Annotated in this window: 89 protein-coding genes (2 of these 89 running past the window's edge); 42 read left to right on the forward strand and 47 right to left on the reverse strand. The window is 68.7% G+C overall.

What is annotated here, in order from left to right; genetic code table 11:
* A protein-coding gene (locus ACZK39_RS09230) for a hypothetical protein (protein ID WP_463613112.1) crosses the window boundary here: on the reverse strand, positions 1-18595 show its 5' end (the start). The gene continues 19889 nt to the left of window position 1, outside the view; only the first 18595 of its 38484 coding nucleotides appear in the window; its start codon is at positions 18593-18595; its stop codon lies off the left edge, out of view.
* A gap of 384 nt (positions 18596-18979) precedes the next feature.
* Between ACZK39_RS09230 and ACZK39_RS09235 the strand changes: the two genes are divergently transcribed.
* Genes ACZK39_RS09235 through panB form a run of 4 tightly spaced genes read left to right on the forward strand, consistent with a single transcriptional unit; the run spans position 18980 to position 21877 of the window.
* A complete protein-coding gene (locus tag ACZK39_RS09235; protein ID WP_459055515.1) occupies positions 18980-19714 on the forward strand; it encodes a DUF2520 domain-containing protein in 735 nt (244 codons plus the stop codon).
* Entirely contained in the window at positions 19714-20568 is an 855-nt protein-coding gene (panC, locus tag ACZK39_RS09240) for a pantoate--beta-alanine ligase (RefSeq protein WP_459055516.1), read from the forward strand. The genes ACZK39_RS09235 and panC overlap by 1 nt, the downstream gene beginning before the upstream one ends.
* Positions 20568-20957, forward strand: coding sequence for an aspartate 1-decarboxylase (panD, locus tag ACZK39_RS09245; protein WP_182800210.1), 390 nt, complete (start codon positions 20568-20570; stop codon positions 20955-20957). The genes panC and panD overlap by 1 nt, the downstream gene beginning before the upstream one ends.
* A gap of 11 nt (positions 20958-20968) precedes the next feature.
* On the forward strand, positions 20969-21877 hold the full coding sequence (gene panB / locus ACZK39_RS09250) for a 3-methyl-2-oxobutanoate hydroxymethyltransferase (RefSeq protein ID WP_459055517.1): 909 nt from the start codon (positions 20969-20971) through the stop codon (positions 21875-21877).
* A 205-nt stretch (positions 21878-22082) separates the two neighbouring features.
* Here the strand turns inward: panB and ACZK39_RS09255 are convergent, their stop codons facing one another.
* The gene (locus ACZK39_RS09255; protein ID WP_459055518.1) at positions 22083-22970 is read right to left on the reverse strand and encodes a VOC family protein; all 888 of its coding nucleotides are present in this window, start codon (positions 22968-22970) and stop codon (positions 22083-22085) included.
* 136 nt (positions 22971-23106) lie between these two features.
* Between ACZK39_RS09255 and ACZK39_RS09260 the strand changes: the two genes are divergently transcribed.
* A complete protein-coding gene (locus tag ACZK39_RS09260) occupies positions 23107-24504 on the forward strand; it encodes a uridine kinase family protein (RefSeq protein ID WP_463613113.1) in 1398 nt (465 codons plus the stop codon).
* A gap of 342 nt (positions 24505-24846) precedes the next feature.
* Here ACZK39_RS09260 and lacZ read toward each other — a convergent pair whose 3' ends face one another.
* The 4 genes from lacZ to ACZK39_RS09280 all read right to left on the reverse strand — a co-directional run bounded on the left by lacZ (position 24847) and on the right by ACZK39_RS09280 (position 30991).
* Positions 24847-27855, reverse strand: a complete 3009-nt coding sequence (gene lacZ / locus ACZK39_RS09265; protein WP_463613114.1) for a beta-galactosidase, LacZ type — start codon at positions 27853-27855, stop codon at positions 24847-24849.
* Positions 27852-28664 carry a carbohydrate ABC transporter permease gene (locus ACZK39_RS09270; RefSeq protein ID WP_459055521.1) on the reverse strand — a complete coding sequence of 271 codons (813 nt, stop codon included), beginning with the start codon at positions 28662-28664 and terminating at the stop codon, positions 27852-27854. Before ACZK39_RS09270 ends, lacZ begins: the two co-directional genes overlap by 4 nt.
* On the reverse strand, positions 28657-29616 hold the full coding sequence (locus tag ACZK39_RS09275; RefSeq protein ID WP_463613115.1) for a carbohydrate ABC transporter permease: 960 nt from the start codon (positions 29614-29616) through the stop codon (positions 28657-28659). The genes ACZK39_RS09270 and ACZK39_RS09275 overlap by 8 nt, the downstream gene beginning before the upstream one ends.
* Positions 29617-29686: 70 nt before the next feature.
* Positions 29687-30991, reverse strand: coding sequence for an ABC transporter substrate-binding protein (locus ACZK39_RS09280; RefSeq protein ID WP_463613116.1), 1305 nt, complete (start codon positions 30989-30991; stop codon positions 29687-29689).
* Between the two features lie 224 nt (positions 30992-31215).
* On the opposite strand from ACZK39_RS09280, the gene ACZK39_RS09285 reads away from it, so the two are divergent.
* Positions 31216-32259, forward strand: coding sequence for a LacI family DNA-binding transcriptional regulator (locus tag ACZK39_RS09285; RefSeq protein ID WP_182781269.1), 1044 nt, complete (start codon positions 31216-31218; stop codon positions 32257-32259).
* Between the two features lie 48 nt (positions 32260-32307).
* Positions 32308-33027 carry an NYN domain-containing protein gene (locus ACZK39_RS09290; RefSeq protein WP_182781268.1) on the forward strand — a complete coding sequence of 240 codons (720 nt, stop codon included), beginning with the start codon at positions 32308-32310 and terminating at the stop codon, positions 33025-33027.
* Between the two features lie 25 nt (positions 33028-33052).
* Here the strand turns inward: ACZK39_RS09290 and ACZK39_RS09295 are convergent, their stop codons facing one another.
* The 3 genes from ACZK39_RS09295 to ACZK39_RS09305 form a co-directional block, all read right to left on the reverse strand.
* On the reverse strand, positions 33053-33949 hold the full coding sequence (locus ACZK39_RS09295; protein WP_463613117.1) for an LppM family (lipo)protein: 897 nt from the start codon (positions 33947-33949) through the stop codon (positions 33053-33055).
* 151 nt (positions 33950-34100) lie between these two features.
* Entirely contained in the window at positions 34101-35075 is a 975-nt protein-coding gene (locus ACZK39_RS09300; RefSeq protein ID WP_463613118.1) for a squalene cyclase, read from the reverse strand.
* A gap of 122 nt (positions 35076-35197) precedes the next feature.
* A complete protein-coding gene (locus ACZK39_RS09305) occupies positions 35198-35818 on the reverse strand; it encodes a LysE family translocator (protein ID WP_463613119.1) in 621 nt (206 codons plus the stop codon).
* 98 nt (positions 35819-35916) lie between these two features.
* Between ACZK39_RS09305 and ACZK39_RS09310 the strand changes: the two genes are divergently transcribed.
* The 6 genes from ACZK39_RS09310 (at position 35917) to ACZK39_RS09335 (ending at position 40339) form a co-directional block, all read left to right on the forward strand.
* Complete coding sequence (locus tag ACZK39_RS09310) at positions 35917-36378, forward strand: Lrp/AsnC family transcriptional regulator (RefSeq protein WP_182781264.1); 462 nt, start codon at positions 35917-35919, stop codon at positions 36376-36378.
* Between the two features lie 80 nt (positions 36379-36458).
* Positions 36459-37448 carry an alpha/beta hydrolase gene (locus ACZK39_RS09315; protein WP_182800220.1) on the forward strand — a complete coding sequence of 330 codons (990 nt, stop codon included), beginning with the start codon at positions 36459-36461 and terminating at the stop codon, positions 37446-37448.
* Between the two features lie 5 nt (positions 37449-37453).
* Positions 37454-38368 (forward strand): alpha/beta hydrolase, encoded by a 915-nt coding sequence (locus ACZK39_RS09320; protein ID WP_463613120.1) that lies wholly within the window; start codon positions 37454-37456, stop codon positions 38366-38368.
* Between the two features lie 166 nt (positions 38369-38534).
* A complete protein-coding gene (locus tag ACZK39_RS09325) occupies positions 38535-39275 on the forward strand; it encodes a hypothetical protein (RefSeq protein ID WP_463613121.1) in 741 nt (246 codons plus the stop codon).
* Entirely contained in the window at positions 39275-39520 is a 246-nt protein-coding gene (locus tag ACZK39_RS09330; RefSeq protein ID WP_463613122.1) for a helix-turn-helix domain-containing protein, read from the forward strand. The genes ACZK39_RS09325 and ACZK39_RS09330 overlap by 1 nt, the downstream gene beginning before the upstream one ends.
* Before the next feature lie 84 nt (positions 39521-39604).
* Positions 39605-40339, forward strand: coding sequence for an FMN-binding negative transcriptional regulator (locus ACZK39_RS09335; RefSeq protein WP_463613123.1), 735 nt, complete (start codon positions 39605-39607; stop codon positions 40337-40339).
* Positions 40340-40396: 57 nt separating this feature from the next.
* On the opposite strand, the gene ACZK39_RS09340 is transcribed toward ACZK39_RS09335, so the two are convergent.
* The 6 genes from ACZK39_RS09340 to ACZK39_RS09365 all read right to left on the reverse strand — a co-directional run bounded on the left by ACZK39_RS09340 (position 40397) and on the right by ACZK39_RS09365 (position 48244).
* The gene (locus ACZK39_RS09340; RefSeq protein WP_463613124.1) at positions 40397-41329 is read right to left on the reverse strand and encodes a putative endonuclease domain-containing protein; all 933 of its coding nucleotides are present in this window, start codon (positions 41327-41329) and stop codon (positions 40397-40399) included.
* 123 nt (positions 41330-41452) lie between these two features.
* The gene (locus tag ACZK39_RS09345) at positions 41453-43900 is read right to left on the reverse strand and encodes a beta-glucosidase (protein ID WP_463613125.1); all 2448 of its coding nucleotides are present in this window, start codon (positions 43898-43900) and stop codon (positions 41453-41455) included.
* Between the two features lie 420 nt (positions 43901-44320).
* Positions 44321-44686 carry an SHOCT domain-containing protein gene (locus ACZK39_RS09350; protein WP_459055534.1) on the reverse strand — a complete coding sequence of 122 codons (366 nt, stop codon included), beginning with the start codon at positions 44684-44686 and terminating at the stop codon, positions 44321-44323.
* A gap of 64 nt (positions 44687-44750) precedes the next feature.
* Entirely contained in the window at positions 44751-45959 is a 1209-nt protein-coding gene (locus tag ACZK39_RS09355; protein WP_463613126.1) for a hypothetical protein, read from the reverse strand.
* A 161-nt stretch (positions 45960-46120) separates the two neighbouring features.
* Entirely contained in the window at positions 46121-47683 is a 1563-nt protein-coding gene (locus tag ACZK39_RS09360) for an SLC13 family permease (RefSeq protein WP_463613127.1), read from the reverse strand.
* Positions 47684-47752: 69 nt separating this feature from the next.
* The gene (locus tag ACZK39_RS09365) at positions 47753-48244 is read right to left on the reverse strand and encodes a DUF1269 domain-containing protein (RefSeq protein WP_459055537.1); all 492 of its coding nucleotides are present in this window, start codon (positions 48242-48244) and stop codon (positions 47753-47755) included.
* A 156-nt stretch (positions 48245-48400) separates the two neighbouring features.
* Here ACZK39_RS09365 and ACZK39_RS09370 point away from each other — a divergent pair, with 156 nt between their 5' ends.
* The 3 genes from ACZK39_RS09370 (at position 48401) to ACZK39_RS09380 (ending at position 51869) form a co-directional block, all read left to right on the forward strand.
* Positions 48401-48625 carry a LapA family protein gene (locus ACZK39_RS09370; protein ID WP_459055538.1) on the forward strand — a complete coding sequence of 75 codons (225 nt, stop codon included), beginning with the start codon at positions 48401-48403 and terminating at the stop codon, positions 48623-48625.
* Positions 48595-49101 carry a DUF8691 family protein gene (locus tag ACZK39_RS09375; RefSeq protein WP_463613128.1) on the forward strand — a complete coding sequence of 169 codons (507 nt, stop codon included), beginning with the start codon at positions 48595-48597 and terminating at the stop codon, positions 49099-49101. The genes ACZK39_RS09370 and ACZK39_RS09375 overlap by 31 nt, the downstream gene beginning before the upstream one ends.
* 80 nt (positions 49102-49181) lie before the next feature.
* Positions 49182-51869, forward strand: coding sequence for a winged helix-turn-helix domain-containing protein (locus ACZK39_RS09380; RefSeq protein WP_463613129.1), 2688 nt, complete (start codon positions 49182-49184; stop codon positions 51867-51869).
* Between the two features lie 25 nt (positions 51870-51894).
* Here the strand turns inward: ACZK39_RS09380 and glsA are convergent, their stop codons facing one another.
* Genes glsA through ACZK39_RS09395 form a run of 3 tightly spaced genes read right to left on the reverse strand, consistent with a single transcriptional unit; the run spans position 51895 to position 55278 of the window.
* Positions 51895-52935, reverse strand: coding sequence for a glutaminase A (gene glsA, locus ACZK39_RS09385; protein WP_463613130.1), 1041 nt, complete (start codon positions 52933-52935; stop codon positions 51895-51897).
* 20 nt (positions 52936-52955) lie between these two features.
* Positions 52956-54437 (reverse strand): leucyl aminopeptidase family protein, encoded by a 1482-nt coding sequence (locus ACZK39_RS09390; protein WP_463613131.1) that lies wholly within the window; start codon positions 54435-54437, stop codon positions 52956-52958.
* 46 nt (positions 54438-54483) lie between these two features.
* Positions 54484-55278 (reverse strand): META domain-containing protein, encoded by a 795-nt coding sequence (locus ACZK39_RS09395; RefSeq protein ID WP_463613132.1) that lies wholly within the window; start codon positions 55276-55278, stop codon positions 54484-54486.
* Between the two features lie 164 nt (positions 55279-55442).
* Between ACZK39_RS09395 and ACZK39_RS09400 the strand changes: the two genes are divergently transcribed.
* Together ACZK39_RS09400 and ACZK39_RS09405 are read left to right on the forward strand one after the other, a co-directional pair.
* On the forward strand, positions 55443-55952 hold the full coding sequence (locus tag ACZK39_RS09400; protein WP_463613133.1) for a flavodoxin family protein: 510 nt from the start codon (positions 55443-55445) through the stop codon (positions 55950-55952).
* A 28-nt stretch (positions 55953-55980) separates the two neighbouring features.
* A complete protein-coding gene (locus ACZK39_RS09405; RefSeq protein ID WP_463613134.1) occupies positions 55981-56490 on the forward strand; it encodes a mycothiol transferase in 510 nt (169 codons plus the stop codon).
* Between the two features lie 125 nt (positions 56491-56615).
* On the opposite strand, the gene ACZK39_RS09410 is transcribed toward ACZK39_RS09405, so the two are convergent.
* On the reverse strand, positions 56616-57335 hold the full coding sequence (locus tag ACZK39_RS09410; RefSeq protein ID WP_463613135.1) for a hemerythrin domain-containing protein: 720 nt from the start codon (positions 57333-57335) through the stop codon (positions 56616-56618).
* Positions 57336-57584: 249 nt separating this feature from the next.
* Positions 57585-57953 carry a winged helix-turn-helix transcriptional regulator gene (locus ACZK39_RS09415; protein WP_182781244.1) on the reverse strand — a complete coding sequence of 123 codons (369 nt, stop codon included), beginning with the start codon at positions 57951-57953 and terminating at the stop codon, positions 57585-57587.
* Positions 57954-58040: 87 nt separating this feature from the next.
* Here ACZK39_RS09415 and ACZK39_RS09420 point away from each other — a divergent pair, with 87 nt between their 5' ends.
* From ACZK39_RS09420 to ACZK39_RS09440, 5 genes are all read left to right on the forward strand, one after another.
* Positions 58041-58442 (forward strand): nuclear transport factor 2 family protein, encoded by a 402-nt coding sequence (locus tag ACZK39_RS09420; protein ID WP_182800233.1) that lies wholly within the window; start codon positions 58041-58043, stop codon positions 58440-58442.
* 539 nt (positions 58443-58981) lie between these two features.
* On the forward strand, positions 58982-60154 hold the full coding sequence (locus ACZK39_RS09425; RefSeq protein WP_463613136.1) for a serine/threonine-protein kinase: 1173 nt from the start codon (positions 58982-58984) through the stop codon (positions 60152-60154).
* Positions 60155-60177: 23 nt separating this feature from the next.
* Positions 60178-60399, forward strand: coding sequence for a hypothetical protein (locus ACZK39_RS09430; RefSeq protein WP_463613137.1), 222 nt, complete (start codon positions 60178-60180; stop codon positions 60397-60399).
* Positions 60381-62066: a hypothetical protein gene (locus ACZK39_RS09435; RefSeq protein WP_463613138.1), complete on the forward strand. Its 1686-nt coding sequence runs from the start codon at positions 60381-60383 to the stop codon at positions 62064-62066. Before ACZK39_RS09430 ends, ACZK39_RS09435 begins: the two co-directional genes overlap by 19 nt.
* The gene (locus ACZK39_RS09440; protein WP_463613139.1) at positions 62063-63823 is read left to right on the forward strand and encodes a serine/threonine-protein kinase; all 1761 of its coding nucleotides are present in this window, start codon (positions 62063-62065) and stop codon (positions 63821-63823) included. The genes ACZK39_RS09435 and ACZK39_RS09440 overlap by 4 nt, the downstream gene beginning before the upstream one ends.
* A gap of 74 nt (positions 63824-63897) precedes the next feature.
* On the opposite strand, the gene ACZK39_RS09445 is transcribed toward ACZK39_RS09440, so the two are convergent.
* The 9 genes from ACZK39_RS09445 to ACZK39_RS09485 all read right to left on the reverse strand — a co-directional run bounded on the left by ACZK39_RS09445 (position 63898) and on the right by ACZK39_RS09485 (position 71177).
* The gene (locus ACZK39_RS09445; RefSeq protein ID WP_463613140.1) at positions 63898-63993 is read right to left on the reverse strand and encodes a type II toxin-antitoxin system VapC family toxin; all 96 of its coding nucleotides are present in this window, start codon (positions 63991-63993) and stop codon (positions 63898-63900) included.
* Positions 63990-64244 (reverse strand): type II toxin-antitoxin system VapB family antitoxin, encoded by a 255-nt coding sequence (locus tag ACZK39_RS09450; RefSeq protein WP_463613141.1) that lies wholly within the window; start codon positions 64242-64244, stop codon positions 63990-63992. The genes ACZK39_RS09445 and ACZK39_RS09450 overlap by 4 nt, the downstream gene beginning before the upstream one ends.
* A 220-nt stretch (positions 64245-64464) precedes the next feature.
* A complete protein-coding gene (locus ACZK39_RS09455) occupies positions 64465-65130 on the reverse strand; it encodes an SDR family NAD(P)-dependent oxidoreductase (RefSeq protein WP_463613142.1) in 666 nt (221 codons plus the stop codon).
* Between the two features lie 34 nt (positions 65131-65164).
* On the reverse strand, positions 65165-65284 hold the full coding sequence (locus tag ACZK39_RS09460; RefSeq protein ID WP_463613143.1) for an SDR family NAD(P)-dependent oxidoreductase: 120 nt from the start codon (positions 65282-65284) through the stop codon (positions 65165-65167).
* Between the two features lie 19 nt (positions 65285-65303).
* On the reverse strand, positions 65304-66284 hold the full coding sequence (locus ACZK39_RS09465) for an ABC transporter ATP-binding protein (RefSeq protein WP_463613144.1): 981 nt from the start codon (positions 66282-66284) through the stop codon (positions 65304-65306).
* A 9-nt stretch (positions 66285-66293) separates the two neighbouring features.
* Positions 66294-67316, reverse strand: coding sequence for an ABC transporter ATP-binding protein (locus tag ACZK39_RS09470; protein ID WP_463613145.1), 1023 nt, complete (start codon positions 67314-67316; stop codon positions 66294-66296).
* Positions 67316-68329: an ABC transporter permease gene (locus ACZK39_RS09475; RefSeq protein WP_463613146.1), complete on the reverse strand. Its 1014-nt coding sequence runs from the start codon at positions 68327-68329 to the stop codon at positions 67316-67318. Before ACZK39_RS09475 ends, ACZK39_RS09470 begins: the two co-directional genes overlap by 1 nt.
* Positions 68330-68397: 68 nt before the next feature.
* Complete coding sequence (locus ACZK39_RS09480; RefSeq protein ID WP_463613147.1) at positions 68398-70149, reverse strand: ABC transporter substrate-binding protein; 1752 nt, start codon at positions 70147-70149, stop codon at positions 68398-68400.
* Positions 70150-70199: 50 nt separating this feature from the next.
* Positions 70200-71177, reverse strand: a complete 978-nt coding sequence (locus ACZK39_RS09485) for an ABC transporter permease (RefSeq protein ID WP_463613148.1) — start codon at positions 71175-71177, stop codon at positions 70200-70202.
* A gap of 379 nt (positions 71178-71556) precedes the next feature.
* Between ACZK39_RS09485 and ACZK39_RS09490 the strand changes: the two genes are divergently transcribed.
* Both ACZK39_RS09490 and ACZK39_RS09495 read left to right on the forward strand, forming a co-directional pair.
* Positions 71557-72372 (forward strand): IclR family transcriptional regulator, encoded by an 816-nt coding sequence (locus tag ACZK39_RS09490; RefSeq protein WP_463613149.1) that lies wholly within the window; start codon positions 71557-71559, stop codon positions 72370-72372.
* 94 nt (positions 72373-72466) lie between these two features.
* Positions 72467-72622 (forward strand): hypothetical protein, encoded by a 156-nt coding sequence (locus ACZK39_RS09495; RefSeq protein WP_463613150.1) that lies wholly within the window; start codon positions 72467-72469, stop codon positions 72620-72622.
* A 48-nt stretch (positions 72623-72670) separates the two neighbouring features.
* Here ACZK39_RS09495 and ACZK39_RS09500 read toward each other — a convergent pair whose 3' ends face one another.
* Positions 72671-73033: an HNH endonuclease gene (locus ACZK39_RS09500; protein ID WP_463613151.1), complete on the reverse strand. Its 363-nt coding sequence runs from the start codon at positions 73031-73033 to the stop codon at positions 72671-72673.
* A gap of 229 nt (positions 73034-73262) precedes the next feature.
* On the reverse strand, positions 73263-73811 hold the full coding sequence (locus tag ACZK39_RS09505; protein WP_463613152.1) for a DUF488 domain-containing protein: 549 nt from the start codon (positions 73809-73811) through the stop codon (positions 73263-73265).
* A gap of 244 nt (positions 73812-74055) precedes the next feature.
* On the opposite strand from ACZK39_RS09505, the gene ACZK39_RS09510 reads away from it, so the two are divergent.
* The 4 genes from ACZK39_RS09510 (at position 74056) to ACZK39_RS09525 (ending at position 83413) form a co-directional block, all read left to right on the forward strand.
* Entirely contained in the window at positions 74056-74916 is an 861-nt protein-coding gene (locus ACZK39_RS09510) for an NAD(P)H-binding protein (protein WP_463613153.1), read from the forward strand.
* A gap of 467 nt (positions 74917-75383) precedes the next feature.
* Positions 75384-80639: a PDDEXK-like endonuclease domain-containing protein gene (locus ACZK39_RS09515; RefSeq protein WP_463613154.1), complete on the forward strand. Its 5256-nt coding sequence runs from the start codon at positions 75384-75386 to the stop codon at positions 80637-80639.
* A 221-nt stretch (positions 80640-80860) separates the two neighbouring features.
* The gene (gene tal, locus ACZK39_RS09520) at positions 80861-81934 is read left to right on the forward strand and encodes a transaldolase (RefSeq protein ID WP_463613155.1); all 1074 of its coding nucleotides are present in this window, start codon (positions 80861-80863) and stop codon (positions 81932-81934) included.
* Positions 81935-82000: 66 nt separating this feature from the next.
* Positions 82001-83413 carry an ATP-binding protein gene (locus tag ACZK39_RS09525; RefSeq protein ID WP_463613156.1) on the forward strand — a complete coding sequence of 471 codons (1413 nt, stop codon included), beginning with the start codon at positions 82001-82003 and terminating at the stop codon, positions 83411-83413.
* Positions 83414-83508: 95 nt separating this feature from the next.
* Here the strand turns inward: ACZK39_RS09525 and ACZK39_RS09530 are convergent, their stop codons facing one another.
* A complete protein-coding gene (locus ACZK39_RS09530; RefSeq protein WP_463613157.1) occupies positions 83509-84360 on the reverse strand; it encodes a serine protein kinase RIO in 852 nt (283 codons plus the stop codon).
* A gap of 291 nt (positions 84361-84651) precedes the next feature.
* On the opposite strand from ACZK39_RS09530, the gene ACZK39_RS09535 reads away from it, so the two are divergent.
* From ACZK39_RS09535 to ACZK39_RS09555, 5 genes are all read left to right on the forward strand, one after another.
* Positions 84652-85119, forward strand: coding sequence for a hypothetical protein (locus ACZK39_RS09535; RefSeq protein ID WP_463613158.1), 468 nt, complete (start codon positions 84652-84654; stop codon positions 85117-85119).
* A 442-nt stretch (positions 85120-85561) separates the two neighbouring features.
* Entirely contained in the window at positions 85562-85897 is a 336-nt protein-coding gene (locus tag ACZK39_RS09540; RefSeq protein WP_463613159.1) for a type II toxin-antitoxin system Phd/YefM family antitoxin, read from the forward strand.
* Between the two features lie 39 nt (positions 85898-85936).
* Entirely contained in the window at positions 85937-86515 is a 579-nt protein-coding gene (locus ACZK39_RS09545) for a type II toxin-antitoxin system RelE/ParE family toxin (protein WP_463613160.1), read from the forward strand.
* A gap of 64 nt (positions 86516-86579) precedes the next feature.
* The gene (locus ACZK39_RS09550) at positions 86580-86933 is read left to right on the forward strand and encodes a PadR family transcriptional regulator (RefSeq protein WP_463613161.1); all 354 of its coding nucleotides are present in this window, start codon (positions 86580-86582) and stop codon (positions 86931-86933) included.
* Between the two features lies 1 nt (position 86934).
* Positions 86935-87648, forward strand: a complete 714-nt coding sequence (locus ACZK39_RS09555) for a hypothetical protein (protein WP_463613162.1) — start codon at positions 86935-86937, stop codon at positions 87646-87648.
* A gap of 153 nt (positions 87649-87801) precedes the next feature.
* On the opposite strand, the gene ACZK39_RS09560 is transcribed toward ACZK39_RS09555, so the two are convergent.
* The 5 genes from ACZK39_RS09560 to ACZK39_RS09580 all read right to left on the reverse strand — a co-directional run bounded on the left by ACZK39_RS09560 (position 87802) and on the right by ACZK39_RS09580 (position 90816).
* Positions 87802-88197 (reverse strand): restriction endonuclease, encoded by a 396-nt coding sequence (locus ACZK39_RS09560; RefSeq protein ID WP_463613163.1) that lies wholly within the window; start codon positions 88195-88197, stop codon positions 87802-87804.
* A 556-nt stretch (positions 88198-88753) separates the two neighbouring features.
* Positions 88754-89278 (reverse strand): PIN domain-containing protein, encoded by a 525-nt coding sequence (locus tag ACZK39_RS09565; RefSeq protein ID WP_463613164.1) that lies wholly within the window; start codon positions 89276-89278, stop codon positions 88754-88756.
* Positions 89279-89364: 86 nt separating this feature from the next.
* Positions 89365-90180, reverse strand: a complete 816-nt coding sequence (locus tag ACZK39_RS09570) for an ImmA/IrrE family metallo-endopeptidase (RefSeq protein ID WP_463613165.1) — start codon at positions 90178-90180, stop codon at positions 89365-89367.
* Positions 90180-90506, reverse strand: coding sequence for a helix-turn-helix domain-containing protein (locus tag ACZK39_RS09575; RefSeq protein WP_463613166.1), 327 nt, complete (start codon positions 90504-90506; stop codon positions 90180-90182). The genes ACZK39_RS09570 and ACZK39_RS09575 overlap by 1 nt, the downstream gene beginning before the upstream one ends.
* Before the next feature lie 136 nt (positions 90507-90642).
* Positions 90643-90816 (reverse strand): hypothetical protein, encoded by a 174-nt coding sequence (locus ACZK39_RS09580; protein WP_463613167.1) that lies wholly within the window; start codon positions 90814-90816, stop codon positions 90643-90645.
* Positions 90817-90902: 86 nt separating this feature from the next.
* Here ACZK39_RS09580 and ACZK39_RS09585 point away from each other — a divergent pair, with 86 nt between their 5' ends.
* From ACZK39_RS09585 to ACZK39_RS09615, 7 genes are all read left to right on the forward strand, one after another.
* Positions 90903-92846: a GmrSD restriction endonuclease domain-containing protein gene (locus ACZK39_RS09585; RefSeq protein ID WP_463613168.1), complete on the forward strand. Its 1944-nt coding sequence runs from the start codon at positions 90903-90905 to the stop codon at positions 92844-92846.
* Positions 92847-92955: 109 nt separating this feature from the next.
* Positions 92956-93666, forward strand: a complete 711-nt coding sequence (locus ACZK39_RS09590; RefSeq protein WP_463613169.1) for a hypothetical protein — start codon at positions 92956-92958, stop codon at positions 93664-93666.
* A 433-nt stretch (positions 93667-94099) separates the two neighbouring features.
* Complete coding sequence (locus ACZK39_RS09595) at positions 94100-95668, forward strand: type I restriction-modification system subunit M (protein ID WP_463613170.1); 1569 nt, start codon at positions 94100-94102, stop codon at positions 95666-95668.
* Positions 95668-96714: a virulence RhuM family protein gene (locus ACZK39_RS09600; RefSeq protein WP_463613171.1), complete on the forward strand. Its 1047-nt coding sequence runs from the start codon at positions 95668-95670 to the stop codon at positions 96712-96714. Before ACZK39_RS09595 ends, ACZK39_RS09600 begins: the two co-directional genes overlap by 1 nt.
* Positions 96711-97943: a restriction endonuclease subunit S gene (locus ACZK39_RS09605; RefSeq protein WP_463613172.1), complete on the forward strand. Its 1233-nt coding sequence runs from the start codon at positions 96711-96713 to the stop codon at positions 97941-97943. The genes ACZK39_RS09600 and ACZK39_RS09605 overlap by 4 nt, the downstream gene beginning before the upstream one ends.
* Positions 97940-98836, forward strand: coding sequence for a GIY-YIG nuclease family protein (locus ACZK39_RS09610; RefSeq protein WP_463613173.1), 897 nt, complete (start codon positions 97940-97942; stop codon positions 98834-98836). The genes ACZK39_RS09605 and ACZK39_RS09610 overlap by 4 nt, the downstream gene beginning before the upstream one ends.
* A 331-nt stretch (positions 98837-99167) precedes the next feature.
* The gene (locus ACZK39_RS09615; RefSeq protein WP_463613174.1) at positions 99168-102230 is read left to right on the forward strand and encodes a type I restriction endonuclease subunit R; all 3063 of its coding nucleotides are present in this window, start codon (positions 99168-99170) and stop codon (positions 102228-102230) included.
* 27 nt (positions 102231-102257) lie between these two features.
* Here the strand turns inward: ACZK39_RS09615 and ACZK39_RS09620 are convergent, their stop codons facing one another.
* The 6 genes from ACZK39_RS09620 to ACZK39_RS09645 all read right to left on the reverse strand — a co-directional run bounded on the left by ACZK39_RS09620 (position 102258) and on the right by ACZK39_RS09645 (position 110609).
* A complete protein-coding gene (locus tag ACZK39_RS09620) occupies positions 102258-103505 on the reverse strand; it encodes an ATP-binding protein (RefSeq protein WP_463613175.1) in 1248 nt (415 codons plus the stop codon).
* A 404-nt stretch (positions 103506-103909) separates the two neighbouring features.
* The gene (locus ACZK39_RS09625; RefSeq protein ID WP_463613176.1) at positions 103910-106228 is read right to left on the reverse strand and encodes a thiamine pyrophosphate-binding protein; all 2319 of its coding nucleotides are present in this window, start codon (positions 106226-106228) and stop codon (positions 103910-103912) included.
* A gap of 30 nt (positions 106229-106258) precedes the next feature.
* Positions 106259-107095, reverse strand: coding sequence for a carbohydrate ABC transporter permease (locus ACZK39_RS09630; RefSeq protein ID WP_463613177.1), 837 nt, complete (start codon positions 107093-107095; stop codon positions 106259-106261).
* Positions 107092-108039, reverse strand: coding sequence for a carbohydrate ABC transporter permease (locus tag ACZK39_RS09635; protein WP_463613178.1), 948 nt, complete (start codon positions 108037-108039; stop codon positions 107092-107094). The genes ACZK39_RS09630 and ACZK39_RS09635 overlap by 4 nt, the downstream gene beginning before the upstream one ends.
* Before the next feature lie 6 nt (positions 108040-108045).
* Positions 108046-109368: an ABC transporter substrate-binding protein gene (locus ACZK39_RS09640; RefSeq protein ID WP_463613179.1), complete on the reverse strand. Its 1323-nt coding sequence runs from the start codon at positions 109366-109368 to the stop codon at positions 108046-108048.
* Entirely contained in the window at positions 109365-110609 is a 1245-nt protein-coding gene (locus tag ACZK39_RS09645) for an aminotransferase class V-fold PLP-dependent enzyme (RefSeq protein ID WP_463613180.1), read from the reverse strand. Before ACZK39_RS09645 ends, ACZK39_RS09640 begins: the two co-directional genes overlap by 4 nt.
* A gap of 131 nt (positions 110610-110740) precedes the next feature.
* Here ACZK39_RS09645 and ACZK39_RS09650 point away from each other — a divergent pair, with 131 nt between their 5' ends.
* The gene (locus ACZK39_RS09650) at positions 110741-111451 is read left to right on the forward strand and encodes a FadR/GntR family transcriptional regulator (protein WP_463613181.1); all 711 of its coding nucleotides are present in this window, start codon (positions 110741-110743) and stop codon (positions 111449-111451) included.
* A gap of 18 nt (positions 111452-111469) precedes the next feature.
* Here ACZK39_RS09650 and ACZK39_RS09655 read toward each other — a convergent pair whose 3' ends face one another.
* From ACZK39_RS09655 to ACZK39_RS09670, 4 genes are all read right to left on the reverse strand, one after another.
* On the reverse strand, positions 111470-112744 hold the full coding sequence (locus ACZK39_RS09655) for an alpha-L-fucosidase (RefSeq protein ID WP_463613182.1): 1275 nt from the start codon (positions 112742-112744) through the stop codon (positions 111470-111472).
* 81 nt (positions 112745-112825) lie between these two features.
* Positions 112826-113665, reverse strand: coding sequence for a carbohydrate ABC transporter permease (locus tag ACZK39_RS09660; RefSeq protein WP_463613183.1), 840 nt, complete (start codon positions 113663-113665; stop codon positions 112826-112828).
* The gene (locus ACZK39_RS09665) at positions 113658-114599 is read right to left on the reverse strand and encodes a carbohydrate ABC transporter permease (RefSeq protein ID WP_463613184.1); all 942 of its coding nucleotides are present in this window, start codon (positions 114597-114599) and stop codon (positions 113658-113660) included. The genes ACZK39_RS09660 and ACZK39_RS09665 overlap by 8 nt, the downstream gene beginning before the upstream one ends.
* 4 nt (positions 114600-114603) lie before the next feature.
* Positions 114604-115343, reverse strand: partial view of an ABC transporter substrate-binding protein gene (locus ACZK39_RS09670; protein WP_463613185.1) — the 3' portion only. 496 nt of this gene lie beyond the right edge of the window; only the last 740 of its 1236 coding nucleotides appear in the window; the start codon falls outside the window, past its right edge — the gene reads right to left on this strand; it ends in the stop codon at positions 114604-114606.

Genomic DNA, 115343 nt, shown 5'->3' on the forward strand with positions numbered 1-115343 from the left:
ACGGCCACTTGAAGCTGTCGCCAGTCGCGGAGCCGATGGACAGGAACACTCCGAAGCCGGGCAGGGCCTTGAAGGAGCCGTCGCCGGTGATGGCGAAGTTGCGGCCCTCGCCGGCGATCGCCAGCGAGCCGATGGTGACCTTCGCGCCCACCGCGCCGAAGCTGGCCATCAGTGCGGAGCCGGTGGCGCCGGTGTCGAGCCGGAAGTCCCGCGCTGTCAGCGTCACGAACGTGCCGAGGCGGATCTCCAGGGTGTCGACGGTGAGCTGGAACGCCTGCACCCTGCCGTCGGCGAACGTCAGGGCGATCCGGAACGCCTCGTCGTCCATCGTGCCGTCGGGCCGCTTGTCGTCGGCAGTCAGCCGGTCCGACAGCGTGGCCCCGAAGGACTTACCCGGGAACAGCTTGGCGCCGCCGGTGGCGATGTAGATGACGCCGGTGAAGCCCGCCGGCTCGGTGCTGGGCGCGCCGGCGGCCGGGAAGCGGACCTCGAGGCCCGAGATGCCGATGCGGATGTCGTCGAGCTCGAGGATGCTACCGAGGGTGATCTTCTTGTCCGGTTGGGCGGGCGCGATCGGGTCGGGCGTCTGACCGGGCTGGGTCGACGGCAACCCGTAGGCGAGTTCGGCCGTGCCGAGGCGGAAGCCGTTGCCGTAGATGGTGAGGCCCGGGATCTGGCCGGTGCTGAGCGCCTGATCGTTGTTGCGCGTGATGTTGGAGCCGAGTGCCGGGTCGTAGGGGCGCAGGCTGCCGGTGACGCCGAACGACGGGAACGTGATCGTGGCGGTGTTGATCCGCATGATCTCCTGGTCGGCGGCACCCTTCGGGTCGTAGCCGAAGCGGATGCCGGTGGCCTGCAGCCGCGCGACGTTCGGGATCTGCGCGTCGAGGGACGCGATCTGAATGCCCCACTTGCCGGTCGCGCTGATGTCGACGTTGCCGCCGAGCAACCCGAACACGTCGACGGCCAGCTCGAAGGAGCCCATGAGGCCGAGCAGATCGACGGTGACGCCCGAGTTGGTCTGGGCCGTCGACTGGGCGCCTGTGGTCGGGTCGCCGCCGAAGGACAGCGAGGCGCGCTGTACGCCGAGGATGACGGAAACGATGAGCTTGCCGTCGGAGAACCCGAAGCCACCCAGCCCCACGGTGGGGCCTTGCAGCGTGAGCGGGCCGAGGGTCATCGGGCCGCCGGAGGTGGATTCGCCGACGGTGCTCGCCGCGAGCGTGAGAACGAGCGTCTGAGCCTGGCTCGTGAGCGTGCCGCTGCGGGCGGCGTTGGCGGCGAGCTGGATGGTGATCGGGCCGGTCCCGGTGAACAGGCCGAGGGTGTTGGCCGTGTTCTTGTCCTTGAGGAAGTACCGGAAGGTCACCGACGTCGAGCCGGCGGCCTGGCCGGCCACGATGATCGGGGCGCCGAGGAGCTCGGGAGTGGTGCCTGTCACGTACTTGAGGTCGCCGACCTGGCCGGTGATTGTGAACGGGGCGACGGTCGCGTTGGCCGTGAAGTCCTTGTCGATGGGCAGCAGCGCACCGGCGTCGTCCTTCGCCAGCGACGTGTAAGAGATGTCGATGTAGCCCTGCGCGTTGAGTTGGGCCTGGCTGATGCTGGGGACCGCGAGCGACGCCACGGGGCCGGGCTTGGGCTGCAGCGGGGTGGCCTGGAAGGTGTAGAACTGCTCGGTCGAGCCGACCATCGTGCCGACCTGGGTCGACGGCGTGGGGCTGCCCGAGTCCTCCGCGATGACGGTGCCGGCCTTGAAGCGCACACTGACGATCGCCGTCCCGGCCGGAATCGTCACGGCGTAGCTCCAGGTGTTGGCGCTCCCGGACACCGGCGTCGGAGCGCCGAGCGTGAGCGGGGTGCCGCTCCCGCTCAGGGTGACCTCGAGTTCGTCGCCGTTCACCGAGCTGGTGCGGATCCGACCCGATGTGGTGCTGTACCTGACCGTGATCGCCGTCGCGGACGAGACGACAGCGCCGCGCAGCGGGGTGACGAGGTTGCCGGTGACCAGCACCGGGAACGTCTCGGCGGGGGCGGGCACCGGGCTGCTCGGGAACAGCTTGAAGGTGGTGACGCGGAACGTGCCGAGCTGGAATCCCGCCACCGGCGAGATGGTGAAGGTCGCGAAGCCTCCGAGGCTCACCACCGTTGTCGCGTCGAGCGTGATGGTGACCACCGCGTTGAGCAGAGCGAGGTCGAGGGTCCCGTTGGGCTGGCGCGTGACCCGGAGGCTGCCGCTCAGGGTGGCGATGTTGCCCGCCGTGATGACGACGGAGGTGATGCTCAGGCTGAAGCTGCCCGGGTCGACGCCGCCCGACATGCCACCCAGGGACCCGAGCGAGGAGAACATGTTCGACGTCGAGGTGTTGACCTGGAAGGCGACCGTGCCCGTGATGCCCAGCCCGTCGAGGCCGAGCAGGGCGATCGTTCCGGTTGCCCGGAGGGCCCAGCCGGTGCTGTCCGAACGGAAGGAGACTGCGGCGTTCTTGATCAGGACGCCGATGGCCTGGGGGTTGAGGGCGCCGTCGATCATCGACGGGCCGGAGCCGACAAAGATCTCGAGGCCGTCTCCATCGAAGTTGCCGCTGCCGTCGACCGAGAACTCTCCGGCGCGAATCTCCAGGATGGGGGGATCGCCGAAGTTGAAGTCGAGGTTCTGGACCACGAACTCGAACACACCGGTGGGTTCGGTGGCGAGCGGTGCCCTGACGTTGAGGCTGATGGTCTCGCCGTCGACCACGATGGACTGGGTGACGGCGACGTCGGTGGTGTTGAACCGGAAGCCGAGCGAGGCTCCGCCGGTGAAGCCGGGCACGGTGATCTTGGCCTCGCCGGTGATGATGCCCGCGACGCCGCCGGTGGTGGTGACGGTCGGCGCACCGGAGTTGGTGTCGGATCCGGCCGGGAAGATCACGATGAAGCCCGTGCCCGAGACGATGCCGGGGTTGTTCGCCGCGCTGACGGCGCCGATCTGCTGCCCCTCGCCCATGGTGAGGTTGGCCAGCGCGATGCGCGTGATCGCCGTCAGCCCGGTGCCGAGGCGCTCGAACGCGAAGTCCGCGGTGATCAGGAACGTCTCGTCCGGCGTGGGATCGGGGTTGTCCTTGATGACGAAGGTGATCTCGATGTCGTCCGCCGCGACGCGCACGAACGGGCCCTTGGGGAGCGAGAGCAGTCGGATGTTGGGCTGGAAGGCCGCCTTGTTTCCGACGCTTCCCCAGGTCACGGTGTAGCCGACGACGGCAGAGCCGTCGAGGATCCCGGTCACCCCGACGCCGGAGCCGCCGACGAGCGTGTCGAGTGCCGTCTCGACGACGGAGGCTGCCGCGCCGACGGCGATGGCGCCGGTGGTTTCGCCGTCGTCGATGTGGCCGTTGAGGTTGACGTCGAGGGAGAGCGTGAAGCTACCGGCGGGTGCCTGCACGTCGATCCGCTGGACCTCATTGACCGAACCCGTGCCCTGCGTGGTCGTGGCCACCGTCACGCCGGCGAACTGGAAGACCTCGTTGACGACGACGCCTTGGCCACCCACCTGGATGGAGTTGAGCTGCAGGGTCAGCGCCGCGGAGATCCGGATGGGCAACCCGACGAGGGCGACGACGCCAGAGATCTCGCCGGCGGTGCCGGTGGGCGTGATGATGAAGGCGCCTTGGCCGCCCGTGAGTCGCAGTCCGATGTCGTCGGTATCGGCGCTGGTAGGTCCGGGGTCCCCGACGAACAAGGACACCTCGGCGAACGCGATCCGCACGATCTTCGCGCCCGCGGCCGTCTTGCGCTGCTCGAACACGGCGACGCCCGAAAGCTCCTGGCCGAAGATCTTGATCGTGGCCGGCTTCTCGGGCAGGCCCACCTGCACGAGCAGCGTGCCGGGTGCGAGGTCAATGGTTTCGGAGCTGCCGTTGAGCGTCACGGTCCGCGTGACCTGGCTGGTTCCGGTGTTGACGTTGATCACCACGTCGACGTCGATCAGCGCGTCGGGCACCGCGGTGGGGTTGACGGTGACGCCGGCCACCAGCGCACCGGCGACACCGGTGCGCGTGATCACGAAGAGGCCCGAGGCGACGGTGGCGCGGACGAACCACTGGGTGCCGTCGCCCAGTTCCAGCACGACGTCGTTCAGCGCGAGGGTGACTTCCTTGGTCACGGGGTTCTGCGAGAAGACGAAGTCGCCGGTGAGGCTCTGGCCCATGACCTCGAGGGCGATGTCGTTGGCGGCCACCGTGACGCCCGGGGTGATGACGACGCTGTCGACGATGCGGTTGCCGGTCAGGGTGTTGAGGCGGACCTCGAGGTTGCCGGAGAAGGTGACGCCCGGGATGAACAGTTCGACGGTGGCGGACAGCATGCCGGCCACGCCGCCCTTGCCCGCCGGGTCGGCGACCTTGCCCACGATGTCGAACGCGCCGGATCCGTTGCTCACGACGATGAGGTCGCGGTCGGCGGTGCCGATGCGCAGGCCGACGTTGTCGAAGCGGATCTTCGTGCTCTCCACGTCGTCGGGGGTGGCGAGGGTGCCGTCCAGGCCGGGGGTGGTGGACTTCGCGAAGGACACGTCCGCCGTGAGCACCTGGCCGGCGATGGTGAGGTTGATCTGGGTGGCGGTGACCTTGAGGTACGGGCCCGCGGGCAGCGTGAGCCGGAGGGTCTCCCCCGCGACCTCGAACGCCTCGTCGACGGAGACGCCGACGGTCTTGCCGCTGACGACGCGGCGGATGTCGCTGAGCTCCACGCCGACAGTGGCACTGGCGGTGAGCCCGTCGCCCAGGAGTATGGCGGCGGTGGCCGAGATCGTGCCGGCGAAGCCCTCCGGGGTGATCAGCAGGAGGGCGGTGCCGCCGCTCAGCCGCAGGCCGATGTCGTCGGTGAGGTCGGCACCGGTGCCACCGTTGTCGCCGACGAACAGGGCGACGTTGGCCGCGGCGATGCGGAGGATGCGGATGTCGTCGGTGGTGCCGAGCACACGGTCGGCGCCCGCGCCGGTGGCCTGCTCGAACATGAAGGTGCCGGAGATGGTCTGCTCGAAGACGGTGATGCCGCCGGTGATGGAGGCCCTCACGAACCGGCCCGCCGGCAGAGTGATGGTGGTCGCGCCGAGCGTGGTGGACACGGGTGCCGGGCCGGTGTTGACCTGGAGCCTGACGGTGAGCCCGCCGTTCAGCGAGAAGGGCACGTTGCTGAGGCCCACCAGGTTCACGCTGGCCGTGACGTCGAGCGCCAGACCGGCGGAGGTGAGGAGGAATACGCCCGAGCCGCCCGTGAGGCTGAGTCCCTTGTCGTCGACCCATGTCGGGTCGTCCACCATGCCGTTGGCTCCTACGTCGCCGAGGAACAGCTTGACGTTCTGCGCCGTGACCTTCACCACGCGCGCGGCGCCGACGCCGGTCTGGGCGAAGGTGAAGTCGCCGCGCAACTGCTGGCCCGCCAGGTCCAGGACCAGGCCGGTGGCGCTGATCTCGAACTTCGACGTGGCCGGGGCGGTGTCGATGACCAGCTTCATCTGGGCGGTCAGGGACACTCCGGGGACGTTGAGCGAGACGGTGCCGACGATGCCCGCGGCGGTCGTCGCCATCCCGGTGGCGCCGAGGGTCAGCGTGCCGGCGCCGCCCGTGAGGCTGAGCACGCCGTCGCCGATGCTGAGGCTGATGTTCGCGAGCACGATCGTCGTGGTGGCGCCGGAGCGCTCGAACGCGAGGTCGCCCGTCAGCGACTGACCCGCGATGGCCAGCGTGATGCCGGTGCCGCCCACGCGGACGAACGCGCCCTGCTTGAGGTCGAGCGAGACGGTGCGACCGCCCACCGTGACGTTCTCCTTCACGGGCACCGTGGCCTGGTTCATCTGTAGGAAGAAGGAGCCGGAGATGGTGACGCCGTCGGGCAGGAGCGAGCCGAGGTCGAGTGTTCCGCCCAGGCTCATTGCCATGCCTGCGGAGGTCAGGACGATGATTCCGTCGACGCCGGTGAGGATCGCGGGGTCGGTGCCGAGTTGCACGCTGCCCCCGGCCACGACGATGACCGTGCGGGTGACGCCGACCGAGTTGGCTGTCTGCTGGAACGCGAGCGACGCGGTGAGCTTGATGTCGCCGAGTTGCACCACGATGCCCGCGCCCACGATGCGCAGGTAGGGACCCGCCTGGAGGATGCTGCCGTCGGCGAGGGTGACGGCCTGGGTGGCGCGGTTGATCTCGAGGCGCAGGTCCGCCGCGGCCACTGAATAGCCGCCGCCGAGCTGGATGCTGGTGTCCGTCAGCGACAGCTTGCCTGCGAACCCGGCGGGACCGATGAGGAGAGAGCCGTTGAAGGTGAGCGTGTTGATCGGTGCCCCGAAGTTCGCGGTGAGGCCGGTGACGGCCACGTTGACGACCTTGGCTCCACCCACAGGGGTCTGTGCGAAGGTCAGGCTGCCGCCGCTCAGGACGAATCCGCCGACGGTGAGCTGGAGCGAGGTCACGGTCACGCTGAGACTGCTGGTGGCGGCGGTCAGGGTGATGGTGAAGTTCCCGGTCAGCCCGACGTCGGGCAGGGTGAGCGCGGCGGTGCCGGTGACGGAGCCGGTGACGCCGGTGGCGTCGATGGTGAAGGAGCCTGCGGTGATGGTGAACACGGCGAACTCGGTGGTGCCGTCACCGAGCGCGGCGCGGGCGTTCGCGAGCGTGATCTGTGTCGTGAAGTTCGGCGAGGTGCCCTGGCGGGTGAAGGTGAAGTCGCCGGTGATCTTCTGCCCGGCCACCTCGAGCGCGACGCCCGTGCCCTCGACGCGCAGGTACGGGCCGACGGGGAGGTCGAGGACGACGGTGGTGCCGTCGAGCGTGATCGTCTCGTTCACCGCGACACCGGAGTTGACGGCGACGGTGAAGGTGCCGCTGAACTTCACGATGCCCGCCGGGATGAGGAAGGTGACGGTGCCGGTGACCCGCCCGGCAACGCCTGCCTCGGTGATGACGAACATCGCGGAGCCGTCGGAGAGCTTCACGCCTGCCGTCTCGGTGCCGATGGTGAGGCTGAGCGCCGAGGCGACGATGACGGCCTTGCTCGGCGGGGTGGTGCCGGCCGGTGCGCCCGGGGCGACGGGGCCCAGGATCTGGGTGAACAGGAAGACGCCCTTCAACTCCTGCCCGCTGATCGTCAGGACGGCGGGCGCGGCGAGGGTGCCGACCTGGATGCGCATCGAGCTCGGCGGGAGCGCGATGCCCTGCACGGTGCGCGTCGTGGTGGTGGTGTTGAGCTGGAGACCGATGGAGCCGGTGAGCTCGAACGCGTCGCCGGCGTTGAGCGCCAGGGAGGCCTCGAGGACCGTCGCGAGGCCGGCGGGGGTGAGTTCCAGCTCGCCGCTGGCGACTGTGGCCACGACGACGCCGTCGCCGAGGCTGAGGGTGAGCGGGTTGCCGCCGTCGCGGGCGGAAGTGCCGAACTTGAGGCGCAGGCCGCCGCCGGTGAGGGTCTCGATGGCGAAGGTACCGGTGAGGCTCTGTCCGGCCACGCCGAGGTTGAGGTCGCCGACGACGAGGAGGAACGGCGTCGTCGCGGTGCCCTCGGCGAGCGTGACCGCGTCGTCCCCGGTGCCCAGGACCTGTTCGGTCGTCGTCTGGTTGTAGAGGACCTGCAGCGTGCCGCCGAGAGTGAGACCGGTGAAGCCGACGAGCTCGACCGTGCCGCTGATCGCGAAGAAGCGCCCGGTGCCGGAGCCACCGATGTACCCGCTCGCGTTGGAGATGAGGACGCCCTTGGCCAACGGGTTGAGAGACTTGTCCTCCAGGAACCCAGGGCCCTGGCCGACGAAGATCGTCAGGTTCTGCACCGACGTGTCGACGCCGAAGTTCATGGTGCCCGTGATCTCGACGAAGTCGCCGAACTTCAGTCCGCCGGTGATCGATCCCGCGACGAACGGACCTGAGACAGTGGCGATCTCGTCGTTGGTGGCGTCGCCGTCATCGGAGATGACGAACACGATCGGGATGTCGACGCCGGCCACCGTGATCTCCCGGTCGATGGCCTGGGAGGTGCCGTTGTAGCGGACGCTGATCTCGGCGCCGGCCTCGAACCCGCCCCCGGCGACCGCGACGGCGCCGCTGAACAGGCCGGCGATGCCGCCGGCCAGGCCGGTGCCGGCGAGGAGCAGGAACGCGCCCTGGCCGTCGGTGACGCTGAAGCCGCTGCTGCCCGACCCGAGCTCTACCGAGACGCCGGTGAAGGCGATGACGGTGTCGGTGCCGCTGCGGCTGATGAGGAAGCTGCCGGAGAACTCAGGGCCGCTGGTGCCGACCTTGAGGAGTCCGCCGGTGATCTCGACGTGCAGGAAGGTACCGGCCGGGACGTCGATGCCGAGGTCCGGGCGACGGACGGCCGACGGGATGGTGTTGACGGCGAAGCGGACGCTCCCGTCCACCGTGATGCCGGGCAGGTTGAAGACGCCCGTGAGGCTGCCGCTGAAGGTGCCCGCCACGCCCTGGGCGGTGACGAGCAGCGCACCGTCCCAGCCGTTGGCCGCGGTCACGTCGACGAAGGGGTCGGCTTCGGGGCCGAGCTGGAGGGTGAGGTTGTCGACGACGAGCGACACGTCGCCGGCGGCGGTGCGGCGGATGCTGACCGCATCTGCGCCCAGCGACTGCTCGGCGATGGTGAGCTGGACTGTCGTGAGGTCGACGGCGAGCGTTCCCGCGGCGGAGTCGACCGCGACGACGACGGTGCCGGTCAACTCGACGCTCGGGATGGCCACGGCGATGGAGGCGGAGAGGAACCCGGACATCCCGGCGGCCGTCATGGTGAGGGAGCCGTTGACACCGGTCGCGCTGACCAGCGGCGCCCCGGCGGGCCCGAAGGCGAGCTCGCCGTTGCTGACTGCCACGCTGAGCGTGCTGCCGCTCTGGATGATCAGGACGTCTGCGGCGAGGCTCTGCCCGGCGATGACGATGCTCAGCCCGGTGCCCGCGAACCGCAGGTAGCTGCCCGTGGCTGCCGGGAGATCGACGGTGACGCTGCCGGTGCCCACCCGCATGGTCTCGGTGACCTTAAGGCCAGTGGTGTTGATCTCGACCGCGAGTGCGCCGGAGATCGCGAGGCCGGGGACGCCGGTGAGCGCGACCGTACCCGACACCCGGCCGGCCAGTCCGCCGCCCGAGGGCAGGACGAAGAGCGCGGTCCCGGCGGTGAGCGACAGGTCGGCCGTGCCCGCGGTGAACGACAGCGCGGCGTTCGCCACCGCGATGCGGGTGACGGTGGTGTCGTCGGTGGTGCCGAGGATCTTGTCCACACCGGCCGCGGTCGCGCGCTCGAAGGCGACGTCGCCGCTGAGGCTCTGGCCGAGGATGCCGAGCGTGATGCCGGTGGCGGCCAGCCGCACGTACGGCCCGGCCTCGACGTCGATGGAGACCGTCCCTGCGCCGACGGCCAGGGTCTCCGTGACGCGCGCGGTGGTCGTGTTCAGCAGCAGGTCCAGGGTCCCCGAGAAGCTGAAGGGGGAAGTGACCGCCGCGATCGTGACGGTGAGGGTGCCCGCGACGCCCGCGTCGCTGATGATGAACAGGCCGCTGCCGGCGGTGGCCGTGAGCGGGCCGAGGGTGAGTGTGACGTTGTCGATGCCGATGCGGGTGACGACGGTGCCGGTGGACGTGGTGCGGCGTTCGAGGGTGACGTCGGCGATCAGGCTCTGTCCGAGTACGGAGACCGTCAAGTTCTGGCCGCCGAGGCGGAGTAGGCCGGCGGGCAGTGAGGCCCAGCCGTCGACGGCGTGCGCCGACGTGGTCGTGTTGAAGGCGATGGTGACGGTGCCCGTGATCGACACGCCCGGCACCGCGACGGTGACGTCGACGGCGATGGCGCCGTAGGTGCCTCCTGTGGTGAGGACGATGGTGGCCACGTCGCCGGTCTCGCCCGCGGCGGGCTGCTCCAGGGTGACCAGCGGGGTGGCGCCGCCGAGCACGACGCGCGCGTTGCGGACGGTGAGTTCGGTGTCGGTACCGTTCTTCTCCACCACGACGTCGGCGGTGATCGTCTGACCCGCGATGGTGAGCGTGATGGCGGTGCCCGCGACGCGGACGTACCCGGTGGTTCCGCCCTCGGGGAGGACGAGGGAGGTCGTCACTCCACCGAGGACGAAGCTCTCGTTGACGGCCGCGGTGGCGGTGTTGAACTCGACGGCCAGGCCGCCGGACAGGCTCACCTGCGGCACGTTGAGCGTGATGTCGCCGGAGATGCGGCCGGCGAATCCGGCGGAGCTGAGCAGCAGGAGGGCGGTGCCGTCGGTGAGCGAGACGACGCCGGCGATGTCGAGGGTGACGTCGGTCGCGGCGATGCGCAGGACGGAGCGGCTGGGATCGGGCGTGCCCCCGGCGGTCAGGGCGGTGCCCCGCTCGACCGCGACGGACGCGGTGATGCTCTGGCCCAGGACGATGAGGCTGAGCCCGGTGCCCTCGAAGCGGACGTACGGGCCGGCGGCGACGTCGAGGGTGCGGGTCTCCGTGCCGACGACGATGGAGGCCGTGACCCGGGCCGCGGTGGTGTTGATCGCGAAGCTGACCGTGCCGCTCAGGGAGGAGGAGCTGCCGAGCTGCATCGTGGGCTGGCCCTCGATGCGCGCCGCCAGGCCGGTGGCGGTGAGGACGATGAGTCCGGAGCCGCCGGTGAGCCGGAAGCCGAGGTCGTTGGTGCCGGGACCGTCGCCGCGGTCGTCGCCGAGGAACAACGCGACGTTGCCGAGCCCGATGATCGTGGTGGCCACACCGCCGGAGGTGCGGCGCTCGACGGCGACGTCGGCCGTGATGCTCTGGCCGGCGATGCTGAGGCTCGCGGCGGTGGCGCCGACGCGGAGGTAAGGCCCGGCGGGGAGAGGCGTCGAGCCGACGGTGATCGCCGCGGCTGACGTGTTGACCGCGATGGTGGCGCTCGGCACCGTGAGCCCGGCGCTGGGAACGCTGAGGCTCGTGCTGAGGGTGCCGGCGATGCCGTCCGGGCGCACGACGAGGATGCCATCGATGTCGCCGAGGGTGACGGCACCGCCGAGGTCGATGGCGCCGTCGATCACCTCGAGCTTGATGTCCTCGGTGGTGCGGCTGAAGGAGAACGTGCCGGTGAGGGACTGGCCGGCGAACGCGAGGGTCGCGGCGGAGACGACGAACTCCTTGAGCCCGATCTCGGCGGCGGTGAACTCGACCGCGACGCCCGGCTCCGTGCTGCCCGGAATCTCGATGACGGTGTCGACCGCCAGGCCGGTCGTGTTGATCCGGACGCTGGTGGTGCCGGTGACGGTCACGCCGGGCACGCCGATCAGGCTGACGGTGCCGGTGGCGACGAACGCGTGGCCGGTGCCGATCTCGACGACGCCGATGGTGGCGTCCGTCAGCAGCACGCCGACGGCGAGCGGGTTGATGCCGCCGTCGCTGGTGTAGGCGGGGCCGCGGCCGAGGAAGATCGACAGGCCGTTACCGGCGAACACCTGCGCCGGGGAGCCGCCCACGATGGCGTCGCTGTAGGTGACGCTGCCCTCGATGGTGATGAAGTCGCCGATGGTGACGGTGACGTTCGACGCCGACAGGCTGAAGAACGGGTCGTCGGCCGCGGGGGCGGCGGCGATCTTGATGACCACGTCGGTTCCGCCGACGTCGACGACGGTGTCGATGGCGGTGGTCATCGTGTTGATCTGCAGCAGGACGGAGCCCTCGATGCTCACGCCGGAGCCGGAACCCGACGCGGTGCCGGAGATGAAGCCCGCAATGCCTCCGGACCGGAGGATCAGCGCGCCCTGGCCGCCGGTGAGACCGTCGGTGCCGACGGTCGCGGTGACGTTGGTGGCGGCGATGACGGTCTCGGCGGTGGGGCCGGCGCCCGACAGCGTGATCGCGACATCGGCCGTGAAGTTCCCGGCCGGGTCGGCGTCGTCGAGGGTGACGCTGAGGCCCTCCACGACCGCTCGCAGGTACGGACCTGCAGGCAGGTCGGTGGTGCCGACGGTCCGCGGCGACGGAGTGGTGTTGATCTCGACGGTGAAGGTGGGGGTCCCGAACGTGAGGCCGGCGATGGTGGGCAGCGTGACGGTGGCGGCGAGGGTGCCGGCCACGCCGTCGGGGACGACGACGAGCGTGCCGTTGATGGCGGAGATGGTGACAGGGCCGAGGGAGGCGGTGCCGCCGGAGATGTCGACGGTGAGCACGCCCGCGCTGCTCTCGACCCAGATGTCGCCGGTGATGCTGACGCCCGCGAACGCGACGGCGAGCCCGTTGGCGCCGACGCGCACGGTGTCGATCGCGATGCCGCCCTGCGGGGAGGAGCTGGTGTTGAACTCGACGGTGAGCGACGCTGCCGCGATGGAGAGCCCGGCGACGTTCAGCGCGGGCGTGCCGCTGATCGAGCCCCAGACGCCGGTGGCGTCGGCGGTGATCGGGACGGTGGTGGTGAGCCCGGTCAGCGTGACGGCGCCGTCGCCGAAGTCCACCGAACCGTCGGCGATGGCGACGGTGGTGGTTCCGGAGGCATGGGTGACTGTGACGGTACCGGCGATCCGCTGCCCGGCCACCTCGAGCACGACGTTCTCGCCGTGGACCCGCAGGTAGACGCCGGTGGGGAGCACGATCGACTGGTCGGTGCCGCCCACGGAGACGGTGGTGTCGACGGCGGCGGTGAAGCTCTTGACCTGCACGCTGAGCTCGCCGGTGAGCGAGACGCCGGTGAGCCCGACGGAGACGGTGCCGGCGAGGCTGGCGGCGAAGCCGTCGGCGGTGACCAGCAGCGCGCCGCTGGCGTCGTTGACGGCCAGCACGGTGGTGGCGCCGGACTCGAAGGTCAGCGACCCGTTCGCCAGGCCGGCGCGGAGCACCACGTCGCCGTCGGCATCGACGCTGCGTTCGATCGTCACGTCAGCGGTGAGGCTCTGCCCTGCCACGATCAATTCGGCGGCGAGGACCTCGACGCGGAGGTACGGCCCGGCGGGCAGCTCGCCGACGGCGGCCGCGCCGGTGTTGACAGCGAGGCTGAGCGCGCCGGTGAAGGCGAGGCTGGTGACGGCGGAGGTCAGGGTGCCGACCGTCAGGCTCCCCGCCGTGCCGGCCGCGGTGAGGACGAGGTCGCCGCTGATGGCCCCGGCCGACAGCAGCGTCGTCGTGCCGGCCACGATGGTCAGCGTGCCGCCGGTGGCGTGGATGCGGGTGGTGGTGACGCCTCCGTCGGTGACGCGCGCGAATTCGAAGGTGGTGAACGACACCGACTGCCCGGCGAGCGTCAGCGCCACCGGGGACCCGGTGACCTTGACGTACCCGGCGCCGGCCGTGCTGAGGCCGAGGCTCAAGTCGCCGCTGAAGGCCAGGCCGGGGAGCGCGATGGTGAGCGTGCCGGTGAGCGTGGCGGCGAGGGTGTTGGCCGTGTCGTCGAACGTGAGTGTGTTGGTTGTGCCGGTGCCGGTGAAGGTGGCGAGCGTGGCGCCGCCGGCGGTGAACCCCATGCCGAGGTTGGCGACCGCGACGGTGAAGCCGCTGCCGGTCTTGGTGAAGGTGAGGTCTGCGGTGAGCTGCTGGCCGAGTACCGCGATCGTGAGGCCGACGCCGCTGAACTTCAGGTACGAGGTGGTCCCGGTGGCGACCTCATCGGGAGCGGTGAACGTGATGGCCACGGTGCCCGAACCGTCGGCGAAGTCGATCGTCTCGGCGACCGCCACCTGGAAGGTGTTGACCCGCACCACGAACGAGCCACTGACCGCGACCCCCGGGAAGCCCGTCAACGCGACGGCGCCGCGGGCGTCGAGCGCGTAGGTGGTGCCGGTGGCGGTGACCTGGACGACGAGGCCGACGACGGCGTCGCTGACGCTGAGCCCGCCGTCGAGGTCGAGGCTGAGGTCGCGGGCGGCGAGTGCGACGCGCACCGTGCCGCCGCCGAAGGTGACGGTGCCGGCAAGGCTGGCGTCGAGGTAGCCGGCCGCGACGATGGTGGCGGTGAGGGTGCCGCTGACCTCGGTGCCGAGGATCAGGGTGCCGGAGCCGCCGCTGATGCTGACGCTCTGGGCGGAGCCGCCGATGCTGGCGGTGGCCGCCAGTCCGCTGACCGACAGGCGGAACGTGTCGCCCTGGCGGGTGAGGACCGCGGTGCCGGTGAGGACGGCCGAGCCGACGGTGATGCTGGCGGTGGCCTGCACCGACAGCCCGGCGACGCCGTCGTAGCTGACGGTGACGGAGGAGAGGGTGACGCCGGTGGTGCCGCCGACGGTGACGGAGGGGACCGACAGGGACAGGGCGATGTCGCCGTTGTCGTCGAACGAGGTGACGGTGAGGCTGCCTTCGGCGATGGTCAGCACTGCCGGGCCGGTGCCGACGCTGCCGCTGACGCCCGTCGCCGTGATGGTGACGTTGGAGCCGGACTGGCTGATGGTCGCCGTCGCGGCGGTGAAGGTGCCGACGACGGTCGTGCCGGACTCGACGGTGACCGACAGGCCGTTGATGGTCAGGGTGAGGGTGCCTGCGTCGAGGTCGTCGGCGGCGAGCACGTAGGTGCCGGCGAGTGTGGCCCCAGCCTGGATCCGCCAGGACCCGACGGTGAGGTCGAGGGCCAGCGTGCCGGTGAGTGTGACCGAGCCGGTGTACTTCCCGCCGGACTCGATCGGGATCACGAAGGACAGCAGCACGTTGGTCAGCGACACCGCGTCGCCGAGGGTGAGGTCGCCGAGCGGGTGGTTGGTGACGCCGGTGCCGACGTACTGGGTGACGATGGCGACGACGTGGTCGTAGATGGTGGCGAGCGGCGAGCCGGCGACGTAGTCGGAGAAGTGCGGCAGGGCGGCGGTCAGTGTGCCGGTGGCCGGGTCGACGGAGGTGGCGATGGCCTGCAGCGAGCCGTCGGCCCCGACGTACCAGATCCGGGCGGCCGGGTCGGCGACGACGACGGTGAGCACGGGGGCGGTCAGGAAGGTGGTGATCTCCACGCCGGTGCGGGCGTCGAACGCGCGCAGGTCGTAGACCAGGGAGGCGGTGCGGAGGCCGGCGACGGGGTCGTCGCGGGAGGTGATGGTGACCCACGCATCCGTGGGGAGAGAGCCGGCGGCGAAGGTGAGGGTCGCGGCGCCTGCGGTGAGGGTGCCGCCCAGGGCTGCGGTGACGAGGACCGCGCCTGCTGGGGGTTCGAAGCTGGTGACCGCAGCTGCTGTGGGCTGCTCGACGGTGGTGACCGGAGCTGCCGTGGGCTGCTCGACGGTGGCGGTGAAGGTGACCAGGTGTACTGCGGTGCCGGTGAGGCTCGGGGCGAAGGTGGTGGAGACGTGCTGCCCGGCCGGGGGTCCGCGGCCCGCGTAGACCTCGAGGTCGCCGTCGGCGTAGACCGTGTCGAGCACGGTGGCCGAGGCGCGGAGACGGGCGAAGGTGAGTGCGATCGACGGGCCGTCGGTGGCCTTGTCCATGCCGATGACGATGGCCGAGGCGCTGCCGGCGGTGACGGCGGCGATGCCGACCGGGCCCTCCGAGGTCAGGGGCGCGCCGGGCGGGACGAGTGCGGCCACGTCTGTGGTCAGCACGGTGGCGGCGAACGAGGACAGCGGGACCGCTCCGACGGCAACCGCGAGGCCTCCGGCGGCGGCGGCGGGGGCGCCGGCCAGCGCGAGGGCGGCGGCCAGCGCCGGCACCACGGGGGCGGTGCCCGGGCGGGCCGTGGCCAGCGCGACGGATCCGTCGAGGGCCAGGACGTCGATCGAGCCGGCCAGCAGCGCGCGCAGCACGTCGGCGTTGACCCGGTGCGTGCCGAGCACGAGCGCCATGGCGTCGGCGTCGGCGGTGGCGGAGACGAACTGCTGCGCGGTGACCGAGACGTTCCCGGCGGCCGTCAGCGGGGCGCCGGAGCCGAGCAGCGCCGAGGTGTCGGCGTTGGAGACCAGGAGCGCCAGCGACCCGTCGCCGAGCCCGGTGGCGGTGCGCGTCTCGGTGGTGGTGGCCTTGACGGTGACGTCCGAGGCCCCGGTGACGCTCGAGTCGGTGAGGGAGGCGGAGGTGGTGGAGTCGGCGAGCAGCACCGCGATACCGGGGCCGTCGGCGCCGTCTGCGGTGACGGTGCTGCGGTCGGTGGCGGAGGCCGTGATGATCAGTCGACCACCGGCGAGGGTCAGGAACCCGCCGAAGAGGCCGGCGTCGGTCAGGCTGCGGAGCAGGCCGAGGGAGAACGCGCCGGGCCACTGCGCGAGCCGGTTGAGCGCCGCAACCTGGGTGGCGGAGAGACCCGCCTCGCTCAGGGTGGTGGCGTCGGGCGTCGGGCCCGCGATCGCGTCGAGGGTCAGGGTTCCGGTGGCGACGGCGTCCACGTCCACCCCGGCCGCGTCGACGTCGGTGCCGGACAGCCACGCGCTGGTGGTGCGGTCGATGCGTCCCGAGGCGGCGACGGCTGCGCCGGCGAGCTCCGCGTGGTTGCGGGCCAGCACCTGGAGCTGGCCGTCGGTCTGCACCGAGCCGCCATCGATCCCGGCGCGGGCCGAGCTGGTGGCGGAAAGCAACTCTGCGTCGAGGGGTCGGCTGCTGCCGTCGGTGGTCGCGGACACGGCGCGGGCGTCGGACGAGGCCAGGAGAGACACGGGGCCGTCGGCCAGCAGGCGGCTGTCGCGGACGAGCACGGCGGCCGACGAGGAGGCGGCTGATCCGCCCAGTGCGCGGGCATGGGCCTCAAGCGTGATGCCGCCGGCGGCGAGGGTCGCGTCGTTGACCTGCACGAGGGCGGAGGAGCCGGTCTCGCGTTCGTCGGACGCGATCATCGTGATGGCGCCGGAGCCGGTGTCCACGAAGGAGCCCGCGGCGACGGTGATGTGACGGGCGCGGATGATGAGTTCGGGACCGGTCTCCGTCAGCCGAATCTCGCCGGTGATCCAGAGCGAGCCGCCGGCGACGGTCACGATGATGCTCAGCAGCCCGGTGGTGGCCGTCGCATGCTGGGTGCCGTCTTCGGCGGTGAAGACCAGTTGCTCGGTGTCGGAGTCGTAGCTCAGCGTGCCCCCGTTGACGGAGCCGTCGAGGGTGGCGGTGGTGCCGTCCACGTTCCACGCGCTGCCACCCTCTGCCGCGAAGGCTGCGGGGGGCGCGTCGGATGAGGGGGCGATGAGCGCCACGCTCTCGGCCTCGTCGGACTCCAGGGGGGCCGCCGGGGTGTCAGTCTCGGGGCTGTCGGCCTCGGCGTCGGCGCCGGGTTCGGCGGCCGCCGGAAGGCCGGTCCCATCTTCGGTCAAGGCTGTCGGGTCGGACGTCTCGGCGGTCTGCCCGTCGTCGGCTGTCTCAGTGTCGGTGGCCGCGGCGGGATCGCTGGCGGGCTCGGCGCCGGCCGGGGCTTCGTCGGACTCGACGGCGGGCTCGGCGGCAGGCACGGCCTCGGCTGCCGGCGCCGGAGCAGGTTCAGGGGCCGGTTCGAGCTCGGGGGCAGGTTCCGGTGCCGGATCGGGCTCGGGGGCAGGTTCAGGCGCGGGCTCGGGGGCCGGTGCAGGCTCAGGTTCGGGGGCCGGTGCAGGCTCAGGTTCGGGGGCGGGCTCCGGTGCCGGCTCCGGCTCAGGCAGGAACGAGGAGCTCACGCCGTGGCTCTCGCCCGGCTCGAGCGTGTCGTCCATCAGTCCGGAGCTGTGCCCGAGGCCGATAGCATGGCCCACCTCGTGCCGCACGACGGTGATGAGGCTCATCCGCGACCAGCCCCAGCCGGCCGCGTCGGCGTCCACCACGATCGAGGTTCCCGACGCGGACCCGAGCCCCGTCCCGGAGAGGTCGCCCACGGACGCCGAGATGCCGGATATGTCCGCGCCTGCGGACTCCCACTCGGACTTCGCCTGCGAGAGGGCTGCGGCGAGGTCGCCGGAACTCAACGCATCCGTCACAGGGTCATCGGGGAGGCTGGACGCGGACATGCCCTCGGGTTGTTCCTCGGGCTCGGTGGCTTGCTCCTCGGGTTCGGCGGCACTCTGCTCAAGGTCCGGACTCGGCTCAGGATCGGTGGTCTCGGTGACCGCCGGCGACGGACTGGGCACGGTCACCTGGACGTTGTCGTCGCCGGAGATCGAGGCCTCAGAGCCGTCCGCCATGGGACAGGAGATGGATGCCTGCTCCCCGTTGGTTCCGCCCACCGTCGTGCACTGGCTGGTTGACAGCGCCTTGGCAAGGGCCTCGAGCGCTTCCTGGAGCCTGGCGTCGGCCTCGGCCTCGGCCTTCTCGGCCTCCGCGATCGCCTGCTCCTGCGCCAGGACCTCCTGTTGCTGGCGGACCACCTGCTGCTGGACCTGCACCTGCTGCGTCTGGCGCTCCTCCTGCACCCGCCTGGCCTGCTGGACCTGGGCCTCCAACCCCTTGAGAGCCTCGTCGATCCGGGCCCGGGCCTCGTCTGCGGGGAGCACCACAACGGTGGAAGAGTCAGGCAGCCTGAGGATCCGCACCACTGGGCGCGACGTCTCGTCGGAGAGGAGCGACGGTGAAGCGGGATCGACGGCGGGTTCAGTGGCCGGCGGCGGCTCGGCCGGATCGGCGGAGGCCTGCTCCGGCATGAAGACGGTCAGCCCGAACACTAGGGCCAGGGACGTCGCCAGCCCGACGAGACGATGCCCGCGGTGGGGGGCCGCAGCGGAGCCGCCTGGTCCACCCTGGTGGGTGGACGAACCTGGTGATTCCGCGTCCATGGCACCCCCTCGTTGGGTGAGTCGATCGGACGAACGACTTCGACGCTAGGCGCGTTTCTTGAGCGACCACAAGACTTACTTTCGGTACCCCCTCCCGGTCTCATCCACCGCATTGCCCTCCACTCCCGGGCTGATGGCGGTTGACTAGGGGTGACACACCTTCGGAGCCACCAGCCCTCTCGATTGCGCCCCGGCCTCGGCGGCAAGAAATCGCGTCTACTAGTTGCCTGGCGCGACATATCTCGCGCGGCGCAGGTACTACACTTCGTCGTAGTTATGCCCACTTCCGGTCGTGCCCGGCGCCCGCCCCCGGGCACGACGCGAGCTTCTCGGCAACCTCGTCTACAGTTACTGCACCCACCCCCCGTTCCTCAAGGAGCTCCCATGGACGATGTACTGACGCGTCCGCGCGTCGCCGTCGTCGGTGGAGGTCGACTCGGCACGGCGCTGACCGCCTCGCTCCGGAAATCCGGATGGGACGTCCAGGGGCCCCTCGGGCGAGGCGCCGACCCCCGCACAGCCGGCATCGTGCTGCTGTGCGTTCCCGATGGCCAGATCGCCGACGCGGCCGCGGGCCTGACGCCGCGGGCGGACCTCCTTGTCGGGCACTGCTCCGGGGCCACGCCGCTCGACGTCCTCGGCCCCCACGAAGCCCTCGGCCTGCACCCGCTGATGACCGTCCCGGCCTCCGGCGCCACCGTGTTCGCCGGCGCGACGGCGGCGGTCGCGGGGACCACCGGGCGTGCGCTCGAAGCCGCCACTGCGCTGGCCACGTCGCTCGGTATGACTCCTGTGGAGATCGCCGACGACGCACGCCCCGCCTACCACGCCGCGGCCTCGGTGGCCTCCAACTTCCTCCTCACCCTCGAGGACCTGGCCGAGCGACTCGCGGCCTCGGCTGGGGTACCGCGCGAACGGCTGGTGCCGATGGTCCGCGCCACCGTCGACAACTGGGCCAGGGCGGGAGCCGCCCCCGTGCTGACCGGGCCAGTGGCACGCGGCGACCACGCCACCGTCGCCAGACAGCGCGCCGCCGTCGAGCAGCTGAGCCCGGCGGATCTGGACCTGTTCGACGCCATGGTCGCGGCCACCTCACGGCTCGCTGAAAGGGGACGCTGATGAGGATTGTGCGGACTGTCGCGGCGCTGCGCGAGGCCCTCGCCGACGCCGGGCGCTTGGGGTTCGTGCCCACCATGGGCGCGCTGCACGAGGGGCACCTGACGCTGATCTCCGCCGCCCGCGACGAGTGCGACACGGTGGTCACCTCCGTCTTCGTCAACCCCACCCAGTTCAACGACCAGATAGATCTGGCCGCCTACCCGCGCGACGAGGCCCGCGACGCCCACCTCGCCGACAGCGCCGGCACGGACCTGCTGTTCGTCCCCGCCGTCGAGGAGATGTACCCGCAGGGCTACGCCACCACCGTGAGCGTGCGCGGGGTGAGCGAGCCGCTTGAGGGCGCCCACCGCGGCGCCGCGCACTTCGACGGCGTGGCCACCGTGGTGGCGAAGCTGCTCATCGCCGTCGCGCCGGACGTGGCCTACTTCGGGCAGAAGGACGCGCAGCAGGTGGCCGTGGTCCGGCGCCTCGTGACGGACCTCGGGCTGCCGGTCGAGATCGCCGTCTGCGCCACGGTGCGCGAACCAGACGGCCTGGCGATGTCCAGCCGCAACGTCCGGCTCGGCCCCGACGACAGGCTGCGCGCGCTGGCGCTGAAGGCCGGGCTCGAGGCAGCTTCCGCGGCAGTGGCAGGCGGCGCCGACCCGCGCGCCGCCGAGCGCGACGGGGCGGAGGCCATGCTCAGCCGCGGCGTCGAGCCGGAGTACCTCGCCGTCGTGGACCCGGACACCTTCTCCCCCGCCCAGGACCTCACCCGTCCCACCCTCGCCGTCGTCGCCGCCCGCGTGGGCGCCGTCCGGCTCATCGACAACCAACCCATCCCGCCCGTGACCCCCAGCCAGGAGGCCCGCTGATGCACCGCACCATGTTGAAGTCCAAGATCCACCGCGCCACCGTGACCGACGCGGACCTGCATTACGTCGGCTCGATCACCGTGGACCCGGACCTGCTCGAGGCCGCCGACATCCTCGAGCACGAGCAGGTTGCGGTGGTGAATGTGGACAACGGCGCACGCTTCGAGACCTACACGATCGCGGGCGAGCGCGGCTCCGGCCAGATGAAGGTCAACGGCGCCGCGGCGCGCCTCGTCCACCGCGGCGACACCATCATCGTCATCTCCTACGCCCAGTACGACCGCGCCGAGCTGGCCACTTACGAGCCTGTCGTCGTGCACGTGGAGGCGGGGAGCAACGCCATCATCGACATCGACGCCGAGGTCGCCACCCTGCTCACCGGACGCTGAGGCGCCCGCCCATGTCAGCCCGGCCCCGCCACGGAGGCGCCCCCGCCGCCGGATCCCGCGTCACGACGTCGGACCTAGCGGACATGAAGCGCGCCGGGGAGGCGATCGTCATGGTCACCGCCTACGACTACCCGGGCGCGCTCGCGGCGGAGGAGGCCGGCGTCGACGTGGTCCTGGTGGGCGACTCGGCAGCCATGACCGTGCTCGGCTACCCGAGCACTACCGAGGTGACCGTCGACGAGATGCTGATGCTGACCGCGGCGGTGCGGCGGGGCCTGGGCGCTCCGATGTTGGTGGGCGACCTGCCCTTCGGCTCGTACGAGCACAGCGACGAGCAGGCAGTGGCGACGGCGCGCCGCTTCGTCGACGAGGCGGGCTGCGACGCGGTGAAGCTGGAGGGCGGCGGCGAGGCGTCGGTGTCGCGGGTCCGGGCGATTGTCGCGGCTGGGATTCCAGTCATGGGTCACGTCGGGTTGACCCCGCAGACGGCAGCCGAGTTGGGCGGATTCAAGGCACAGGGACAGACCGCGGACGGTGCTCGACGGGTGGCCGCGGAAGCGCTCGCGCTGCAGGAGGCCGGCTGCTTCTCGATCGTGTTCGAGGCCATCCCAGCCGCGGTGGCCGAGGCGATCATGCCCTCGATGGACGCCGTCGTGATCGGCATCGGTGCGGGCCCCTCCACCGACGGGCAGGTGATGGTGTTCCACGACCTGCTGGGCATGTCGTCGGGTGGGTCGGCGCGGTTCGTCAAGCGCTACGCGGACCTGCACGGCCGGGTGGTCGACGGCCTCCGCGGGTTCGCGGCCGAGGTCCGCGACGGCTCCTACCCGGCACCCGAGCACTGTTACGGCATCAACGCCGAGGAGTTGGCGGCCTTCCGCGGGAAGTCCGCCGCACACTCCGCCTCTCCCGCTGGTTGAGCCTGCCCCCCAGCCGCTGGCTGAGGTGCCGCGCAGCGACCTCGACCCCCAACCGCTGGCTGAGGTGCCGCGCAGCGGCCTCGAAGCCTAGGAAACGTGAGCCGACAGCGTCACTTTTCTGAGGCTTCGAGGCTCGTCGCTGCGCTCCTCGCGCCTCAGCCAACGGGAAGCGCCACGCGGCGGCGCTCCCCCTGTCGGGGCGCCCTCAGAACGCCGCGATCTCCAGCTTCTTCATCCCCATCATCGCCTGGAAGGCGCCGGGACGCTCCATGAGTTCCGCCATGTTCGACGGCGTCACCTGCCAGCTGACCCCGAACCGGTCCGCGCACCACCCGCACGCCTCGGCCTCGGGCACCTCGCTGAGCGCGGCCCAGTACCGGTCGATCTCGGCCTGATCGTCGCAGCGGATCTCCAGGGAGACGCCGGGAGTGAACGTGAAGGCGTGGTCAACCTCTGAATCCATCAGCGAGAACCACTGGCCGAGCAGCCGCACGACGGCGAACTCGACCTGGCCCGGGGACGTCGCGTCCGGCGCCTCCTCAGGCACGCGGACAGTCACCTCCGAGTCCGGGAACACGGAGGTGTAGCGCTCCAGCGCCTCGCCGCCCCTGCCCTTGGCCGCCCCCGCAAACAGGAGGCACGGCACTATGAAGGGCCTCGGCTCGGCGTCGGGATCCGACAGGACGAGCTGCCAGGACACGCCGAACTTGTCCTGCAGCCACCCGAATCTGCGGCTGTAGGGGTACTCGCCCAGCGGCATCAGCACCTCGCCGCCGTCAGCGAACGCATCCCAGACACGGTCCAGCTTCTCGCGGGCTTCGTCATCTTGCGACGGGTCGAAGTACAGCAGGAAGGACACCGATGGGTTCGCCCTGAATTCGGGTCCGGCGTTGATCGCCCCGAACGCGTAGCCGCCCACCTCGAACTCGAGGTAGAGCACATCTCCGGCGAAGTCCTGCTGGAAGTCGGTCAGCCCCTCCGTCGGGTAGTGCTGCGTGACGGTTACCCGGGCGTCCGGAAGAACCGAACAGTAGAAGGCGGCGGCGCTCGCGGCGGAGTGGTCGAACCAGAGGTTCGGCACGATCTTCTGCATCGCATATCCCCTTGTCATCGGGACGTCGACGTCGAGCGTCGACGCTCATCCAGTAGAGGCCCTCGACCTTACGCCGCCATCCCCGGCGGAACCAGGGCTGTCAGGGGTACCGTCGGATGGATCGAAAGGAACCGCCATGCGCGAGACCCACCTCCGCCAAGGGCGGCAAACGGTCAAGCTGGGCTTGATCAAGGTGATCCACGACCTGTTCCCCGACGAGCGGCTCAAGACCTCCTACTCGATCCTCGAGGGGGTCTTCTGCAACCTCGTGGGGTCAGCGCTGTCGACCAGGGAGGTGAGCCTGATCGACGCCAGGCTCAAGGAATGGGCCGCCGACCCGGCGAGCAGCATCGTCTCCCTCGGCCGCGACGGCGGCTACCACGTCTATCAGGTGGGCGATCTCGTGGCCAGGGTGGTGTATCCGGTGATCATGGATCCGACGCAGGTTGAACCCTTCCAAGTGATCCCCTTCGCACAGGGCTTCATCGTGGACTTCGGCGATGTGGACAAGGGCAACGGCGTCCCGCTGATTCCGCCCACGCGGTTGTCGGCCGCCTATGCGGAGAGCCAGGAATGGCTGGACCGCATTGACGTCGAGGTGGTGGCCGACGTCAACGCCTACATCCTCTCGGGCCGCTCGACGAAGCTGATCAGCATCGCGGAGGCCCTCCACGAGAAGCGGCTCGCGGACATCGCCGACGTCATCCTGGCCGAGCGACGGGCGCTGCGCATGCTGGCGATCTCCGGGCCGTCGTCGTCCGGGAAGACCACCACCACGCAGCGCCTCGCGACGCAGCTCGAGGTCAACGGCCTGAAACCCGTGTCCTTGTCACTGGACAACTACTTCCTCAATCGCGATCGCACACCTGTGGACCCCGACGGCAGGTACGACTTCGAGAGCCCCGATGCGCTGGACCTCACCCTCCTCACGCACCACATTGCTGAGTTGGTGGATGGCCACCCCATCGAGGTCCCTACGTTCGACTTCATCACCGGCAGCAGGATGCCGGACACCACCTGGCTCCAGGTTGGCCCTGCGGAGATCCTCCTGATCGAGGGCATCCACGCGCTCAACCCCAGATTGATGGAAGGTGTCAAGCGCAACGCGGTATTCAAGGTGTACGTGAGCGCCCTTGGCGGGCTCAACATCGACCTGATGAACCGCGTGCCGACGACGGAGGTCCGGCTGCTGCGCCGGATCGTGCGCGATCACAGGGATCGCGGCATCTCCCCGGAACTCACCATCGGCCAGTGGGACAGCGTGCGTCGCGGGGAGTACGCGCACGTCTTCCTGTTCCAGGAGGACGCGGATGTGATGTTCAACTCCAGCATGCTGTACGAGTTGAACGCGTTGAGGCCGTTCGCGGAGGCGGCGCTGGCGACGATCCCCGACGGTAGCCCAGCCGTGGACACGCGGGACAGGCTGCTGAACCTGCTGACCTTCTTCGAGCCGCTCGACACCGAGAGGGTCCCGTTCAACTCGATCCTGCGGGAGTTCATCGGAGGAAGCCTCTACGCGCCGCCCGCCGGCTGAGGCGCGAGGAGCGCAGCCACGAGCCTCGAAGCCTCAGAAACGTTCCTAGTCAGCTCACGTTTCATAGGCTTCGAGGCCGCTACGCGGCACCTCAGCCCGCTGTAACGCGAGGAGCGCAGCGACGAGCCCACACCCCTCCCCGATCCCTGAGGGTCGCCAACGCCGAAGGCGCGGGCGGCGTCTCGAAGGGTCGTGACCCCCACCCGACAAGCAGTCCCGCTGCCGGGTCGCGCCACGACCCTTCGAGACGCCCGCCAGTCGCTGACGCGACGCGGGGCTCCTCAGGGACCGATGGGCCCCCCGCTGGCAGGGGTGGCACCCCTCAGCCAGCGGGGGCGGCCGTCAGCGGATGCCCTGGAAGGCGAACCTGAACACCAACTCGCCCTGCGGCAGCCGGTACTCGGGGTGGGTCATCGCGCCCCAGCTGTCGTCGCCGCCCACGCCGCGACGCATCAAGGCCGGGCGCAGCACCGTCTTCTGTATCGGCGGCAGGTCCACCGGGTGGGCCGCATTCTCAACCTCGAACGGCGTCCACGGCAACGCCGAGAACTCCATGGGCTCGTCCACGGCCTCGAACCGCAGCCCCGCCCCGCGACCGTCAGTCACCGTCGCCCACCGCACCCCGGTGTGGCTGCCCGACTCCTGCGGCCGAATGTAGGGGGTGAGCTCCTCCGCGACATCCGCCGTCCACACGCCCAGGCGTGCCCCCGCGCGACGATCCACGTAGCTCTCCTCCGGACCCTCCCCGTACCACCTGAGCGTGTCCAGCTCCGGGTCCGTGACCAGCATGAGCCCGAACTCCGGCATGTCGGTGAGACCGTCACCGGGTCGCACCGTCAGCGTCACCTGCACGCGACCCTCGCCGTCGACCAGGTACACGACGTCGCACTCCCCCGCCGGGCTGCTCGGCAGCTCGTAGGTGTAGCGGATCTCGACGGCGTCGCCCACCACCGTGGCGGTGGGACCTGCCTCGCTGGCCTCCGCGTAGCGGCTTGCCAGCGCCCATTGCCCGTCCCTGAACGGCATGTTCCAGCCGCGCTCGTTGGAGGTGGGTGCGTGCCAGAAGTTGGGCTTGGGGATGCCGCGCACCAGTTCGCGGCCGCCGTCGGAGCTCAGCCCGTACCGGTACGAGACGAGCCCTCCGTACAGCTTCGAGAACAGGGCCGTGAAGTGCCGCCCCCGCACGCCGAAGTTGTGGATCCCGTCGATGAGGACCGGCGCCGCCGAGGGCGCGACCGGCGCGGGCTCCCCCGCGACAGTGAACACCGCCTGCTCCCACGACACCTCATGCCCCGCCGGAGCCCAGGACGACGCCTGGGGAACTCGGAACGACACCTCGACGGTGTACTCGCCCCCGGCGTCGGGCAGGTCGATCGGCAGCGGGTAACTGCCTGCCTCCCCCGGCTCCACCGATGTCTCGACGGTGGCCTCCGCCAGCACGCGACCCTCGCGCCCCAGCGTCACCACGCACTCGTAGTTCGACGTCGGCGTGAACAGCAGCCGGTTCTCCACCTCGAACGAATCGCCCGAGATCTGGATGTTGAGGCCCTGGTAGAGCTTCTTGACCTCCTGCAGCTTCGGCGACGGCGAGTGGTCGGCGAACACGATGCCGTTTCCGCTGAACTCGGCGTCGTGGGGCGCCTCACCGCAGTCCCCGCCGTAGCCGAAGTACGCGTTGCCGTGGCGGTCCGTGAGCGCGATGGCCTGGTCCGAGAAGTCCCAGATGAAGCCGCCCTGGTACAGCGGCTCGCGGTAAGCCAGGTCGATGTACTTGTCCACGGCCCCGAACGAGTTGCCCATGGTGTGGGCGTACTCGCACAGGATGTACGGCTTGTCCCGGTTGGCGGCGAGGAACTCCTCGATGGCGGACGCCGGGGTGTACATGGTGCTGACCACGTCTGTGGTCTCCGGGTAGCGCGGGTCCCAGTGGACGCCCTCGTAGTGCACCGGGCGGGTGTCGAGCGCGCGGAAGTGATCCGCCACGTCCCGCAGGTTGGTGCCGCCGAAGGACTCGTTGCCGCAGGACCACATGACGATGCTGGCGTGGTTCTTGTCCCGCTCCAGCATGTTGCTGGCGCGGTCCAGCAGCGCGTCGCGCCACTCGGGCAGGTCGCCCGGCACCGCCTGCTCCAGCGTGACGCGCCCTCGCACAACGGCGTCCCACATGCCGTGGGACTCGAGGTTCATCTCGTCGATGACGTACAGGCCGTACTCATCGGTGAGCTCGTAGAGGAACGAGTTGTTGGGGTAGTGGCTGGTGCGCACCGCGTTGATGTTGTGGGCCTTCATCAGGCGGAGATCCGCCTCGGTCTGCTCGCGGCTCATCACCCGGCCCTCAAGCCCGAACTCGTGCCGGTTGACGCCGTTGAACACCACCCGACGGCCGTTGATCTTCATCACGCCGTCCTCGATGCCGAAGCGGCGGATGCCCACGCGCTGCGGGATCACCTCGACGACGGCGCCGGCCGCGTCGAGCACCTCGACGGTGAGGTCGTAGAGCTGCGGATCCTCGGCGCTCCAGAGGAGCGGAGCCTCGACGGCGACCGCAAGCACCCCGTCGTCACCCGCGGTCAGCTCACCGACGCCCGCGAGCCGGGCCCGCACGGAGCCCTCCCCCTGAAGCGACACTGCCAGCCGAACCTCTGCCGACGCCAGGTCCTCCGCCACCGGAGTGGTGATCCGCAGGTCCTCGGCGTGCACCCGGGGGCGGCGGTAGAGCATCACGTCACGGAACAGGCCGGAGAACCGGTAGAAGTCCTGGTCCTCGATCCATGCCGCGCCGCTCCACTTGTACACCTGCGCCGCGAGCTTGTTCTCACCGTCGACGAGGGCCTCGGTGAGATCGAACTCCGACGGGGTGAACGCGTCACCGCCGTAGCCGATGTAAGTGCCGTTCAGCCACACCGCGACCGTCGACTCCGCGCCCTTGAAGGAGACGCTCAGCCGCTCGCCGTCGGCCAGCGGATGGTCGAGCGTGAAGTGGGTGACGTAGCTGCCCACCGGGTTGAACTTCTGCGGGATCTCGCCCGGCCAGATGTCCTCGAGCCCGTCCCACGGGTGCTGGACGTTGGCGTACTGCGGCCGGTCGTTGCCCTGCAGCTGGATGTGGCCGGGGACGCGGATGTCGTCCCAGGCGTCCACGTCGTAGTCAGCGGCCTCGAAGCCCGACGGCGCGAGCGTGAGGTTCTTGGCGTAGTGGAACTTCCACACCCCGTTGAGGCACTGCTCGAAGCTGCTCGAGCCCAGCGACGCCTCGGCCGGGCCCGCGAACCAGCGATGGTCCGAATGCGCGGCGAGCCGGTTCTCGGCGAAGTAGGTGGGGTCTGAGATTCTGGTTGGATCGAATGTCACTTGATAGCTCCTGTGATGCCCTCGGCGAAGGCGCGCTGCAGTACGAGGAAGACGATCATCGTGGGCAGTGACGCCAACAGAACGGCGAGCATCAGCACTCCGTAGTCGGTTACGTAGCCGGCGCGCAGGTTCGAGATGAGCATCGGCATGGTCTGGAAGTTGTTGTTGATCAGGATCACCTTGGGCCACAGGAAGTTGTTCCATGCGGTCATGAAGGTGATGACGGCCGCGGCCGCCAGGGTGGACTTCATCGTGGGGAGGAAGATGCGGAAGAAGATGCTGATCTCGCTCAGCCCGTCGATCCGTGCCGCCTCGATGATCTCGTGGGGGAAGGACCGGGAGGCCTGCCGGAAGAACAGCACCAGGAACGGGGTGGCGATCGCGGGGAGGATCACCGCTCCCACCGAGTTGATCATCCCGAAGTCGGCGAACATCTGGAACAGCGGGATCATCGTGGCGGCGAAGGGGATCATCATCGCCAGCAGCAGGAACCCCATCAGGCGGTCCTTGCCCTTCGAGTGGAACACCTCGAAGCCGTAGCCGGCGATGGAGCACACGAGCAGCGCCAGCACCGTGGTGCCGACGGCGTTGACGGTGGAGTACCACATGGCCGAGGCCACGTCCTGCTGGGAGACCAGCGAGGCGAAGTTGTCGAACAGGGCCGTGCCGGGGATCATCCTCGAGCTGAGGACGTCCTGGCTGGTGTTGGTGGCGGAGACCACCATGAAGTACAGCGGGAAGATCGACACGATCGCCGAGACGGCGAGGAAGGCGTAGGAGGGCACGCGGCGCCACTGGGTCTTAGTCACGCTTATCACCGATCTTCATCTGGATGAACGCCAGGACCGCCACCATGATCAGGATCACGTAGGACAGCGCGGCGCCGTAGCCGAAGTTGGGGTTCCTCTGGAAGGACACCTCGTACAGGTAGTGCGACATCGTCATCGACGTGTACGCCGGGCCGCCCTGCGTCAGGTTCCAGGACTCGTCGAACAGCTGGATGGTGCCGTTGGTCGAGAGGATCGCGGTGAGCAGGATCATCGGCTTGAGCTGCGGGATGGTGACGTACCAGAAGGTCTTGAGCGAGCTGGCGCCGTCGATCTTGGCGGCCTCGAGCGAGGAGTAGTCGATGTTCTGCAGCGCGGCGAGGTAGAACACCATGTTGTAGCCGGTCCAGCGCCACAGCAGGCCGAGGATGATGACGAATCGTGCGGTGTCCGTCTCGCCCAGCCAGTTGACGGGCGAATCGATGAAGTTGAGCCCCATGAGCATGTCGTTGACAAGGCCGTCGTTGGCGAACATGGTGCGGAACACCAGCGAGTAGGACACCAGCGACACCGCGCAGGGCAGGAAGATCGCGGTGCGCCACAGGCCCTTGTACCGCAGGGTCTTGTCGTTGAGCAGATTGGCCAGCACGAGCGCGACGATCAGCATGATCGGCACCTGGATGATCAGGTAGATGAACGTGTTCTGGACGGTGAGCTTGAAGATCTCGTCGCTGAACAGGCGCTGGTAGTTGTACCAGAGGGGATCGGCGAAGTTGAGCCTGGTGCCTCGCCCTGTCTGCATCGACAGGATGAAGGCCTGCGCCATGGGCCAGAAATTCATCCAGAGGATGAGGATCGCGGCCGGCAGGAGGAAGATCCAGCCCGTGAGGTTGCGCTGCGCCTCGATGCCGAAGCGACGGCGCTTCGCGGGCGAGGAGCCCGCATCGTCGGATGGGACGGCCTTGCGGACGGCCACCCGGGAACGTTCAGTCATGTCTACAGTCCACCTTTCGCGCGGGTGGGGGCCGGTTCAGCCGGCCCCCACCTCACTGGCTAGCGAGGAATCACTCCATTGCGAATTCGACGGCCTGCTGGGCCTCCTCGAGCGCGGTGGTCATGTCCCCGCCGTCGACGATCTTGGTCATCGCGGCGCTGACGGAGTCACGGCCCTCGTAGTAGTAGGCGCCGGTGTTGTTGCTCGGCACCTGGGCGGCGAAGTCCAGCACCTGGGTGAAGATCGGCTCGCCGCCGAAGAACTCCTGGGGCTCGGAGTAGACGTCGCTCTCCGCGGCGGGCAGCCAGTTGGCCAGAGCGCCCGAGGCGGGGAGGATCGTGTCGTAGAACTCGTTGGAGCCGGCGAAGGTGGCGTTCAGGAAGTCAGCGGCCAGCGCCTTGTCAGCGTTCGACGAGATGGCCCAGGACGAGCCGCCGTTGGCGGAGTAGTTGGTGGCGCCGTCGACGCCGTCCAGCTTGGGCAGGTTGGTGATGCCCCACAAGCCGCTCTGGTCGGGCGCGGACTGGATGGAGCCCAGGATCCACACGCCGTTGATGGTGCCGGCCACGTTGGAGTTCACGAAGGTGCCGATGTACTCGTCCCACGAGTTGACCTCCACGAAGACGCCCGAGTCCACGAGCTCCTTGTAGGTCTCGATGGACGCGATCAGCGCCTCGTTGCCCACGATGGTGGGATTGCCCTCGTCGTCGAACAGGCTGGCGCCGGCCGACTGCATGATCATCATGATGAGGTCTGACTGGCCCGCCAGGCCCGAGAGCAGCGGCTGGCCGGTCTTGGCCAGCACGTCCTTGCCCTTGGTGATGAAGTCGGACCATGTGATGTCAGTGAAATCGGCGACCGTGTAGCCGGCCTCCTCGAGCACGTCGGTGCGCAGCGCCGTGATGGCGGTGCCGTTGTCGAAGGGAAGACCGTAGTTGACGCCGTCGAGGGTGGAGTAGGCCACCACGCCCTCGGGGAACTCGCCGAAGTCGACGTCGGTGTCCGTGTAGTCGTTGAAGAGGTCCGGGTAGTTGATGACGTTCTTCTGGAACGCGTTGTTCTGCATGAGGAAGATGTCCGGCAGCTCGCCGGTCTCCTGCGACTGCGCGAGGGTGGTGAGCTTGGTCTGCAGGTCGTCCCAGGGGGTCTCGACCACCTCGAGCTCGAAATCGGGGTTCTCCTGCTTGTAGATCTTTTCCGCTTCTTCGAGGGCGAAGATGTTGAAGGCAGGGTCCCAGGCCCAGACGGTGAGCTTGCCGTCGCCGGCGTCCCCGTCGGAACCGTTGCTGCCGGTGGAGCCGTTGTCTCCACCGCAGGCGGTGAGCGCCAGAGGCACCACGACGGCCATGGCCGCGAGCTTCTTCCACGAATTCATGAAAACTTCCTTGTCTGTTGTGGCTGCACCGAGGCACGGGTCGGTGCGTCCCGGAAGGCGTCCTCGCCTACGTCGGTGACCAATGTTTACGTAAACGTAGCACGTCCCCTAGTGGCCGACATAGGGGGTCAGATAACGGTCTGATAACACTTGCTCGCCTGCATGGCAGGAGCGATTCGCTGGGATGGTGACGTCAACATCGGAACCGGGCTACACTCCCGGCCATGGGGACCGTCTCGGGTCGAGGACGACGCAAGACCGGCCCGTCGATCGAAGACGTGGCCCGGCTGGCCGGCGTCTCCGCACAAACCGTGTCGCGCGTGTCGACGGGCGCGGATCCCGTGCGCCCGGAGACCAAAGCGAAGGTGATGGCCGCCATCGCTCAGCTCGGCTACTCCCCCAACCGGGCCGCCCGGGCGCTGCGCAACGGCTCCTTCGGCACCATCGGCCTCCTGGCCCACCGCTACGAGCGCACCGGCGAGGTGCTCACCACCGGCGCCGTGGTGAAGGCGGCCGACGAGGAGGGCTACACCGTCACGCTCCTCAGCATCGACGACGAGACGGCCGTCGCCGAGGACTGGGAGAGCGCGGCGCACCGCATCTCCAACCAGGCCATCGACGGCCTGGTCATCATCCGCGCAGAGGAAGCCACCCCAGAGACCCTGACTCTGCCCGCCGGAATGCCGGTGGCCGTGTCGGATTCGCGGCTTGTGGGCCACTACCCGGCGGTGATGGCGGACCAGGTGCAGGGGGCCCGCGACGCCACCCGCCACCTGTTGGGTCTCGGGCACCGGATGGTCCACCACCTGTCCGGACCGGCCGAATCGGAGCCGGCCTTGATGCGACGCGGAGCCTGGGAGCGTGCGCTCGAGGCGGCGGGCAGCCACGCGCCCCCGGTGTGGCAGGGGGATTGGACGCCTGCGTCCGGCTACGCGGTGGGGAGGAGGATCGCGCAGGACCCGGACGTGACCGCGGTGTTCGTCGCCAACGACGAAATGGCGTTCGGGTTGATCCGCGCCCTCCACGAGGCGGGGCGGCGGGTGCCTGAGGACGTCTCGGTGGTGGGGTTCGACGCGATCGCGCTGAGCGAGTTCGCGTATCCGCCGCTGACGACGGTGCGGCAGAACTTCGATCAGATCGGCCACGCGCTGGTGAAGTTGGTGCTGTCACAGATCAGGTCGACGGGTGCGATGACGCGCCACGACCGCGTCGTCGTCCCGACCGAGCTGATCGTCCGGGCCACCACCGCCCCGCCGCCCGCGCGCTGACGGAGGACGCGCACGCGGTAGGTTCGTGCACGACGAAGGGGAACCCAGATGAGCAAAGAGACACCGAGGGAAGCACGGTTGGCCGTGCTGATCGACGCCGACAACGCGCGCGCCACCCACATCGACCAGCTACTCGTCGAAGTGGCGAAGTACGGCCGCGCCTCCGTCCGGCGCGCCTACGGCGACTGGACGTCGACGCAGCTCACCTCGTGGAAGACCGAGCTGCTCCAGCACTCGATCCAACCCATCCAGCAGTTCAGCTACACCACCGGCAAGAACGCCACGGACAGTTCGCTCATCATCGACGCCATGGACCTCCTCCACGCCGGCAACCTCGACGGCTTCTGTCTGGTCTCCAGCGACAGCGACTTCACCCGCCTGGCCGCCCGGATCCGTGAGGACGGCAGGTTGGTCTACGGCTTCGGTGAACGCAAGACGCCCAAGCCCTTCGTGGCCGCGTGCGACACGTTCATCTACGTCGAAAACCTGACGACGGCGGCGCCGTCGGTCAACAAGGCTGCGACGGTGACCACCCAGAAGCTCACCACCGACGCTTTCCTGGACAAGCTCCTGGCGGAGGCCGTCAACGCGGCCGCGGGCGACGACAACTGGGCCAACCTCGGCGTGGTGGGCAGCAACCTGTCGCGGTTGGCGTCGGACTTCGACTCCCGCACCTGGGGCTTCGCCAAGCTCAAGGACCTGTTCGCGGCGCACCCCGGGTACGTCATCCAGTCCAAGCCGAACGAGGTGCTGGTCCAGCCCAAGTGACCGCTCCAGAGGCTCGACGGCGGGCTCAGCCCGGCGGGCCCCACGGATTGCGTGGTGGCTCGTTGGGTGGCGGCTCGTGGGCGGGCGGCGACTCCGGCTGCGGCGAGTCCATGTAGGACGTGTCGGCATAGTCGCGCACATCGCGCTGTGGCGGCTGGGCGGCTGACCCACCCGTCGGCGGAGGGGGCGCATAGCCGCCTGCCGGATCAGCTGGGGGTGGATACGCGGGAGCAGCCGGATAGCCCCCGGGCGGTGGCGGGTAGCCCCCGGGCGGTGGCGGATAGCCCCCGGGCGGTGGCGGATAGCCCGGACCGGGCTGCGCCGGGCCAGACCACGGCGCGGGCCCAGGCGGAGGCGGCGCGCCGGCAGTCGTGCGCTTCCACAGAAGAAGCCCCACGACGATCCCGGCCGCCACCAGGAGCCCTGCCCCCAGCCACGGCAGCAGCGTGAGGAGCGCATTCGCCTCCTTCGCCGTCGCCCTCAGCCCTTCGGCGGACATCAGGTCCGTGGCGTTTGTCCACGTGACGGTGGTGCCGTCCACCGTGCTCGATCCGCTGTGCGAGATCACCTCACCCGGAAACGTCACCGCGACCCTGAAGTCCGTGAACATCGCAGCCGCCATCGTCGAGTCTGCGCCCGATTCCCCACTCAGCTCACTCCCAGCCATGACGAAGGTGTATTCGCCGTCCTGGTGGACGATGGTGAGCGTGTCGGACGAGCCGGCCATGGCATCGAGCGGTGCGTTGCTGGCCTCCTGCACGCAGCCGATGAAGCCCCCCTCGTTGTAGGGCGTGACCGTGACGCCGGGCTCCGCCTCACAGGACCCGTCCAGCGAGTCCGCGTACTCGTCCTGGATGGCGAGCAGCATGGTCATGTTCACGGTGTCCCGCGCGGTGATCTCGATGTCGGCGTCCAGCTTCACGCAACCGGTGACAACGAGGAGCAATGGCAGAAGAACAAGCGCCCGGGCGGGCCCCCCAAGTGGTCTCATGCACTGACCGTAGCCGTGACGTCGGTCCATTTCTCGGCCATAGGGGGTTATCCACAACCTCGCTCCCCTTGCGTGAGGTTGTTCACAGTTCGTCCCACCAGCGGAGCACCCTGATGGCGTGGAAGGTCAGCCACGGTGACGGCTCACCCTTCGGGACGTCGATGTCGAACCACACCTGGCCCTTGTAGCGCCCTCCCTGCGGCCAACGGCCGTCATCAAGCCGTGCCGCCCGGACCAGCTCGATCGCCTCGGCGGCCCTGGGGTCCGGAGGCACGCCGTCGAACTCCGATGCCTCCCGCAGGTGGTCCAGCACGTTGAGGGCGCTGTAGAACCACCGGAACGGGTAGGCAAAGTAGCCCACCCACTCACCCACCACATCGCCGGTGCTCAGCCTGTACATCAGCCGGCGTTCCAGCAGGTACTCCTGCGCCCGATGGCGTGCGGCCTTGAGCCCGTCGTGGCCGCCGACCGCCCGCTCGTACGAGAGGATCCCCCGCAGCGAGTTCAGGGTGGAGTGGAAGGAGGACCGCGTCGACCCCTCCACCCACTCGCAGTTCCAGCCCCCGTCGGCCTGCTGGTGGGCCGGGAACCAGTCGGCGATCCCGCTCACGTCGGCCCCTAGCCAGGCGCCGTTGGCCAGGGTGAACGCGTTGATGCAGCAGTCCACCTCGCCGCCCCAGTAGGGCAGGTCGTCGTACTCCCAGCGACTGTTGGCCGCCAGCTTCTCGGCGGTCCCGGACAGCGCCGAGGCGTCCAGGCCCCACTCCCGCAGCGTGTTCAGGGTCCAGGTGGTGGCGGTGTAGGGCTGGCCCTCGTCGTCGTCGGGGTGGTTGAGCGCTCGCGGGTCCGCCCGGGTGGGGAAGTACGCCCCGCCCGCCCACTGCCCGTCGTCGTCCTGGAGTGCGAGGAGGCGCGCGCCCATCCCGCTGGTGGCGATCTGGGCGCGCGTGGCCTGCCAGACGGCGTCGGGTTCGCCGAGAAGGTCGCGTTGGACCTGCCAGCGCAGTGCCGGGTCCGTGTCGAGCAGCCAATCGATGAGTTCGGGGTCCTCAGGCATGCGATGAGCCTAGGCGCCTCTCGCGTGCACGACACGCCGTCGCGAAGGAACCTCGACGACAACTGCGGCATCGCGGGCGCACTCGCACGGCGTGTCGTGCACCCGGGAGCGACGGGGGAAGCTCACGCCAGGTGGAACTGCTCGAGGAGGAGGAACCCGCCGAGCGCCATCATGATCACGCCGCTGGCCCTGTTGACCGCCAGCGCGACGGCGGGGCGGCTACGCAGCATCGCCTTGGCTGAGGCGGCCACCGCGAAGTAGACGACGGCTGTGTTGAGGAGGTGGACCCCGCCGAGCGCGAGCAGCTGCGCCCACATCGGCAGCGCGGCGTCCTCTCGGGCGAACTGTGGCAGCAGGGCGAGGAACAGCAGCACGACCTTCGGATTGAGGCCGCTGACGGCGAACCCGGCGACGGCGTTGCGTAGGGCGCCGGCGTCGCCGTCTGCATCGCCCGCACGGATCGTCGACGGCGCCGCCCATGTCCGGTAGCCCAGCCACAGCAGGTAGGCCGCCCCGACGCCGGTGAGCAGCGCCAGCGCGAGCGGGAGCCGGGCCACCAGCGCCCCCACTCCCGCGGCGACGATGAGCGTCGCGAGGAGATGCCCCGCCAGCATCCCCACGACGGCGGGCGCCACGCTGCGGTGCCTCAGGCCCGCGGCGATGGCGTAGGCCCAGTCCGCCCCCGGCGTCAGCACGAACAGCATCGACACGCCCGCGAACGCCACCGCCGCACTCAGATCCATCTTGTTGCCTCTCCGTCGCCTCGACGCTACTCACGCGACCGTCCGAAATATTTGCTACTTCTTCGTCGAACCGGCTGGACGGTGGAAGACTTCACGCCATGGACGCTATCGACAGGAAGATTCTTGCTGAGCTCGTCGAGGACGGCCGCCTGTCGCTGACCGAGCTGGCGGATCGGGTGCAGCTCAGCCTGTCGCCCTGTCATCGACGGGTGCGCAAGCTCGAGAGCGACGGCGTCATCGCCGGCTATCACGCCTCCCTGGACCCGAAGGCCCTGGGCCTCGAGTTCGAGGCGCTCCTGTTCATCACGATGCGCAGCGCGGATCACGAGACGATCGACGCCTTCGAGCGCAGCGTCCACGCCATCCCCGCCGTCGTCCAGGCGCAGCGGCTCTTCGGCGACCCCGATTACCTGCTCCGCATCCTCTGCGCCGATCTGCCGGAGTATCAGCGCCTCTGGGACGAGGGACTCTCCACCCTGCCTGGGGTGCAGAAGCTGGTCTCGACCCTGGTGATGAAGACGGTGGTGGACAACCGTCCCCCACCCCTCGGCAGGCGGTGACGGGGCACCCGGTCCAGGCCCGAACACGCGTCGGACGGTCCCAGCTCCCCCGCGCTCGGGCGTGCAGGAAGAATGGGGCCATGCAGATCTTCACCCAGACCGTCGGCCACGACGCCCCCCTCACCTGCTACGTCCAGGAGCCGAGCGCCGAGCTCGCCAACGCAGCCGTCCGCCCCGCCGTCCTCGTCCTCCCCGGCGGCGGCTACTTCATCACCTCGGACCGCGAGGCAGAGCCCATCGCGCTCGCGTACCTCGCTGAGGGCTTCAACGCCTTCGTGCTGCGCTACGCCGTCGGGCCCGAGTCGCCGTTCGAGATGTCGTTCGACGACGCGAAGGCCGCGCTGGCCTGGATCCGCGACAACTCCGCCGAGCTGCACATCGACCCCGCGAAGGTCGCCGTCGTCGGGTTCTCCGCCGGCGGGCACCTGGCCGCGAGCCTCGCCACCGCCGCCGAGGACAAGCCCGACGCGCTGGTGGCCTGCTACCCAGTGACGCTGGAGGAGTTCGGCCCGCCCGTGGGCAAGGAGATCGTCGACGTGCCCAGCCACGTCTCCGCCGACACCCCGCCCACCTTCCTGTTCAGCACCTCAGACGACACCGTCGTGCCCATCCGCAACTCGATCGCCTTCCTCGCTGCGCTGGCCGAGCATGCCGTGCCGTTCGAGTCGCACATCTATCTCCTGGGTCCGCACGGGATCAGCCTCGCCAAGCCGCTGACCGCTAGCGGACAAGGGCCGATGGTGGAGTCGTCGGTCGCGGGGTGGCTGCCGGATTCCGTGCGCTTCCTCCGCACCGTCTTCGGGGACTTCGCCGTGGAGGGCGAGCCCGAGACCTACCAGACCTTGCTCAACCGCCGTCGCGTGAGCCTGGACATGCCGCTCGGACGCCTCGTCGCCGACGAGCGCGCAGCCGACTCGCTCCGCCGGCACGCCCCGGCCCTGGCCGCCGCGATGGAGACCGACCCCTTCGTCGGGTCGGCGTCGATCCGCCAGGCGCTCGGGCATCAGCCGGGCGCGGTCTCGCCCGAAGCCCTGGCGGCGTTGGAGCGCGAGCTCGCCGAGCTCGGCTGACCGCGGTGGACATCTCTCGGGTTGATCCGGAGCTCCGCGCCCGGCTCGGCCGGATGCCCGCCATGCATCTGGAGAACCGTGTGGTCCTGGCCGCGGCAGGGCGAGTGTCGCGGGTGATCCCCGGAAAGCGGGTGGACGGCGTGACCCGACGCATTGTCCGCCTGGGCGACGGGGTGAGCCTGCGGGTCTACACACCCGCGGCCCCGTCGGGCGCCGGGCTGCTGTGGATCCACGGCGGCGGGCTGGTGCTGGGCGCCGCAGCCATGGACGACCGCTTCTGCGGCGACACGGCCCGGCAACTGGGGGTCGTGATCGTCTCTGTCGACTACCGCCTCGCCCCGCGACACCCCTTCCCCGCGGCCCTCGACGACGCGCATCGCGGCTGGGAGTGGCTGACGTTCCACGCCGGGGAGTTGGGGATCTCGACGGCGCGGTTGGCCGTCGGCGGACAGAGCGCCGGTGGCGGGCTGGCCGCCAGCCTGGTCCAGCGCCTGCACGACGAGGGCGCGGGTGTCGCGGCCCAGTGGCTGTTCTGCCCCATGCTCGACGACCGCACCGCGCGGGATCGCACGCGCGACGTCGAGGACCACTTCGTCTGGAACAACCGCTCCAACCTGGTGGGGTGGCGTTCCTATCTGGGCGCAGCCTTCGCGACCGACGACGTGCCGCGCTACGCAGTCGCCGCCCGGCGCGAGGACCTCTCCGGGCTTCCGCCGGCGTGGCTGTACACCTCGGACATCGAGCTGTTTCACGACGAGGACGTCGCGTACGCGCAACGACTGCGGGCCGCGGGCGTGGACACCACGCTTGATGTGATCTCCGGGGCTCCGCACGGAGTCGAGGCGTGGGCGGCAGGCAGCGGGATCGCGCGGAGCCTCCTCAAGCGGGCGCGACGCTGGCTCGGCCACGCCTTGGGGTAGTCAGGGCCATCGGCGCTCTGCATCCTGCTATCCAGGGAGCGGTTTGTGTGCATATACACAGAACCCGCCCTCTGGATAGCAGGATGCAGACGACCCCTTGCGCTTTCCCTCCACTGCGCGTACCTTAACGATTATCGTTGTTATCGACAATCGTTAGGGGCACGTGATGTTCGGTGGGGCTGCAGTTCTGGTGCTGGTGGCGGTGGTGATGCTCGCAGTGGCGGTGGTGCTCGTCGGTCGCGGGCGGCTGGGCGGGGACACGGCCACCCTCCGGGTGGTCCGCGGAGGGGCGGTGGTCTACGGCGTCATCGTCCTCATCCTCACCGTCCTTGCGGTGGGGAGCCAGCTCCTCCTCGACACTGTCGAGGTGGCCCTCCCCACCGAGACGTTCTGGCCGGTTCTCCCTGAGGGCGTCGAGATGTTCCCCGGCGGCGACGCCCGCTTCGTGGGCGGCGGCTTCACCGAGGCGTTGGCGTCCGTGACCGGCCTCGGCCTCGCCACCCGGGCGCTGCTCGCAGCCGGCACGCTGGTCCAGGGCCTCACCCAACTCGCCGTCACCTGGGCGGTGTTCCTCATCGCGCACCGCCTCCTCGCCGGCGAGCCGTTCCGCCCCGTCGTGCGCAAGGCGGTCCTGGTGGCCGCGGCCGCGCTCATCGGCGGCGGCCTCCTGTGGCAGGTGCTCTTCGGAGTCGGCGAGTTCATGGCGGCCAGGGAGGTGCTCGGATCGCTTGGGTGGGGCTGGGACGAGAGCCTCGGGCTCGAGGATCCCTCTGTGCTCATGCCCGCACCGCAGCTGAGGCTGACCATCGCGTTCTGGCCGATCTTCAGCGGCCTCGCGCTCGCGGCCGTCGCGGCGGCGTTCCGCTACGGCGAGGAACTCCAGCGCGACACGGCAGGACTCGTCTGATGGTCCCGGCCAAGCCCGACGAGGACACGGGCATCCACTGTCGCCTCGACGCGCTCCTCGCAGACCGCGACATGACGCTGACCCGGTTGAGCGAACTGGTGGGGGTGAGCGTGGTCAACCTCAGCGTGCTGAAGAACGACCGTGCCCGAGCCGTCCGCTTCTCCACCCTGCGAGCCATCTGTCGGGTGCTGGACTGCGAGGTGGGCGACCTGCTCGTCCTCGCCGACGCCGGGTCGCGGCACTGACCCAGCCGTCGCTGAACCCGCGGGGACCAGTGGCCGTCGAGCCCGTGAGTGGGCAGCCGACCGCACCCGGATACCATTCCGCCCATGGACCTCGACCCACCCCCCAGCCAGGTGTACGTGCCCGCCAGCCAGCGGGTGGACGACGTCGAGCGTTGCCGGGCGCTCCTGGCGGAGGTCGGGGCGGCGCTGTGGATCACCGGAGGCGACGGGGCCCCCTCCGCGACACTGCTGCCCACCGTCTGGGGGCAGGGGCGCCTGATCGCCCACGCGTCGGGCAGCAACCCGCAGTTCGACCTCCCCGAGGACGAGCTCACGCCCTGCCGGGTGGTCATCCAAGGCGCCCACTCGTACGTGAGCCCGCGGTGGTACCCGAGCGTCCAGCCCTCCGAGCACGGCGGGGATGCCCGCGGCCGGGCGGCGGGCCGCGCCGTCGGGACGTGGGATTACGAGCAGGTGCAGATCGCGGGCTGGCTGCGCGTCCACCGAGACCCCGACCGCCTGCGCGCCGAGGTGATGGCCCAGGCCACCGCGCTCGACGCCGACCGCTTGACCGACGTGCCGGACGCGGCAGATGCCCACCGAGGCCCCTGGTCCCGTGCCGAGGCGCCGAAGGACTTCATGGCGGCCATGCTGAGGGGGATCGTCGGGGTGGAGCTCGAGATCACCGAGGTGGTGGGGCGGTTCAAGCTCTCGCGCAACCGCACCGACGCCGACCGCGCCGGCGTGGTCGAGGGATTGAGGGAGCGCGGCCGGGAGCGGGATCACCGTGTGGCCGACGCCGTCGAGGCGGTGGAACCGCTGCCCCGTGGCGGGGCCTGAGCCGACCCCCTTCCAGAGTGTGGCGGGACGGACGGTCTACCCTCCCCGGATCCCCACTCACGAAACCCCTTCCCGCCGGCACCTCCGGCATCGACGCCTGATGCCCGTCCATCCCCTCAATTGGAGTGCCCGGGCGAGCTGGCTGGCCGTCGCACACGGGCGATGCGTGACGTCATGCCAGCCGTACCGGAGATTGAGATAGCCCTCCAGGGAGAGCCTGTTGTCACGCTGCATGTCGCGGAATTTGTCCTCATGCCCCAGGTGTCCATCCAACTCAGCCACCACGGCGAACTCGTGCCACACGTTGTCAGAGCGGCTCTGGACCAGGAGACTCTCCTGGCGCACGGGCTCCGGGAGGTCATGGGCGTGGATCACCTCGGTGAGGAACCTCCACTCGAGCACGGACTCAACCCCCTGGGCAGCCTCCTCACAGAGGTCGAGCATCAACCGCCGGAGCTGCACGCGCCTGCGGGAGTTGATCTCATCACGAAGCTCGACCGCCGTGATCTTGCCCTGGCTGATGGCCCGCGTGACCACAGCGATGAGGTCGTCCTCGTCGGTCTCTCCCCCAGTGTCCAGGAGCGCCGTGAGCACCTTGGTGCGAGTCGGATCTCCTTCGCCCCCACGCTTGCCCCGCCTGAAAACCACCTGGACGGTCGCATCGCTGATGGGATCGATGCGATGACGCCCGGGGTGCCAGACCGTGATCTGCTCTGGAGCCTTGGTCGTCAGCTCGTCCAGATGCAGGGCAGCCAAGCCGCTGATCGCCGAGCCGGCACCGGCCCTGACCAGGCCGGCCCAGCACCAGCTGGTGAACGTCGGCGGGGTGACACAGTAGAGGCCGGGCCCCATCCGGGTCCACTGTTGCCGCCACCGTTTGAGCGCCCCCTTCGGAGCATGCAGGTCCGTCAGCTGGGTGGAGGACACGACACCGGCCTGGGCCTCAGTCAGCTCGAGCAGCTCCTGGGAGGGGTTCTTGCGGGCTATCACGCCTCCACGATCGGCAGCGCGCCCCCCGATTTCCCGCCTCAGCCTGGACCTGTGAACAACAGGTTCGCGGGGTGGGGGTCCTGGGATGGTAGACGATCCCCGGATCCCCACTCCCGAATCACCTCAGCGCGCCGAGCCCTCCATTCCCGGCCTCGACCCCATCGCGAAGCGCAGCACCCGCCCCGCGACCGCCTGGATCTCCGCCCGGCGCACGCCGTCGGCCTTCGCCAGCGACCGCAGTAGCGAGCGGTCCTTCCCCTTGCGCAGCCAGTCGACGGTGGAGCCCGGCATCAGCACGTCCACCCCCGCCCGCACACGGTAGGCGGAGTCCCACACCTCCGGGAAGTGGGGGTCGCGGCAATGCTGCATCCACCAGTCGGTCATCACCATGCCGTCGTAGCCCCACTGCTCCCGCAGGATGGTGGTGATGAGTTCGTAGTTGTAGTGCGCCCACACGCCGTTGATCTTGTTGTAGGAGGTCATGATGGTCTGCGGCCGCGCCTCCTTGACGCAGATCTCGAAGCCCTTGAGGTAGATCTCGCGCAGCGCCCGCTCGGAGACCCGGGAGTCGTGCCTACTGCGGTTGGTCTCCTGGTTGTTGGCCGCGAAGTGCTTTGGACACGCCGCGACCCCCTGCGACTGCACCCCGGCCACCACCGCGGCCCCCGTCCGCCCGGTGACCAGCGGGTCCTCGGAGAAGTACTCGAAGTTGCGCCCGCACAGCGGGTCGCGGTGGATGTTCATGCCGGGGCTGAGCAGCACGTCGGAGCCCTTGCGGACCATCTCGCGCCCGTGCTCGGCGGCGAGCTCCCGCACCAGCACCGGGTCCCAGGTGGACGCCAGCGCTGTCCCGCAGGGGAGCAGCGACGCGTAGGCGCTCAGCCGGATGCCCGAGGGCCCGTCGGTGCAGGTGACCGGCGGCACCCCCTTGGCGCGGAGCGTCTCCAGAATCCCGCCGAACACGCCAGCGTTGCCGGCGGCGCCGAGCGGGCTGTTCATGCGGCCATGCCCGCGGGTCAGCGCCTCAAGTTCCTCGTCGCTGAGCTGCGCGACGAACTGCTCCATCGACTTCCGCCCCGCCGCGACATCGCCCAGCGCGATGCCCTGGTCCCCCGTCACCGGCACCTCGGCCGGAAGGTGCTCCGCGATCCGGGTCCGGAGGTCGACGGTGCGCACCGGCACGTCCTCCCACCCCGGCCGCGTGACGTCGCCGGCGCGGAACACCGTCATCCGGCGGAACGCGGCCGCCGGGTCGACGGCGCACGCCTCGGCCAACTGCTCCACGACCCGCAGCTCACGCACCGTGAACTCCCCCACCTCGACGGCGGACCGCACGTCCGCGCCGAGGAAGAAGCGGTAGGCGCCGGGCTCGAGCACCCACGCCGAGCGGTGACCGGTGGCCCCGCCGTCGTCGTAGGACGACAGGGCGTCCACAGGCACGGTCAGCTGTACCCGCTCCGACCCGCCGGGCGGCAGCTCGCCCGTCTTCGCGTACCCCACGAGCGCCCGGGCGGGCTTCCCCAACGCGCCGTCGGGCGCCTGCACGTAGAGCTGCACAACCTCGCGCCCCGCCCGCGACCCTGTGTTGGTGACATCGACGGCGACCCGCACCTCGTCGTCGGCCACGAGCTCGGCCCCCGAGAACCCGAACGTGGCATACGACAGGCCGAAGCCGAACGGGAACTGCACGGTGTCGCGGGCGAAGGTCTCGAAGTAGCGATAGCCGACGAACACGTCCTCGGCGTAATTGTTGAAGTCCTTGGCGCCGAAGTTGCCCGACGTGGGGTAGTTCTCGTAGTGGCGCGCGATGGTGTCGGTGAGGCGCCCCGATGGCGACACCGCCCCGGCGAGCACGTCGGCCACCGCCCGCGCCCCCTCCATTCCGCCCTGCCACGCGAGGATCAGGCCTGCGAGACGATCCCCGTACTCCTCCACCCAGGACAGGTCCATCACGTTGCCAGTGTTGACGACGGCCACCACCCGCTCGAACCGTGCGACGACGGCGTCCAGCATGGAGCGCTCGGCGTCGGTGAGGTAGTAGGAGCCCTTCTCCAGGACGTTCTCGCGGTCCTCACCGGCGGCGCGCCCGATGACCACGACGGCCACCTCGGCCGTGTTGGCCACCCGCGACACCAGCCCTGGGTCCAACGGCATCTCCTCGAAGTGTCGCGGCCAGTTACCCCAGTACCCCTCGTCGGGCGGGTTGGCGGCGGACCAGGCCTCGTAGGCGGCGGCCAGCTCGCCGCTCACCGCGACACCCGCCTCCCGCAGCGCCTCCAGCAGGGACACGCTGTAGGGCGGCTTCACGTCGCCGCCGGAGCCGTAGCCGACGGCGAACCAGTCGCACTGCACGCGCCCGAACACCGCGACCTCCGCGCCCGCCGACAGCGGCAGCACCCCGCGCTCGTTGCGCAGCAACACCAGACCCTCGGCGGCCGAGCGACGGCACAGCTTGACGAGCGCGTCTGAGAGGGTCGGGTCCGTGTCGACGAGGTCCGCCGATTGTTGGGTCAGGCCGTTGACGACGGTGTGCATCGCCTTGCGGTAGAGGCGCCAGAGTTCCTGCGGCATGGGGGCTCCTGGGAGGGCTGTGCAGAGTGTGGGTTCTCAGACGGTAGACCGACACTGAGCCACCACTGTGTGGAGCCCCCATCCTAGGCGAAACGCTTCGACGTCGCCAGGGGGTCCCGCTTCGAGCGTCCGACCAGCGCACCCAGGTTGCGCAACTCCTGCCGGGCTGGGGCTCGGCGCCTGCGTTAGCTCGCGCGGCCCGCGCTATAGCGCGGGCCGCCGAATCGAGGGCAGGCGCCTCGCGACGCAAGGCAGGCGCCGAGACGCGACGCAGGCGTCGGAACGCAACGCAGGCGCCAGAAACGCCGGCGACCCACCCGGGCCGTCAGGCCGGAGTGGGTCGCGGTGGTGCCGTCACCGTGCGCACGTAGGCAATCACCGATCAGTCATGTCCTGGCTGCGGCGCACCGGATCGGCAAGTCAGAGGCCGAGCAGCTTCGCCTTCGCCGCGGTGAACTCCTCAGCCGACAGCAGACCCTTCTCGTGCAGGGCTGCCAAGCGCTCGAGCTGGGCCAGCGGATCCGCAGGGGCCTCAGCCGCGACCGGGGCCGGGGCCGCCGGAGCCGGTGCGACAGCGGCCTGCTGCGCCGCGACCGCGCGAGCCGCCGCATCGTTGATCGCGGCCTCCTGGGCCTGGGCCCGGGCGAAGGCGAGTTCCTGCTCCTGGGCGGCGGCCGCCTGCTGCTTGGCCGCCACGTTTCCGGAGACCTTCGTGGCGGTGCCCGCGATGACGGCCGTGCGGGCCGCGGTGCCGAGGAGCCCGGGGCGCCTGTTGCGTCGAATCATGTCGTTCCTCCCTCTGTGCAGACGGTCACTCGGCGGCGCCGAGGCCCGGTGGTGCCGACCTGGGTCAGCTTCCGATGCGGGCCGCGATGAGCCCGGTGACGACCACGGATGTGATGGTGACTGTCGAGAAGCCGGCGATGATCATCTTGGGAAGGATCGCGCCCTCGATGGCCGCGACCTCCTCCGGGCTCTCGCCCGCGCCCTTGGCCGCTTCCTGGGACAGGATCATGGTGCCCGGGAAGCCGTACAGCGAGGTGAGGCCGATGGCGATCGACATGGGAATGGTGTAGCCGAGCAGCTTGCCCGCGATCCCGGCGAACAGCGCGATGCCGATCACGCCGAACAGGAAGGCGAGGAGCAGCGGAACCGCCAGCGCCGCGACGTCGGCCGGCTCCACAGTGGCCAGCGGGCCGAACACCAGGATCATGATCGACAGCATCATCAGGCCGTAGGCGTCGATGCCGTTGAGGATGCCGGGCTTGAAGATACCGAACGCACGCAGCGCGATGCCGAAGATCAGCGCCACCACGAACGTGTTGAGGATGCCGCTGGTGAGGTTGTTGATGAGGATCGACACCAGCACCACCGCACCCACCACGAGCAGCGTGCCGGGCGTGGTGCTGAGGAAGGAGGGCATCTTCGACGGGGCGGCCTCGGCCGTCGAGGCGGCCGCGGCCGGTGCCTCCAGCCGTCCGGCCCGGTATTCGCCCTTGAGGCGGGTGGCCTCCTGGCGCAGGATGATCGAGGTCAGTGGGAAACCGATCAGCCCCTGCAGTGCGGCGATCAGCACCGGGAAGATGGCCACCGAGGTGAGCCCGACGCCCAGCGCCGCCTCCTGGATGATGAGGACCGAGATGGTGCCGCCGCTGAGCGATCCGATACCGGCCACCACGTAGTCCATCGCCTGCGACACACCGTCATAGGCCCCCTGGCGCCGGCCACCACCGAAGACGAAGCCGGCGATCCACAGCAGGACGCCGATGCCGACAACCGTCGAAATGCCCACCACCAGCGTCTTCCACTGCCGCTTGAACTCGTCGATGCTGATCAGGGTGCCGAGGTGGACGATGATGAAGCCCACGACGACGCCGCCCAGGCCGAGCAGCGACGAGCTGGCCAGGAGGTCGTCGGGGAAGATGTCGGTGAGGAAGCCGACGAAGAAAATGATCGAGGCGACGAACAGGGAGGACAGCAGGGACTGCGTCTTCTTCGCCACCCAGTCGCTGACCGTCCACACCGCCATGACAATGGCGAAGGCGAGCACCGCGTTCATATGAGTCTTTCCTCCCGATGGGCACAGCTGAACACCGCAACACTTGCGCCAACCACCACCCTGGGCATCACCCGTAGCGGGTGGGTACACCGAGAAATCCGCCACCCGTGGATCGGCTCACGACTCCCTGCTACCACAGGTGGTCCTGCCGGTCCCGATCCTCAGAACGGCCAGAAGAACGGAACCAGGAAGATCCCCGCCAGGCCGTAGAGCAGCAGCAGCGGAAGACCCAGCTTCCAGTAGTCGCCGAACCGGTACCCCGCCGCCTCCATCACCATCAGGTTGGCGGGCGTTGCCACCGGGGTGAGCAGCGCGCCCGCGGCGAACACCGCGACCGACAGCAGCACGGGCACCGGGGACACGTCGAGTTGGACCGCCGCGGACAACCCGACGGGGATCACGATCAGCGCCGTGGCTGTGTTGCTGATCAGCTGCCCGAGGACGGCGGTGATGAGGAAGAGGCCGGCCAGCAGCGCGTACGGCCCGGCGTCACCCACCAGCGCCACCAGCCCCTCGGCGAGCGTCTGCGCCGCCCCGCTGGAGACCATGGCCGCCGACAGCGACATCATTCCGCCGACCAGGATCACGGTGGTCCATGAGATGCCCCGGTAGGCCTCGTCGACCTTGAGCACCCCCAGTGTGACCATCGCCATCGCCGCGACCACTCCGGCGACCGGGGCCGGCAGGAGGCCGGTCGCGAGCAGCAGCACCATGCCAGCCAGAACTCCGATGGCACGCTTGGCCCCCTCACCCAGGGGCACGGCCTGGCGGCGGACCACGTCCGGGCTGTCCACCGCGATGATGTTGGGGTCCAGGGCGGCGTTGTCCAGCGCAGCCCAGGAGCCCTGGAAGAGCAGTGTGTCGCCGGCTGTGAGGGTGAGCTCCTCACGGACGTCCTGCCCCTTGTGGTGCATGGCCGCGACCACCAGTTCGCCGCTCTCGGTGGTCATCCCCCGGTAGACCACGTCACCGATGAACGACGACCGGGGCGGGATGATGAACTCGGCGGCGCCGCGGCCGCGCTCCATGAGCGTGGCGTGCGAACCGTCGACGCCGTAGTGCGCCGCGAGCGTGTCCCCGTGGGCGCCGAAGTCCCTCAGTGCCCGGGCGGGGGTGCGCATCGGGATCAGCTTCGATCCGAAGAGGATCACCATGAGGATGGTGACCAGGACGAGCGGGACGCCGATGGCCGCGATGCTGAACAGCCCGACCCGCTCCCCCGTGACGGACTCCACGTAGTCAGCCACCAGGACCGTCACGGGCGACCCGGTGAGCATCAGCAGCGAGCCCGCGTGGGCGGAGAACGCGGTGGGGAGCAGCAGTTCCGACGGGGAGCGCTTCCCCCGGATGGCGATCACGACGACCACCGGTGTCAGTGCCGCGACCGCACCGTTGGGGCTGATCAGCGCGGTCAGCACCGCGACGACGAGCATGACCGTCACCATGAGGCGGGTCTGGCTGTCCCCGCCGTGTTTCATGGCGAAGTCCCCCACCCACGCGGTGACCCCCGTCTTGTCCAGCGCCTCGCTGACCACGAACAGGGCGGCGATGAACAGGACGGTGGGATCTCCGAATCCGGCGGTGGCCTCCCCCAGCTCAAGCACGCCGGACGCCCACAATGTGAGCGGGACGAGCAGCGCCACCACCGCGACGGGGAGGCGGTCCAGGATGAACAGGACCACCGTCGCCCCGAGGACGACGAGGGTGATCACGCTTTCGGTCAAGGGAGGCTCCGGGTTCCTGGAGTGACGGTGGAGGACGGCCCGCGCTGAGTTCAGGCGGGCCGCCCGGGATCAGGCCTCGGTGCCGGAGAGTTCCTCGGCCAGGGCCTTTTCGTCCTCATCCGACAGGGAGGTCTTGAGGACCGTGCCGCCGAACTCAGCCATGGCGGCGGAGAACTTGTCTTCGGTGATCTTGGAGGCCATGACGACCAGCGCCGCCTTGCCGGGGGTGAGGAGCCCGTCGACGCGTTCGCGCAGGCTGCGGTTCACGCCCGCCTTGCTGGCCGCGCCGGCGAGGGCACCCCAGGCGCCGCCGATGAGCAGGCCGAGCCCGGGGACGAGGAACAGCAGGCCGATGATCATGCCCCACATGGCACCGCCGGTGGCGGACACGCCGACGATGGACCCGGGGGTGTCGATGTGTTTCTTGCCGTCCTCGTCGACCCGCACGACGGCGAGGCCGGAGAGGTTGACGACGAAGTCGCGTTGCAGGCCGATGACGGCGTCCTGCGCCTTCGTCGCGGTGGCGTGGTCGTCGTAGCCGATGATGATGAGTTCAGACATGGCGCACTCCTCAGGAAGCTCGTGTCCGCGCACGACGCACGGATCACTCAGCCAACCCTCCTTCGCCACCCCCCGCCGGGCATCACCCTCCACGGGTAATCCGCGCCGGGCCGTCTCGCGGGAGGATGGCTGAACCGCGTCAGAGAGGTCACCGATATGAGCAGCACCGACAAGCCCTCCGCCGGACTCCTCCGCTCTCCACGAACCTGGGTGGGCATTGCCCTGGCGATCGTCGCCGTGGCGTTCATCCTGCAGAACCGGCAGAGCGTCGCCATCGACCTGCTGATGCTCACCGTCACCGCGCCCATGTATCTGGCGCTCAGCTCGATGTTCCTCGCAGGGCTCGTCACATGCTGGCTCATCACACGCCGGCGGCGGTGACCGGCGCCCGCCCGCTGGAGCTCAGGATCCAGGCGGAGGGTGAGATCGACGACGCGCTCGCCGTGGAGCTCGGCGGGTTGACGATGGAGCGCGTCCCAGGCGGGGCGGTCCTGACCGGCACCGTCGTGGATGCGGCCGAGTTCTGGGGCGTCCTGCATCGGCTCCACCGCGCGGGGGTGAAACTGCGATCGGTCGAGCGGCTGGGGCCGGGCGGGTCCTCGCACAGGCAGACCCCCGTCTTCACCCGCGAGGCCGGGTGCCCGTCCGGAGGCGGCGGAGGCGTGGAGGTCCGCATCGAGGTGGAGGGGCACGCCGCCGGTGTGATGTCGGTGGTGCTGGCCGATGCGGACGTGTACCAGACCCCGCCGTCGACCACCCTGGTGATGCGGGTCGCGGGCGACGACGTGCTGTTCTCGGTCCTGGACCTGTTGGAGGATCTGGCCCTGGACCTGCGCGGCATCCACGTGGCCGGCTGAGGCGCGCCGCCTCGATCGCTGCTGCACCCCTGGGTCGCCTAGGATGCCGTTCAGGGCCCAGAGACAGGAACGAGGCCAGGGTGGCAGCTCGCCAGCAAATTCGGTCGTTCAACGAATCCAGATTCCGCGTCCCGGTCCGATCAGACCGGTTCATCCGCCGCGCCCGCGTCGTGGATCTGCTCAATGCGAGCCTCGCCTACCCCGTCATTCTCGTCACCGGCCCGGCGGGGACCGGCAAGACCTTGGCGGTGGCGGACTGGACCCTTCAGGGCCACCTGCCCGGCCCCGTCGCGTGGCTCTCCCTCGATTCCGGAGACGCCGCCGCGTCACGATTCTGGGCGTCGGTCCTGTCGGCACTCAAGGCGGCCGTTCCGGCTGCCCTCCACGGGCTGGAGATCCCGGACGCGCCGGATGCGGACTTCCTGCACAGCGTCGCGGAGAAAGCCGGCGGGGGCCTGGTGCTCGTCCTGGACGACGTCCAGGAGCTCGACGGCGGCACCACTCTCGATTGGCTCGACCGGGTCCTCCGCTGGCCTCCCGAGGGTGTCCGGTTCGTCCTGGTCTCCCGGCACGACCCCCCGGTGGCGCTGCAGCGGCTGAGGCTCGAGGGGAAGCTGGGCGAGCTGCGCTTCGCCGATCTGGCCTTCACTGCCGCCGAATCCCAGGAGTTGATGGCAGAATCCGGCGTGGAGCTGTCGTCGGCGGCGCTGGACCGGCTGATGGAGACCACCAGCGGCTGGGCGGCGGCGCTCCGGCTGGCGGCGCTGACGCTGCGGATCGCGGACGAGCCGTCTCGCGCGATCGAACGCTTTGGCGGCCTCACCTTCCTGGTGTCCGAGTACCTGTGGGACGAGGTCTTCACCCTGCTCCCGGAGCGCTACGGGGAGTTCCTGCTGCGCACCTCGGTGTCCGGGCGGCTGTGCGCGGCGCTGGCCGCGGCGCTGACCGGGGAGCCGGGGGCCGACGAGATGTTGCGGGCTCTGGCTCGGGAGCAGCTCCTCGCGCACGAGGTGGAGGGCACGGGCTGGTATCGCACCCATTCCCTGCTCAACGAGGTCCTCCGTGCGCGGCTGAAGTCCACCCGGCCCGAGCTGGAGCAGGACCTGCAGCGGAAGGCGGCCCTCTGGTTCGAGGCGAACGACGCTTGGATCGAGGCGCTGGACCACGCCACTGCCTCCGGCGACTGGGACTTCGCCGGCCAGATTGCGATGAGGTCCGGCGCGGTGGCACTCTTCGGCACGGACCGCCATGCCTTCGGCGACGTGATGGCGCGTGTGCCGTCGGCGGCCACGGTGGACTACCCCGAGCTTGCCGTGGCCCACGCCGTCGCGGCCTATTCCCGCAGCGACCGGGGCGCCGCCGACGCCCTCGTGGCGCGTGCCGTGGACCAGCTGGGCACGCTGCCCGAGCCTCGACGGGCGCTGGCCACTCTCACCCTGCAGACCATCAAGGCCGCGCGGGCCCATCGGCAGGGCGACGCGCTCGCCATGCGCCGCGCGGCCAACCAGGCGCACGACCTGCTGTCGGGCGTGTCCGCGGCGGAGGCCCCTGGATGGTCGGCCCACCGAGGATTCACGCTTGCCCTGCACGGGGTGGCGGAGCTGTGGGCCGGTCGGCCGGACGACGCGTGCCACCTCCTCGAGTCCTCCATCGAGGCGTATCCATCGTCCGGTTTCACGGCGTATGGGGAGGTCTACTACCGCGGGATGCTTGCGCTGGCACAGGCCGGGAGCGGCCGGTTGGCCGTGGCGCGCCCCTCGGCGGAGAGCGCGCTCGCGGTGGCGCGCAGCCAGGGACGTTCGCACTCCTATGAGAGCCAATGGGCCTGGTTGGCCCTCTCCATCACGCTCATGTACGCCGGCGACGGCGACGCGGCGCGCGACGCTCGCCAGCAGTGCGCCGCGGCGGCCGGCGCCGAGATCAACCCCTTCGTCGCGGGCACCCTCCTGGTTCTGAAGGCGCGGCAGGCGCTGGTGTCCGGGGACCTGGGCGGCGCCCGCCGGGGGGTGGCGGCGGCCGACGCGGCGGTGGCGAAGCGGCCGGGCATGTTGACGATCGTGGCCCTTCTCACCTCGCTGCGGGTCGACCTCGCCTTGGCTGAGCGTGACACCGAGAAGGCCAGGGCCGCCCTGGCCGAATACGACGCCGGGCCCCTGGGTCGCGATGGCGGCGCTCTCCCCAGGCCGGACGCGGTGTCGAACTGCCGCGCCAGATTCCTGCTGGCCACCGGCCAGCCCCAGGGCGTGCGGTCCTCGGTCGAGCATCTGCTGCAGGTGGTCGGCGCGGAGGCCGTGCAGGCGTGGCTCTCGGTGGCGGTGGCCGAGGACCGGCTCCGCCGCGACTCGCTGGCCATCGACGCCATGGGCCGGGCCCTGGATCTGGCCGTGTCCGAGGGAGCGGAACTGTTCGTCCTGCGTCAGTCCAAGTCGCTCGCCTCGGCGCTGCGCCGTCATCGGGAGGTGGTGGGCACTCACCGCGACCTTGTGGACCGGGCCCTCGCCGCCGCCGGTGTGCCCACCGCCCCGGCCGCGTCAGCGCCCCTCGCCCCGCTGACGGAGCGGGAGCAGGCCGTCCTGTCCTACCTGCCGACGATGGGGTCCAACTCAGAGATCGCCGCCGCGCTGAGCATCTCCGAGAACACGGTCAAGCAGCACCTGAAGTCCATCTTCCGGAAGCTGTCTGTGAGCAGCCGTCGCGAGGCCGTCCGGATCGCGCGAACTACGGGGCTGCTCGACGGCGTGGCGGGTGGCGGATCAAACCAGTTCTAGAGGTGGGTGGCTGCGCCCTGGGACTTCAGTCCGCGGCGGTCGCCCTGGCTCTGCGGGGTTCCCTTGTCACCTGGATCTGGGCCGTCGACTGCAGCAGGTCCAGCCCGAGCCGTCGGGCCAGGTGCCTTGCCACGAGTTGCCCCCTGACGCTGTTGCCTGCGTCGTCGAGCGGTGGGCTGAACGTGGCCAGGCCGCCCTTGCCGGGGGAGATGGTGACGATGCCGCCGCCGATTCCGCTCTTGCCGGGCAGACCCACCTCGTAGAGCCAGTCCCCCGAGGTCTCGTACAGCCCCGCCGTCAGCATCACCGCCAGCACGGGATGGCAGAGGTCCTCGTCGAGCACGCGTTCGCCCGTGACGGGGTTGACGCCGCCGTCGGCCAGCGTGGCGCCCATGGTGGCGAGGTCGCGGGCGGTGACCTCCACGCAACTCTGGCGCGTGTACAGATCCAGGGCCAGCTCCGGCTCGGCGCCCAGCGCGCCCCGGCTGTGCAGCAGGTTGACGGCCGCCCGGTTGACGTGGTTGGTGGCCGACGCGGAGGCGTAGGTGTCCTCGTCGACGGCGAGGTCACGGCCGGCGAAGGCCGAGAGTCCCCGGAGGATGGTGTCCCACTTGTCCTCGCCCCTGCCAGGGATGAGGCTGGTGGTGGCGATGGCGCCGGGGTTGACCATGGGATTGGTGCGCCCGTCCGGCACCCGCTCCACAGCCGAGGCGGAGTTGAACGGCAGTCCGGTGGCGTTGACCCCGACGAGACGACGGGCCTCGTCCGCGCCGAGGGCCTGGCAGAGGAGGGCGAAGACGAACGGCTTGGCCACGCTCATGATGGTGAACGGATGGTCCGCGTCCCCTGCGGTGAAGACGGCGCCGTTGACGCCCACCACGCACACGCCGAACAGGGCGGGGTCTGCTCCGGCGAGCGCCGGGTACACCTGCGACGGTTCGCCCTCCGCGGTGAAGCGGTACAGCTCGTGCGCCTCGGCCACGAGGGCCGAGACGATGGACGCACCCGGGAGGCTCCCCGTCGAGACATGGGAGGGACTGAGGGCAGCCTCCCGGGTGCGGGTCATGGGGTAGGGCCGGCCCGGTCTCAGGCCTTGAAGTTGAGCGCGAAGTCGATGAGGAGGCGGGTGCCGAACCCCGTGGTGCCCTTGTTGCGCCACTTGTCCGCCGACCACGACTGCGCGGTGCCGGCGATGTCGATGTGCACCCACGGCTTGCCGTCGACGAACTCCTCCAGGAAGAGGGCTGCGGTGATGGTGCCGGCATTGGCGCCGCCCATGTTGCGGAGGTCCGCGAGCTCCGAGTTCAGCTCGGGACGGTACCGGTGCGCCAGGGGAAGCTCCCACACGGGCTCGTCGACGCGCTCGGCCGCGGCCTTCACCTGGTCCATCAGGTCCTCGTTGTTGCCGAGCACGGCCGCGATCTCGGTGCCGAGCGTGCGCATCGCGGCGCCGGTGAGGGTGGCGATGTCGACGATGGCGTCGACGGGTTCCTCCGTGGCCAGCACCAGGGCGTCACCCATCACCATGCGGCCCTCGGCGTCGGTGTTGATCACCTCGACGGTCTTGCCGCCGCGCATGACGACGATGTCGCCCAGGCGGAGCGCGGAGCCCGACGGCATGTTGTCGGTGCACATGAGGTAGCCGGTGACCTGGGCGGTGCAGCCGAGGTCCTTGAGCACGGTCATGGCGGCGAGGATGGCGCCCGCGCCGCCCATGTCGTTCTTCATCACGGCATGCACCTCGTCGCCGGGCTTCAGCGCCAGGCCGCCCGCGTCGTACATGATGCCCTTGCCCACCAGGGCCAGCTTGCCGGTGGGCTCGCCCTGGGGGCGGTAGACCAGTTTGACCATGGCCGGCGGCTCGACGCTGCCGAGGTTGATGCCCAGCAGCCCGCCGCAGCCGAGCTCCACCAGCTCCTCCTCGCCGAAGACCTGGACCTCGAGGCCGGCGTCGGGACCCATCTCGAGGGCGAGTTCGCCGAGGTTGGTGGCCGTGAGCATGCCACCCGGGGTGCCCGTGAGATCGCGGGCGAGCTTGGTGGCCTTCACCAGCAGCAGTCCGCGCTCCACGGCAGCCTCGGCCTCAGGCACGTAGCCCTCGTCACACACCAGCGCGAGAGCCGTAAGCTTCGCGTCCGGCCCGTCCTGGCCGATGCGGTAGACGTAGCGCGCCAGCGCCGAACCCTCGACTGCGGCGATCACCGTGTCCGTGACGCCCGCCGGGGACTCGGGCAGCACGACGGCCAGCCGCTCCTGCTTGGGCACAGCGCGCGCGAAGTGCGACACCACGTTGCGCAGGGTGGTGGCGTCCGCCTTGTCGCGGTCACCGCCGCCAACGAGCACCGTGAGCGGCCCCTCCGCGCCTACGAGGACCAGCGTCTTGCCCACCGCGGCGTCGAAACCGAGGGAGGAGGCGCGCTCGGCGGTGATGCCGCTCGCCGACGGAGGCTGCTCGCCCGCGAAGACGATGTGGGCGACGGCGTCAATGCCGTCAGGCAGTTCGCCGACGGTGACGGTCAGCTCACGGATGGGCAGGGAGAACGGGGGGTACGGCGCTGCGTGGGTCATGGTCAGTCCTTCGGTGTCGCGGATGGGTGGCGGTGTAAGCGCGCCGTCAGGCGCGGGTGAACTGGACTGCGATGGCGTCGTCGGCGGTGCGCATCTCGAGCGTGTCGCCCTCGACGCTGAACGTGGCGGCGCTCTCCAGGGCGGCGACGATGGCGGCCTCCTGATCCATCAGGCCCACCGGCGCCTCGCACGCCATCTGGGTGGTGGCGATGGTGCCGAACGAGATGGTGCCGTCGCCGGCGGTGTAGGAGCCGAGGAGGCGGTTACAGCCCCCCGTGCCGGAAATGGTGCCGTCATCGGCGAAGGCGAGGTCCGCCTCCGTGCCCTCGAGGAGGCTGACCGCCGCGGAGCCGTCGTTGTAGGAGGTGATGGTCCAGGTGGTGTCCGCCAGATCCTGGGACTGGGCGGTGAAGGTGGCCAGCTCGGCCCCGGCCTCGTCGCTGAGGGTGAGCGAGTCGTCGGCGACCGCGAACTCCCGGGCATCGACCAGGGCCGCGAAGAACGCCGACTCCTGCTCCATCACCGCCTCGTCGCAGGCCATCATCGTGGAGGGCAGCGCGTCACCGACGGTGAGGGCCGAGCCGTCGATCTCGTAGGTGCCCGCGAAGCGGTTGCAGCCGCCGGAACCGAAGAGGGCTCCGTCGTCGGCGAAGTGAACGGTGACAGTGGAGCCCTCCGCGGGCGCCTCCCCGCCGAGGGTGCTCAGGAGCCACGTGGTGCCGACGATGCTGCCGGCCACATCCTCGCTCGCGGGTGCGTCCTGGGGTGTTGCGGAGGGGGCGCATGCGGCCAGCAGCAGTGTGACCCCCACCAGCGCCGTCGCCCACACTGTCTTCGCCATCGAGTAACTCCTTCGTGTCGGTCCGGCCATCCTCCCCGCGAGGGGAAGTCTGGACATCACCCACGTTGGGTAGTACTCGGCCGTGTTGTTGCCTGGCGCCGCCGGCCACCGCGGCGGGGGGGGTCGCGGCGGGCGTAGGCTGAGGGAGACCGGAAGGACGGGCGATGAAGGCCGTTGTTGTCTACGAATCATTGTGGGGAAACACCGCCGCCGTGGCGCGGGCCGTGGCCGAGGGGATCGGGGCGGGTGCCGTCGCGCTGCCCACCAAGGATGCCGGGGCGGAGGCCGTGGCCGGCGCAGACTTGATTGTCGCGGGCGGGCCGGTGTTCGCGTTCCACCTCTCCTCGGAGCGCACCCGCAACGACATCCGGGAGCATCCCGAGCCGGGCTCCCCCGCCCCGGACCTGAGTGGACCGTCGATCCGCGCGTGGATGGACGCCCTGCCGGCCGGCTCCGCGGGGTTCGCCTCCTTCGACACCGAGGTCCGCGGCCCCTTCGGCAAGGGGGCCCCGACGATCGCGAAGGAGCTCGAGGCGAAGGGCTACCGGCGCGTCGCGAAGCCCGAGGGGTTCATCGTGCAGGGCAAGTACGGGCCGCTGAAGGACGGGGAGCTGGACCGCGCCCGACGGTGGGGCGAGACCTTGCGCGGCGCGGTCGCGGGCTCCGCCGGCTGACGGGCGCTCCGCACGACAGAATGGGCGCATGAACGCCATCGACATCCTGCTCGACGCCGCCTCCCGTCCCCGCGACGCTCTCAGCGCGCTTCACCTCGCTGACGAGACGCTCAACGCGCACCCCGGTGGGCACGCCAACTCGGTGGCCTGGCTGCTCTGGCACACCGGGCGCGAGATCGACCTGCAGCTGGCCCACCTCACCGGCCTCGATGAGGTGTGGACCCGAGACGGTTTCCGCGACCGCTTCGCCCTCGGCGCGCTGGGCGACGGGGTGGGCTACGGCCACAGCGAGGAGGAGGCCCGCGCCGTCGTGGTGGTGGATCCGCAGCTGCTGGTCGACTACGGGCTGGCCACGGTCGACGCGCTCACCGACTACATCCACGCGCTCAGTGAGCCGGACCTCGACGACGTCGTCGACCGCCACTGGAATCCCCCTGTGACGCGCGGGGTCCGGCTGGTCAGCATCATCGACGACGCCGCCCAGCACATCGCGCAGGCCGCCTACGTCTGCGGGATGCCCCGGGCGTCTGCCGACTGAGCAGGTCGCCGTCGCTCTGGCGCGGAGGCAGCGACGAGCAACGGCTAAATGTCAGGCTGAGTATCGAGTACGACACTCAGCCTGACACTTAGCTGATCGGACGGACCTGCTGCCGAGGCAGGACGTCAGGTCTGCGGGACGGGGCGGCCCGGGAACAGCTCCTGGAACTGGCGCTCGAACTGGCGCCTCCCCACGAGCCGGTACATGAACCTGATCGGCATCGGCAGCTCGTCGAACATCTGGCGCGACTCTCCGGGCGAGGCGGCCAGCATCATGCCCAGCTGCACGAGCAGCCGCGACTTGGGGATGGCGTCCATCGAATGGTCGCCCATCTTCTTCCACTCCTCGGCCGTGATCACCTTCTCGGCCACCGGCACCACCTCGACGACCTCGCGGCGCAGGTGGACCTTGAGCACCTCCAGAAGCTCCTCGTACGCGGTGGCGAGTTCGTCACCCAACTTCGGATCAGCGCTCGCCCGCCACGCCGTGAGAAGCGGCGCCACCTTGGCCAGCAGCCGCGACACCTCCGCGTGATGAGCCCGCATCTGCCCCACGTGCAGCGCGCAGCCCGGCGCACGCTGCTCGAGGCGGTCCCACAGGAGCTCGTCCTCGGACTCGTGGTGAGTGTGCAGGGTGGCGTCGATCTCCGCGATGTAGTGGCCCACGAACTCGGAGCGTCGCGAGTCCCACGCGGCGGTGGAGCGGATCAGCGCCGGGGCGTCGGTGTACCCGTACAGGAACGCGTTGTGCACCACGCGCATGTCGGCGGTCCCGTTGCAGAGCTGTGGCCCGTCGGGAATCGGCGGGGCCGTCTCGCCCGGGGCTGCGCTGTAGAAGTCGGTCATGGTTCCCCCTTCGTCCCTGGGGCGACGGCGCCCCTCGGGCCATTGTGCGAACGACGGCGCGGGCGGGCAACGGCTGCTCCGATCGCGGCCCCCGCACGCGCGACGGTTGATCGGGCGGAGGGTGCGCCGGGCTACAAAAGAGCCTGTTCGTCAGTCCTCGACCTGGGTCCGTGGATGTCGCGGAGTCGGGTCCCGAACTGGGAGGCGGACGACCACCGAAACCGTTTCCGCCGATTCGGGTGGAAGGGCTCAAGCCTTCTGGTCGTAAGCGTCTCTGGCTGCTTCAACCTCCGCGATGTGCGTCTCGGCCCACAGGCCCAGAGCGGCGAGGGGGTCCCGCAGGGTTTGCCCGAGAGTGGTGAGCTCGTATTCGACTCGCGGGGGCATCTGATCGTAGGCGGTTCTGGAGACGATCCCGTCGCGCTCAAGGTCTCGCAGCGTGTCGGCCAGGACCTTCCCGCTGATTCCGTCCACGGCCCGCCGAATCTCCCCGAAACGCAGGCGACCGTCGCTGAGGGCGATCACGGTCATCGCGGTCCATTTGTTCGCGATGCGCGCCAACGAGGTGCGCGACGGGCACGTTGCGACCATCACATTCCACTGAGGCGGCTGGTCCATCGTCATCCACTCCTGACGGTTACGTTGAGGTAACAGGTTACCAATCGTTACCTTGATCTCATGCACCCCCGAGACAAGGATCATCCGATGAACAACAATGCTCCAGCCGCCGTCGCCGCCGCCTACTTCGAGGCACTGGGAAGAGGTGACGTGCCCACGGCGATGGGCCTGATGAGCCCGCAGGTGGTGTGGCACCAGCCGGGGGCGAACCAGTTCTCAGGCGACCACACCGGCATCGACGGTGTGGGGTCCCTGCTGGGCGGGATGATGGACGTGAGCGCCGGCAGTTTCCAGCTTGTCGTGACCGGGCCCGCGATGGCGAACGGCGAACTCGTTGCGGTTCCGGTCCGCTTCAGCGGGACACGCGCCGACACGTCGATGGACATGGCCGGGGTGGACCTCCTGACCATCCGGGACGGACAGATCATCGCTGTGCATCTGTTCTCCGAAGACGGTGCCAACGAGGACGCGTTCTGGGGGCGCCGCTGAGCTTCACCCCGCTGCGATTGACCGATATCCGCGACCACGCGATCCAAGCACCGGTCGTCGCAGCGGTGGGCGCCGTCCGGGTTCAGCCGATCTCGTGCACCGCACCTGGAACCAGGTCCGGTACTCCACCGGCGTGCGGTAGAGGGCCGCGGGGTCGAACGTGAGCTCGTCTCCGTCGGAGAGGGCGAACTGGTGGGACGACCACCGCTGCAGGCCGTCGCGAATCGAGTCGTCGTCGTTGGCCGACGCCTGCGCTCCGTCCCGACGCCTGCCCTCCGTCCCGACGCCTGTCCTCCGTCCCGACGCCTGTACTACAGTGCTGGCGCCCCGGAGGCGCCTGTGTCGCGTTCAGCCGCCCGCGCTGTAGCTCAGGCGGCCAGAGCTAACGCAGGCGCCTCCCGCGCAGCGGGCACCGGCCGCGCTCCATCGCGCCCCGGGTCGGACACCCGTCGCGGCCCGGTGTTCCCGCGAGGGGCGCTGGCCCACGGCGGTACCATCGAGGCGGAGACCGCACTTCCAGACCACCCAGGGGGGCCGACATGACGGAGCACGCCGGCTTCGTCGTCGCGGACCGCTACGAGCTGACCGACGAGGTGCCCAAGCGGGGCGGCATGGCCCACGTATACACGGGCGCGGACCGCCAGCAGGGCGACATGGTCGCGGTGAAGTTCCCCACCGGCGCCATGAGCGTCGACGGCGCCTTCAGGGCCAGGCTCCACCGGGAGCGGGCACTCCTCTCACGCATCGAGCATCCCAACGTCGTGCGGGTCCGCGACGCCGGAACCGGCCCCGCGCCGTGGGCCGGCCCCCACGAGGACCACCCCTACATCGTCATGGACCACGTCCGGGGCGAGACGCTCCAGGAGAAGCTGAAGGTCACCCGACGATTCACCGCGGAGGCGGTGGTGGACATCACCCTCCAGGTGCTGGCCGGCCTGCAGGCGATGCACGCGGACCCGCAGGTGATCCTCCACCGCGACATCAAACCCAGCAACGTGATGATCGACGGCGACGGCCGGGTGACCATCATCGACCTCGGCATCGCCAAGTCCTCCTCCGATGCGCCGGTTACGCTCACCGGCCTCCAGCCGGGCAGCCCGCAGTACGCCTCGCCGGAGCAACTCCTGGGCCAGCCGTTGGATCCACGCTCGGACATCTACTCGGTGGGCTGCCTGATGTACAAGATGCTCACCGGGTCGCTGCCGTTCGGGGCGCTGGAGGCGTCCACCGGGGCGCGCCCCGCCGTCGTCCCGCCCAGCGTGCGGGCGGACGATCCCAGCCTGGAGCTCCTCGACGGCGTGGTGTTGAAGGCGCTGCAGCCCCAGCGCGAGGACCGCTTCGCCACCGCCGACGACATGGCGGCGGCGGTCTCGACGGCGAGGGCCGCGCGGGAGGAGATCACGATCGTCGACGGCGGCGCCACCACCCCCGCAATGCGCGGCGACACCCGCATCGACCCGGCGCGCGTGGAAGCCGCCCGCGCCCCGGCCGGCATCCCGGCGGCTCACCTCGTCGTAGCGGAGCAGTCCAAGCGCGCCCTCCGCTCCAGCGTGCACCGGCCCCAGGCCGCCTACGACGAGGTGGTCAGGGCGGCGGTGACGGCCACGGTGAAGGAGCGGGTCACCCGCGCGCTCCTCATCGGGGTGGCCATCGGGGTGGGCGCCGCGATCCTGCTGGCGATGATGGGAGTTCTGGCGGTGCTCGGGAAGTGATAGAGCGGCTGACCGCATTCGTCATGGGACTGGTCACCCCCTTCGAACTCACCCGCGACGAGCTCGGCGCGCTCACGGGGCGGACGGGTCGGCGCTCGGACCCGGTGACGGTGCGCCTGTCCACCTACCTCGACGACGTGGACCGGCAGCTGCAGCGGATCTCGACCCTGGTCACCGTCCTCAGCGCGGTCGCCACCTTCGTGGTCCTGCTGATCGCCTTCTGGCTGTGGGGGACGGTGCGCTGATGGGGCGGGCATGCCTGCTGTGCAGCGCCGAGGAGGGCGACTGGCTGGTGCTGGAGGTCAGCAGCAGACCCGACGGCGGCTCCTACCGGCTGCGCCACCGCGACATCGCGCTCGGCACGATGCTTCCCCGCGACGCGGTCACCGACAGGTGGGAGATCTGCCGCTACGGCCACATGCGCCGGGTGACGGCGGCCCAGGCGCCGGTCCCGAACATCGTCATGCGCCTCATCAAGGCCATCATCGGGACCACCACCCGCGACCAGCCGAGCCCCGACGCCACCGATGACCCCACCGTCGTGCAGATCCTGGGCTCGACGGGCGGGGGCAAGTCCCAGCTCGTCCGCGGGCTGTGGCAGGAGGTACTGCCACCGTCGCACCTGGGGGCGCCCGAGATCGCGCCCGGGCAGGAGCGTCAGGTGCGGCGCGTGCTGACCCCGGAGATGGGGCAGCGGTTCACCACCGGGAGCATCGAACCGACGGCAGATTACCGCGAGACGGCACGGCAACGGCTCACCGCGTACCTGGGCGCGGTCAGCGACGATGTCGCGGCCGCGGACAAGCTGGAGCACGTCCTCCGGCAGGCGCTGCTGCTGGAGAACCCGGACCCCGCCAGCATCGAGTACCGGGCCCGCATCTGGGGCAGCACGAGAGCGCCGTACCTGTTCCGCAGCACGAATGGGGGACGGCAGGTCACCACCGCGCTGGTGGATCTCCCCGGCGAGATCATCGACCGGTTGACCGACCTGGGCGACGGCGGGGTGAAACTGGGCCGCAGCGAGAGAGCTCAGCTCAACTACTCGCACCACTTCCTCGGCGTCCTCGACTCGCTGTCGCTGTCGTCGGTGTACCACCAGCTGACCGACCCCGAGCGGTTGGCGTCGTCGAGGGTGCGGGGCGGCGAGCCGGGTCGTGTGTTCGCCTCCACCCGCCAACAGGCCCACGAGTTGCTGCACTCGGTGTTGTTGATGAGCGACGGCGAGCTCACGGCCATGGGCCACGCGAAGCTGTCCATCGCGGTGTCGAAGTGTGACGCCATCCACAGCGCGCTGGCCAGGCAGCCCGTCGCCCCCGGTGAGCCGGATGCGCTGAGACGGTGGGCGTGGGCGTTCCGCCGCCCCGAGTCGGCCAGGGAGTTTCAGGGGGCGGCCGCGGATGCGGTCCTGGCGGCGGTCAACCACTACGACCCGGAGTTCATGACGGCGTCCGCGCGCCAGCTGCTGGGGGGAGTCCTCAAGGAGGGCGACCGGTACGAGCGCGCGCGGGTGGCCAACGAGGTGGCGCTGGCCGTGCTGGGCCACTTCGGGGATCCGTCGAACTTCTGGGGCCTGGTGGCCACGGACGCCTTCGCGCCGCTGCGCGTCGGCGGACTGGAGGTGGCCGTCGAGACCTCCGAGCGGTACTGGTTCGCCGGGGCCGACGGGTCCGTCCTCCAGGCCCGCGACGTCGTCGCCGCCGTGCTCGCCTCTGCCCTGCTCGGCGCCGACTTCGGCAGGAACCTGGTCTCGACGCTGAACGGCACCGCGGCGATCCGCTTCGTCCTGACCTGCACCCGTGAGTTCGTCACGCCGGATGGCCGGGTCCGCCAGGTCGGCGACCCCGACGCGGTGATCCCGTCCAACGCGGGCCTGCTGCATCTGATGACCGTGCTGTTCCAGGAGCCCGGATGACGACCCAGGCCTGGCTCGTCTCCACCCGCTCGGACCGCGGGGGCGGCTTCCGCCCGGACCCGGAGCGCAGCTCCCCGTCCCTCCCGCCGCAGGTCGCGGCCGAGTTCGCGGCGCTCGAACCGCTGTACCCGCAGCTCGCCGTCGCCGGCTCCCCTGACGCGCAGGGCATCGCCGTGACCACCTACCGTTACTCGCCGCGGGTGGGCTCGTGGATCGTCGTCGTCCAGGGGTCGGGGGGGCAGTACGGGCCCGCCGGCACCGTCCAACTCGCCGCCCTGTCCGACGGCGCCACCCTGATGGAGTGCCTGACCGGATCGCTGCCGGTGGTGCGGCGCGATGGTTGGCTCATGCCCGGCCCGTCTGTGCGCCCGCGCACCACCCTCAAGGCGCCGGGCCCGGAGCTGGAACGCGCCCTGGCAGGCATGCTGTCGCTGGACTCGTCGCGCCGGGTACTTCTGCTGCCGGGCGCTCAGGGCGAGGTGGATCAGCTCCTGGGGTGGCTGTGCCGGATCCTGCCCGAGGGCGTGGCGCAGGGATACACCTGGTCCACCTCGCTGGCCGCCTCGCGCATCGAGGCCGGCGAGACCGTGATCTCAGGCGAGTGGCCGGGGGTCCTGCGGGATCGGCACCGCGACATTTTCCGCGGCTTCTCGGCGCGCGCGCCTCACGACGACGGGGCCCGGCCGGACGTCGAGCCGCTGCCCGCAGGGGTGGCCTGGGCGCTCGGCGAAGCTGCAGAGCGGCGGTATCCCGGCCGGAGGTCGCGGGCGGGGAGTTGGACGGAGTGGTTGGAGGAGCTGGAGGCGCAGCGGCCGCTGTCGTTGAGTGAGGCGCTGCAGCTGCTCCATGGGCCGATCGTCGGACCTCAGGCGCGCCGGTGGGCCGACAGGGACCTGTCCAGGCGGCTGCTGTCGGGTGACGTGGATCAGCTCGAGCGCCTGCTGAGCCACCCGTCGACGGTGGTGTCGCGGGGGGCGGTCGACTCGCTGGAGCTGCCCGGAGTCTGGGGCCAGCTGGTGCGGATCGAGCGGAGGCGGGCCCGGCGGGGCCAGGCCCCGATGCTGCCGCCTGGCTTGCTGGAGACCGACGCGCTGCTGCTGCTCGCCGAGGATGTCACCACAGGCTGGGACGTGTCGGCGCTCCGGGAGGCGCGGCCATGGCTGGACGGCCTCGGGCTCACGGCCGAGTCCGCGCCCGGCCTGGTGGTGCTGACCGCGGCCGAGCAGGCGAAGGCGCTGCAACGCGACACCCGACGCATCCGCAGGCTTCTCAGCAACCGGCACGCCGGGCAGTTGGGGGTTGAGTACCTCGCGGAGATGGTCGAGCACGATCCTGACCTCCTGGCGCCGATGGCCGTCGAGATGGCGCGCCCGGGTTCTGGTGCCGAGGATGATCTGGCCTCCCTGCTGGCGAGGTTCCCGCAGGCGGTCGCGGGCGGCCGGGCGGCCCCGACGTTTCTGCGGGAGTGCTCCCGGCACCTGACTCCTGCCATGAACCCGGAGGACGCCCGGGGAGTGCGGTGGGGGATCGCCGAGGCGATGGCGGCGGCCAACGCCGGGCACCGGTCCGGACGGGCCGTGGTCGACGACGCAATCGACGCCGCCATCCTCCGCTTCGCTGTGGGTGACCCGCGCGGTGGTGACGACGCGGAGGCCGCGGACCGCCTCGGCCGGGGGCTCGTGTGGCTCGTGCTGGGCGTGGTCGCGGTCATGGCCGTGGCGCTGATCGTGGTCTTGGTACTGACGCTGGTGCTGTAGGCCCTGGCCCTGGAGGCGAAGCGACGACCCATCCTCTCCGCTGCCCCACGCTGGGGCACCGTGATGGTGAGGAGTCACCCGGCTGCGGCGATGTCCGTCTGCGCGAAGTCCCGCTCCGCTTCTGGCTCACCGATGATGATCGCCATCAGGGCAGAGGTGTCGACGATCATGTCGGCAGGCCGTTGTCGTCGTAGCCGAGGATCTCGTCAGCTGGACGGGCATCGAGTAGTCGGCGAGCGCGCGCCCGCTGGATGTAGCGGCCGAGGTTGGGTCGGCGCCCGTGCCGCCGCCGCTCCCGCTCCAGGCGTTCGAGCCGCTCCTCCATCGCCACCCGAACGGCGACGGTGATGCTCTCGCCCGTCGCCGCCGCCAGCCGCCTGGCGAGGTCGTCTGTGAGCGGATCCTTGATGTTGAGTGCCATGTTTTCCATCATGTGAGGAAGAAATCGACCACGCCAGGAAGAAAGAGCCGGCCTTCGCCCCGAGCCTCCGAACGCGGGGGGTGGGTTTGAGCCGATGGATGGGTTCGCGGAGCGGCCTCCGCTCAGTCCACGCGGGGCCCCTTCGTCGAACCCATCCATCGGCTCAACGCACTGGGCGGCGGGGGCCGGGGAGGTCGATCACACGAACCCGGTGGACCGCTCACACGAGCAAGGCCGAGCGGTCCCACAGCTCCCGGGCCAGGTCCGCGTCCCGCGCCTGCGGGTTGACCTTCCCCGCGACCTTCCTGGACTCGTAGTACGCACCCGGCTGGAACGTGGTGCCGGGCTGGCCTTGCGCGAAGCAGACGAGTTGGTCCGCGCCCTTCTCGTTGGTGATGGTGAACACCTTCTTGAACGGTCCGTGGTAGAAGAACCGCATGGCCTGGGTGCTGTCCGCCCCGAAGTTGCTGCCCACCACCCCGGGATGGAACGCCACCGCCGCGACACCCTCGTCCCCGTGGCGGCGCTGCAACTCGGTGGTGAAGAGGATGTTGGCCAGCTTCCCGTTGCCGTAGGCCCTCGTCGGGGAGTAGCCGCGGGTGAGCTGCAGGTCCTCGATGTCCAGGCGGCCGAACCCGCGCGCGGCCGCGCTGGAGGTCTGGATGACGGTGGCCTTCCCCGCCAGCAGGGCGGGCATCAGCAGCGTGGTCAGCAGGAACGGGGCCAGGTGGTTGACCTGGAACGTCGTCTCATGACCGTCGACGGTGAGCGTCCGCTCCCCCATGATGCCGCCGGCGTTGTTGGCCAGGACGTCGATGCGCGGGTACGCGGCCAGCAGCGCTGCCGCAAGGGCGCGGACCTGGGACAGGTCCGCGAAGTCCGCCACGTGGAACGGAGCGCCGAGCTCGGCCGCGACAGCCTCAGTCTTCGCCGGTGAACGCCCCCACGACGACGACGGTGTGGCCGGCGCGGCTGAGCTCCCGCGCGGCGGCGGCCCCGATCCCGTCGCTGGCCCCGGTGATGACGATGGTCTTCTGCATGGTGCCCATTGTGTCGCGGTTACACCACCACGCGGACCGCCGGGTAGTGGCAGGCCACCAGGTGGCCGGGCTCCACCTCGGTCTGGACCGGCACCTCGGCGGCGCACCGCTCGGTGGCGATCGGACAGCGGGTCCGGAACACACAGCCCGACGGCGGGTTCTGCGGGCTCGGCAGGTCGCCCGTGAGCAGGATCCGGTCCCGACCTCGCCGCGGCTCCGGAACCGGGACGGCGGAGAGAAGCGCCTGCGTGTACGGGTGCATCGGCCGCTCGTAGAGGGTGTCGCGGTCCGCCACCTCCATCATCTTCCCCAGATACATCACCAGTACCCGGTCGGAGATGTGGCGCACCACGGACAGGTCGTGGGCGATGAAGAGGTAGGCCAGGTTCCGCTCCGCCTGCAGGTCCTCCAGCAGGTTGATCACCTGCGCCTGGATGGACACGTCCAGCGCCGAGACCGGCTCGTCGCACACGATCAGCTTGGGCTTGAGCGCGATCGCTCGGGCCACGCCGATGCGTTGGCGCTGGCCCCCCGAGAACTCGTGCGGGTAGCGGTTGTAGTGCTCAGGGTTCAGCCCGACGCGCTCCATCAGCTCCTGGACGGTGCGCTTCACCCCGCCGGGCGGCTTGATGCCCTGGATCTGGAACGGCGCCGCGACGATCGCGCCGATCGGGTGCCGCGGGTTGAGCGAGCCGTACGGGTCCTGGAAAACCATCTGCACCTCGCGACGCAGCCGACGCAACTCCTCGCCCTTGACCCTGGTGACGTCGCGGCCCTCGAACTCGATGGTCCCCGCCGTCGGCTCGAGCAGCCGGAGGATGGTGCGCCCCGCCGTCGACTTGCCGCAGCCGGACTCCCCCACCACGCCGAGCGTCTCGCCGGAGTCCAGGGTGAGGCTGAGCCCGTCGACGGCCTTGACCGGGGCGCCGGGAGTGCGGATGAGCTTCTGGGTGTGGGTAGGGAAGTGCTTCTTCAGATCGGTGACGTTCAACAGGCTCATCGGACTCTCCTACAGCCTCGGGACGATCTGCTCGGCGAACAGCTCCGCGCGCTTCGCCACGGGGATGTGGCACCGCGAATCGTGCTTGGGGTAGGACTCGAGGAGCTCGGGGACCACCGCGTCGCACGCCACGTCCGCGTACTCGCGGAAGGTGCAGCGCGGATGGAAGGCGCAGCCGGGCGGGATGTTGATCAGCGACGGCGGGTTGCCGTCGATCGGCATCAGGCGCTCGGCTTTGAGCCGGTCCAGGCGGGGCATGGAGGTCAGCAGCCCCCAGGTGTAGGGGTGGTCGGGTTGGTGGAAGGCGTCGTCGACCTCCGCGTACTCCACGCCCTTGCCGCCGTACATCACCATCACGTCGTCGGCGATCTCGGCCACCACGCCCAGGTCGTGGGTGATCATGATGATGGCCGAGCCGAACTCGGCCTGCAGGCCGCGCATGAGGTCCAGGATCTGGGCTTGGACCGTCACGTCGAGCGCGGTGGTGGGCTCGTCGGCGATCAGCAGCTCGGGGTTGTTGATCAGCGCCATGGCGATCATGGCCCGCTGGCGCATGCCGCCGGAGAACTCGTGGGGGTGCTGGTCCACGCGCTTGTCGGGATTCGGGATGCCCACGCGCGCGAGCATCTCGATGACGGTGGTGCGGGCGGCCTTCTTCGAGACGTTCTCGTGCACCCGGATGGCTTCGGTGAGCTGCTGTCCGACGGTGTAGTAGGGGTGCATCGCCGAGAGCGGGTCCTGGAAGATCATGGCGAGCTTGCGTCCGCGGAGGCGGCGGAGCTCCTCGTCGGAGATCGTGAGCAGGTCCTGCCCGTCGAGCAGGATCTCGCCGCTGACCTGGGCCCGTGAGCCGCGGTGCAGGCCCATGATCGCCAGCGACGTCACCGACTTGCCGGAGCCCGATTCCCCGACGATGCCGAGTGTGGTGCCCTTGTGGAGGGTGAAGGTGAGGCCGTCGACGGCCTTGACCACGCCGTCGTCCGTGGGGAAGCTGACCTTGAGGTCGTTGACGCGGAGGAAGGGCTCGCTCATCAGGCCACCTTCACTCTCGGGTCGATGAATCCGTAGGCGATGTCGACCACCATGTTCGCGATGACGATGAAGGAGGCGACGATCATCACCATCGCCACGATGGTGGGCAGGTCCATGTTGGTGACGGAGCGGACGGCGAGGAAGCCGAGCCCGTGCATGGAGAAGACGCTCTCGGTGATGATGGCGCCGCCGAGGAGGCCGCCGAGGTCCAGGCCGGCCGCCGTGACGATGGGGGTGGTGGCGGCGCGGAGGCCGTGCCTGAACACGACCCGCCGCCTGGTCACGCCCTTGGCGTGGGCGGTGCGGATGTAGTCCTCGCTGAGCGTCTCGATCATGTAGGCGCGGGTCAGCCGGACGTAGCTGGCGGCGAAGAAGAACGCCAGGGTGATCCACGGCAGGATCAGGTTGTGCGCCCACGCGAGGGGGTTCTCGAAGAACGGCACGTAGTTGGGGATGGGCACCCAGCCCCACTTGATGGCCGGGAAGGTCAGCAGGATCAGGCCGACGAAGAAGGTGGGCAGCGAGAATCCGACGAGGGCGGCGCCGACGATGGTGCGGTCGGGCCATCGTCCCTTGTTGAGCGCGGCGATGATGCCCCCGCCCACGCCGATGAACATCCAGAGCGAGAAGGCCCCGACGGCGATGGACAGCGAGACCGGCCAGGCCTCGCCCACCATCTCGTTGATGGTGCGGTGCTGGCTGGGCGAGTACCCCAGGCACGGGGCGCCACAGTGGACGACCTGCTCCGGGTTGGACTCGCGGAGCTCCGCGTTGTCCGGGAAGTCGCGGCCGACGAACAGGCCGGCGACGAACTTGCCGTACTGGACGGTGACCGGCTGGTCGTAGCCGAGGGCCTTGCGGTTGCCCTCGAGGATGGTGGGGGTGCAGTTCTTGCCGCAGGTGTACTGGGCTGGGTCGATCGGTGAGGCGTAGAAGAGGACGAAGGTGGTCGCGGTGATCACGAAGAGCATCGCCACGACGGCGATCAGCCGCCTGAGGATGTAGTAGAACATGCCAGCTCCTAGCTGTTCCGCGTGGGTGGGGGTGCGCCCGTGGACGCACCCCCACCTCTTGCTCTATGTCAGCTCTTGACCGAGATGGTCGCCACGTCGTAGTAGCCCGTGAAGGTGCCGTTGACGTAGGCGCCCTGCACGTTGCTGCCGCGGACGAACACGAACTGGTCCACGATCAGCGGGATGACCGCGAAGTGCTTGGTCACGGCGTCCGCGTCGAGCTGGCCCCAGGCCGCCTCGCGCTCGGCCTGATCGGCGATCTGATAGGCCTCGTCGATTCCGGCATTGAACTCGTCGTTGTCGAAGTAGCCGTAGTCCTGGCCGGGGCCGCCGGCGCTGATCTGCGTGCTGCCGTCGAGCAGCTGCGGGATCACCGTGGAGGCCGACGGGTAGTCGGCGCCCCAACCGGCCCAGTAGGCGTCGTACTTGGGGGCCGAGTCCGGGGACTGCAGCGTGCCGTAGTACTGCTCGGCCGGGATGCCGATCAGGTTGGTCTCGAAGCCGGCAGCGTCCCAGCCGGTCTTGAGGCCGGAGAAGACCTTGTCCATGGTGTCGTTCTTGCGGTAGGCCACGTTGATGGCCACGGGCAGGGTCAGGCCGGACTCCTCCAGGGCCGCCTTCGCTGCCTCCGGGTCACCCGTCTCGCCGGCGAGCAGTGGGGTGTCCGGGAACGCCTCGAGGGCCGGGTTGATCAGGGAGTTGATCGGCTTGGCAACCTGGTCGCCGCCGACGGCGGTGACGTAGGCGGAGCGGTCCGTGGCCAGGGCCAGCGCCTCGCGGGCCTTGTCGTTGCTCATCACATCCGACTTGTAGTTCGGCACCAGGTACCGGGTGTAGGGCGAGGCGACGATGTCGGTGCGGCCCTCGGCGCCGGTGGAGACGTTGGCCAGCGCCGTGACCGGTGCCTGGTCGAAGGTGATGGCGTTGGCGTCGTCACCCTGGTTGGCGATCAGGCGCTCGTAGACGGTCTCCTGGGTGAGCGACTCGTCCCACACGATGGAATCCGGGTAGGCCTTGCGGACCTCGTCGGTGGCCGGATCCCACTGGTCGTTGCGGACGAAGGTGCCGCCGCTGTTGGGCGACCAGGCGCCCTCCAGCTTGTAGGGGCCGTTGGAGAAGACCTGGAAGTTGGACTTGTCGCCCTGATCCTTGTCCTCGCGGAAGGCGCTGAAGGCGGTCATGGTGACCGTGGAGTTGAAGTCCATCACGGGCTGGCTGAGCTTGAACGTGATGGTGTTGCCGTCACAGCTGACGGCCTGGTCGTAGAGCTCCTGGCCGGTGCCGGTGTAGGGGCCGACGTACTGGGAGGAGCCGTCGTCGTTCTTCGGGATGTCGAGGAACTGGATGGCGTAGTTGGGGCCGCCGGTGATCACGTCGACGGCGAAGGTGCGGGAGATGCCGTACTTGTAGTCCTCGCAGGTGACGTCCTGGCCGTCCTCCCACTTGATGCCGTCCTTGAGGGTGAACGTCCAGGTCTTGCCGTCCTCGCTCACCGTGCCGGTGTCGGTGGCGGCGTCGGCCACCAGCGTGGCCTGCTCGGTGTTCGAGGTCACCGGCGACCATGTGGTCAGCGTGCGGGTGAACGTGCGGTTGCCGAACTCGATAGCGACGCCCACGTAGGTGCGCTGCGGATCCCAGTGCTCGGTCGCGGTGCCGATCAGCAGGTTCAGGGTCCCGCCGGCGGCGGGGGTGTCGGTGGCGGCGGACTCGGAGGCCGCCGTCGATCCGCTGCTGGTTGCCGAGGGTGTGGACCCGCAGGACGTGATCAGGCCCAAGGCCATCAGTGCCGCGACGCTCGCGGCGATCTTGCTACGCCTCATTGGCGCTCTCCTTCATAGGTGGATGTGGGTGGAAGTTCTGGGTGTGGCGGTCACTGGCGGTCCGCCTTGGGATCCAGGGCGTCTCTCAGTCCGTCTCCGAGGAGGTTGAACGAGAGCACCACCAGGAAGAGGGTGACGCCGGGGAAGATGAAGTACGCCGGGTCCGAGGTGGCGTAGTGCACGGAGTCGTTGAGGATCGAGCCGAACGACGGGGTGGGTGCCTGGATGCCGACCCCGAGGAAGCCCAGCGCCGCTTCTGTGGCGATGTTCTGGGGCATGATCAGCGTGGTGTAGACCAGGATCGGCGCCCACAGGTGGGGAAGCAGTTCGGTGAAGTAGATCCGGAGGCGGCCGGCCCCGAGCGACCGTGCTGCCTCGACGAACTCGCGTTCCTTCAGCGACAGCACCTGCCCCCGGATGATCCGGGCGAAGTAGGGCCACCCGAAGAAGCCCATCACCGCGATCATGAACAGCATCGACGCCGGCGTGCGGTCCGTGCCGAGGGAGCGCTGGATGAGGTCGATCGCGATGGTGGACAGGGCGATCAGCATCAGCGTCTGCGGGAAGCTGAGCACGAAGTCGATCACGCGGGAGAACAGCCAGTCCACGCGTCCGCCGGCGGTGCCGGAGACGATCCCGATGACGGTGCCCAGAATGACGGAGACCGCGACCGCGCTCGTCGCCACCACGAGGGAGACGGTGAGGCCGGCGAGCACGCGGGAGAGGAGGTCGCGGCCGGTGCCCGGCTCGACGCCCATCGGATGGTCCCAGGACACTCCCCCGAGCGGTCCGAGCGGGAGCGAGCCGAGGCCGCCCACCAGGTCCGTGTTGGAGGAGTACGGATCGAGCCAGCCGAGCTGGGTCATCAGCGGCGCGGTGACGGCGAGGAGGATGAAGAACACGGTGGAGCAGAGGGCCGCCATGGTGACCTTGTCGCGGGCCAACCGCGATCGCGTGATCTGCCACGGTGTGCGGCCCGCGATCGCGACGGCGCCGTCACGCGCTTCGACGGCGGTGATCTCTGCCATCCGGATCCCTGCTTCCACCCGTGACGCGGCCCTGGGTACTACGGGCCGTCGGCCACACTAGTGGACACGGTGTTTCGTGTGGGGACGCGGAGGTAACGATTTGATTGCGCGGACACCCAATGTCGCGGGGAGGCCGGTCGGGCCCGCGCAAAGAGGCGGATCTGGTGGCGACTCCGCTCCCTGGCGCGATCGTGGTCAGGTTTCGCCAGGGCTCCCGGAACACCTGACTCCAAGTCCTGTGAGTGACATGGATGCGTCAAGTTGCATTGAACGCAACGCTCTGAGAATTCTTCAGTCTAGGACGGTACATGTTGCACGGTACGCAACCTATCCATGAGTGCCGGTTGTGCAGTCTCTGCGCGATGTCTAGCCTCGAGTCATGGGAACAACGGGCCCGGAGGGAGGGGTGGACGTGAGTCAACAGGGCGTCGAACGTAGCGGCCTTGAGCGTGGCCTCCGCGTCATCCGCCTTCTCATCGAGTTGGAGAGTGACCCCGCCCTGCAACACCGTGGCCTCTCCGTTCAGCAGGTCTCCTACGAGCTGGGGGTCCACAAGAGCACTGCATCGCGCATCCTGCAGACGCTCGCCAAGGAGGGGTTCGCCGTCGCGCCCGCACGTTCCCGGCGGGGCTACCGGCTCGGACCGGCGCTTCGCTCACGGTTCGGCCTCACCAGCGCCCAGCGGCGTTTTCGCCAGCTTGCATCGCCGTTCCTGCAGGAACTCGTCGGCCTGACCGGGGAATGCGCACACGGAGCGGTGGCCGCGGAAGGAGAGGCCCTTGTCGTGGACGCCATCGAGACGGCCCAGTCGCTGCGTGTCGTGCTGGAGAAGGGCCGGTTGCTGCCCCTCCACTCCACGTCGGTCGGCAAGTGCCTGCTCGCCTGGGAACTGGCCCCGCTGCCCGTCGAGCTACCTGCCCGCACCGGTCACACCATCACCGATCCCGGCCTGCTTCGCGACCACCTGGAGACGGTCCGCTCTCTCGGCTACGCCGTCGACAGCGAGGAGAACCACACCGGGGGGTGCGGGATCTCGGCGCCCGTGTTCGAAGGCCGGGACGGACCGCCGGTGGGTTGCATCGGCATAGGCGGCCCCGTCCAGCGCATCAACCCATCGACCATCGAGGACCTGGCAAGGCAAGTCACCCTCGTGGCGGACCAACTCACCGAGGCGATCGTCGACACGCCCGCCTGATCGCCTCCCCACACGCGCCCCGGTTGCCGCCGAGGAAGCAAGCCCAACCACAACCCGGCCTGGCCCCGCCATGCCCGCACAACGAAGGAACATCATGAACAGCTCACCATTCGCCGCCGTCAACGCCCAGGCCGCCGCTGCCGTCATCGCAGTCTTCCTGGCCTTTGCCGTGCTGTTCGGCAACCCCGACCCCACGTCCGGAACCGACCAGGGCACCGTGCAGGTCTCCCAGCAGGAGAATCTCGGGTGACACAGGAAGAGGTACCTGACGAACCGCGTGCCCCCCGACTCGGCTCCGTCAGCCAGCGGTTGGGGCCTCGTCGCGCGCGACGACGGCCACGATCTCCCACTGGCGGATGAGGAACGACTCCTCGTCGAGCTTCTTCCGCCGCATCCAGCCGGTCACCTCGCTGTTGCACTTGCTTGCGTTGCAGCTGCGGCAGGCGGGCACCACGTTGTCGACGGTGTAGCGGCCGCCCCGGGAGATCGGCAGCACGCAGTCCTTCTGCAGCGGCACGCAGACAGCGCCACAGTAGGCGCACCCGCGCCACGCGTCGCAGATCGCGGCCCACTGGGCGGCGGTGAGGTCCTGGACCTTGCCGCTCAGCCGGCGCTTCCGTCGTCGCGCGTAGCGCTGCTTCATCGTCGCCCGAGCTGCCATGGCAGGCACGCTACCGGTGGGAGTGCCTGGGGTATCGCACCGCGCTGAGATCCGCCTGCGTTGAGTCCCCACGCCTGCGTTGAGTCCCCACGCCTGCGTTGCGTCCCCACGCCTGCGTTACGTCCCCACGCCTGCCCTACAGCGCAGGCGCCTGGGACCCGCCTGCCCTACTGCCCGACGCCTGTCCTAGAGCACAGGCGCGCCAAGATACCGCAGGCGCGTCCCGCCGTCAGCCCGAGCCGGGCTGGTCGTCGGGGTAGATCACCCGCGACAGCTCGTCGACCACCGGCGCGGCGCCCCATTGGCCGAGCTGATGTCGACGCGGGGCCGCCTCGCCCATCAGGTGCCAGACGGTCCAACCCCTCGCCACCAGCGTGTTGGAGATCAGAAGCCGGTGGCACCGCCACGGCATGGGCTCCCCGCACATCACCGCAATGCGGCTGTCCCGGGCGAGCGCCGACAACCGTGCGATCCCCTCCTCATACCCCTCGGTGAGCGTGTAGTCGGCGTAGTTCCTGAAGCTCACGTTCTTCCAACCCGCGTTGATCATCGGGTCCACCCCCTGCTTGCGACGACGCCCGCCCAGCTCGGCGAGGTGCAGGTAGCCGATCCCGACCTCGGCGAGCCACTGGGCCATCGCGTCGCTGCCGAACTGCGGGTTCCGGCGGGACCCGGGGTGGGCACGCACGTCGACCAGTAGCCCGATCCCGTGCTCGTGCAGGGGTTCGAGGAACTCCTCCACCGGGCACGTCCAATGTCCGATGGTCCAGATCTCCATACCTCGCACCTTACGCGCCGCAACCGGGGCCGGTCCTCCTTCCATCCGGGCACCAGCGGGTTCGCTGGAGCTGGCGCCGCGGTGGGCTCGCGCAACCAGCGGGAGTACGGCACCCAAGAGGCTGATCTGGTGGCGACTACGCCACCAGATCCGCCGTCCAGTGCACGGTACCCAGCGGATACACTTGAAGATTCAAGGACCAGCTATCCTGGGGACGTCATCCGCGTGAGTCTTGAGGAGCCCCATGTCATTCGTCATCACCGCCGCCACCGGCCAGCTCGGAAGCCTCGTCGTGCAGAAACTGCTCGAGCGTGGGGTCAAGGCCGACGACATCGTCGCAACGGGCCGGGCGCTGGACCGCCTTGAGGCGCTCCGCGCTCAGGGCGTGCGCACCGCCGTCCTCGACTACAACAACCCCGCCGACGGCGTCATCACCGAGGGCGACACAGTACTTCTGATCTCCGGCAGCGAGGTGGGCCAGCGGATCGCCCAGCACGGCAACGTGGTCGCGGCGGCCAAGGCCGCGGGCGCTGCCCGGATCGTGTACACGAGCGTGGTCGGCGCCGACACCACCAGCCTGCTCGTCGCCCCCGAGCACGCCGCCACAGAGGACGCCATCAAGGACAGCGACCTCACCTACACCTTCCTGCGCAACGGCTGGTACCACGACAACTACCAGCCCGCCTTCGAGCAGGCCCGCCATACCGGCGTCGTCGTCTCCAGCGCGAGGGACGGGCGGGTGTCGAGCGCCTCACGCGCCGACTACGCCGAGGCCGCTGCTGTCGCGCTCATCGGCGACGGTCACGACGACGCCACCTACGAACTCGGCGGCGACACCGCCTGGACGATGCGGGACCTCGTGGACACCTTCGCGGACGTCCTGGGCCAGCCCGTCTCCCTCCGCGAGGTCTCCACCGAGGAGCACGTCAGCGTGCTGCGAGAGGCCGGATTCGACGACGCCACGATCGGATTCATCACCACGCTGGACAGCAACACCGCCGACGACACCCTCCTGGTCACCAGCGGGGACCTGTCGCGCCTCATCGGTCGGCCCACCACGCCGATCGCCGACGCGGTTCGGTCCTGGGCGCGCGCGACGAACTGAGCCCAATTGGTCAGGCGCGAGCGCGTTGTCAGCGACGGCGGTCCGACCGCGGCAGCCGGGCGCCAGTGCGGCCCTCCACGCTCACGGGTGGGGCAGGGTGACCCGCACTGCGGGCACGTGTCCGCGCGGTGAGAGCACCGGTCGCTCCGGGTCCCAAGGTCGGAAGCGCGGAATCGTGCCCGGAGTGGCACCCTCTGTCGTCCTCCCTGAGCGTGCGCCCCCCTCACTGGCGTCCGTTCTCCGCGGCCGTCGCGGCAGTGCCGTCAGAGCAACTGCCACACACTGAATACGTCGACGTCGGGAGTCAAGGACGTCGTCGGCTTCACTCCCGCACACGCCTGACCATCACTCCTGCACACGACTGGCTATCACTCCTGCACACCGGGGCGCACCGCCCGCCCGAGGCCTTGTGAGCGCGCCGAGCGGCTAAGCTCGCCAAAGTCCCGACGAGAGCGAAGTCGTTTCCTGTGCCTGATTCCCCCCACTACGTCGACAAGGCCGTGCGGCTCTTCACGTTCCTCGCGAAGGCCCAGCAGCTCCGGCAGGCCCCCGTCAGCGACATCGACGCCTACCGTCGCGACGGCGCCGTGCACTGGCTCGGCGACCTCCCCGTCGCAGAGGCCGTGCGCTGGGGCACCGACACCGGACAGGCGTGGGACGAGGGCCCGCTCCTCAGCATCGACAGGCTCATCCCCGCCGACCCGCCCCGCATCCCGACGGCGCTCACCGGGTGGATCACCGGCGACGCCCTCGACGCCACGCAGCGGCCCCAGCTCGCGGAATGGTGCCCGGCCCCCGACGGGACCCCGCAGCGCGTTGAGGACCACCCCGACGTGGCCCGCGCGTTCGAGGAGTGGGCGGCCGCCTGGGATCGCTGGGCCGAGGCGACCCTCCGCGACCGGCCCGTCCGCGACGCCTACGCCGAGCTGTTCAAGCTCTACGTCCAGACCACCCAGAAGAGCGAGGAGCTCGAGCTCCTCCTCGGCGTCGGCCTCCTCGCCTGGGCGCCCGAGGGGCATGAACGAATGCGGCGACACCTGTTCACCGTGCCGGTGATCCCCAAGCTGGAGGAGTCGAACGGCCGCCTGGACTTCTTCCTCGACGAGGGGTCGGTGGGCGTGCACGTCGAGCTTGACATGCTCGATCCCAGCCTCATCCCGGATCAGTCGCTGGTCGGCCAGCTCGAGACCCGCGGCCATGATTTCACCGGCAACCCGCTCGACGCGCACGACGTCGAGCCGCTCGGCCGAACCGTCGCCCTGCAGCTGCACGCCGAGGGCCGCTGGGACGACACCGCGACACTGCCCGGTGCGCACCCCTATCCGACGGTGGCCTGGGCGCCCGCGCTGGTGCTGCGCCCCCGCAACCGCACCGGCCTGGTGCAGGCGTTCCAGGAGATCGCCGCCCAGATCGCCGCCGCCGGCGAGGTGCCGGCCGGGCTCCTCCCACTGATCGACCCCGACCGCCTCCCCCCGGTCACCGAGGTCTCCACGGCCGGCGCCATCCTCACCTTCGACGACGAGATCGTCGCGCCGCTACCGCTCAACGACGTTCAACGCCGCATCCTCGAGCGCGTCGACCGCCACGCCCAGACCCTGGTGCAGGGCCCTCCCGGCACTGGCAAGACGCACACGGCCGCGGCCCTGCTGACGCACCTGCTGGCCCAGGGCCAGCGCGTGCTCGTCACCGCCCACACTGACCGCGCCCTCCGCGAGGTCCGCACCAAGCTGCCCGCGCAGATCAAGCCGCTGGCTGTGTCCGTCATCGGGGCGAGCCGCGACGACCTGGCCGACCTCCGCACCGCCGTCGACCACATCTCCCGCAGGGCCGGCGACCACGACGAGCACGCCTCAGCCCTCCGCATCCAGCAGCTGGCCGAGCAGGCAGCCCAGCTGGACAAGCGACGGCGCGCGCTCAGCCGCGACCTCGTCGACGCCCGGTCCCACGAGGTGGCCGAGCTCAGCCACAGCGGCTACTCCGGCACGCTCGCCGCCATCGCGCAGCGGTACCAGGCCGAGGCCGGGCAGCACCAGTGGATCGCCGAGCCCGTCGCCTTCACCCCTGATTCCGCCTCCCCGCTGTCTGACGCCGAGGCCCTCGAATGGCTGCGGCTGCTCCGCGACACCTCGCTGGGCGAGGACGCCGTCGAGAGCAGCCGTCGCCGGATCCCGAGCGGCTCGCTCCTGGACGCGGAGGCCTTCGCCTCCCGGGTGCGCTCCGAGTCCGAGGCCAAAGCCGCGGCGGCACCCCTCGCCGACGGCCCCACGCACGAGAGCATGGCCGCACTGAGCGCCCTCCCCGCCGAGCAGCGGGCCGCCCTCAGGGAGCGCCTCACGGAGTTCGTCAACGCGGCGGCGGACCTCGCGAGGCTCCCGCTCCAGTGGGTCGACGACGCCCTCGCCGCCGTCCGCGGCGGCACCGGCGACATCTGGCGAGCCCGCGCCTCCGAGTTGGCCGACGGCGTCAGGCGGGTCGACGCGGTCCTCGAACAGCTGCCGGCCGGGGTCCGCGTCGAGCTCCCCGGCGACATGGACCGCATGCACGCCATGGCCACCGCCCTGGAGCGCCACCTCGGGAACGGCGGCGCGCTGAAGACCCGCGCCGACGGGACGGTCAAGATCGGCGCCTTCACCCCAGGGGTGGTCAAGGAGTGCCGGGAGCTGCTGGAGCAGGCCCGGGTCGACGGCCTGCCCCCGACGAAGGTGGCGGACCTCAGAGTTCTCATGGCGCATCGCGACGCGTCGGGCCTCCTGAATGAGGTGGACCGCGCCTGGCCTTCGTCGGTGGACATTCCGGAGGAGGACACCCCGCGCGAGCGCGTGGAGTGGCACCGGATCCAGCTGAGCTATCTGGTGCGGGTGGTGGAGCTCGGCGACTGCATCCGCGCCGAGGACGAGTTCCTCCGCAAGCGCGGGATCGTGCCACCGGCGTGGGGCGACGGCGCCGCCGTCGAGCGCCTCACCCGGACGATCGATGCCATCGAAGCTGCCGACGCCGTGGCGGCCGCGCGCAGGCCGCTGAACGAACTGGGCGACGAGATCTCCGCCGTCGCGGGCTGGTCCGACGCGGCCGAGCCGGTCCCCCGGCTGAGCAACGCCGTCGAGGCCCGGGACCACGAGGGCTACGCCCGCGCCCTGGCCCGGCTGGTGCGGCTCGAGCAGGTGGTCGAGGCCATCGCCCGCCGCGACACCCTCACCCACCAGGTCCGCGCCGCCGCGTCCGCGCTCGCGGAAGCGGTCCTGACAAGCCCCGACGACGACGCCTGGGACTCCCGCCTCGCCCACCTGGAGGCCGCCTTTGGGTGGGGCGCCGTCGGTGCGTGGGTGCTGGCCCAGGACCAGCTGGACGCCAACAGCATCCAGGCGCAGATCTCGGTGGCCGACCAGCGGCTCCGCTCGGTGGCGGAGAACATCGCCGCCCAGCGCGCCTGGGGACACGCCGTCGGCAGCGAACGTCTCACGCCCGGCCGCCGCGCGGACCTGCGCAGCTACTCACAGCAGGTCAGCCGCCTCGGCAAGGGCACCGGCAAGTACGCCGCCCAGCAGCGGGCCGAGATCCGGCGCGCCATGGAGCGCTGCCGCCCGGCCGTCCCGGTGTGGATCATGCCGCTCTACCGGGTGGCCGAGCAGTTCCGCATGCAGGAGAACATGTTCGACGTGGTGGTGGTCGACGAGGCCTCGCAGGCCGGCCTGGAGGCGACGTTCCTGCAGTACCTGGCCCCGAAGATCGTCGTCATCGGCGACGACAGGCAGGTCTCCCCCGCCGCCGTCGGCGTGGACCAGCAGCAGCTGAGGGACCTCGCCGCCCAGTACCTGCACGACGACCGGTACAAGGACACCTGGCAGGACCCGCAGCGCTCGCTCTTCGACGAGGCGGCCATGCGCTACGGCGGCCAGCTGACCCTGGTGGAGCACCGGCGCTGCGTGCCCGAGATCATCGGCTTCTCCAACCGCATCGCCTACGAGCCCAACGGCATCCGGCTCATCCCGGTGCGGCAGTTCGGCTCCGACCGGCTGGCGCCCTTCGTCGTGACCCATGTGCCCGACGGCGTCGAGGAGGGCACCACGGGCAAGGTCAACCGCGCCGAGGCGCGCGCCCTCGTCGACGACCTCAAGGCCTGCCTCGACGACCCGGCATTCGAGAACGCGTCCCTGGCCGTCATCTCGCTGGTGGGGGATCGGCAGGCCAAGTACATCGAGTCGCTGCTGCTGGCCGAGATCCCCGCCGAGGAGTGGGCCCGACGGAGCCTGCGGGTGGGCACCGCGCCGGACTTCCAGGGCTCGGAGCGCGACGTGGTGTTCCTGTCCATGGTGTCGGCCACCGAGCCGGGGCGTCGGCTGGGCGCGCTGACCCGCGAGATGTATGTGCAGAGGTTCAATGTCGCGGTGAGCCGGGCGAAGGATCAGGTGCGGCTCTTCCACTCCATCTCCCTGAACGAGCTGCCCAACAGCGAGGATCTGCGCTTCCAGCTGCTCGACTACGCCTATGGCGTGGCGGGCCGCTCCGCAGCGGGATCCGAGGTCGTCTCGTCGGTGGTGCCGGAGGACGAGCGGGTGGAGCCGTTCGATTCGCTCTTCGAGCAGCGGATCCACAATCGGATCGTGGACCGCGGCTACACGGTGGTGCCCCAGATGGAGGCGTTGGGGTATCGGCTGGACCTGGTGGTGGTCGGGGCCCGGGCGCGGCTGGCGGTGGAGTGCGACGGCGACACCTGGCACGGGCCCGAGGCCTACGAGCGCGACCTCGCTCGGCAGCGCGAGCTGGAGCGATGCGGGTGGCGGTTCTTCCGCGTGCGGGAGTCCAGCTTCTACGTCGACCCGGCCGGCGCGCTGGCCCCGCTGTGGGAGCAGCTCGACGCGATGGACATCCGCCCGTCCGGCTGGGTTGACGACGGCGTGGAGATCGAGGGAGCGGACTCGGCGCAGGAGTTCGAGCTGGAGGTCTCTGCGGAGGAAGGCGTCGAGGAGCTGGTGGATGCCGGGGCGGACCAGGATCCTCCATCCGCGACCGTCGACGAGTCGCCCCTCCGGGAGGCAGACGACTCGGAGGATTCCACGGACTACCCCGACCTGGGAGCCAATCTGCACCTGGCCCTCGAGCGCGCGCGGCGCGGCACTCCCTCACCCGCGCGGCGCTCGGCGTTGGGCGTCGAGTGGGATCCGTTGGCCCAGCTGGGCGGGTCCGTCGACACGATCTTCCGCCGGCCGGCCGGCCTGGACCCGTACACGGCGTTCGACGGGTCCACCAGGCCCGTCGGTGACGGCACGGCCGCGGACATCCTGGACGGGCTGCTGCGGATCGTCGCCGTGGAGGGCCCGGTGCGGGGCAACCGACTCCGCACCGCGTACGTGAGGGCATCCGGCGGGTCGCGGGTCGGGAAGACCATCGCCCAGGCACTCAACTCCGCGATCTACCGCGCCGAGAAGCGCGGCCTCCTGGTTGGAGACAACCCGCTGGGCACCTCCGGCGTCCACAGCCGCACGTACCGCCTGCCAGAGCAGCAGGAGTTCAGGCTGCGCGAGCTGGGGCCGCGAACGCTCGACGAGGTGCCGCCGCGCGAGCTGCTGGAGGCCATGCGACGGATCGGGGGCGACAATCCGTCCGCCGACGACGAGCAACTCCTCCGCGAGACGCTGCGCCTCTACGACCGCGTCTCCCTCACCCAAGCCGCTCGCTCCGTGCTCGACCCGGTGCTCACCCTGCTGCGTGGCCCCCGGATCTGAGCCTTGACGGCGATGGTCTCCGGCACCCCTGTGATCCGGTCGCTCTGAGGGTTGGTCTACCCACCACCAGAGCGACCAGGTTCCCACGGTCCCCAAGACTGACGGCTTCGGCTGGCCGTTGCGGTGGGAGCGATGCCCTCAGCGTGCAACAACAAGCAACCCGACCGTCCGGACGGCCCGGCCGCCTAGGCTCGAAGAAACCCCTCCACAGAAGGACTCTCATGAACGATCGACTCAAGGCCCTCAGCGACGCCGGCGTCTCCATCTGGCTCGACGACCTCTCCCGCGAGCGACTCACCTCCGGCAACCTCGCCGAACTGATCGAGACCAAGTCGGTGGTGGGCGTGACCACCAACCCGACGATCTTCGCCGCAGCTCTCAGCGACGGCGACTCCTACGCCGAGCAGCTCAAGGGCCTCACCGACGTCGACGAGGCCATCCAGCTCGCCACCACCACCGACGTCCGCGACGCCGCGGACCTCCTCAAGCCCATCTACGACCGCACCGGTGGGTTCGACGGCCGCGTCTCGATCGAGGTCTCGCCGGAGCTCGCGCACGACACCGACGCCACCGTCGCGGAGGCCCAGAAGCTGTACGACGTCGTGGGCCGGGAGAACCTCCTGGTGAAGATCCCCGCCACGAAGGCCGGCATCCCGGCGATCGCCGAGGTCATCGGCCGCGGCATCTCAGTCAACGTCACCCTCATCTTCAACGAGGCCCGGTACCGCGAGGTCATGGACGCCTACCTGACCGGCCTGGAGACCGCCAACGCCGCCGGCCGCGACCTCAGCACCATCCACTCCGTCGCCTCCTTCTTCATCTCGCGCGTGGACGCCGAGATCGACGCCCGCCTCGCCAAGCTGGGCAGGGACGATCTCAAGGGCAAGGCCGCCATCGCCAACGCGCAGGTCGCGCTGGGCGCGTTCGACGAGGTGTTCGGCTCGGATCGCTTCGCGGCCCTCAAGGCCAAGGGCGCCAACCCGCAGCGCCCCCTCTGGGCGTCGACCGGCACGAAGGGCCCCTCCTACCCCGACACCCTCTACGTCTCTGATCTGGTGGCTCGCAACATCGTCAACACCATGCCCGAGAAGACGCTCAACGCGTTCGCCGACCACGGCGACGTCGGCACCCCCATGGAGGGCACCGCGGCCGAGGGTCGCGCGGTCTTGAAGGAGATCACCGATGCCGGCGTTGACCTCGACGACGCGTTCCAGGTGCTTGAGGACGAGGGTGTGGAGAAGTTCATCGTCAGTTGGAAGGAGCTCCAGGAGACGGTGAAGCGCGCCCTCGCCTGACGGCCCCTTCGCCCGCGACGACTGATGTCAGCACTGAAACGTACTGAATAAATGTTACAGTGAGCCATGACATCAGCCGCCGTCGACGCAGCGCTGGCCCAGACCCCCGACCTGCTCGAGGGCGCCCTCGCCAGGATGCCAGAGGACCAGTGGTTCGAACGCAAGTCAGCCCGGGTCTCGCCGCGCGACCTGGCCGTTCCGCTCGTCGCCATGGCCAACGCCGACGGTGGCGTCATCGTGGTCGGCATGCACGACGGCGTCCTCGAGGATGTCCCGCCCCAGCGTCGCAACGCCCTCAGGCAGGCGGCGATGGACTTCACGCAGCCTCCCGTGCGCATGCACGTGGATGAGCTGACCGTCGGCGAGAACGCCCGTCTCACGGTGATGGTGCTCCGTGTGGAACCCGGGGAGACGGTGCACCACACCCACAAGGGCGACTGCTACCTCCGCATCGGTGACGAGTCTCGCAAGCTCACCGCTGCGCAGGAGCGCGAGCTGGTCTACGACCGCGGGGCGGCCCAGTACGAGGCGTCACCGACCACGCTGGGCGTCGACGACCTCGATCCGGCCCAGCTCACCAGCTACGCCACGCTCATCGGCGTGGGCTCCCCGCAGCGCGCGCTCGCCGCCCGGGACCTCATCGACCGACGGGGGCGCGTCACGGTTGCCGCGGCGCTGCTCTTCGACGAGCGACCGCAACGCGAACTCCCCAACGCGCTCGTGCGCGTCCTAAGGTACGGCGCCGACGAGAGGGGGGTGGGCGACGCGATGACGCTAGAAGCGGGAGGAGACAGAAGGGTCGAAGGCTCCATTCCCCGGCAGATCAGGGAAGCTGCCAAGGCGATCGAACCGCTGATGCCCAAGTGGGAGCAGCTCGGCCCCGCCGGCCTGTTCGAGGCCACCTCACGCATCCCCCGCGACGCCTGGCTCGAGGGACTGGTCAACGCGGTCGTGCACCGGTCCTACAGCACAATGGGCGATCACATCCGGTTCGAGATTTTCCCCAACCGGGTGGAGATCACCTCCCCGGGTCGATTCCCGGGGCTTGCCAACCCGTCGCGCCCCCTGGAGGTGACGCGGTACGCACGGAACCCGCGCATCGCCCGGGTGTGTGCCGACCTTGGGATCACCCGGGAGCTCGGCGAGGGAATCCGGCGCCTCTTCAGCGAGATGCGACGGCGAGGGCTGGCCGACCCCATCTACGAGCAGACGTCCTCCTCCGTGAAGCTCACCCTGCTCGCCGTCGACGCCCTCCCCGCGGAGGTCACCGCGCGTCTCACGTCCAGTGCTCGGGCGATCCTTACCGTGCTCCGGCTCCACCACCGCCCCATGGGCACCGGGGAGCTGGCCGACCTGGCCGGCGTCACCCGGATGACAGCCACCCGGGCGCTGGCCGCGCTGGAGCAGGAGGGCATCGTCACGTGGCGCGGGAACTCCAAGCGCGACCCACGGGCCACCTGGGCACTGGGTCAGCTGTAACACCTACTGCAACATTGGTGTTGCAGTAGGTGTTACAGAACCGGTCGCTCTCGAGGTGGGTAGACCAACCATGAGAGCGACCGGTTCGCCGCCGCTCACCAGGCGTGCGCCAACACCTCCCCGAGGAGGTCGTCGCCGTCGACCGACAGCCCCGCGCGGGTGAACCAGGTGGCCATGTTGGTGCAGTCGCGGTGGAGGAAGTCGAACGCGTACGGGTTGGAGGCCAGGTCCACCAGCTGCGGCACGTCGATGATGATCAGGCGCGGCTCGTCGTCGATCCCGGAGACCAGCGTGTTGTAGGGGCTGAGGTCGCCGTGGACGAGGCCGAGGCGTGCCATGGTCTGCATCGCGTTGCGTAGCTGCGTGACGAGCTCCTCGAGCTGCGTCGTCGACGGCCGCGTCTGGTGGAGGCGCGGGGCCGCGGCGTCGCCGTCGCAGATGAACTCCATGAGGATCTCCGTGCCGTCGATCTGCACGGGATACGGCACGGGGACGCCGGCCGTGTGGAGGGTGACGAGCGCGTTCCACTCGGCGCGCGCCCAGAGGCCCGCCTCGACGGTGCGGCCGTGGGACGACTTCCGCGCGACGGCCCTGGTGTCGCGGCTGTTGCGGATGCGGCGGCCCTCCGTGTAGCCGGTGTCGCGGTGGAAGAGCCGACGGTCGGTGGACCGGTAGCGCTTGGCGGCCATGACGACCGAGCGAGTCGGGTCGTCGGGCACGGCGCGCTCGAGCAGGGAGACGTCGGCCTCCTTGCCGGACTTGAGGAGGCCGAGGTCGGTGTCGACGGCGGCCGCGGCGGTCACCAGCCAGTCCGGCCAGGGCTCGGGTCCGCGGCAGAGCCGCTCGATGGAGTCCCAGGTGGACCAGCGTTGGTTGTCAGCGAGGGTGTCAAGGTATTCGGTGGTGGGGGCGTCGCTCCAACTGAACGACGACAGAAGGTTTGGCAAGGGTGGTTCTCCTGAGGAGGAGGCACCCGGCGGCGAATGTCAGGCGGCGGGGGCCTCAAGTGAGTGGGGGGTTGAGAAGGCGTGCACAACAGCTTTGGGTGACATCTCTCTCCTCCCTTCACGAGGCTCCGAAGCGCGGGTTTGCGCTCCATCAGGCTAACAAATCCCAGGGACGCGGTCCAGCGTCGTGGCACCGCAATAGTCCGATGGTAAACCGAAACGCCAAGGCATTCACCTGGTCAAATCCACATTGCTATTGACGGCGGTGCTGCTTTCCAATTCACTTTCGCCATGTCGATCGACAAACCCGATCCAGAAGAATCTGGCGACGGTGACGCCGCTGGAAACGGTGGGGTTACCACCCCCCAGCCTGCACCTGCGCCGCCTCAAGGGGGAGGCGAGGCCCCGCACATCCGTGTCGCACTCGGACGAGACCTGGTTGCACTCGGATTCGTGATCGTCCTGGCTTCGCTGTCGCTTGCTCTGCTGTTCCTCTCCACCGCCACCGAGGTCGCCGCAGCCATCGCGCCTGTGACGACGATGGTTGGGACCCTGATCGGCACAGTGTTCGGGGTTCAGGCGGCCAACCAGGCGCAGGCTGCAAAGGCGACCTCCTCTGAAGATTCACGGGGACGTGCGGTCGCCACAGCCCTTCGCGAAGGAGACCTGACACCGGAGGAACGCCAACAGGTGATCCGCGGCCTGAGCAAGGCCGGCGACAGCACCAGCAACGGCAACCCAACGATCGAGTTCTTCTGATGTCGAACACAGATAACAATCGATACTCGGGACTCTCCGAGCTTCTCAAGAATGGCCGGCTGCACTGGTCATACTTGTTCACCGTCGCGGGCGTGGTCGCGATAGTTGCCGTTGTTGGCATAGTCGGGGGTCGGATCCCATCCCCCGCCGCTCCCGCATCGCCGACTCCCTCCGTTTCGGCGGAACCGTCGTCGGCGTCCGCACCTCCGACGGATTCCCCGACCGACGAGACGCCGGCGACGGGAGACAATCCCGATCCGTCACCGACGACCACCGGATAAAAGCGGCCTGGCTCACGGGGCAGCCATTCTCACCCCCTGGCCAGAGATCGGCGAGTGGCTTGAATCATGTGCCGCCTGTTCGGGCCGGTAGGGAGCACGGTGGCCGGGCCTGGTCGAATCCCACTGTTGCTATCTACACAGTTTTCTGTACAGTTCTTTCCATGGCGCTTTTCGCTGACCTGCACCATGGGCGGACTCTGTCCGTGACCGAAGCCTCCAGTCGCGGTGTCGCGGGGTTGGTCAAGGACGCGGAGCGTGGTGAGGACATCATTGTCGAGCGCCACGGGCGCGCGGTCGCAGCCGTCATCTCCGTGGAACAGTTCGATGAGCTTCACCGTGTCCGCGCTGACCTGATCGCTGCTTCTCTCGTCTTGGCTCGCGAGCTTTCTGGCACTGGCATCCGCACTGATCTGGACGACGCCATCGCGGCGTTCGGGTTCGACCGGGCGGAGCTCGAGGCCGAGCTGGACGCTGACCTGGCCACCGGCCGCGAATGAAAACCCTGCCACGGACCGGCCCTAGGCCGGCGGTGAGGCATGGTTGAGACGAAGCATCCGGAGGCGGCAGGGAGCCTGGTGCGCTTGACCGAGGATGCGGTCGAGGACCTGCGTACCCTGTTCAAGGTCGATCCGCAGATCGTGCGGTGGGCCTTGAAGAAGATGATCCAGATCGAGCGCGACCCCGACGCAGGCGCCCCCTTGCTGGGCGGTCTCATCGGCTACCGCAAGATCGTCGTCGGCGATCGGGACTGGCGCGTCGTGTGGCGAATCGTGCAGGACGACGCGCGAGACTTCCGAGTCGATGTCGCGGAGGTCTGGGCAGTGGGGTACCGCAAGGACAACGAGGTCCACGAGGAGATCAGGCGACGCGTCGCCGACGCCGGCTCCTCACCAAAGACCAAGGCGCTCACGGAGGCTCTGGAGCTCTTCGCCAAGCAGGCGAGCAACCTGACCGCCACTCCGGCACCGGAGAGGCCTGAGCCAGTTCCGACATGGTTGACCGACGCGCTGCTCTACGTCGTGCGCCTTCCGGCCTCCCAGATTCAGGGTATGACCCTCGAGGAGGCAGAGAAGGTCTGGACGGACCATATCTCCGGTGCGGGTGGAGCAAGGTGACTAGGATTCCCGGCCCGGAGGTCGGTAGATTGACAGCCTTACTAGTCAGACATACGATCTAGGTATGGAATCTGACATCGCATGGCCGAGCGAGTGGCTGCGCGGGGTCCTAGGTGTGTGCGTGTTGCGAATCCTCGCCGACGGGCCCACTTACGGCTACGAGATCGCCGCGCGACTCGCCGCCGCCGGCCTCGGGACGGTGAAGGGCGGCACGCTCTATCCGCTGCTCGGTCGCTTCGAAGAGGCCGGGTGGGTTGAGATCGAGTGGCGACCCGGCGATGGCGGCCCCGGGCGCAAGTTCTACAGCCTCACGCCCATCGGCCGAGCCGCGGCTACTGACGAGGCCGCCCGCTGGGCGCACTTCACCGACACCACCCGACGTCTCACCGACTCCCTCGTCGACCCCAGGAAGGCCTGACATGACCGACATGACCACCCCTCACATCGACAAGAGCTGGCGCGACGACTTCGTCATCGCCATGCGGATGCAGGACGCGTCGGGCGACCAGATCGGCGATGCGTTGGCCACCGTCGACGCGCACTGCGCCGAATCCGGCGAGTCCGCCGATGCGGCGTTCGGTGACGCGACGGACTACGCGACAACGCTGGTTCCCCAGCCCGCCGCAGGATCTCGGCTCGGCTCGTCGTTCGTCGTGGGTGCGCTCATGGGCCTGCTCGGACTCCTGATGGTTCCACGCGCCGTCGACGACTGGGTGGCAGGCACGCAGTTCGCCGTGACGATCGGCGACATGGTGGCGCTCGCCGTCGTCCTCGGCCTGACCAGTACGGTCATCGCCCTCCCCCGACGCGTACTCCCGTGGCTGGCCAAGGCCAGGTACTCCCTCGTGGGGCTGCTGGGCGCCGCACTCATGGCGCTTCTCGTGCTCGCGATGCTGTTCCTCACCGACGTCGTGGCGGAGCTCGACTGGCGCCTCGCGCTCGTGGTGGGCATCGGCCTGCTGGTGGCCAGCGTGATCTCAACGTGGCGCGACCTTTCGACCCCGGACCCCGTGGCCGACCCCCGCTCCCCCGACTCGCCGCCCCGCCGCACTCAGTGGTTCGCTGCGCTGATGTTTCCGATCCTGACGCTCCTAGTTCTCGGGATCGACGCTCTGTTCCGGTTGGTCTCCTGACCAGCCGTTCCCTGGGGCGGGGCCGTCAAGCGAGCGGCGACAGCACCAGGATCTCCCGCGCGTCCGGCAGCGTGATGTAGACAAGCCGAGTTGCGGCGTCCACCGCGATCCCTGTCGGTACATGATCCAGGGGGAGCTCGACCTTCTCCTCAGTCAGTGCATTGACCGCCGTGAGGCCGCCGTGCCCCTCTCGACGGACGCCGTACCTGTCGTGACCCCAACGAGCATGGCAGCCATGTCGCGGCCATCGAGCAGCTGCACCGGCACGTCCTTGGCGAACCTACGGGCCTCGTCGGTGAACCGCCCAGAGATGACAACAATCCCGCGAGCAACGCCTTCCGCCGTCATGACTCCCAGGAGTTCCCGAACCGTCTTGACGCCCACCTTCCACGAAGCCCAGTGCTTGCACTGGACAACGACCCGCTCCCCGTCGCGATCCAGAACCAGATCGACGCCGCCGTCAGCGCCGTCCGGAGTGAGCGTCACCTTGTACCCCTGGGCGCGAAATGCCTCCGCGGAGGCGACCTCGAACTGGCGCCAGGTGAGCACGTCAAAGGATGGCCAGGTTGTCGCCGAGGCACCCGCACTCTGCCTCGGCGGTACATACGGGTGGGGGTTTGGCGGGGAGCCAGGCGGGTAGCTGGACGGCTGCGTCGCCGTCTCGAACGGGGACCACGCCTGCGGTCGTTGCCACGTCGGGCCTCCGTGCTCCGGGCGCCCACCGTCCGCGTCGTCGCGCATACATCCCCCAAGATCTATCGACGGCTGCTTCGCCGCTGAGGGGAATCTATCGGGCACCCCGGCCAGCGGGGTGAGTTGCCCCAGCTCCTACGTGGTGCAACATGATCGGGAGCAATCTCTGCCGCCCAAGGCGCTACTCTCCGCCACGGAGGACGAATGACGTGAGTGTTCGCGAGTCCTCGTCAAGGAAGACGGACCTCCTGAGCGTGAGCAACGGCTCCGAGGCCCCCAGCGGAATCAGGTACTTGTTGAACGCATCCATGAGGATGGCTGGCGCGCCCAAGGATTGACCGTAGCCAGCGGCCTGCAGGAAGTCCCTTGCATCGCTCCAGGCTCCGGATGGTGACTTGAGGATCGGCTCGGGCTATCGCCAGCAAGGTAGATCCATGAGCCCGGTGACATCCAGCGGTTGCAAGCCGTCATCGAGTCCGCGCAGCCGCTGGTAGAGCTCACGCATCGCGCCACGGTCAGGGAGATACTCGCCCCCGGCAGCCCTCTCGAGCACGGTGACTGTACCGACCAGCCAGATGGCGCCCACCTTGCGTCCGGCGCGGCGAAGCCGATCCAGGCGACGCGCTTCGCTGCCAGCCATCTTCCGGCCCCCGCCGTCGTCGATCAGAACGTACACGTCATCGCCGCCCTCGGCCATCACCACCGCATGGGCGATGACCATCACCTCACCCAGGTCTTTGCTTCGACGGATTCGCTGCTCAACAGGCATCCCAGAGATGCGGTTCACGGCAGTGGCCAGCTCATCTGTGACGTCGTCGGAGAGCACCTCCATGTAGCGTGGCTCCAGCTTCCTCCACACCTGGCCCGCAGCTTTGAACCGGCTGTCGGTGCGCGATTTCCGCAGCACCTCGTCACGCACCGCCTCTGGGGCGCTCAAGGGACCGAGAGTTGCGATGAGGAGCCGTTCCCTGTTGAGAGAGAAGAAGTTGATGCCAGGGCCAGCGTCAATGATCGGCCGCGTCACTACGCCGAGTCCGCATCGTCCAAGCCGCTGAGGTCCACCTCGACGTCCGGCAGGTCCGAGGCGGCGATCCCCGCCGGGTCATGTTCGACGGGAGCGATCCCGGCCTCGGCGAGTTCCCGAACCACCGACTCGACGGGCAGCCCGCGCAGTGCAGCGATCTGCCGGGCTGTCACGACCCCTTCCGCATAGCCATTGACCGCCCGAGCAACCAGCCGCTGAGGCGCCCGCACCCGATCCGAGTCGTCCTGCAGGGCGGCGTAGTAGTCGCCCCACCCGTAACGGGTTGCGAGGGCTGGGGTGTAGACGTTCCTCCATGCCTCGCACATCTCGGCGGTGATGCGACCCGCCTGCCGTAGCGCGATTGCCGCGATGGCGGGCGACACCAGGAACCGCTGAACCACATCAGAGAGGTCAGCCTCAGTGGTGACTTTCCGGTCGCCCAAGAACTCCGCGATGGCTTCGGTTGGGATGAGGAGGTGACGGGCGAAGGCGTCCGCGCGCTTCTCCTCGAACGGACGGCGACCCGGGGGGACGTTCCAGTCCTGGAAAGTCAGGTGCCCAAGCTCGTGCGCGAGGGTGGAACGTTGCCGCATCGGGTTACGGGTTCGGGCGATGCCGATGAATACCCGGTCTCTGGCGGGGTCACGCATGGTCAGGCCGTGTTCGTCGGGTCCGACGTCGAGGACCGCAACATCGAGTTCGGTGGTCTGCTCGATCAGGGCAACAAGGTCTCCCAGAGGCTGGATTCCGAGCCGGTGGGCACGACGGAACTCCCCGGCCGCCTCAGCGGCCTGCTGTTCGATGTCAGAGGCCATCACTGCGCCGCAATGGCCTGGTCGTCGAGGTAGGCGTCGAGTTCCATGAAGTGCAGGAGCCGCTGCCGCATCGAATCCATGTCGGCGCCGTTGGTAGCGCGAGCCGCGTACTGCACCCGGTCAGCCACCGCTGATCCGGTGAGCTGGGCGACGGTGCACCCCGTTGCGTCGGCGATCAGCAGGATCTCGGTCATCTTCGCCTGGCGAGAGCCGGTGAGGATGCGGTTCAGGGTGGGCTGCGAGATGCCGGTCTCGTCCGCAAGCGCGCGCTGGGAGAGCCCGGCAGCCGCAAGAGCGCCCCGGATCGTATCCGTTATGTCCTCCATCACCAGCTCCTGAATCATTTCTTACAAATTGATTCAATCGTAGCGCTGGGCCGAACACCAGTCCAGCTCGAGCCTCCCCGACTCTCGTCGTGCACGAGCCGGGCCGTCCCGCGCCAACAGCCACTGCGCGGGCTACCTACCGCTTGAACCACTCGCGCACCTGAGCCGCCTGCTCAGGCGTGAGGTGCCAGCAGGCGTAGGGGACCGACTGCCAGCCCTGGTCCCGCAGCCATGCCCGGACATTCTTGACGCCGACACCGAGTCGACGGCGAGCTGCAATGGGCGTCGTGGTGTCGTGCTGCTCTGCCATGCAGGGAGACTACTCAGACCGAAGCCAGCAAGAGGAGCACCTAGCCGGGCTAGGGTGAGCGGAGATCGACTGCTACGGGGGACGCGGTGAGGGTAAGCACAATTCTGGATCACATCGATGATGGCGGGATCGCCCTCCCGGAGTTCCAGCGGGGGTACGTCTGGAACCGGGACCAGGTCCGCGGACTCTTCACGTCGCTGTACCGTGGGTACCCGGTGGGAAGCTTCATGACGTGGTCGACGGCGGCTGAGACGACAGCGGCGCGGGGCGAGCCGACCGACCGGGATGGCACCATCAAGCTTCTCCTGGACGGTCAACAACGCGCGACAACGCTGTACGGCGTGATCCGCGGACGCGCGCCACGCTTCTTCGAGGGCAACGACTCAACCTTCCTTGGCCTCCACTTCAACGTCGTCGAGGAGACCTTCGAGTTCTACGCGCGGCAGAAGATGCAGAACTCCCCTGAGTGGGTCTCGGTGCCCAACCTGTTTGCCGACCCGGGTAAGTACTTCCAACAGGTGTTGACCATGGATACTCCCGAAGCCCGAAACGGCCAGTACGTGAGCCGCCTGGCTCAGGTCACAAGTATCGGTGACCGCGACATGCACGTCGAGGAGGTGACCGGGGCGGACAAGACCATCGACGTCGTCGTGGACATCTTCAACCGGGTGAACTCGGGCGGGACCAAGCTCTCCAAGGGAGATCTCGCGCTGGCCAAGATCTGCGCCAGTTGGCCTGAGGCCCGGCACCAGATGAACGAGCATCTGAGGTACTGGCGGGAGCGCGGCTATGACTTCAGCCTGGACTGGCTGCTCCGTGTCGTCAACGGGTTAGTGACGGGGAAGGCACGGTTCACCGCGCTTGCCGACCGTCCCGTACGCGAGGTCCAGACGGGGCTCGGACTGGCCTTCACCTACGTGAACCAGTGGCTGAACGTCATCGCCGGGCACTTGGGGCTTGACCACGCACGAGTGCTCTTCCCCTTCCCGCTCGTCGTGCTCGCGCGGCACATGCACAGGAACGGCGGTCGCCTCCCAGACGCGTCCGAGCAGGCGCGGCTCCTTTACTGGTATATCCACACGGGCATGTGGGGCCGCTACGCGGCCTCGACGGAGACCTATCTCACGCAGGATCTGGAGGCGGTCGACGAGGCGGGGGTCGAGGGCTTGATCCGCCTACTGGAGCTCTCGCGCGGCGACCTAGCGGTGCGTCCTGAGGACTTTGCCGGCACCAGTATGGGTGCTCGCTTCTACCCGACGCTCTACATGCTGACGCGTGTCATGAAGGCCCGCGACTTCGGCACCGGCGTCCCCATCTCGAACGCGCTGTTGGGGAGGCTCAACGGTCTTCAGGTCCACCACATCTTCCCCAAGGCCAAGCTCTACGCAGCCGGCTACCCGCGTGGTCAGGTCAACGCCATCGCGAATTTCTGCCTGATCACTCAGGACACGAATCTGCAGGTGAGCGACGCAGATCCCGCGATCTACATGCCCGAGATCGAGTCACGGGTTCCCGGTGCCCTGGCCAGCCAGTGGGTACCGATGGAGGATCACCTGTGGCAGATCGACACCTACCCCGAGTTCCTCGCGGCCCGCCGCGAGTTGCTCTCCACAGCTGCTAACTCCCTTCTGCAGAGGTTGCGCTCGGGGCAGCTCGACCCGGCTCTGGCTGGCCTTGGACCTGTAGAAGGCAACTATCCAGTGATCGTCGGCGACGAAGACGCCGACGATACCCGCAACCAAGAGATCGACGCTCTGGTCGACTGGCTTATCACGCAGGGCTACGCGGAGCCAGAGCGCGGCATCGAGATCGCGCACCCCGACACGGGGAGGGTGCTGTCCATCGCGGAGGCTGTGTGGCCGCACGGGCTGCAAGAGGGGCTGGGCGAGAAGGTGGTCCTCGAACTCGACGAAGACGACTTCGACGAGGACGCACTGGCCGCGTTGGGCTACCGGGTCTTCACCTCGATTGCAGCCCTGCGCGAGTTCGTGGCGCGGTCGGGCAGCGAGGAGCCAGCTGCCGCTACATGAGTGACTTGAGGTGGTGATTCTCCATCGGCCCGAGACGCCACGGCCACAGTCGCTACGCTGCGGACATGGGCATGTGGGCGGCAGGGGCCGAGCTCGTCGGGCGAGCCACATGACGACGAACCGCGACAGAGTCCTCAACGCGATCATCAACACGTTGCAGCCATTGGACGACGACCAACTCTCACGGAGATCGGGTGTCGCACCACGACAGGCTGTGAACATGATCTGCCGCCAACTGGCCATAGAAGGCACGCTGCGGCGGACTGTGGGACCCGACGGCAAGATCGTGAACGAACTCCTTTCGGGGCCTTCGATGTCAGGCGATCACGCGATGAGGATCACTCCGCCCGCCGGCTCGAATGACGACATAGTGGAGATCGGGCACGGCTTACCAGGCGCCTCCCATGAGCAGCGCATGGCCGAAACCGCCATGGTGCGAATCCTCTCCGAGTCGCTCGGTGTACAACTGCGCCCGCGCAAGCTGCACCACCCCTCGGGGGCGCGGGTGGAGTTGGATGGAGCCGATGATCGACTCACTACCCTCGTCGAGTGCTGGGCTCACCAGGGGCCGGCCAAGGTGGCGCAGAAGAACAAGCTGGTCACCGATGCCGTGAAGCTGCACTGGGTCGCCCAGTCCCTCAGCCCCGCCCCGGAGAGGCTGATCCTGTGTGTCAGCGACCCTGTCGCCATCAAGCATCTTCGAGGGTCCTCATGGCAGGGAGCCGCCATCGCCTACCTGGGCGTCACCCTGGAGGTCGTTCTACTTCCGCAGGATGTCGTCATGGGCATCGTCGCCGCTCAGAAGCGCCAGTACCGCTGAACCGCGGGGGTCCCTACGAATATCCATGTCGCTGATCCACTGGACGTCTGGCTGTGGACGTTGAGGAGCGAGGAACGCAGGACGAGCCTCGAAGCTGAGAAACGTTTCCAAGTCAGCCAACGATGTGGGCGTGCGTCATTTGGCGGATGGACTAATTGTCAGGTCTAGTGCCGACTATGCCACCAGACCTGACAATTAGCCGCCGACGACCGCCGTGGGGGCACCCTCGACCCGCCTCAGCCTTCCAGCGACATCTGACTCTCAGCAGAATCGGGCGTTGAAGTCGCACGGCCCGTGTCCGGTGTGACCGAGCTGCGGTGGTGCCGGAACTGGTCGCGCACCGCCGCGCAACTCGTGCGCTCGGCGTTCCTGTCCGAGCCCACCGATATCGTGAGTCCCACCCACCGACGACGACCACGGGAGACGACGCCTCATGGCACCCACGACGAAGGAAGCCCAGCGCGCTGAGCTGCACAAGACGATCTGGCGCATCGCCAACGATCTGCGCGGCAGCGTCGACGGGTGGGACTTCAAGACCTACGTGCTGGGCATGCTGTTCTACCGCTTCATCTCCGAGAACCTCACCGCCTACCTCAACTCGTTCGAGCGCGACGCCGGCCTCGCCAACTTCGACTACACCCAACTCAGCGACCCCGAAGCCGAGTTCGGCCGCGACGTCACCGTCGCCGAGAAGGGCTTCTACATCCTCCCCTCGGAGCTGTTCGTCAACGTCCGCTTCCACGCCAAGACCGACGCGAACCTCAACGAGACCCTGGAGCGGGTGTTCAAGAACATCGAGGGCTCCGCGCTCGGCACCCCCAGCGAGAACGACCTCAAAGGCCTGTTCGACGACCTCGACGTCAACTCCTCCAAGCTCGGCCCCACCGTCGCCCGCCGCAACGAGAAGCTGGTCAAACTCCTCGACGCCATCGGCGACCTGCCCCTGGGCAACTTCGAGGACAACACCATCGACCTCTTCGGCGACGCCTACGAGTACCTGATGACCATGTACGCCTCCAGCGCCGGCAAATCCGGCGGCGAGTTCTACACCCCGCAAGAGGTCTCCGAACTCCTGGCCCGCATCACCGTGGTGGGCAAGACGTCGGTGAACAAGGTCTACGACCCCGCCGCCGGCTCCGGGTCGCTGCTGCTGAAGTTCGCCAAGGTGCTGGGCAAGGACAACGTCCACAACGGGTTCTTCGGTCAGGAGATCAACCTGACCACCTACAACCTGGCGCGGATCAACATGTTCCTCCACGACATCAACTACGAGAAGTTCGACCTCGCCCACGGCGACACCCTCACCGACCCCGCCCACTGGGACGACGAGCCGTTCGAGGCGATCGTGTCCAACCCGCCCTACTCCATCAAGTGGGAAGGCGACGCCAACCCGCTACTCATCAACGACCCCCGCTTCTCCCCCGCCGGGGTCCTGGCGCCGAAGTCCAAGGCCGACCTCGCCTTCACCCTGCACATCCTCAGCTGGCTGGCCGTCGACGGCACCGCCGCCATCGTCGAGTTCCCTGGCGTCCTCTACCGCGGCGGCGCTGAGCGCAAGATCCGCCAGTACCTGATCGACAACAACTACATCGACGCCGTCATCCAGCTCCCCCCAGACCTGTTCTTCGGCACCACCATCGCCACCTGCATCATCGTGCTGAAGAAATCCAAGACCGACAACCAGGTGCTGTTCATCGACGCCTCCGCCGAGTTCACCCGCGCCGGGAATAAGAACAAGCTCACCGACCCCCACCAACGCCGCATCCTCGACGCCGTCACCGCCCGCGTCGACGAGGCCCACTACGCCAAGCTCGTCGCGGCCGGAGACATCGCCGCCAACGACTACAACATCGCAGTGTCCTCCTACGTCGAACAGGAAGACACTCACGAAGAGGTCGACATCACGGCCCTCAACGCCGAGATCGCCCGCATCGTCGCCCGCCAACAGGAACTGCGCACCGCGATCGACGAGATCGTCGCGGACCTCGAGGGAGGCTCATAGTGAGTGATTTGACCCCCTCTTCATCCGCGGAGTACCTCACCTTCATCGCTGCGACGGGCGGCGACGACGATGCAGTCGAGCTGAGGTACGAGGAGGAGAACATCTGGCTGACCCAGCGTCTGATGGCGGAGCTGTACGGCGTGTCAGTGTCGGCTATCAACCAGCATCTGAAACGTCTGTTCGATGACGGAGAGATTGATCCGGGGGCAGTTGTTAAGTCTTACTTAATCACTGCCGCCGACGGCAAGCGTTACAACACCAGGCACTACAACCTGCAGGCGATCATCGCCGTCGGATTCAAGGTGAACAACCCCCGCGCGGTGCAGTTTCGCAAGTGGGCCGCCCAGATCGTGAAGGACTATACGATCCAAGGCTGGACGATGGACGTAGAGCGCCTGAAGAGCGGCCACCGCTTCACCGAGGATTACTTCAAGCGCCAGTTGGAGCTGATCCGCGACATCCGCGCATCGGAGCGAAGGTTCTATCAGCAAATCACCGACATCTACGCGTCGGCGTTCGACTACGACCCTGAGGCTTCGACCACCCGCGAGTTCTTCGCCCTCGTGCAGAACAAGCTGCACTGGGCCACGCACCGGCACACCTCAGCAGAGCTCATCGTCGAGCGCGCGAGCGCCGAGCAACCCCACATGGGACTCACCACCTGGAACGCCGCGCTGGGCGGAAGGATCGTGAAGTCCGATGTCTCCATCGCGAAGAACTACCTGACCAGCGCTGAGTTGGACTTCCTCAACCGCATCGTCTCGATGTACCTCGACTACGCCGAGTTGCAGGCAAGTCGCCGCATCCCGATGTCGATGCAAGACTGGGCTGGCCGGTTGGACGGGTTCCTAGAGTTCAACGGCACCGAGATCCTCACCGGCCCTGGGAAGGTCTCACGCGAGCAAGCGAAGCTCCACGCCGAGACCGAGTTCGAGCGGTATCGGATCATCCAGGACCGGCAGTTCGTCAGCGACTTTGATCGGTTCCTCGAGCTCGAAGCCCAGACCGAGGCGGGCGCCGACCCTGCCGATAAGGACGGATCATGAGCAGGATCGACGACCTGATCGCGGACCGTTGCCCCGACGGTGTCCCCTTCGTGTTGTTGGGAGACTTCGCCACCCTCATTCGAGGCAACGGTATGCCGAAGACGGAACTCACTGAATCAGGCGTGGGGGCGATCCATTACGGGCAGATCTACACGAATTACGGGACGTGGGCGAAGCAGACGACTTCCTTCGTCTCGCCTCAGTCGGCCCTGAGACTCGCACCGGCCTCGCCCGGTGACGTCATCATCACCAACACAAGCGAGAACCTCGCAGATGTAGGTAAGGCCGTCGCGTGGCTCGGCGACGAACCCATCGTCACCGGTGGCCACGCGACTGTTATCCGCCACGAACAAGATCCGAAGTTCCTTTCATACTGGTTTCAGACGCCGTCCTTTTCTGCCCAGAAGCGTGCGCTGGCTACGGGCACGAAGGTAATCGACGTGTCCGCGAACCAGCTGCTGAAGGTGCGAATTCCCTTGCCGCCGTTGGAGATGCAGCGTGAGATCGTCCGCATCCTGGATCACTTCAGCGAGCTGGAAGCGAAGCTGGAAACGAAGCTGGAGGCGGAGCTGGAAGCTCGTCGGGTTCAATATGTCCACCTACGCGACCGCCTCCTCACCGACGGGGCCTCCAGCTTGGAACCCCTAGGTGCGGTGGGCTCTTTCATGCGAGGCCGGCGCTTCACCAAGAACGACCGAGTCGACGATGCGGGTATCGGCGCGATCCACTACGGCGAGATCTACACGCACTATGGAGTCTTCACTACCGAGGCCGCGACCTCCGTCCGGTCAGAACTGCGTACCCAACTGCGGTTCGCTGAGCAGGGAGACGTGGTGTTCGCAGCGGTTGGTGAGACGGTTGAGGACGTGGGTAAGGCTGTCGCGTGGCTTGGCGATGAGCCGGTGGCCGTCCATGACGACTGCTTCACGTTCAGGCATTCGCTGAACCCGAAGTACGTGTCCTACTGGTCTCAGACCCGCGCGTTCCATGACGCGAAGGCTCAGTACGTGGCTCGAGCCAAGGTGAAGCGCCTGTCGGGTGAGAACCTCGCGAAGATCCCCATCGCGCTTCGTCCTCTTGATGAGCAGGAGCGCATCGTGGAGACGCTGGATGCGTTCGATGCCCTGCTCAATGACCTCAGCGTGGGCCTGTCAGCCGAGCTGGCGGCCCGTCGTCGGCAGTACGAGTACTACCGCGACAAGCTGCTCACCTTCGAGGAGATGCGATGAACGGCAAGCACATCGAGCTGTTCCTCGTCGAGGGAGTGCCGGGTGGGATCACGACGGCGGAGATCGCCGGCTGGACCGGACACGTGCTGTCCGGGCCGCGCGCTGATCTTGCCGACATCCTCAAGCGCGACGAGGCACAACGCAACGGCGCCTACCTACTGATGGGGAAGGACGACGAGGCCATCGGCGGCGAGACCTGTTACATCGGGCGCACCGAGAACTTCCGGAACCGGTTCAGGGATCACAAGGCCAAGAAGGAGTTCTGGGACCGCGCGGTGCTCATCACCGCCAAGGACGACGGCTTCAACGAGGGTCACTGGGGCTACCTTGAAGCGCGGTTGGTAGACCTGGCTCGGCAGGCCGCGCGGGTGACGCTCCGCAACGACAACACACCACAAGGACGCAAGCTGTCCGAGGCCCAGGCCTCGGACATGGAGGCATTCCTCAGCCACCTGCACATCATCCTTCCCGTCCTCGGCGTGAACGTGATCCGCACCCGGACGACGCCCCAGGCCGAACCGAAGCCGTCGACGGACTCCCCCGTCTTCACGCTGACCCGCCCCCACCTGGGTGTTCAAGCCAGGGCGCAGCTCTTCGGCGACGAGTTCACGATCCTCGCCGGCTCCCTGGTGGTAGGCGCGTGGTCAGGCACCGGAAAGGCGCAGAGCACCCAGCGGGCCTACGCCTCATACCGGGCGCAGCACCAGAAGCTGGTGGCGGACGGCTCCATCGTCGTGGAGGGCAAGGTCGGGCGCCTGACCCGCGACGTGCCGTTCACCTCGCCGTCGACCGCCGGCGCCGTCGCCCTCGGCCGGTCGTGCAACGGCAGAATCGAATGGGTCTGGGAAGGCGGAAACTATGCCGACTGGGAGAACCGTGGCCTCGCCATCTGACCTCGCACCCTCGCTGCCAGATCGGACCGCTTGTCAGTCATATTCGAGTGTCCCGGCACCGTCGTCGCCACGAGGCGTCAGTGCATCATTCCACCGTCATACCAAAGGATTAGCATGACGATCAGCATGATGAAGGCGGTGGAGTTGCATGACTGAGGGGTCGGAGTCACGATCCTGTGAGAGCACTGCGGCTCTCACGACCGTCGATCGAGTACTTCAAGTGGTGCCCTTGGAACAGATCCTGGCCAGCGCACCGGGACCTCAGTTCGGTGGCATTCCCGATCTCAGCGACGAAGAGGCAGACGCCTTTCTCGACGCATTGGGCCTCTGAATGGGTGGCCCAACCCAGCCCGCCTGGGGACCGACGCCATCACACTTCGAGGCGATCGCTATCAGTGCGGAGAGCACGGTGGTGGCCGAGTACCCGGCGGAGGCATCGTCGCCTCCCGGGTACCAGTCGGAGGCCCAGCTCGAGCGGGAGTTCATCCGCATCCTCGAGTCGCAGGCCTACGAGCGCCTTCACGCGCACAGCGAGCAGGACCTGATCGCGAACCTTCGCCGCCAGCTGGAGGCATTGAACCAACTCACGTTCTCGGATGTGGAGTGGGAGCAGTTCTTCTCTGCTCAGGTGGCCAGCGCCAACGCCGGCATCGCGGACAAGACGGTCAGCATCCAGGAGGACCATGTCAAGCTGCTGCGCCGCGACGACGGGACGACGAAGAACGTGCGCCTGATCGACAAGGAGCACATCCACAACAACAAGCTGCAGGTCCTCAACCAGTACGAGACCGGCGTTGGGGATGGCGGCGCGAGGCACGCGACGCGCTACGACGTAACGGTCCTGGTCAACGGGCTGCCGCTGGTGCACGTGGAGTTGAAGCGTCGCGGGGTGGACATCCGGGAGGCGTTCAACCAGATCGACCGCTACCAGCGCGACTCGTTCTGGGCCGGGACGGGGCTGTTCGAGTACGTGCAGCTGTTCGTCATCTCCAACGGCACCCTGACGAAGTACTACTCCAACACCACCCGCAGTCAGCACATCAAGGAGGCGTCGGGGTCGAAGCGGACGAAGAAGACGTCGAACTCGTTCGAGTTCACCTCATGGTGGGCCGACGCGGGCAACCGGCCGATCCAGGACCTGCCCGCGTTCGCGAAGACGTTCTTCGCCCGGCACACTCTGCTCAACATCCTGACCCGATACTGCGTGCTCACCTCGGACCGGCTGCTGCTGGTGATGAGGCCCTACCAGATCGTCGCCACCGAGAAGATCCTGAACAAGGTCCAGATCGCCACCAACTACAAGCAGCTCGGCACCCTCAACGCGGGCGGATATGTGTGGCACACCACCGGCTCGGGCAAGACGCTGACCAGCTTCAAGGCCGCCCAGCTGGCCACCCGGATGCCGGGGGTGGAGAAGGTGCTGTTCGTCGTCGACCGCAAGGACCTCGACTACCAGACCATGCGCGAATACGAACGCTTCCAGAAGGGCGCGGCGAACTCAAACACATCAACCGCCATCCTGAAGAAGCAACTGGAGGACCCGGCGGCGCGGATCATCATCACCACCATCCAGAAGCTGGCCACGTTCATCGCCGCGAACAAGGGCCACGAGATCTACACCGGGCACTTGGTGATCATCTTCGACGAGTGCCACCGCTCCCAGTTCGGCGACATGCACACCGCCATCACCCGCGCCTTCAAGCGCTACCACCTGTTCGGGTTCACCGGCACCCCGATCTTCGCCGCCAACTCCGGCACCGGCGGCAACCCGCAGCTGAAGACCACCGAGCAGGCGTTCGGGAACAAGCTGCACACCTACACCATCGTCGACGCCATCACCGACAAGAACGTGCTGCCGTTCCGGATCGACTACGTCAACACCATCCAGGTCGGCCAGGTCACCGACAAGCAGGTCTCCGCCATCGACACCGAACGCGCCCTCCTCGCCCCCGAACGGCTCGCGAAGATCGTCGAGTACACCCGTGAGCACTTCGACCAGAAGACCAAACGCTCCCAGGCCTACACGCTCGGCGAGAAGAGGGTCCGCGGCTTCAACGCCCTGTTCGCCACCGCGTCGATCGAGGCGGCACGGATGTACTACAACCAGTTCGCCCTCCAGCAGCAGGACCTCACCCCCGACAATCGGCTCAAGGTGGGTTTGATCTTTTCCTATGCCGCCAACGAGGCCCTCGGCGACGGGGTGCTCGACGAGGAGGGTTTCGACACCTACCAGCTCGACGCCTCAGCCCGGGACTTCCTGGAAGACGCCATCCAGGACTACAACGACCTCTTCGGCACCAGCTGGGACACCTCCGCGAAGCAGTTCGAGAGCTACTACAAGGATCTGTCGATGCGGCTGAAGAACCGCGAGATCGACCTGGTGATCGTGGTCAACATGTTCCTCACCGGCTTCGACGCCACCACCCTGAACACTCTGTTCGTGGACAAGAACCTGCGCGCCCACGGCCTCATCCAGGCCTACTCCCGCACCAACCGCATCCTCAACTCGGTCAAGACCTACGGCAACATCGTCTCCTTCCGCGACCTCGAGGAGCAGACCAACGACGCCATCGCCCTGTTCGGCAACCGCGACGCCCGAGGCGTCGTCCTGCTCAAGCCCTACCGCGAGTACTACGACGAGTACGCCGACAAGGTCACCGAGCTGCTGGACCGGTTCCCCCTCGGGCAGCAGATCATCGGGGAAGGCGAGCAGAAGGCGTTCATCGCCCTCTTCGGCGCCATCCTGCGGTTGACCAACATCCTCACCTCGTTCGACGAATTCACCGGCCACGAGATCCTCACCGACCGCCAGAGCCAGGACTACCGCAGCCTCTACCTCGACTTCTACGCCGAATACCGCAAGGACACCGACGCAGAGAAGGAGACCATCAACGACGACGTGGTCTTCGAGATCGAGCTGGTCAAGCAGGTCGAGATCAACGTCGACTACATCCTCATGCTCGTCGACAGGTACCGCCAGGAACGAGGCGACGGCGACGACAAGGAACTGCGCGCCACCATCACCCGCGCCGTCGACGCCTCCCCCAGCCTGCGCAGCAAGAAGGACCTCATCGAGGCGTTCGTCGACTCCGTCTCCGCCCACGGCCAGCTCGACGCCGAATGGCAGGCCTATATCGCCCAGCGGCGCGAGGCCGAACTGCAGACCATCATCGACGACGAGCACCTCAAGCCTGAGGAGACCAGGCGCTTCGTCGCCCATGCCTTCGTCGACGGTGCCCTCCAGACCACCGGCACAGCAGTGACGAAGATCCTCCCGCCCGTCTCCCGCTTCGCCGCGGCGAACGGTCACGGCGAGAAGAAGGCAAGGGTGCTGTCGCGGCTGGCGGCATTCCTCGACCGCTTCCTCGGCCTGGGGACAGGCGAGCCAAGGTGAGTCGCTTCAGGCCGTGAAAGTCGGGGTCTACATGCGCCAGAGGACGTCGAGCGGAGCCGCGGTGATCCGGTCCCCGAAGGGCGCAGCGGCAGGCCCGGTATGAAGGATGACCCCCTGCACGAACCGTCGCCCGAGGCGATCACGCATCGCGGCGAGCCAACGGGCGTCGGAGGCGCCGACGGACGAGCTCGCCTTGACCTCCACGGCGACCACCCGGCCGTCGGCGGCCTCCAGCACGAGGTCCACCTCGGCGCCGCCGTGGTCGCGGTAATGCCAGAGTCTCGGGGCCTCGTCCGACCAGCCCAGTTGGCGGCGCAGTTCGCCGGCTACGAAACCCTCGAGTAGACCTTTCGCCATCTGCAGGGCAGACGCGCCTTGCCCAAGCGCGTCTACGTTGACGAGCCGCGCAGCGAGGCCGGTGTCGAGCAGAGCGCACTTGGGCCGCGCGACAACCCGCTTGGACAGGTTGGTCGACCATGCTGGGATCCGCTGGATGAGATAAAGGGTCTCGAGCAGCGACAGGTATGGCGCCAGCGTCCGCACAGGAATCCCGGCGTCATTGGCGATGCCCGCGACATTCAACTCTGCCGCATCTCGAGCAGCCAGCAGCCGCAGGAGCAGCGGCAGTTCCTCCAATCGCTGCAGGCCTGACACATCGTGGGCATCGCGTTCGGTGATCCGACGCACATAGTTGTCGTACCAGTCCGCCCGTCTGCGCCCACGCGCCCGGGCCAAGGCCTCCGGATACCCACCGGCGTACGCACGCTCGAGGTAGTCAGCCCGCGTCAGGTTGCTGCGATGACCAGCGGCTGAGTCCCCGCCGAACATTCGGTCGATGAATGTCTCCCGACGTCCTTCGAGTTCCCCCTGGCTGAACCCGAACAACTCCACATCCTCGGCGCGGCCGGCCAAGCTGTCCTGCATGGCGGGAAGCCGGAGCAGGTTGGCGGAGCCAGTCAGGAGGAACCGGCCCGGACGCGGGTCGGCGTCCACTGTCATCTTCAGCGCGAGGATGAGCGCTGGCACCCGCTGGACCTCGTCGATGGCCAGCAGCCCCTCGGGGAACTGACGTACGAAGCCGGCCGGATCAAGCTCCGCTGCCGTTCGGGTCACCTCGTCGTCCAGTGTCACCAGCCGGCCGCCGCGCAGGGTGACGACTTCCGACGCAAGGGTTGACTTGCCCACCTGCCGCGCCCCCTGGACCACCACGATCCTGGTGTCGTTCAGCGCCTCGAGTATCCGGGGCCTGAGGAAGCGTTCCAAGAGCAGTGCCATGCCCAGAGCATAGATGACTACTCACCGATTTTCGTCACTTTGTTCGCCGATTTTCGTCGCCGTGCTCGCCGATTTTCATTCCCGACACGGTCCGTTTCACTGGTGCCACCACAAGCGACCGGCGTCGTCGGGAGATATACCTGGCCACCGTCGGGCGGTCCTCGACAGGTCCTTGCCGCTGGCCACCCGCTCCCTCGACATCGTCACGTCTCCGCTTGGAGATCGCGCGGGCCAGATCGGACTGGCCTTCACGGTATCGATGAACTGCTCTCGCCGGAGGCATTGTCCATATGGCTCGAGCACGGCACCCCGATGGGGCTCAGACAACTGACGGCCTGAGCCTGGATCTGCGCTGCCGCAACCGCTGGTGACAGAAGCGGTGGACCCACCCGGAACAGGTCGCTCTACAGACTCAGCACGCCCAAAGCCGCGTTCACGATCGAGCCCGCGTCGAGGTGGTGCTCCCGATACAACGCGTCGACCGACCCGCTCTGCCCGAACGAGTCCACCCCCAGCGACGCCGTCGGGACGCCCAGCGCACCGCCCAACCAGGTGAGCGAGTGGCTCGCAGCGTCCTGGACGGTGACGATCGGCCGCCGCTCGCGGAACACGGCGCGCAACGCCCCTGGCAGACCCGCCGTGCGCGCGGTGCGCACCCCGTCGACGATCCCCGCCCGCCAGTCCCGGTACAGCCGCCCCGGGCTGGTGACGTCGACCACATCCACCAGGATCCCCTCATCGGCCAGCTCACCAGCGGCGGCCAGCACCTCCGGCAGGACCGCACCGGCACCCACCAACGACACCGCCGGGCCTCGACGGTCCGCGCCAGCGCCGGAATCCCGCAGCAGATAGGCGCCCCCCAGCACCTGTCCGCGGATCACGGCGGTGCCCAGCCGCTGCTCCGCCGCCTCGAACGCGTCCTGCGCCACAGGCCGCGTGCTCAACCTGAAGTACGCCGCGTCCGCGGTCCTCCCGTCGGCCCGGAGCACGCGCCCGGCCGCGTCGCACAGCAGCCAGTCCAGCGGCTTGACGAAGGCCGGCTCGTGCAGCGTCAGCCCGGGCAACTCCAGGCCGATCGACGCCGTGATGGTCGACTGATGGGCGCCGCCCTCGGGCGCCAGGGTGACCCCCGACGGTGTCCCGGCGAAGATGAAGGACGCGCCCGAGTACACGGCGTAGATCAGGGCATCGAGCCCGCGGCAGACGAACGGGTCGTACACCGTGCCGATCGGCAGCAACCGTTGGCCGGAGAAGTGCCCAGCCAGCCCCAGATGCGAGAGGAGGAGGAAGAAGTTCATCTCCGAGATCCCCAGCTCGATGTGCTGCCCGGCGGGCCCCTCGCGCCACCGCAGCATCGGGTCGTGGGACCACACCTGGCGCTCATCCTCGGCGAAGACGCCCACCTTGTTGATCCAGCCGGCCAGGTTGGTCGACGTCGCCACGTCCGGTGAGGTGGTCACGAGGTGACGGCCAAGATCGTCGTCGCGGCCCAGATCGGTGAGGATCCGCCCGAACGCCTCCTGCGTGCTCACCGGCCGGCTGGTCCGAGGGCCCGTGGACAGCGGCACCGCTGGCGCCGCCGGCAGCACGGCCGTCTCGCGGCGCAGGTGCGCGGCCCGGCGCTTGAGCAACTCCGACTCCGGCGAGCCGTCGGCGAAGCCCGCCCACCAGTCGTCGTCCGGGATGCCGAGCTCGGCGCGGAGCACCTCGACCTGCTCGCTGGACAGCACGGCGGCGTGGTTGCGGGCGTTGCCCTGGATGGGCAGGCCCCATCCCTTGTGGGTGTAGGCGAAGATGACCGAGGGCCGGTCGCGGTCTGCGTCGGCCTGCTCGAGCGCCTCGATGACGCTGGGGAGGTCGTGCCCGCCCAGGTCGGTGACCAGCGCCGCCACCGACGCGTCGTCCTCGTCGGCCAGCAGGCCGACGACGTCCCTCGGGGCGCCGTCCAGCAGCCGCGACCGCAGCTCCAACGGCGACAGCCCGAACAGCGACTGGTAGCGCTCGTTGGGCATGACGTCGATCCACTCCCGCAACGGCTCTCCCCCACGCTCCTCCACGAACGCGCGGAACCGGCGGCCGTACTTGAGCTGGATGGCCTGCCAGCCGTGCGCCTCGAACGCCGCGTGCCACGGGCTGATCCGCATGTCCGGGACGATCCGGTCCAGGCTCTGCCGGTTGAAGTCGACGAGCCAGGTCACCGACCCGAGGCGGTTCGACGCCGGGTCGTGCACGGCCTCCCAGATGTTGCCCTCGTCGAGCTCCGCGTCGCCCAGAAGCGCCACGAAGCGCGAATCGGGCCGCCTACCGAAGTGGGCGTCCACGTAGTGGCGCGTCGACGCCGCGAAGATGGTGGCCGCCGGTCCGAGCCCCACGGATCCGGTGGAGAAGTCCACGCGGTCGGGATCCTTGGTGCGCGACGGGTAGGCCTGGAGCCCGCCGAAGTCACGAAGCCTGGTCAGGTACGAGCGGTCCAGGTCGCCCAACAGGTACTGGATGGCGTGGAGCACCGGGCTGCCGTGGGGCTTCACCGCCACGAAGTCGTCCGCGTCGAGATGGTGCAGGTACAGCGCGGTCATCAACGTCACCATGGAAGCGCACGAGGCCTGATGGCCGCCCACCTTGATGTGGTCGACGTCGGGCCGCACATGGTTGGCGTGCTCGATCATGGCTGTGGAGAGCCACAGGATTCTCTGCTGGATCGACTCAAGCGTGGCGCGGTCCATGGCGGATCACTTCCCTTTCGGAGTGGTGGGTCAGCCCTTGGTGGCGCCCTGCGTGAGCCCGGCGACGATCCACCGGCTGGCGAAGGCGAACAGCACCATGGTGGGCAGGATGGTCAGCACCGCGGCGGCGGACATCGGGCCCCACTCGATGTTGAAGCTGGAGATGAATCCGTTGAGCGCCGTCGGGATGGTCTTGCGGTCGTCGGTGTTGATGAGCGTGACCGACAGGAACAGCTCGTTCCAGCAGTTTACGAAGTTGAAGATGTAGGTGGCGATGATGCCCGGCGTCATGACCGGCACCACCACCCTCCACAGCGCGCTGAACCGGGAGCAGCCGTCCACCATGGCGGCCTCCTCCAGGCTGTCGGGCACGTTGTCAAAGAACCCGCGCAGCATGATCGAGGAGAACGGGATGGTCATGGCCGTGTAGACCAGCGCCAGGCCGAACCGGCTGTCGACCAGCCCCAGCTGGGTGAACATCTGGTAGAGCGGGCCGAGCGCGATGAAGGCCGGGATCATCTGGGTGACGAGGAACGCCAGCATGACGGCGCCCTTGCCCCTGAACGTGAACCGCGACAACACGTAGGCGCTCAGCAGCGCGATCAGCGTCGCCACCGCCGCGGCGGCCGACGACACGATGATGCTGTTGAGCAGGTAGGAGCCGAACTGGGCCTTCTGGAACAGCCCGGCGTAGTTCTCGAGCGAGAACTCCCGCGGCCAGTACCTGACGGGATACTCGGCGATCTGGCTGGCCGGCTTGAAGGAGGTCAGCAGGATCCAGTAGAGCGGGAAGAGCGTGATGAGCATCCACACGCTCAGGCCCACGGCCCGGAACGCCTTGATGAGGAATGGGTCCCTGTTGATCATCGCGTCGGCCCCGTCCGGTTCAGCAGGAGAAGGTAGAGCCCCGTGAAGGTCACCAGGACCGCCATGACGATGAAGCCCAGCGCCGACGCGATGCCGTAGTCACCCTGCTGGGTGAACTGGATCATCCAGGTGGTGACGATCTGGGTGCGGTCCCCGGGCCCGCCGCCGGTCATGGCGTAGATGATGTCGGGGAAGTTGAAGATCCAGATCACGCGCAGCAGCACCGTGAGGACCAGCGTGGACCTGATGGTGGGGATGGTGATCTGGAACAGCGTCCTGAACCTGCCGGCGCCGTCGAGGGCGGCCGCCTCGTACAACTCATCCGGGACGGACTGGAGCGCGGCGAGGATCATGATGGCGAAGAACGTGACGCCGTACCAGATGTTGGCCAGGATCACCGACAGCATCGCGAGCTCCGGCTTGGCCAGCCAGGGGATGGGCGCGTCCACCACGCCCACCCGCATCAGCAGGTCGTTGACCACGCCGAACTCGGAGTTGAACATCCACCGGAAGAGGATGCCGATGAGGAATCCGGACACCGCCCACGGGTAGAAGACGACGGCCTGGTAGAGGCCCCGGAAGCGGAACGTCCTCCGCAGGCCCAGGGCGATGAGGAACCCGAGCAGGAACTGCGGGATCAGCGACCCGAGGACCCAGATCAGCGAGTTCATCATGACGCGCGGGAAGTTGGAGTCCGTCGCGACGGTGACGAAGTTGTCCAGGCCGACGAAGGGGGTGTCGGTGAGGTCCCACATGCTCCAGCGGCGGAACGCCATCTGGCTGCCGATGAGCATGGGCAGGTAGGTGAAGATGCCTACGACGACGATGGCGGGGGCCAGGAAGGCGAGGACCTGGAGCCCCTTCCTGACCGAGAAGACGCGCCGGGACGCGTGGCGGGGGCCGTTCACCCCCGCCACGCGCTCAGCGGTCTTGTCGGTTGCCACGAAGGATCAGCCGTTCCACTTCTCGGTCCAGTACTGGTCCCAGTCAGCCAGTAGTTCGGTGGTGGTCCTCTCCCCGAGCAGAACCTCCTGCAGGTCCTTCTCCGACTTGTTGGCCCACTCGAGCCACCAGGCGACGCCGCGCGGCTCGCTGACCGCCAGGTAGGTGTCGGGGTTGGCGCTCATCTCGACGTACGCGGCCCACGGACCGGTGCTGAAGAAGGGATCCTGGTCAGCGTCCTGCTGGATCGGGACGAGGCTGTTCTCCTTGGCGAACCGGGTGGAGACCTCTCCGGAGAGCCACTTCACCAGGGTGACGGCCTCCTCCTTGTGCTCGCTGGACTCGGCGACGCCCCAGCCCGCCGTCGCGACGACCCACGCGGCCTTGCCGGTGGGACCCACGGGGTTGGGGGCGACGTTCCACTGGTCCTCGGTCAGCGAGGACTCGTTGACGGCCGCGATGACCTCGGGATCCTGCAGCAGGAAGGCCGTCGAGCCGTTGGTGAAGCCCTGCACCATCTCGGGGTAGCCCCATGCGATCGACGATTCGGGCGAGCCGGTCTTGAACAGCTCGACGTACTTGTCGATGGCCGCCTGGGACTCCGGGGTGGTGAAGATGGTCTCGCCGCTCTTCACCTTGAAGGCGTTGGTCGGGTCGAGGTTGTCGCCGTTGTAGGCCTCCATGATCGCCAGCAGCTGGCCGTTGGAGTTCTTGCCCCCTCGGAAGGCGTAGCCGTAGCGGTTCTGCGAGGGATCCTGGATCGCGGCGGCCTGCTCCACCAGCTCCTCCCACGAGCGGGGAGGCCCGTCGAAGCCGGCCTCCTTGACGAGGTCGGTGCGGTAGAAGAGGCTGAGGCCGTAGAAGCCGTAGGGCACGTAGTAGGACTTGCCGTCCTCGCGGTTGGCAACCAGCTGGGCGTTGGCGGTCAGCTTCTCCATCCCGTCCCAGCCCTCGAGGTCGCCGGCCATGTCGTAGAGCCAGTTGTTGTTGCTGAACGGGCCCTCAGTGAGGTCGCGGACCTCGAGCACGTCGATGCCGGACCCGGCCTGCAGCATCTGCTGGATCTTCTGATCGGCCTGCTCCGTCGGCGGGGTGACCAGCTGGACCTTTATGCCGGGGTTCTCCTCTTCGAACTCGGCCAGCATCGACTTGAGCAGCTCGGTGCGAGCTGGGCTGGAGAGGCTCTCCACCATCTGGAGCGTGACGTCGCCACCGCCCGAACCGGACGTGGGCGTGCCCTCACCGCCGGTGCTGCTGCCACTACCACAGGCCGTCAAGGCCAGCGACGATATGACGGCGGCCGCAGCCACCGATGTGATCGTTCTTCTCATTGCTCCTCCTTGAGCGGTTGGTTGGGGTTGACTGAAGTTCCCTGGGTCAGGGTTGATGACCAGCGGTGGAGCAGGGGAATCCCCACCTCGGCCAAGTGCTGGAAGTCCTCGACGGTGGTGTAGAGATGGGCCGAGAGGCGCAGGTAGCCCCGCCCGTCGAAGCTGGTGAACGCCACCACGCAGCCAGTGGCGTCGATGAACGGCACGCGCAGGGAGTCGGCGGCGTCGCGCGAGGTGCCGAGGGGCTGAGGGAGCCCCAGCAGGCGCATCGGCCCCACGGGTTGGCCCACGTCGGGCACCGGCTCGTCCACCAGGCCGTCCAGGGCGTCGGCGATGATCTCGACGCCGCGGTCCAGCACGTGCCGCGAGCTGGCGCGGATCTCGTCCCACCCCACCGTGCTGTCCAGGTATCGCCAGGCGAACGGAGCCGTGAGCCACTGGGTGAGGTCCAGGGTGCCCTGCGTGTCGAAGCGCTCCGGGTACGGGTAGGGCGAGCCCCACGAATCGATGCTGGGGAAGAGCTCCTGACCGTCGCCGCGCGCCACGATCAGCGCCGTGCCCCTGGGCGCGCACGCGAACTTGTGCAGGTTGCCCACCCAGTAGTCGGCCTCCTCCTCAACCGGGTTGGCGAGGACCCCGGGCGCGTGGGCGCCGTCAACCAGGGTCAGGACGCCGAGCTCGCGGGCGTCGCGGCAGATGTCCGCGGCGGGGAACGCCCGCGCCGTCGCGGAGGTGACCTGGTCGATGACCAGCAGGGCGGGGCGATGCCGCTCGAGGTGATCCGCGACGATGCCGCGCACCTCGTCGGAGGTCGCGCCAAGCGGGATGGGCACCGTGACGGAGGTGCCGCCGGTGCGGGCGGCGAGGCGTTGGGCTCCCATGGTCACGGCCCCGTAGCCGTGGTTAGTGGTCATCACATCGGCCGGGCCACGGGAGGCGAGCGAGTCGAACACCACGGAGGCGCCTGCGGAGGCATTGAGCACGAAGGCGGTGCGGCCGGCAGGAGCCCCGATGAGCTGGGCCATCTCGAGCCGGGCTTCGGCAACCCTGGCCGGCAGGGTCGAGAACCAGGCCACCGGGTTGGCCTCGGCCTCACGACGGAGCCGGTCCTGCTCCTCCGCCACAGCAACAGGCACCGCGCCGAAGGAGCCGTGGTTGAGGTGGCGGACGGCGGGGTCGAGCAGCCACGTCACCAAGCCACGCGGTGTCTCGTCGGTGCCTACCTCGGCCAGAATCGTCATGCTTTGGCGCTTCTGTCGGACAACTATGGCAGCGAGGCACCCTTCTGTCGATGAGTTTGACGAAGAATCTTCATGATTGTCCGACAATCACGTTCCTGGGATACTCGTCCTGTCAGCCAAGGGAGGATGGGATGAGCGCCGTCGACGTTGCACGCGAGGGTCTGTGCCGGATGATCGCCTCCGGCGGGTTGAAGCCCGGGGACGCGCTGCCCAGCGAAGCCGAGCTGTGCGAGCGCTTCGGCGTCTCACGCAGCTCGGTGCGCGAGGCGCAGAAGATGCTGGTGGTGGCCGGGGTGCTGACCGCCAAGCCCGGCGCCGGGGCCTCGGTCTCGGCCATGAGCGCCCACGACATCATGGCCGGACTCGAGATCGTGGTGCCGCTGCTGCCGCTGGACCGCTACCTCGAGCTCTTCGAACTCCGCGAGGTGCTCGAGGGACACATCGCGGGCAAGGCCGCGGCGAAGCGGACCGACGGCCAGGCTGCGCGCCTCGTCGACCTCGCCCGGCAGATGGCCGAGACCGAGCCCTCGCTCGAGGTGCAGGTGATGGACGCCGAGTTCCACGAGCTCATCGCCGAGTGCGCGGGGGACGAGCCCATGCGGGCGATCCTGGCCGTCATGCGTCGGCGCGGCCGCCACTACCGCATCCTGGAGGAGAAGAGCGTCGGCCTGACCCGCAAGGCCATCAGCGACGACGAGCACCTTGAGATCGCGGGCGCCATCCAGGGCCGAGATCCGTCGGCGGCGAGGCTGCTGGCGATGAATCACGTCCGCACCACCCGGAAGTGGCTCGAGGGCGCCAGGCCCGAGCCCCAGGTCGACGAGGCGATCGACCCGGGCTGACGGGCGCCGGCTACCGCCTCAGAGCATCACCGGTCCGGGCCTTCCGGCCGGGAGTTCGACGGTGACCTGCTCGCCCCCGACGATCAACGTCGCCGTCGCCGCCACCCTGGGGTCTGCCTCCTCAAGGTCAACAAAGAGGCGCTGGGTACCGTCCTTGTCGACGCCGCGCACCCAGACGCCGGCACCCGGCGTGACATCCTCCGTGCTCACCGGACGAGACCCGTAGAGAACGTCCTTCGCTCCGGTCTGCATCCAGGTTCCGAGGTCCACGAGGGCCTTCCTCTGAAGCTCAGGGAGCGTGCCGTCCGCCTTCGGACCGACGTTGAGCAGGAAGTGTCCTCCCCTCGACACGATGTCCGTCAACATGCGGGCAATCTGATAGCCGGTCAGGTAGTGGCTCTGGTCTTCGAGCTGGTTGTAGGCGAAGGAGTAGCCGATGCCGCGGCAGTTCTCCCACGCCTTGTCACCCTCGTTGGCGAGAAGGTGTGAGTACTCGCTGGTGAGGTAGTCAGAATGCGTGTCGCCGTAACGGTCGTTGACCACACCGGTGGGGACATGTTCGTAGAAGTAGTTGAACAGGGTGCCCAACCCGTCGGGACCGAAGTTCTTGGCGTCGTCAGGCCACTGGATGTCGTTCCAGAGGATCTCAGGCTGGTACCGGTCGATCAGGTCCCTGCACTGCAGGGCGCAGTAAGCGCCATATTCAGCGTCCTTAGGTCGACCGGTGTCGTTGACCGATTCGTCGGTGGTGTGCGGCGGCATGGGGCGGAAGTGCCAATCCAGTCCGCCCGAGTAGTAGACGCCGAAGTGCATACCGGCCTCGCGGACCGCCTCGGCGATGGGGGCGATCAGGTCCTGCTTGGGACCGCGCGCCACGGTGTTGCGACCGTTGGTGCGCGGCGCGTCCCACAGAGTAATCCCATCGTGGTGCTTGGTGGTTGGGATCACGTATCCGGCCCCTGCGTCAGAGAAGAGCGTCGCCCAGTCGGTGGGATCGAACTTCTCCGCCTTCCACAGATCGAGCAGTCCGTCGTAGGGCATGTCGCCATACACCTCGCGATGGTGCTCCTGGGCAGGTGACCCTTCAATCCTAATGGTGTTGAAATACCACTCTGAATACGGGTTGTGCTTGAACCAGGTCTCCCACTCGATGGTGCCGAGTGCACCAATGGGCTCACCCCAGGCAGAGACCGAGTAAGCCCCCCAGTGGATGAAGATTCCAAACGGAGTGTCCGCGTACCACTGCGGCAGCTCACGCTCCGAGAGCTCCTCGAAAGAATTCGCTTCATTCATCATTGCCTCCTATTGAGCGACAGCGCGTCGCGTTGGTATTGAATGGGCGCCGCCAGGCGGGCCGAGATTCGCTCTGCAGACTCATCGCCCACCGAAGCCTCCGATGTTGATGCCCTTGGCGATCTGCCGCTGGAGGAAGACGACGATCGAGAGGCTGGCCAACACCGCGATGGACGTGGCGGCCATCAGTGGCCCCCAGTCGGTTCCGCGTTCGCCCGAGAACATACTGAGGCCCAGTTGGAGAGGCGCCTTGGCGGGATCCGTGATGATGATGAGCGGCCACAGGAAGGCATTCCAGTAGTCGATAAAAGTGAAGGCGGCGACGATGGAGATCGGGCCGCGGAGCAGCGGCACGATGACGTGGCGTAGGAGCTGCCACTGGCTGGCACCGTCGATGCGCGCTGCCTCCTCGTAATCCGGAGGTAGAGACAGCAGGAACTGCCGAAGGAGAAAAGTTCCGAAGGCTCCGAATGCGAAGGGCAGGATGATGGCCGGGTAGCTGTTGACGAGGCCGGTGCTATTGGCTCCGATGAAGAGCGGGATGACCAGAACCTCGATCGGCAGCATCAGAGTGGCGATGAACACGGCGAACAGCGCTCCGCGGCCGGGGAACTCGAACCTCGAGAAGGCGTAGGCGCTGAGCACGGAGACCGTCACGGCGATCAGGGCACCCATGCCTGCGATGAAGAAAGTGTTGGCGAGGATCCGAGCGAAGGGAATTGTCGAGAAGACCTCCGCGTAGTTGCTCCATCGCACCTCGGACCCGATCAGGTTGCCGCCGCCGAGGAGCACCTCGGTACTCGGCTTCAGTGAGGAGAAGAACATCCAGATGAAGGGGACGACGAAGATGAAGCCGACGACCGCGAGGGCCATCCTGCTGATCAGTGGCCCGATCTTGAACGGCTTGCGACGGTCATGCATCGTAGCTCACCCACTTCTTCTGGCCCACGAACTGCAGGGCAGTGACGAGCATCACGATGACGAAGAGAACCCAGGCCATGGAGGAAGCGAGGCCGAGTCGGTCGTAGGAGAAGCCTGTGCGATAGAGACTCAGTACAAGGGTGTTGGTTGCGTTTCCGGGGCCGCCGAGAGTGAGCACGTATGGCTGAGCGAAGACCTTGAATCCGCCGATGACCGTCATGACACTGCAGAAGAACAGGGAGGGCGACAGCATGGGAAACGTCACTTTCCAGAACCGGCTCCACGCGTTCGTCCCATCGATGCGCGCGGCCTCCATGATGGAGGGGTTGATGTTCGTGAGGCCCGCGATGAGGATCACGATGTTGTATCCGATGCCTTGCCACAGGGACATGAGAATGAGCGACGTCATAGCCCAAGCGCCGTCGCCCAACCATGAGGGACCCTGGATACCGAACCAACCAAGGAACGTATTCAGCAAACCTCGGTCCTGAAGCATGAGGCGCCAGATGAGAGCATTTGCCACCATCGGTGTGACCACGGGTACAAAGAACAGGATCTGGAAGAACGGCGCCCACGTCGGTAGCGAACGCAGCCACACCGCGATGGCTGTGCAGACGATGAGGTTGGCGATGGTGTATCCGATGGCGAAGATCGCGGTGTTGCGCAAGACCGTGAAGAACACGGGATCCGCGCCGGAGAGGATCTGGACGTAGTTCTCGAGCCCCACGAACTCTCGCGAACCGTAGAGGGGCCATTGATAGAGGCTGATGACCAGGGAGGCAATCAGAGGAACGACGATGAATGAGATGAAGCCGGCCATCCCCGGAGCCAAGTGGAAGAAGGCCAGCAGGCGTTGACTCATGCCGGACTTGCTGGCCTTCTTCACATCTCGCTTCGGATTGGTGTGACCCGCTACCGGAAGCGTGCTGGTCATGGGATCAGCCGATACCCTGATCGATCGAGGTCAAGATCTCCTCCGCAGTCCGCACACCGCGCACACCTTCAGGCGAGTACTGGGCGAATTGCGTCACGAACTGGTTCCACGTGGAGGAGGTCTCCAATGGGAGAGCGTTCGCAAGCAGCGCCTCGACGACAGCCACGTCCTCGGCCGGCTTGCCCTCGGACCAGGCGCTCATGGCTTCTGGCACAGAGGGCACGGTGCCGCGATTCTTGCCCACATAGCCCACCACGTCCGGCGTCGTCATCTTCATGATGTTCTCGAAAGCGGCCTCCTTGTCGGGGCAGGACTCTGCGATCCCGAAGCCTGACCCCTGGATCATCCCGATTGGCTCACCCGAGGTCGACGGCGGAACAGAAATCCCCACCTCGAACTCGGCCCCGTCGACGATCGTGGAATAGAACCAGGGGCCGTCGATGATCATGGCGACATTGCCGGCGAAGAACTCCGCGCGACCGCGCTCGTCGTTGTCTCCGGCACTCGGGGCAGCGGCAACCCCCTCGACTGCCACCAGGTCCATCACCCATTGGAAGTCCTCGACGAACGCCGACTCAGTGATCGCCAGTTCGCCATCCTTCACGGGTGCGTTGCCGTCAGCGAACGCGATCGGAAGGTAGGGGTACATGGAGTCCGGCGCCACGTAAGCGCCGTACTTGCCGTCTCCCGTCAGTGCCTTGGCGTCCGCCAAGAACTGATCGCGCGAGTACGTCGTGCCCGGGA

The organism is Tessaracoccus luoxuelianae, assembly GCF_055326245.1.

Bases quoted from the DNA above. Each gene is read 5' to 3' on its own strand.
- ACZK39_RS09235 (WP_459055515.1), top strand. From the start codon at position 18,980: ATGGACGATGTACTGACGCGTCCGCGCGTCGCCGTCGTCGGTGGAGGT.
- panC (WP_459055516.1), top strand. From the start codon at position 19,714: ATGAGGATTGTGCGGACTGTCGCGGCGCTGCGCGAGGCCCTCGCCGAC.
- panD (WP_182800210.1), top strand. From the start codon at position 20,568: ATGCACCGCACCATGTTGAAGTCCAAGATCCACCGCGCCACCGTGACC.
- panB (WP_459055517.1), top strand. From the start codon at position 20,969: ATGTCAGCCCGGCCCCGCCACGGAGGCGCCCCCGCCGCCGGATCCCGC.
- ACZK39_RS09255 (WP_459055518.1), bottom strand. From the start codon at position 22,970: ATGCAGAAGATCGTGCCGAACCTCTGGTTCGACCACTCCGCCGCGAGC.
- ACZK39_RS09260 (WP_463613113.1), top strand. From the start codon at position 23,107: ATGCGCGAGACCCACCTCCGCCAAGGGCGGCAAACGGTCAAGCTGGGC.
- ACZK39_RS09275 (WP_463613115.1), bottom strand. From the start codon at position 29,616: ATGACTGAACGTTCCCGGGTGGCCGTCCGCAAGGCCGTCCCATCCGAC.
- ACZK39_RS09280 (WP_463613116.1), bottom strand. From the start codon at position 30,991: ATGAATTCGTGGAAGAAGCTCGCGGCCATGGCCGTCGTGGTGCCTCTG.
- ACZK39_RS09285 (WP_182781269.1), top strand. From the start codon at position 31,216: ATGGGGACCGTCTCGGGTCGAGGACGACGCAAGACCGGCCCGTCGATC.
- ACZK39_RS09290 (WP_182781268.1), top strand. From the start codon at position 32,308: ATGAGCAAAGAGACACCGAGGGAAGCACGGTTGGCCGTGCTGATCGAC.
- ACZK39_RS09300 (WP_463613118.1), bottom strand. From the start codon at position 35,075: ATGCCTGAGGACCCCGAACTCATCGATTGGCTGCTCGACACGGACCCG.
- ACZK39_RS09305 (WP_463613119.1), bottom strand. From the start codon at position 35,818: ATGGATCTGAGTGCGGCGGTGGCGTTCGCGGGCGTGTCGATGCTGTTC.
- ACZK39_RS09310 (WP_182781264.1), top strand. From the start codon at position 35,917: ATGGACGCTATCGACAGGAAGATTCTTGCTGAGCTCGTCGAGGACGGC.
- ACZK39_RS09315 (WP_182800220.1), top strand. From the start codon at position 36,459: ATGCAGATCTTCACCCAGACCGTCGGCCACGACGCCCCCCTCACCTGC.
- ACZK39_RS09325 (WP_463613121.1), top strand. From the start codon at position 38,535: ATGTTCGGTGGGGCTGCAGTTCTGGTGCTGGTGGCGGTGGTGATGCTC.
- ACZK39_RS09330 (WP_463613122.1), top strand. From the start codon at position 39,275: ATGGTCCCGGCCAAGCCCGACGAGGACACGGGCATCCACTGTCGCCTC.
- ACZK39_RS09335 (WP_463613123.1), top strand. From the start codon at position 39,605: ATGGACCTCGACCCACCCCCCAGCCAGGTGTACGTGCCCGCCAGCCAG.
- ACZK39_RS09345 (WP_463613125.1), bottom strand. From the start codon at position 43,900: ATGCCGCAGGAACTCTGGCGCCTCTACCGCAAGGCGATGCACACCGTC.
- ACZK39_RS09350 (WP_459055534.1), bottom strand. From the start codon at position 44,686: ATGATTCGACGCAACAGGCGCCCCGGGCTCCTCGGCACCGCGGCCCGC.
- ACZK39_RS09355 (WP_463613126.1), bottom strand. From the start codon at position 45,959: ATGAACGCGGTGCTCGCCTTCGCCATTGTCATGGCGGTGTGGACGGTC.
- ACZK39_RS09365 (WP_459055537.1), bottom strand. From the start codon at position 48,244: ATGTCTGAACTCATCATCATCGGCTACGACGACCACGCCACCGCGACG.
- ACZK39_RS09370 (WP_459055538.1), top strand. From the start codon at position 48,401: ATGAGCAGCACCGACAAGCCCTCCGCCGGACTCCTCCGCTCTCCACGA.
- ACZK39_RS09375 (WP_463613128.1), top strand. From the start codon at position 48,595: ATGCTGGCTCATCACACGCCGGCGGCGGTGACCGGCGCCCGCCCGCTG.
- glsA (WP_463613130.1), bottom strand. From the start codon at position 52,935: ATGACCCGCACCCGGGAGGCTGCCCTCAGTCCCTCCCATGTCTCGACG.
- ACZK39_RS09390 (WP_463613131.1), bottom strand. From the start codon at position 54,437: ATGACCCACGCAGCGCCGTACCCCCCGTTCTCCCTGCCCATCCGTGAG.
- ACZK39_RS09395 (WP_463613132.1), bottom strand. From the start codon at position 55,278: ATGGCGAAGACAGTGTGGGCGACGGCGCTGGTGGGGGTCACACTGCTG.
- ACZK39_RS09400 (WP_463613133.1), top strand. From the start codon at position 55,443: ATGAAGGCCGTTGTTGTCTACGAATCATTGTGGGGAAACACCGCCGCC.
- ACZK39_RS09405 (WP_463613134.1), top strand. From the start codon at position 55,981: ATGAACGCCATCGACATCCTGCTCGACGCCGCCTCCCGTCCCCGCGAC.
- ACZK39_RS09410 (WP_463613135.1), bottom strand. From the start codon at position 57,335: ATGACCGACTTCTACAGCGCAGCCCCGGGCGAGACGGCCCCGCCGATT.
- ACZK39_RS09415 (WP_182781244.1), bottom strand. From the start codon at position 57,953: ATGGACCAGCCGCCTCAGTGGAATGTGATGGTCGCAACGTGCCCGTCG.
- ACZK39_RS09420 (WP_182800233.1), top strand. From the start codon at position 58,041: ATGAACAACAATGCTCCAGCCGCCGTCGCCGCCGCCTACTTCGAGGCA.
- ACZK39_RS09425 (WP_463613136.1), top strand. From the start codon at position 58,982: ATGACGGAGCACGCCGGCTTCGTCGTCGCGGACCGCTACGAGCTGACC.
- ACZK39_RS09430 (WP_463613137.1), top strand. From the start codon at position 60,178: ATGGGACTGGTCACCCCCTTCGAACTCACCCGCGACGAGCTCGGCGCG.
- ACZK39_RS09440 (WP_463613139.1), top strand. From the start codon at position 62,063: ATGACGACCCAGGCCTGGCTCGTCTCCACCCGCTCGGACCGCGGGGGC.
- ACZK39_RS09445 (WP_463613140.1), bottom strand. From the start codon at position 63,993: ATGATCGTCGACACCTCTGCCCTGATGGCGATCATCATCGGTGAGCCA.
- ACZK39_RS09450 (WP_463613141.1), bottom strand. From the start codon at position 64,244: ATGGCACTCAACATCAAGGATCCGCTCACAGACGACCTCGCCAGGCGG.
- ACZK39_RS09460 (WP_463613143.1), bottom strand. From the start codon at position 65,284: ATGCAGAAGACCATCGTCATCACCGGGGCCAGCGACGGGATCGGGGCC.
- ACZK39_RS09465 (WP_463613144.1), bottom strand. From the start codon at position 66,284: ATGAGCCTGTTGAACGTCACCGATCTGAAGAAGCACTTCCCTACCCAC.
- ACZK39_RS09470 (WP_463613145.1), bottom strand. From the start codon at position 67,316: ATGAGCGAGCCCTTCCTCCGCGTCAACGACCTCAAGGTCAGCTTCCCC.
- ACZK39_RS09475 (WP_463613146.1), bottom strand. From the start codon at position 68,329: ATGTTCTACTACATCCTCAGGCGGCTGATCGCCGTCGTGGCGATGCTC.
- ACZK39_RS09480 (WP_463613147.1), bottom strand. From the start codon at position 70,149: ATGAGGCGTAGCAAGATCGCCGCGAGCGTCGCGGCACTGATGGCCTTG.
- ACZK39_RS09485 (WP_463613148.1), bottom strand. From the start codon at position 71,177: ATGGCAGAGATCACCGCCGTCGAAGCGCGTGACGGCGCCGTCGCGATC.
- ACZK39_RS09490 (WP_463613149.1), top strand. From the start codon at position 71,557: ATGGGAACAACGGGCCCGGAGGGAGGGGTGGACGTGAGTCAACAGGGC.
- ACZK39_RS09495 (WP_463613150.1), top strand. From the start codon at position 72,467: ATGAACAGCTCACCATTCGCCGCCGTCAACGCCCAGGCCGCCGCTGCC.
- ACZK39_RS09500 (WP_463613151.1), bottom strand. From the start codon at position 73,033: ATGGCAGCTCGGGCGACGATGAAGCAGCGCTACGCGCGACGACGGAAG.
- ACZK39_RS09505 (WP_463613152.1), bottom strand. From the start codon at position 73,811: ATGGAGATCTGGACCATCGGACATTGGACGTGCCCGGTGGAGGAGTTC.
- ACZK39_RS09510 (WP_463613153.1), top strand. From the start codon at position 74,056: ATGTCATTCGTCATCACCGCCGCCACCGGCCAGCTCGGAAGCCTCGTC.
- tal (WP_463613155.1), top strand. From the start codon at position 80,861: ATGAACGATCGACTCAAGGCCCTCAGCGACGCCGGCGTCTCCATCTGG.
- ACZK39_RS09525 (WP_463613156.1), top strand. From the start codon at position 82,001: ATGACATCAGCCGCCGTCGACGCAGCGCTGGCCCAGACCCCCGACCTG.
- ACZK39_RS09535 (WP_463613158.1), top strand. From the start codon at position 84,652: ATGTCGATCGACAAACCCGATCCAGAAGAATCTGGCGACGGTGACGCC.
- ACZK39_RS09540 (WP_463613159.1), top strand. From the start codon at position 85,562: ATGGCGCTTTTCGCTGACCTGCACCATGGGCGGACTCTGTCCGTGACC.
- ACZK39_RS09545 (WP_463613160.1), top strand. From the start codon at position 85,937: ATGGTTGAGACGAAGCATCCGGAGGCGGCAGGGAGCCTGGTGCGCTTG.
- ACZK39_RS09550 (WP_463613161.1), top strand. From the start codon at position 86,580: ATGGAATCTGACATCGCATGGCCGAGCGAGTGGCTGCGCGGGGTCCTA.
- ACZK39_RS09555 (WP_463613162.1), top strand. From the start codon at position 86,935: ATGACCGACATGACCACCCCTCACATCGACAAGAGCTGGCGCGACGAC.
- ACZK39_RS09570 (WP_463613165.1), bottom strand. From the start codon at position 90,180: ATGGCCTCTGACATCGAACAGCAGGCCGCTGAGGCGGCCGGGGAGTTC.
- ACZK39_RS09575 (WP_463613166.1), bottom strand. From the start codon at position 90,506: ATGGAGGACATAACGGATACGATCCGGGGCGCTCTTGCGGCTGCCGGG.
- ACZK39_RS09580 (WP_463613167.1), bottom strand. From the start codon at position 90,816: ATGGCAGAGCAGCACGACACCACGACGCCCATTGCAGCTCGCCGTCGA.
- ACZK39_RS09590 (WP_463613169.1), top strand. From the start codon at position 92,956: ATGACGACGAACCGCGACAGAGTCCTCAACGCGATCATCAACACGTTG.
- ACZK39_RS09595 (WP_463613170.1), top strand. From the start codon at position 94,100: ATGGCACCCACGACGAAGGAAGCCCAGCGCGCTGAGCTGCACAAGACG.
- ACZK39_RS09605 (WP_463613172.1), top strand. From the start codon at position 96,711: ATGAGCAGGATCGACGACCTGATCGCGGACCGTTGCCCCGACGGTGTC.
- ACZK39_RS09610 (WP_463613173.1), top strand. From the start codon at position 97,940: ATGAACGGCAAGCACATCGAGCTGTTCCTCGTCGAGGGAGTGCCGGGT.
- ACZK39_RS09615 (WP_463613174.1), top strand. From the start codon at position 99,168: ATGGGTGGCCCAACCCAGCCCGCCTGGGGACCGACGCCATCACACTTC.
- ACZK39_RS09620 (WP_463613175.1), bottom strand. From the start codon at position 103,505: ATGGCACTGCTCTTGGAACGCTTCCTCAGGCCCCGGATACTCGAGGCG.
- ACZK39_RS09625 (WP_463613176.1), bottom strand. From the start codon at position 106,228: ATGGACCGCGCCACGCTTGAGTCGATCCAGCAGAGAATCCTGTGGCTC.
- ACZK39_RS09630 (WP_463613177.1), bottom strand. From the start codon at position 107,095: ATGATCAACAGGGACCCATTCCTCATCAAGGCGTTCCGGGCCGTGGGC.
- ACZK39_RS09640 (WP_463613179.1), bottom strand. From the start codon at position 109,368: ATGAGAAGAACGATCACATCGGTGGCTGCGGCCGCCGTCATATCGTCG.
- ACZK39_RS09645 (WP_463613180.1), bottom strand. From the start codon at position 110,609: ATGACGATTCTGGCCGAGGTAGGCACCGACGAGACACCGCGTGGCTTG.
- ACZK39_RS09650 (WP_463613181.1), top strand. From the start codon at position 110,741: ATGAGCGCCGTCGACGTTGCACGCGAGGGTCTGTGCCGGATGATCGCC.
- ACZK39_RS09655 (WP_463613182.1), bottom strand. From the start codon at position 112,744: ATGAATGAAGCGAATTCTTTCGAGGAGCTCTCGGAGCGTGAGCTGCCG.
- ACZK39_RS09660 (WP_463613183.1), bottom strand. From the start codon at position 113,665: ATGCATGACCGTCGCAAGCCGTTCAAGATCGGGCCACTGATCAGCAGG.
- ACZK39_RS09665 (WP_463613184.1), bottom strand. From the start codon at position 114,599: ATGACCAGCACGCTTCCGGTAGCGGGTCACACCAATCCGAAGCGAGAT.